Annotated in this window: 99 protein-coding genes (2 of these 99 cut by a window edge); 55 read left to right on the forward strand and 44 right to left on the reverse strand. The window is 68.2% G+C overall.

Annotated features, from left to right (window positions below):
- The 9 genes from J2X20_RS01180 to ileS form a co-directional block, all read left to right on the forward strand.
- Positions 1-380, forward strand: partial view of a retropepsin-like aspartic protease family protein gene (locus tag J2X20_RS01180; protein WP_310259645.1) — the 3' portion only. The gene continues 280 nt to the left of window position 1, outside the view; 380 of the gene's 660 nt are visible here — the last part of the coding sequence; its start codon lies off the left edge, out of view; the stop codon is at positions 378-380.
- A 56-nt stretch (positions 381-436) separates the two neighbouring features.
- Positions 437-3,244, forward strand: a complete 2,808-nt coding sequence (prsT, locus tag J2X20_RS01185) for an XrtA/PEP-CTERM system TPR-repeat protein PrsT (protein WP_310259648.1) — start codon at positions 437-439, stop codon at positions 3,242-3,244.
- Between the two features lie 170 nt (positions 3,245-3,414).
- Positions 3,415-4,332: a PEP-CTERM sorting domain-containing protein gene (locus J2X20_RS01190; RefSeq protein WP_310259651.1), complete on the forward strand. Its 918-nt coding sequence runs from the start codon at positions 3,415-3,417 to the stop codon at positions 4,330-4,332.
- 159 nt (positions 4,333-4,491) lie between these two features.
- On the forward strand, positions 4,492-5,691 hold the full coding sequence (locus J2X20_RS01195) for an acyl-CoA dehydrogenase family protein (RefSeq protein ID WP_310259654.1): 1,200 nt from the start codon (positions 4,492-4,494) through the stop codon (positions 5,689-5,691).
- Positions 5,692-5,703: 12 nt separating this feature from the next.
- Positions 5,704-6,831, forward strand: coding sequence for an acyl-CoA dehydrogenase family protein (locus J2X20_RS01200; RefSeq protein ID WP_310259657.1), 1,128 nt, complete (start codon positions 5,704-5,706; stop codon positions 6,829-6,831).
- A gap of 47 nt (positions 6,832-6,878) precedes the next feature.
- Positions 6,879-7,424 (forward strand): DUF3617 domain-containing protein, encoded by a 546-nt coding sequence (locus J2X20_RS01205; RefSeq protein WP_310259660.1) that lies wholly within the window; start codon positions 6,879-6,881, stop codon positions 7,422-7,424.
- Positions 7,421-8,146 (forward strand): pseudouridine synthase, encoded by a 726-nt coding sequence (locus tag J2X20_RS01210; RefSeq protein WP_310259664.1) that lies wholly within the window; start codon positions 7,421-7,423, stop codon positions 8,144-8,146. The genes J2X20_RS01205 and J2X20_RS01210 overlap by 4 nt, the downstream gene beginning before the upstream one ends.
- A 5-nt stretch (positions 8,147-8,151) precedes the next feature.
- Entirely contained in the window at positions 8,152-9,180 is a 1,029-nt protein-coding gene (locus tag J2X20_RS01215) for a bifunctional riboflavin kinase/FAD synthetase (protein WP_310259667.1), read from the forward strand.
- Positions 9,181-9,254: 74 nt separating this feature from the next.
- On the forward strand, positions 9,255-12,077 hold the full coding sequence (gene ileS / locus J2X20_RS01220) for an isoleucine--tRNA ligase (protein WP_310259670.1): 2,823 nt from the start codon (positions 9,255-9,257) through the stop codon (positions 12,075-12,077).
- 161 nt (positions 12,078-12,238) lie between these two features.
- Here the strand turns inward: ileS and J2X20_RS01225 are convergent, their stop codons facing one another.
- Entirely contained in the window at positions 12,239-12,745 is a 507-nt protein-coding gene (locus J2X20_RS01225; protein WP_310259672.1) for a DUF1269 domain-containing protein, read from the reverse strand.
- 114 nt (positions 12,746-12,859) lie between these two features.
- On the opposite strand from J2X20_RS01225, the gene lspA reads away from it, so the two are divergent.
- Complete coding sequence (lspA, locus tag J2X20_RS01230) at positions 12,860-13,354, forward strand: signal peptidase II (protein WP_310259676.1); 495 nt, start codon at positions 12,860-12,862, stop codon at positions 13,352-13,354.
- A gap of 66 nt (positions 13,355-13,420) precedes the next feature.
- Positions 13,421-14,890: a hybrid sensor histidine kinase/response regulator gene (locus J2X20_RS01235; protein ID WP_310259679.1), complete on the forward strand. Its 1,470-nt coding sequence runs from the start codon at positions 13,421-13,423 to the stop codon at positions 14,888-14,890.
- Positions 14,891-14,897: 7 nt separating this feature from the next.
- Here J2X20_RS01235 and J2X20_RS01240 read toward each other — a convergent pair whose 3' ends face one another.
- Positions 14,898-15,887 (reverse strand): quinone oxidoreductase family protein, encoded by a 990-nt coding sequence (locus J2X20_RS01240; protein WP_310259682.1) that lies wholly within the window; start codon positions 15,885-15,887, stop codon positions 14,898-14,900.
- A 62-nt stretch (positions 15,888-15,949) separates the two neighbouring features.
- On the opposite strand from J2X20_RS01240, the gene J2X20_RS01245 reads away from it, so the two are divergent.
- From J2X20_RS01245 to J2X20_RS01270, 6 genes are all read left to right on the forward strand, one after another.
- Entirely contained in the window at positions 15,950-16,852 is a 903-nt protein-coding gene (locus J2X20_RS01245) for a DMT family transporter (RefSeq protein ID WP_310259685.1), read from the forward strand.
- Positions 16,852-17,442, forward strand: coding sequence for a pseudouridine synthase (locus J2X20_RS01250; protein WP_310259688.1), 591 nt, complete (start codon positions 16,852-16,854; stop codon positions 17,440-17,442). The genes J2X20_RS01245 and J2X20_RS01250 overlap by 1 nt, the downstream gene beginning before the upstream one ends.
- Positions 17,443-18,147, forward strand: a complete 705-nt coding sequence (locus tag J2X20_RS01255) for an SDR family NAD(P)-dependent oxidoreductase (protein WP_310259691.1) — start codon at positions 17,443-17,445, stop codon at positions 18,145-18,147.
- 50 nt (positions 18,148-18,197) lie between these two features.
- The gene (locus J2X20_RS01260) at positions 18,198-19,046 is read left to right on the forward strand and encodes a Tim44 domain-containing protein (RefSeq protein WP_310259694.1); all 849 of its coding nucleotides are present in this window, start codon (positions 18,198-18,200) and stop codon (positions 19,044-19,046) included.
- A gap of 80 nt (positions 19,047-19,126) precedes the next feature.
- The gene (locus J2X20_RS01265) at positions 19,127-21,139 is read left to right on the forward strand and encodes a S9 family peptidase (protein ID WP_310259697.1); all 2,013 of its coding nucleotides are present in this window, start codon (positions 19,127-19,129) and stop codon (positions 21,137-21,139) included.
- 7 nt (positions 21,140-21,146) lie between these two features.
- Complete coding sequence (locus J2X20_RS01270) at positions 21,147-22,337, forward strand: acyltransferase family protein (protein ID WP_310259700.1); 1,191 nt, start codon at positions 21,147-21,149, stop codon at positions 22,335-22,337.
- On the opposite strand, the gene J2X20_RS01275 is transcribed toward J2X20_RS01270, so the two are convergent.
- From J2X20_RS01275 to rpsP, 9 genes are all read right to left on the reverse strand, one after another.
- A complete protein-coding gene (locus J2X20_RS01275; protein WP_310259703.1) occupies positions 22,307-22,828 on the reverse strand; it encodes a histidine phosphatase family protein in 522 nt (173 codons plus the stop codon). The genes J2X20_RS01270 and J2X20_RS01275 overlap by 31 nt on opposite strands.
- Positions 22,828-23,589 carry an adenosylcobinamide-GDP ribazoletransferase gene (gene cobS / locus J2X20_RS01280; protein ID WP_310259706.1) on the reverse strand — a complete coding sequence of 254 codons (762 nt, stop codon included), beginning with the start codon at positions 23,587-23,589 and terminating at the stop codon, positions 22,828-22,830. Before cobS ends, J2X20_RS01275 begins: the two co-directional genes overlap by 1 nt.
- Before the next feature lie 5 nt (positions 23,590-23,594).
- The gene (gene cobT, locus J2X20_RS01285; RefSeq protein ID WP_310259709.1) at positions 23,595-24,620 is read right to left on the reverse strand and encodes a nicotinate-nucleotide--dimethylbenzimidazole phosphoribosyltransferase; all 1,026 of its coding nucleotides are present in this window, start codon (positions 24,618-24,620) and stop codon (positions 23,595-23,597) included.
- A 4-nt stretch (positions 24,621-24,624) separates the two neighbouring features.
- Positions 24,625-25,614 carry a CobD/CbiB family protein gene (locus tag J2X20_RS01290; protein ID WP_310259712.1) on the reverse strand — a complete coding sequence of 330 codons (990 nt, stop codon included), beginning with the start codon at positions 25,612-25,614 and terminating at the stop codon, positions 24,625-24,627.
- Positions 25,615-25,637: 23 nt separating this feature from the next.
- Positions 25,638-26,321, reverse strand: coding sequence for a CoA pyrophosphatase (locus tag J2X20_RS01295; protein WP_310259716.1), 684 nt, complete (start codon positions 26,319-26,321; stop codon positions 25,638-25,640).
- Positions 26,322-26,385: 64 nt separating this feature from the next.
- On the reverse strand, positions 26,386-26,739 hold the full coding sequence (gene rplS / locus J2X20_RS01300) for a 50S ribosomal protein L19 (protein ID WP_310259721.1): 354 nt from the start codon (positions 26,737-26,739) through the stop codon (positions 26,386-26,388).
- A gap of 126 nt (positions 26,740-26,865) precedes the next feature.
- Positions 26,866-27,606 (reverse strand): tRNA (guanosine(37)-N1)-methyltransferase TrmD, encoded by a 741-nt coding sequence (gene trmD, locus J2X20_RS01305; protein ID WP_310259724.1) that lies wholly within the window; start codon positions 27,604-27,606, stop codon positions 26,866-26,868.
- Positions 27,607-27,614: 8 nt separating this feature from the next.
- Positions 27,615-28,205 carry a ribosome maturation factor RimM gene (gene rimM / locus J2X20_RS01310; RefSeq protein ID WP_310259727.1) on the reverse strand — a complete coding sequence of 197 codons (591 nt, stop codon included), beginning with the start codon at positions 28,203-28,205 and terminating at the stop codon, positions 27,615-27,617.
- Between the two features lie 5 nt (positions 28,206-28,210).
- A complete protein-coding gene (gene rpsP / locus J2X20_RS01315) occupies positions 28,211-28,471 on the reverse strand; it encodes a 30S ribosomal protein S16 (RefSeq protein ID WP_310259731.1) in 261 nt (86 codons plus the stop codon).
- 180 nt (positions 28,472-28,651) lie between these two features.
- Between rpsP and J2X20_RS01320 the strand changes: the two genes are divergently transcribed.
- Positions 28,652-29,200, forward strand: a complete 549-nt coding sequence (locus J2X20_RS01320) for a GNAT family N-acetyltransferase (RefSeq protein WP_310259733.1) — start codon at positions 28,652-28,654, stop codon at positions 29,198-29,200.
- A complete protein-coding gene (locus tag J2X20_RS01325; RefSeq protein WP_310259738.1) occupies positions 29,197-29,685 on the forward strand; it encodes an NINE protein in 489 nt (162 codons plus the stop codon). Before J2X20_RS01320 ends, J2X20_RS01325 begins: the two co-directional genes overlap by 4 nt.
- Here J2X20_RS01325 and J2X20_RS01330 read toward each other — a convergent pair.
- From J2X20_RS01330 to murJ, 10 genes are read right to left on the reverse strand one after another with little or no spacing between them, the layout of a single operon-like run.
- On the reverse strand, positions 29,679-30,689 hold the full coding sequence (locus J2X20_RS01330) for an inorganic phosphate transporter (protein WP_310259742.1): 1,011 nt from the start codon (positions 30,687-30,689) through the stop codon (positions 29,679-29,681). The genes J2X20_RS01325 and J2X20_RS01330 overlap by 7 nt on opposite strands.
- 9 nt (positions 30,690-30,698) lie before the next feature.
- Positions 30,699-31,346 (reverse strand): DUF47 domain-containing protein, encoded by a 648-nt coding sequence (locus J2X20_RS01335; RefSeq protein ID WP_310265055.1) that lies wholly within the window; start codon positions 31,344-31,346, stop codon positions 30,699-30,701.
- Between the two features lie 59 nt (positions 31,347-31,405).
- The gene (locus J2X20_RS01340; RefSeq protein ID WP_310259745.1) at positions 31,406-31,762 is read right to left on the reverse strand and encodes a DMT family protein; all 357 of its coding nucleotides are present in this window, start codon (positions 31,760-31,762) and stop codon (positions 31,406-31,408) included.
- Positions 31,763-31,783: 21 nt separating this feature from the next.
- Positions 31,784-32,260, reverse strand: coding sequence for a 2-amino-4-hydroxy-6-hydroxymethyldihydropteridine diphosphokinase (gene folK / locus J2X20_RS01345; protein ID WP_310259749.1), 477 nt, complete (start codon positions 32,258-32,260; stop codon positions 31,784-31,786).
- Entirely contained in the window at positions 32,257-33,807 is a 1,551-nt protein-coding gene (gene pcnB, locus J2X20_RS01350) for a polynucleotide adenylyltransferase PcnB (protein WP_310259752.1), read from the reverse strand. Before pcnB ends, folK begins: the two co-directional genes overlap by 4 nt.
- Complete coding sequence (locus J2X20_RS01355; RefSeq protein ID WP_310259755.1) at positions 33,804-34,472, reverse strand: histidinol-phosphatase; 669 nt, start codon at positions 34,470-34,472, stop codon at positions 33,804-33,806. Before J2X20_RS01355 ends, pcnB begins: the two co-directional genes overlap by 4 nt.
- Positions 34,469-35,155: a DnaA regulatory inactivator Hda gene (gene hda, locus J2X20_RS01360; protein ID WP_310259758.1), complete on the reverse strand. Its 687-nt coding sequence runs from the start codon at positions 35,153-35,155 to the stop codon at positions 34,469-34,471. The genes J2X20_RS01355 and hda overlap by 4 nt, the downstream gene beginning before the upstream one ends.
- A 6-nt stretch (positions 35,156-35,161) precedes the next feature.
- The gene (locus tag J2X20_RS01365; RefSeq protein ID WP_310259762.1) at positions 35,162-36,223 is read right to left on the reverse strand and encodes an AI-2E family transporter; all 1,062 of its coding nucleotides are present in this window, start codon (positions 36,221-36,223) and stop codon (positions 35,162-35,164) included.
- 26 nt (positions 36,224-36,249) lie between these two features.
- Positions 36,250-37,107: a SirB1 family protein gene (locus tag J2X20_RS01370; RefSeq protein ID WP_310259764.1), complete on the reverse strand. Its 858-nt coding sequence runs from the start codon at positions 37,105-37,107 to the stop codon at positions 36,250-36,252.
- A 2-nt stretch (positions 37,108-37,109) separates the two neighbouring features.
- Positions 37,110-38,672 (reverse strand): murein biosynthesis integral membrane protein MurJ, encoded by a 1,563-nt coding sequence (gene murJ / locus J2X20_RS01375; protein ID WP_310259766.1) that lies wholly within the window; start codon positions 38,670-38,672, stop codon positions 37,110-37,112.
- 120 nt (positions 38,673-38,792) lie between these two features.
- Between murJ and rpsT the strand changes: the two genes are divergently transcribed.
- Positions 38,793-39,089 carry a 30S ribosomal protein S20 gene (gene rpsT / locus J2X20_RS01380; RefSeq protein WP_310259770.1) on the forward strand — a complete coding sequence of 99 codons (297 nt, stop codon included), beginning with the start codon at positions 38,793-38,795 and terminating at the stop codon, positions 39,087-39,089.
- A gap of 303 nt (positions 39,090-39,392) precedes the next feature.
- On the opposite strand, the gene J2X20_RS01385 is transcribed toward rpsT, so the two are convergent.
- Complete coding sequence (locus J2X20_RS01385) at positions 39,393-40,262, reverse strand: alpha/beta fold hydrolase (protein ID WP_310259773.1); 870 nt, start codon at positions 40,260-40,262, stop codon at positions 39,393-39,395.
- Positions 40,263-40,339: 77 nt separating this feature from the next.
- The gene (locus tag J2X20_RS01390) at positions 40,340-40,678 is read right to left on the reverse strand and encodes a DUF3579 domain-containing protein (RefSeq protein ID WP_310259776.1); all 339 of its coding nucleotides are present in this window, start codon (positions 40,676-40,678) and stop codon (positions 40,340-40,342) included.
- Positions 40,679-40,829: 151 nt separating this feature from the next.
- Between J2X20_RS01390 and J2X20_RS01395 the strand changes: the two genes are divergently transcribed.
- Both J2X20_RS01395 and argF read left to right on the forward strand, forming a co-directional pair.
- Positions 40,830-42,035, forward strand: coding sequence for an aspartate aminotransferase family protein (locus J2X20_RS01395; RefSeq protein WP_310259779.1), 1,206 nt, complete (start codon positions 40,830-40,832; stop codon positions 42,033-42,035).
- A complete protein-coding gene (gene argF, locus J2X20_RS01400; protein WP_310259781.1) occupies positions 42,032-42,994 on the forward strand; it encodes an ornithine carbamoyltransferase in 963 nt (320 codons plus the stop codon). Before J2X20_RS01395 ends, argF begins: the two co-directional genes overlap by 4 nt.
- Before the next feature lie 63 nt (positions 42,995-43,057).
- On the opposite strand, the gene J2X20_RS01405 is transcribed toward argF, so the two are convergent.
- A complete protein-coding gene (locus J2X20_RS01405) occupies positions 43,058-43,651 on the reverse strand; it encodes a PEP-CTERM sorting domain-containing protein (protein ID WP_310259784.1) in 594 nt (197 codons plus the stop codon).
- Positions 43,652-43,797: 146 nt separating this feature from the next.
- Between J2X20_RS01405 and J2X20_RS01410 the strand changes: the two genes are divergently transcribed.
- From J2X20_RS01410 to atpE, 9 genes are all read left to right on the forward strand, one after another.
- A complete protein-coding gene (locus J2X20_RS01410) occupies positions 43,798-44,241 on the forward strand; it encodes a copper chaperone PCu(A)C (RefSeq protein WP_310259787.1) in 444 nt (147 codons plus the stop codon).
- Positions 44,242-44,343: 102 nt separating this feature from the next.
- Complete coding sequence (locus J2X20_RS01415) at positions 44,344-46,626, forward strand: hypothetical protein (RefSeq protein ID WP_310259790.1); 2,283 nt, start codon at positions 44,344-44,346, stop codon at positions 46,624-46,626.
- A gap of 91 nt (positions 46,627-46,717) precedes the next feature.
- Positions 46,718-47,569 carry a peptidyl-prolyl cis-trans isomerase gene (locus tag J2X20_RS01420; RefSeq protein WP_310259793.1) on the forward strand — a complete coding sequence of 284 codons (852 nt, stop codon included), beginning with the start codon at positions 46,718-46,720 and terminating at the stop codon, positions 47,567-47,569.
- Positions 47,566-48,507, forward strand: coding sequence for a HupE/UreJ family protein (locus tag J2X20_RS01425; protein WP_310259795.1), 942 nt, complete (start codon positions 47,566-47,568; stop codon positions 48,505-48,507). The genes J2X20_RS01420 and J2X20_RS01425 overlap by 4 nt, the downstream gene beginning before the upstream one ends.
- Positions 48,504-49,130, forward strand: coding sequence for a putative 2OG-Fe(II) oxygenase (locus tag J2X20_RS01430; RefSeq protein ID WP_310259798.1), 627 nt, complete (start codon positions 48,504-48,506; stop codon positions 49,128-49,130). The genes J2X20_RS01425 and J2X20_RS01430 overlap by 4 nt, the downstream gene beginning before the upstream one ends.
- Positions 49,127-51,550, forward strand: coding sequence for a fused MFS/spermidine synthase (locus J2X20_RS01435; RefSeq protein ID WP_310259801.1), 2,424 nt, complete (start codon positions 49,127-49,129; stop codon positions 51,548-51,550). The genes J2X20_RS01430 and J2X20_RS01435 overlap by 4 nt, the downstream gene beginning before the upstream one ends.
- Positions 51,551-51,595: 45 nt before the next feature.
- Positions 51,596-52,372: a metallophosphoesterase family protein gene (locus J2X20_RS01440; protein ID WP_310259804.1), complete on the forward strand. Its 777-nt coding sequence runs from the start codon at positions 51,596-51,598 to the stop codon at positions 52,370-52,372.
- Entirely contained in the window at positions 52,372-53,823 is a 1,452-nt protein-coding gene (locus J2X20_RS01445) for a protein kinase domain-containing protein (protein ID WP_310259807.1), read from the forward strand. The genes J2X20_RS01440 and J2X20_RS01445 overlap by 1 nt, the downstream gene beginning before the upstream one ends.
- 119 nt (positions 53,824-53,942) lie before the next feature.
- Positions 53,943-54,185: a F0F1 ATP synthase subunit C gene (gene atpE, locus J2X20_RS01450; protein ID WP_310259810.1), complete on the forward strand. Its 243-nt coding sequence runs from the start codon at positions 53,943-53,945 to the stop codon at positions 54,183-54,185.
- Positions 54,186-54,193: 8 nt separating this feature from the next.
- Here the strand turns inward: atpE and J2X20_RS01455 are convergent, their stop codons facing one another.
- Complete coding sequence (locus tag J2X20_RS01455; RefSeq protein WP_310259814.1) at positions 54,194-54,868, reverse strand: cupredoxin domain-containing protein; 675 nt, start codon at positions 54,866-54,868, stop codon at positions 54,194-54,196.
- Between the two features lie 58 nt (positions 54,869-54,926).
- Here J2X20_RS01455 and J2X20_RS01460 point away from each other — a divergent pair, with 58 nt between their 5' ends.
- Positions 54,927-55,253 (forward strand): YkgJ family cysteine cluster protein, encoded by a 327-nt coding sequence (locus tag J2X20_RS01460; RefSeq protein WP_310259817.1) that lies wholly within the window; start codon positions 54,927-54,929, stop codon positions 55,251-55,253.
- On the opposite strand, the gene J2X20_RS01465 is transcribed toward J2X20_RS01460, so the two are convergent.
- On the reverse strand, positions 55,250-56,473 hold the full coding sequence (locus tag J2X20_RS01465; protein ID WP_310259820.1) for a tetratricopeptide repeat protein: 1,224 nt from the start codon (positions 56,471-56,473) through the stop codon (positions 55,250-55,252). The two genes, J2X20_RS01460 and J2X20_RS01465, sit on opposite strands and share 4 nt — an antisense overlap.
- A gap of 291 nt (positions 56,474-56,764) precedes the next feature.
- On the opposite strand from J2X20_RS01465, the gene J2X20_RS01470 reads away from it, so the two are divergent.
- From J2X20_RS01470 to J2X20_RS01480, 3 genes are all read left to right on the forward strand, one after another.
- Entirely contained in the window at positions 56,765-60,343 is a 3,579-nt protein-coding gene (locus J2X20_RS01470; RefSeq protein ID WP_310259822.1) for an alpha-1,6-glucosidase domain-containing protein, read from the forward strand.
- 11 nt (positions 60,344-60,354) lie between these two features.
- Positions 60,355-60,909, forward strand: a complete 555-nt coding sequence (locus J2X20_RS01475) for a PEP-CTERM sorting domain-containing protein (RefSeq protein ID WP_310259825.1) — start codon at positions 60,355-60,357, stop codon at positions 60,907-60,909.
- Between the two features lie 120 nt (positions 60,910-61,029).
- Positions 61,030-61,548, forward strand: a complete 519-nt coding sequence (locus J2X20_RS01480; RefSeq protein ID WP_310259828.1) for a c-type cytochrome — start codon at positions 61,030-61,032, stop codon at positions 61,546-61,548.
- Between the two features lie 3 nt (positions 61,549-61,551).
- On the opposite strand, the gene pulA is transcribed toward J2X20_RS01480, so the two are convergent.
- Positions 61,552-64,242, reverse strand: coding sequence for a pullulanase-type alpha-1,6-glucosidase (gene pulA, locus J2X20_RS01485; protein ID WP_310259831.1), 2,691 nt, complete (start codon positions 64,240-64,242; stop codon positions 61,552-61,554).
- A 116-nt stretch (positions 64,243-64,358) separates the two neighbouring features.
- Here pulA and J2X20_RS01490 point away from each other — a divergent pair, with 116 nt between their 5' ends.
- From J2X20_RS01490 to J2X20_RS01500, 3 genes are read left to right on the forward strand one after another with little or no spacing between them, the layout of a single operon-like run.
- Positions 64,359-66,008, forward strand: coding sequence for an alpha-amylase family glycosyl hydrolase (locus J2X20_RS01490; RefSeq protein ID WP_310259833.1), 1,650 nt, complete (start codon positions 64,359-64,361; stop codon positions 66,006-66,008).
- A gap of 2 nt (positions 66,009-66,010) precedes the next feature.
- The gene (locus J2X20_RS01495; protein WP_310259835.1) at positions 66,011-67,612 is read left to right on the forward strand and encodes an alpha-amylase family glycosyl hydrolase; all 1,602 of its coding nucleotides are present in this window, start codon (positions 66,011-66,013) and stop codon (positions 67,610-67,612) included.
- Entirely contained in the window at positions 67,609-69,438 is a 1,830-nt protein-coding gene (locus J2X20_RS01500) for a glycoside hydrolase family 13 protein (RefSeq protein WP_310259838.1), read from the forward strand. The genes J2X20_RS01495 and J2X20_RS01500 overlap by 4 nt, the downstream gene beginning before the upstream one ends.
- Positions 69,439-69,490: 52 nt before the next feature.
- On the opposite strand, the gene J2X20_RS01505 is transcribed toward J2X20_RS01500, so the two are convergent.
- The 5 genes from J2X20_RS01505 to J2X20_RS01525 all read right to left on the reverse strand — a co-directional run bounded on the left by J2X20_RS01505 (position 69,491) and on the right by J2X20_RS01525 (position 78,713).
- A complete protein-coding gene (locus tag J2X20_RS01505) occupies positions 69,491-70,171 on the reverse strand; it encodes an FxDxF family PEP-CTERM protein (RefSeq protein WP_310259841.1) in 681 nt (226 codons plus the stop codon).
- Between the two features lie 148 nt (positions 70,172-70,319).
- On the reverse strand, positions 70,320-71,828 hold the full coding sequence (malQ, locus tag J2X20_RS01510; RefSeq protein ID WP_310259844.1) for a 4-alpha-glucanotransferase: 1,509 nt from the start codon (positions 71,826-71,828) through the stop codon (positions 70,320-70,322).
- Positions 71,825-73,903: a glycogen debranching protein GlgX gene (gene glgX / locus J2X20_RS01515; protein ID WP_310259847.1), complete on the reverse strand. Its 2,079-nt coding sequence runs from the start codon at positions 73,901-73,903 to the stop codon at positions 71,825-71,827. Before glgX ends, malQ begins: the two co-directional genes overlap by 4 nt.
- A gap of 158 nt (positions 73,904-74,061) precedes the next feature.
- The gene (gene glgB / locus J2X20_RS01520; RefSeq protein WP_310259848.1) at positions 74,062-76,239 is read right to left on the reverse strand and encodes a 1,4-alpha-glucan branching protein GlgB; all 2,178 of its coding nucleotides are present in this window, start codon (positions 76,237-76,239) and stop codon (positions 74,062-74,064) included.
- A gap of 2 nt (positions 76,240-76,241) precedes the next feature.
- Positions 76,242-78,713, reverse strand: a complete 2,472-nt coding sequence (locus J2X20_RS01525) for a glycogen/starch/alpha-glucan phosphorylase (protein ID WP_310259849.1) — start codon at positions 78,711-78,713, stop codon at positions 76,242-76,244.
- 361 nt (positions 78,714-79,074) lie between these two features.
- Between J2X20_RS01525 and J2X20_RS01530 the strand changes: the two genes are divergently transcribed.
- The 8 genes from J2X20_RS01530 (at position 79,075) to J2X20_RS01565 (ending at position 89,249) form a co-directional block, all read left to right on the forward strand.
- Complete coding sequence (locus J2X20_RS01530; protein WP_310259851.1) at positions 79,075-80,196, forward strand: ABC transporter ATP-binding protein; 1,122 nt, start codon at positions 79,075-79,077, stop codon at positions 80,194-80,196.
- Entirely contained in the window at positions 80,193-81,362 is a 1,170-nt protein-coding gene (gene malE / locus J2X20_RS01535; protein WP_310259854.1) for a maltose/maltodextrin ABC transporter substrate-binding protein MalE, read from the forward strand. Before J2X20_RS01530 ends, malE begins: the two co-directional genes overlap by 4 nt.
- Positions 81,359-82,939 (forward strand): maltose ABC transporter permease MalF, encoded by a 1,581-nt coding sequence (gene malF / locus J2X20_RS01540; protein ID WP_310259857.1) that lies wholly within the window; start codon positions 81,359-81,361, stop codon positions 82,937-82,939. The genes malE and malF overlap by 4 nt, the downstream gene beginning before the upstream one ends.
- A gap of 166 nt (positions 82,940-83,105) precedes the next feature.
- Entirely contained in the window at positions 83,106-83,996 is an 891-nt protein-coding gene (gene malG, locus J2X20_RS01545) for a maltose ABC transporter permease MalG (protein WP_310259858.1), read from the forward strand.
- Positions 83,997-84,004: 8 nt separating this feature from the next.
- Positions 84,005-86,377: a glycoside hydrolase family 13 protein gene (locus J2X20_RS01550; RefSeq protein ID WP_310259862.1), complete on the forward strand. Its 2,373-nt coding sequence runs from the start codon at positions 84,005-84,007 to the stop codon at positions 86,375-86,377.
- Entirely contained in the window at positions 86,374-87,252 is an 879-nt protein-coding gene (locus J2X20_RS01555; protein WP_310259866.1) for an aldo/keto reductase, read from the forward strand. Before J2X20_RS01550 ends, J2X20_RS01555 begins: the two co-directional genes overlap by 4 nt.
- Positions 87,234-88,310: a hypothetical protein gene (locus J2X20_RS01560; RefSeq protein ID WP_310259869.1), complete on the forward strand. Its 1,077-nt coding sequence runs from the start codon at positions 87,234-87,236 to the stop codon at positions 88,308-88,310. The genes J2X20_RS01555 and J2X20_RS01560 overlap by 19 nt, the downstream gene beginning before the upstream one ends.
- Positions 88,311-88,358: 48 nt before the next feature.
- Positions 88,359-89,249, forward strand: coding sequence for a hypothetical protein (locus J2X20_RS01565; protein ID WP_310259873.1), 891 nt, complete (start codon positions 88,359-88,361; stop codon positions 89,247-89,249).
- Positions 89,250-89,253: 4 nt separating this feature from the next.
- On the opposite strand, the gene J2X20_RS01570 is transcribed toward J2X20_RS01565, so the two are convergent.
- The 7 genes from J2X20_RS01570 to glk form a co-directional block, all read right to left on the reverse strand.
- Positions 89,254-90,093 carry a PA4780 family RIO1-like protein kinase gene (locus tag J2X20_RS01570; RefSeq protein ID WP_310259876.1) on the reverse strand — a complete coding sequence of 280 codons (840 nt, stop codon included), beginning with the start codon at positions 90,091-90,093 and terminating at the stop codon, positions 89,254-89,256.
- A gap of 22 nt (positions 90,094-90,115) precedes the next feature.
- The gene (locus J2X20_RS01575; RefSeq protein ID WP_310259879.1) at positions 90,116-90,850 is read right to left on the reverse strand and encodes a sugar nucleotide-binding protein; all 735 of its coding nucleotides are present in this window, start codon (positions 90,848-90,850) and stop codon (positions 90,116-90,118) included.
- On the reverse strand, positions 90,847-92,235 hold the full coding sequence (locus tag J2X20_RS01580) for a glycoside hydrolase family 32 protein (RefSeq protein WP_310259882.1): 1,389 nt from the start codon (positions 92,233-92,235) through the stop codon (positions 90,847-90,849). Before J2X20_RS01580 ends, J2X20_RS01575 begins: the two co-directional genes overlap by 4 nt.
- On the reverse strand, positions 92,232-93,527 hold the full coding sequence (locus tag J2X20_RS01585) for an alpha-amylase family glycosyl hydrolase (RefSeq protein ID WP_310259885.1): 1,296 nt from the start codon (positions 93,525-93,527) through the stop codon (positions 92,232-92,234). The genes J2X20_RS01580 and J2X20_RS01585 overlap by 4 nt, the downstream gene beginning before the upstream one ends.
- A gap of 7 nt (positions 93,528-93,534) precedes the next feature.
- The gene (locus tag J2X20_RS01590) at positions 93,535-95,055 is read right to left on the reverse strand and encodes a tryptophan halogenase family protein (RefSeq protein WP_310259888.1); all 1,521 of its coding nucleotides are present in this window, start codon (positions 95,053-95,055) and stop codon (positions 93,535-93,537) included.
- 109 nt (positions 95,056-95,164) lie between these two features.
- Entirely contained in the window at positions 95,165-97,987 is a 2,823-nt protein-coding gene (locus tag J2X20_RS01595; RefSeq protein WP_310259890.1) for a TonB-dependent receptor, read from the reverse strand.
- Between the two features lie 463 nt (positions 97,988-98,450).
- The gene (gene glk, locus J2X20_RS01600; RefSeq protein WP_310259893.1) at positions 98,451-99,443 is read right to left on the reverse strand and encodes a glucokinase; all 993 of its coding nucleotides are present in this window, start codon (positions 99,441-99,443) and stop codon (positions 98,451-98,453) included.
- 352 nt (positions 99,444-99,795) lie between these two features.
- Between glk and J2X20_RS01605 the strand changes: the two genes are divergently transcribed.
- The 5 genes from J2X20_RS01605 to J2X20_RS01625 all read left to right on the forward strand — a co-directional run bounded on the left by J2X20_RS01605 (position 99,796) and on the right by J2X20_RS01625 (position 106,798).
- Complete coding sequence (locus tag J2X20_RS01605) at positions 99,796-101,709, forward strand: glucokinase (RefSeq protein ID WP_310259896.1); 1,914 nt, start codon at positions 99,796-99,798, stop codon at positions 101,707-101,709.
- 191 nt (positions 101,710-101,900) lie between these two features.
- Positions 101,901-103,055: an efflux RND transporter periplasmic adaptor subunit gene (locus tag J2X20_RS01610; protein WP_310259899.1), complete on the forward strand. Its 1,155-nt coding sequence runs from the start codon at positions 101,901-101,903 to the stop codon at positions 103,053-103,055.
- Positions 103,056-103,057: 2 nt separating this feature from the next.
- Positions 103,058-105,070, forward strand: a complete 2,013-nt coding sequence (locus J2X20_RS01615; RefSeq protein ID WP_310259902.1) for an ABC transporter permease — start codon at positions 103,058-103,060, stop codon at positions 105,068-105,070.
- Between the two features lie 7 nt (positions 105,071-105,077).
- The gene (locus tag J2X20_RS01620; protein WP_310259906.1) at positions 105,078-106,460 is read left to right on the forward strand and encodes a TolC family protein; all 1,383 of its coding nucleotides are present in this window, start codon (positions 105,078-105,080) and stop codon (positions 106,458-106,460) included.
- The gene (locus J2X20_RS01625) at positions 106,457-106,798 is read left to right on the forward strand and encodes a low molecular weight protein tyrosine phosphatase family protein (protein ID WP_310259910.1); all 342 of its coding nucleotides are present in this window, start codon (positions 106,457-106,459) and stop codon (positions 106,796-106,798) included. Before J2X20_RS01620 ends, J2X20_RS01625 begins: the two co-directional genes overlap by 4 nt.
- Here the strand turns inward: J2X20_RS01625 and J2X20_RS01630 are convergent.
- Positions 106,734-108,185: a heavy metal sensor histidine kinase gene (locus J2X20_RS01630; RefSeq protein ID WP_310259912.1), complete on the reverse strand. Its 1,452-nt coding sequence runs from the start codon at positions 108,183-108,185 to the stop codon at positions 106,734-106,736. The two genes, J2X20_RS01625 and J2X20_RS01630, sit on opposite strands and share 65 nt — an antisense overlap.
- Positions 108,182-108,865 carry a heavy metal response regulator transcription factor gene (locus tag J2X20_RS01635; protein WP_310259915.1) on the reverse strand — a complete coding sequence of 228 codons (684 nt, stop codon included), beginning with the start codon at positions 108,863-108,865 and terminating at the stop codon, positions 108,182-108,184. Before J2X20_RS01635 ends, J2X20_RS01630 begins: the two co-directional genes overlap by 4 nt.
- Before the next feature lie 119 nt (positions 108,866-108,984).
- On the opposite strand from J2X20_RS01635, the gene J2X20_RS01640 reads away from it, so the two are divergent.
- Both J2X20_RS01640 and J2X20_RS01645 read left to right on the forward strand, forming a co-directional pair.
- Positions 108,985-109,485, forward strand: coding sequence for a hypothetical protein (locus J2X20_RS01640; RefSeq protein WP_310259918.1), 501 nt, complete (start codon positions 108,985-108,987; stop codon positions 109,483-109,485).
- Positions 109,486-109,514: 29 nt separating this feature from the next.
- Positions 109,515-110,300, forward strand: coding sequence for a glutaminyl-peptide cyclotransferase (locus tag J2X20_RS01645; RefSeq protein WP_310259921.1), 786 nt, complete (start codon positions 109,515-109,517; stop codon positions 110,298-110,300).
- On the opposite strand, the gene J2X20_RS01650 is transcribed toward J2X20_RS01645, so the two are convergent.
- Both J2X20_RS01650 and J2X20_RS01655 read right to left on the reverse strand, forming a co-directional pair.
- Positions 110,301-110,759 (reverse strand): YybH family protein, encoded by a 459-nt coding sequence (locus J2X20_RS01650; protein WP_310259924.1) that lies wholly within the window; start codon positions 110,757-110,759, stop codon positions 110,301-110,303.
- 240 nt (positions 110,760-110,999) lie between these two features.
- Complete coding sequence (locus J2X20_RS01655) at positions 111,000-112,178, reverse strand: acyl-CoA dehydrogenase (protein WP_310259927.1); 1,179 nt, start codon at positions 112,176-112,178, stop codon at positions 111,000-111,002.
- Positions 112,179-112,318: 140 nt separating this feature from the next.
- Between J2X20_RS01655 and J2X20_RS01660 the strand changes: the two genes are divergently transcribed.
- Positions 112,319-113,194 (forward strand): LysR family transcriptional regulator, encoded by an 876-nt coding sequence (locus tag J2X20_RS01660; RefSeq protein ID WP_310265057.1) that lies wholly within the window; start codon positions 112,319-112,321, stop codon positions 113,192-113,194.
- Positions 113,195-113,270: 76 nt separating this feature from the next.
- Here the strand turns inward: J2X20_RS01660 and J2X20_RS01665 are convergent, their stop codons facing one another.
- Positions 113,271-114,092 carry a nidogen-like domain-containing protein gene (locus J2X20_RS01665; protein WP_409034120.1) on the reverse strand — a complete coding sequence of 274 codons (822 nt, stop codon included), beginning with the start codon at positions 114,090-114,092 and terminating at the stop codon, positions 113,271-113,273.
- 304 nt (positions 114,093-114,396) lie between these two features.
- Between J2X20_RS01665 and J2X20_RS01670 the strand changes: the two genes are divergently transcribed.
- Positions 114,397-114,955, forward strand: the 5' end (the start) of a protein-coding gene (locus J2X20_RS01670) for an alpha/beta hydrolase family protein (RefSeq protein WP_310259934.1). It continues 1,055 nt past the right edge of the window; the window shows 559 of its 1,614 coding nt (coding positions 1-559); its start codon is at positions 114,397-114,399; its stop codon lies off the right edge, out of view.

Here is a 114,955-nt window from a genome sequence, read left to right on the forward strand (position 1 = left end):
GCGCCGCGCCGCCGCGCCAGATCGTGCTGCCCGCCGGCGCCGGCGGCCATTTCACCACTATGGGCATGATCAACGGCCAGGTCACCAGCTTCCTCGTCGACACCGGCGCCACCAGCATCTCCATCGGCCAGATCGAGGCCGAGAAGCTGGGCCTGCGCTATATGTACGGCAAGCGCATCGTCACGCAGACGGCCAACGGCGTCGTGCCGGCCTACCAGCTCCAGCTGGCCAGTGTGCGCATCGGCAGCGTCGAGGTCCGTGACGTCGAGGCCATCGTCATCCCCGGGCTGATGAGCCATGTGCTGCTGGGCAACAGCTTCCTGAACCGCTTCCAGATGCGGCGCGAGAACGATGTCATGACGCTGGAGCTGCGCTACTGATCACGGCGCGCGGCGTTCTGCAAGAATCCGGCGCCCACTTTTCGCCGGCAGCCTCGATGACACGTCACACCGCTTCGCTTTCCGGCCTGCTGGCCGCCCTGCTGATTGCCGGCGCGCCCGCCGCCCTCGCCCAGGACGCCGCCAAAGCCTCGCGCTTCTACGAGGACGCCCTGCAGCGCTACGAGAAGCGTGACATTCCCGGCGCCATCATCCAGCTGAAGAACGCGCTGCAGGCCGACAAGAGCCAGCTGTCCGTCCATGTGCTGCTGGGCAAGGCCTTGCTGGCCGACAGCCAGCCGGCGGCCGCCGAGTTCGAATTCAGCGAGGCCATCCGCATGGGCGTGAATCGCGCCGAGGTCGCCGTCCCGCTGGCCATGGCCCTCAGCGCCCAGGGCAAGCAGCCCCAGGTCCTCGAAGACCCCCGCGTCCAAGCTGCCGGACTGCCGCCCGGCATCCAGCAGCAGCTGCTGCTGGAACGCGCCCTGGCGCAGTCCGACCTCGGCGACACCAAGGCCGCGTTGGCCAGCGTGCTGGATGCCCGGGCGCTCAACACCAGCGAAGTGAACGGCTGGCTCGCCGAAGTGCCCCTGCGCGTGCGCAGCCGCCAGTTCGCCGAGGCGCATGCCGCTGCCGACCAGGCCCTCAAGCTGGCCCCCGACAACGCGGAAGCGCTTTACCAGAAGGCTTCGATCCACCACGCCAGCGGCCAGATCGTCCAGGCCCTGGCCCTGTACGAGCGCGCCATCAAGGCCGATCCCAAGCACGCCGAAGCCCATCTGGCGCGAGCCGGCCTGCTGGTCGACCTGAACCGCGACGGCGACGCGCTCGCCGAGGTCAATGAACTGCAGGCTCTCAAGCCCAACGACCCACGCGGCTCCTATCTGCGCGCCATCCTGGCCGAGCGTGCCAACGACCCGGCCACCTCGCGCGCCGCGCTGAAGAAGGTCACGGATCTGCTTGATCCCGCCCCCATCGAGTACATCCGCTATCGCACCCAGCTGCTGATGCTCAACGGCCTGGCCCACTACAGCCTGGGCGAACTGGAGAAGGCCAAGCCCTTCCTGGAACTGGCGTCGCGCCAGCAGCCCGGCAGCCCGCTGATCAAGCTGCTGGCCCAGGTGGCCCTGAAGGAGCCCAACTTCAACCGCGCCGTCGAGCTGCTGGAGGCGTATGTCAAGGTCCGCCCGGGCGACGGCCAGGCCCTGCTCATGCTGGCTTCGGCCCACATGAACCAGGGCCGGCATGCGCGCGCCGTCGCGCTGATGCAGGACGCGCTCAAGGCCAAGGACTCGCCGGAATACCGCACGGCCCTCGGCCTGTCGCTGCTGCAAAGCGGCAAGGCCGCCCCGGCGGCCGAGGAACTGGCCAAGGCCTACAAGGCCGATCCCAAGCAGACCTATGCCGGCCTGGCGCTGATCACCCTCTATCTGCGCGAAGAGCAGCCTGCCAAGGCCCTGGCGGTGGCCGAGAACCTGGCCCGTGCCAATCCGAACAACGCCACCGTGCTGATGGTCCAGGCCTATGCCAAGACCCAGTCCGGCGACTATCCCGGCGGGCGGGCCGGCTACGAGAAGGCCCTCAAGCTCGATCCCAAGCTGCTGGAAGCTCGCCTCGGCCTCGTGCGCATCGACACCGTGACCGGCAACTTCGATGCCGCCAACAAGCGGCTGCGCGAGGCGCTGAAAAGCGACGAACGCAACACCCATGTGCTGTTCGAACTGGCCCTGCTGCACGAGCGCTGGGGCAAGGACGACGAGGCCCTGAAATGGCTGGAAAGCGCGGCCGAAGCCAGCGGTGCCCGCGAAACCCGGGCCAATTTCGCCCTCGTGGCCTGGCACCTGCGCAAGGGCCAACCCGCCCGCGCCGTCGTGGCGGCCAAGGCCTTGCTGGCCAAGCTGCCCGAGGACGTCGAGGCGCTGCAGGCCTATGCCGGCGCCCAGGCTGCTAATGGCGACGCGGCCGGCGCGAAGTCGACCTTGACCAATGCGGCCCGCCGGGCGGCCTTCGACGCCCCGCGCCTGCTGGAGGTGGCCCGCCAGCAGGTCAGCATCAAGGACTACAGCGGTGCCGCCTACAGCCTGGACAAGGCGCTCAGCGGCAATCCCGACTTCATGCCTGCCATGGCCATGCTGTCCAGCATCGACCTGGCCCAGGGCGACGCCGCCAAGGCCGAGCAGCGCGCCAGGCAGGTCATCCAGTCCGCGCCCAAGGCGGCCATCGGCTACAACCTGCTGGCCGAGGTAGCCACCTACCGCGGTCAGGCCACGACGGCCATTGACGCGCTGCGCAAGGCCCACGACGTCGAGAAATCCCAGGCCAGCATGACACGGCTGATGCGCGCCGTCGGCAAGCAGAGCGGCCCCAAGGCTGCCATCGAGCTGGGCGAGACCTGGCTCAAGCGCAACCCCAGCGACCTCGCCGTGCGCAGCGCCATTGCCGAGCAGAACATCCGCGCCCACGACTACGCCGCCGCCCGCAAGCAGTACGAAAGCATCCTGAAGCAGCGCCCCAACCACGCGGAAACCCTGAACAACCTCGCCAACGTGCTGATGGAGACCAAGGATCCAGGCGCCGTCGACATGGCCGAGCGCGCCTACAAGGTCGATGTCCGCAATCCCAAGCTGATGGATACGGCCGGCTGGGCCAACCACCTGGCCGGGAAAGGCGAGCGCGCCCTCCAACTGCTGCGCGAGGCGCGGCTGCGGGCGCCGGACGAACCCGAGATCCGTTACCACCTCGCCGCCGTCCTCGCCAAGGCCGGCCGCAAGGGCGAGGCCAAGGAAGAACTCAACGCGGCCCTGCGCCCCAATGTGAGCTTTGCCTCGCTGGAGGACGCCAGGAAGCTGCTCGTCACCCTCAACTGAGGGGGCGAAAGCCCTCGCTTCCTTGTCGGATGTTCTTACAATTTTGATCAAGCCGGGCAGAGCAAATCAGTAAGTGCTTGAACAGACAAGAGAAATTGCACCTGGCACTGTGTTTGCTTGTAATTTCTCGTAATTTGACCGCCGGCTGGCGACCACCAAGGAAAAATCCAATGAAAGCCCTTTCCATTCGCATGACCGCGCTGACCGCGCTCATCGCTGGCCTGGCTTGGAGCAGCGCCGCCCAGGCTTACTGGACTCTGGACACCGGGACGAACACCACCGTCAACGCCGGCACCTCGGTTGGCGACAGCGGCAACGCCGCCTACACGGTCCAGATGTCGGGCTTCTATGTCGGCAACGCCCTGAATGGCGCCAGCAAGCTGTCGGGCAACTGGACCGCTGGCACCATGACCGACTTCTCCGGTGGCGGTATCGGCATGTATACCGGCACCGACGCCAGCTCGCCCTATCACGCGCTGGACAACAACGAAAACACCGAAGGCGTGCTGCTCAGCTTCAGCGCCTCCACCGTCCTGTCCAGCATCGGCCTGGGCTATACCGCCACGACGGCCGCGACGCCCGAATATGGCTGCGTGAGCGGTGGCGCTGTCGTCGGCACGACGACGGGCACCTGCGCATCCGGCACCAAGACCACCGCCCCGTCGGTCGATGTCTCCATCTTCCGCTGGACCGGTGGCGCCGCGCCGACGCTGGCTGGCACCGCCGCTGGCACGATGGGCGGCTGGGAACTGGTCGGCAACTACGGTGACTTCATCCAGGACACCAGCAACCCGTACAACACCGTCAACAGCGCCGGCAAGACGTCCAGCTGGTGGTTGATCACGGCCTACAACAGCGGCTTCACGCAGAGCGCCAGCACGGTGAACCGCGGCACGCTGTCGAACGGCGACGACTTCTTCAAGCTCTATGCCGCAGCGGGCACTAAGTGCACGGGCACTGTTGATGCCAACGGCGTCTGTGGCGGTACCACCGTGCGCGTGCCCGAGCCGGCCTCGCTGGCCCTGACCAGCGTTGCCCTCCTCGGCATGGCAGGCCTGCGCCGCCGAAAGGCCAAGGCCGCCGCCTGAGCCGAGTCATCTCGACACCAGAAAGGCACTCTTCGGAGTGCCTTTTTTGCTTTTGGGCACCCAACCGCCGCCCTGTCCCTGGCCGGACAGCCAGGATGCGAACGACCGTGCTAAAAAGGCCGGATTCCCATCACGACAACGCAGCGACGCGAGAGACAAATGGACCTCAACTTCACCGATGCGGAACTGGCCTTCCGCGCCGAGGTGCGCGACTGGGTGCACACCCATCTGCCCGCCGATATCGCGCACAAGGTGCGCCACGCGCTGCGCCTGAACAAGGACGATCTGCAGCGCTGGGCCAAGATCCTCGGTGCCAAGGGCTGGCATGGCTGGGCCTGGCCCAAGCAGTTCGGCGGTCCGGGCTGGAACGCCGTGCAACGCCATCTGTTCGAAGAGGAATGCGCCCTCGCCTGCGCGCCGCGCATCGTGCCCTTCGGCCCCGTCATGGTGGCTCCCGTCATCATGGCCTTCGGCTCACCAGAACAGCAACAGCGCTTCCTGCCCGGCATCATGAGCGGCGAGGTCTGGTGGAGCCAGGGCTATAGCGAACCCGGCTCGGGCTCGGACCTGGCCTCGCTGAAGTGCCGCGCCGAGCGCAAGGGCGACAAATACATCGTCAACGGCCAGAAGACCTGGACGACGCTGGGCCAGTACGGCGACTGGATCTTCTGCCTGGTGCGCACGTCGAACGAAGGCAAACCGCAGACCGGCATCTCCTTCCTGCTGATCGACATGAAGTCGCCGGGCGTCAGCGTCAAGCCCATCATCATGCTGGACGGCGAGCATGAGGTGAACGAGGTCTGGTTCGACAACGTCGAGGTGCCGGCCGAGAACCTCATCGGCGAGGAGAACAAGGGCTGGACCTATGCCAAGCACCTGCTCTCCCACGAGCGCACCAACATCGCCGACGTGAACCGCGCCAAGCGCGAACTCGAGCGCCTCAAGCGCATCGCCAAGGCCGAAGGGCTCATGGACGACCAGCGCTTTCGCGACCAGATCGCGCTGTGCGAGGTCGACGTCGTGGCGCTGGAAATGATGGTGCTGCGCGTGTTGTCCGGCGAGCGCACCGGCAAGCAGCCGCTGGATGTCGCCGGCCTGCTCAAGATCCGCGGCAGCGAACTGCAGCAGCGCTATACCGAGCTGATGATGCTGGCCGGTGGCCCGCTGGCCCTGCCCTATGTGCACGAGGCCATGGAGGCCGGCTGGCAGGGCGACCAATGGCTGGGCGGCGCCTGGATCGGCGGTGCCTCGCATGCCATCCCGCTGACCGGCAACTACCTGAACGTCCGCAAGACGACGATCTACGGCGGCTCCAACGAAGTGCAACGCAACATCGTCGCGCAGACCGTGCTCGGCTGAGGGAGACAAGACATGGATTTCGATTTCTCTGAAGACCAGCAAGCCCTGCGCGACGCCGTGCGCCGCTTCGTCGACAAGGACTACGGCTTCGAGCGCCGCACCCAGATCGAGCGCGCTGGTGGCTTTGACCGCGCCGCCTGGGAAGGCCTGGCCGGCCTGGGCCTGACGGCTCTGGCCGTGCCCGAGGCCCATGGCGGCCTGGGCTTTGGCGCCGTCGAGGCGATGGTGGTCATGGAAGAACTCGGCCGCGGCCTCGTCATGGAACCGATGGCCCAGGGCGCTCTGATCGCGCCGGCCCTGCTGAGCAAGGCCCCCGAGGCGCTGCAGGCCGAATGGCTGCCCCGCATCGCCGGCGGCGAGGCCCTGGTCGTGCTGGCCCATCAGGAAGCCAGGTCACGCTACCGCCTCAACCAGGTCGCCACGCGTGCCGTGGACGGCAAGCTGACCGGCGTGAAAAGCCTGGTGCCCGCGGGCGACGTGGCCGATGCCTTCATCGTGCCGGCTCGGGTTTCCGGCGTCGACAACGCATCCGACGGCATCGCCCTCTACCTCGTCGAGCGCTCGGCGGCCGGCGTGCACACCCGCCCCTACTCGCTCTACGACGGCTCGCGCGCCGCCGAGGTCCATCTCGACAACACGCCGGCCCAGCTCATCGCCGGCCCCGACCAGGGCCTGGCCCTGCTGGAGCTGGCGGCCGACATCGGCATCGCCGCGCAGGCGGCCGAAGCCGTCGGCGTCATGGAGAAATACCTCGCCCTGACCGTCGAGTACCTGAACACCCGCAAGCAGTTCGGCGTCGTCATCAGCAGCTTCCAGGCCCTGCGCCACCGCACGGCCGACGTGAAGATGCAGCTCGAGCTCGCCCGCTCGATGAGCTACTACGCCACGCTGCGCCTGGGCGACGCGCCGGCGGTGCGCCGCCGCGCGGTGTCGCAGGCCAAGGTTCAGCTCGGCAATTCCATGCGTTTCGTCGGCCAGCAATGCACCCAGATGCATGGCGGCATCGGCGTCACCGACGAGTACGCCGGCAGCCACTACTTCAAGCGCCTGACCGTCATGGAGATGCAATGGGGCGACACCCTGCATCACCTGGGTGAAGTCAGCGCCCGGATGCAGGACACTGCGGGGGTGTTTGCCTGAGCGCCGCTTGTCGGCGCTGCCCTCTCAGCCCTCGTGGAGGTCACCCGATGAAATTTCCTGCCATCCTGTTGCTCGCCGGCCTTGCCGCCGGCGCTGTCCACGCCCAGAACATGAAGCCCGGGCTGTGGGAGTTCAAACAGACGCCCCAGCTCGACCCGGCCCGCAAGGCGCAGATGGACCAGGCGCAGAAGGCCATGGAGAGCATGCCGGCCGAGCAGCGCCAGATGATGGAAAAGATGATGGCCAGCCGGGGCATCAGCATGAACATGGCCGGCGGCTCCATCACGCTGAAGACCTGCGTCACCAAGGAGCAGGCCGATCGCAACATGGCGCCGGTCAACCACCAAGGCAACTGCCAGCAGGACGTCAAGCGCAGCGGCAACACCATCCAGACCCATTTCGTCTGCACCGATCCGGCCTCCGAGGGCGACGCCACCGTCACGCTGCGTGGCAACGAGGGCTTCACCAACGACGTCACCGTGCGCCACCAGCGCCAGGGCAAGACCGAGGTCACCAAGGTCAGCGGCGAGGGCCGCTGGCTGGGCGCCGACTGCGGCGATGTGAAGCCGATGCAGTCCTCCCAGGCCAAGTGAAGCAGCGGCTTGCGCAGATCCTGTTCAGCCAGGGTTTCGGGACGCGCCGTCTGTGCGCGGGGCTGGTGTGGCACGGTGAGATCAGCGTCCATGGCGAGGTCGTCGAAGACCCCGATGCCGAGTACGAGACCGAGGGGCTGCGCTTTACCGTCAATGGTCAGGAGTGGCCTTATTTCGACAAGGCCCTGGTGCTGCTGAACAAGCCGGCCGGCTACGAGTGCTCGCAAAAGCCCAAGCATCACCCCAGCGTGCTGAGCCTGCTGCCCGCGCCGCTGCGCGAGCGCGGCGTGCAGCCCATCGGCCGTCTGGACGAAGACACGACCGGCCTGCTGCTGCTGACGGACGACGGGACGTTGATTCACAAGCTGACCTCGCCCAAGCACCATGTGCCCAAGGTCTACGAGGCGCGCTGCAAGCATCCGCTGACGCCGGCCATGGTCGAACAGTTGCTGGCCGGTGTTGAATTGAAGGAACCGGAAGGCAAGTTCCAGCGGCCGCCCGAGATCAGCAAGGCCGAAGGCGCCGAGATCGTCGACGAGACCCTGCTGCGGCTGACCCTGGTCGAGGGCAAATACCACCAGGTCAAGCGCATGGTGGCGGCCATCGGCAACCGGGTCGAGGCCCTGCACCGGCCGCAGTTCGGCGCCCTGACGCTGTCGCCCGACCTCAAACCCGGTGAATGGCGCTGGGTCGGCAGTCCGGCTGAGGTCTGGGGACAATAGGGCCGATGCGAGTTTTCAGAGGCTTCCACCACCCCGGCATTGCGCCCGCCTGCGCGCTGACTATCGGCAACTTCGACGGCGTGCACCGCGGCCACCAGGCCATGCTGGCCCTGCTGCAGTCCGAGGCCCGCCATCGCGGCCTGCCGACCTGCGTGATGACCTTCGAGCCCCATCCGCGCGACTTCTTCGCCGCCAAGGCCGGCAAGCCCGAGCTGGCCCCCGCCCGCATCGCGCCGCTGCGCGACAAGCTCGGCGAGCTGGAGCGCTGCGGTGTCGACCAGGTCGTCATCCTGCGCTTCGACGAAGCCCTGGCCTCGCTGCCGGCCCAGGACTTCATCCGCCAGGTGCTGCAGGACGGCTTGGGCGCTCGCTATGTACTGGTCGGCGACGACTTCCGCTTCGGCGCCAAGCGCCACGGCGACTACGCCACGCTGGACGCGGCCGGCCAGGCCCAGGGCTTCGACGTCGCCCGCATGATGAGCTACGAGGTGCACGGGCTGCGCGTCAGCAGCTCGGCCGTGCGCGAGGCCCTGGCTTCCGGCGACATGGCTGCAGCTGCCTCGCTGCTGGGCCGGCCCTATGCCATCACGGGTCATGTCACCCATGGCCGCAAGCTGGGTCGACAGCTGGGCGAGACCCGGCCCGGCGCGGCCGATGGCTTTCGCACGCTGAACCTGCGTTTCCCGCACGACAAGCCGGCGGCTCATGGCATCTTCGCCGTCCTCGTCCATGGCCTGATGCCCGAGCCCCTGCCCGGCGTGGCCAGCCTGGGCAACCGTCCCACGGTGGAAGACGCCGGCCGGGTCCTGCTGGAAGTCCATTGCCTGAACTGGCCTCTCGGCGCCGAGGGGGGCTACGGTAAACTTGCCCGCGTGGAACTGCTGCACAAACTTCGCGACGAAGCCAAGTACGAAGGGCTGGAAGCGCTCACGGCCGCTATTCGCGCCGACACGGCTGCAGCGCGCGCCTTCCTGGCCACCCACGCCGCCTCGCACGCCCAGGTCAGTCGCCAGACCACGCGCGACCGAATTTGAAGCGGCTCCTGCGCCGCTCTCATTCCGCCTCCTCCGCTTTCTGACCGCCAGGCCCACCCGCCTGGCCGCATGCCATGACCACCCCGGACTACCGCTCCACGCTCAACTTGCCCGACACGCCTTTCCCGATGCGCGGCGACCTGCCCAAGCGCGAACCGGGCTGGGTCAAGGCCTGGGACGAGCAAGGCCTGTACAAGCGCCTGCGCGATGCGCGCTGCGGCAAGCCCAAATTCGTGCTGCACGACGGCCCGCCCTATGCCAACGGCCAGATCCACATCGGCCATGCCGCCAACAAGATCCTCAAGGACATGATCGTCAAGGCGCGCCAGCTGGCGGGCTTTGACGCGGCCTACATCCCTGGCTGGGACTGCCACGGCCTGCCCATCGAGAACCAGATCGAGAAGACCTTCGGCCGTGGCCTGCCGCGCGACGAGGTCCAGGCCAAGAGCCGCGCCTACGCCGCCGAGCAGATCGACGGCCAGCGCACGGACTTCAAGCGCCTGGGCGTGCTCGGCGAATGGGACAACCCGTACAGGACGATGAACTTCGCCAACGAGGCCGGCGAGATCCGCGTCTTGAAGCGCATGTTCGAGCGCGGCTTTGTCTACCGCGGTCTGAAGCCTGTGTACTGGTGCTTTGACTGCGGCTCCTCGCTGGCGGAGTTCGAGATCGAGTACGCCGACAAGCAGAGCCCGGCCGTCGACGTGGCCTTCCTGAGCGCCGAACCCGAGAAGCTCGCCGCCGCCTTTGGCGTGGCGCCGCTCAACAAGGACGCCTTCACCGTCATCTGGACGACGACGCCCTGGACCATCCCGGCCAACCAGGCGCTCAACCTCAACCCCGAGCTGCCCTATGCCCTGGTCGACACGCCCAAGGGCTTCTTCGTCGTCGCCGAGGCGCTGGTGGAGAAGTGCCTGGCGCGCTGGCAGCTGGAAGGCAGCGTCGTCGCGACCACGCCCGGCCGTTCGCTGGAGCTGCTGAAGTTCAAGCACCCCTTGGCCCATGTGCACCCCGGCTATGACCGCGAAAGCCCGGTCTACCTGGCCGACTACGCGACGGCCGAGGACGGCACGGGCGTCGTGCACTCGGCACCCGCCTATGGCCTGGACGACTTCCAGTCCTGCGTCGCCCACGGCCTGGCCTTCGACGACATCCTGAACCCCGTGCAGGGCAACGGCGCCTACGCGGCCGAGCTGCCGCTGTTCGGCGGCCAGCACATCTGGAAGGCCAACCCCGTCATCGCCCAGACGTTGCTGGACAACGGCCGCCTGATGGCTCAGTCCAAGCTGACCCACAGCTATCCGCACTGCTGGCGCCACAAGACTCCTGTCATCTACCGCGCCGCGGCGCAGTGGTTCGTGCGCATGGACGAAGGCGACGGCCTGTTCACGACCGACAAGGCCCCCAAGAGCCTGCGCGAGACGGCCCTGGCAGCCATCGAAGCGACGAGCTTCTATCCCGAGAACGGCCGCGCCCGCCTGCACGACATGATCGCCGGCCGACCCGACTGGTGCATCTCGCGCCAGCGCAGCTGGGGTGTGCCCCTGCCCATCTTTCTGCACAAGGACACGGGCGAGGCGCATCCCAACACGCTGGAATTCATCGAGCGTGCCGCCCAGCTTGTCGAGGCCAATGGCATCGAGGCCTGGTCCAAGCTCGACGCCGCCGAATGGCTGGGTGAGGAAGCCGCCCAGTACACCAAGGGCAACGACATCCTCGACGTCTGGTTCGACTCCGGCTCGACCTTCGAGCACGTGCTCAAGGGCAGCCACAAGGGCGCTGGCCACGAGAGCGGCCCCGAGGCCGACCTCTACCTTGAGGGCCACGACCAGCACCGCGGCTGGTTCCACTCCTCGCTGCTGATCGCCTGCGCCCTCTACGGCCGCGCGCCCTACAGGGGCCTGCTGACCCATGGCTTCGTCGTCGACGGCCAGGGCCGCAAGATGAGCAAGTCCATGGGCAACGTGGTCGCGCCGCAGGCCGTGTCGGACAAGTTCGGTGCCGAGATCCTGCGCCTGTGGACGGCGGCGACCGACTACTCCGGCGACCTGGGCCTGGACGAAAAGATTCTTGCCCGCGTCGTCGACAGCTACCGCCGCATCCGCAACACGCTGCGCTTCCTGCTCGCCAACGTCAGCGACTTCGACCCGGCGACGGACGCCGTCGCGGCTGCCGACCTGCTGGAAGTCGACCGCTACGCCCTGGCCCGCGCGGCCGAGCTGCAGACCGACATCCTGGCCCACTTCGAGCGCTACGAGTTCCACCCGGTCGTCGCCAAGCTGCAGGTCTACTGCTCCGAAGACCTGGGCGCCTTCTATCTCGACGTGCTGAAGGACCGCCTCTACACGACGGCGCCCAAGTCCCTCGCCCGTCGTTCGGCCCAGACGGCGCTGTGGCAGATCACGCATGCCATGCTGCGCTGGATGGCGCCCTTCCTCAGCTTCACCGCTGAAGAGGCGTGGCAGGTTTTTGCCAAGGGCGACAGCATCTTCACCGAGACCTACTGGGACTTCGGCAAAACGGACGCCAGCCTGCTGGCCAAGTGGAATCGCATCCACGAGATCCGCGACGAGGTCAACAAGGCCATCGAGGCGGTGCGCACGACCGGCGCCGTCGGCGCCTCGCTGCAGGCCGAGCTGGTGCTCAAGGTCAACGAACAAGACCAGATGCTGCTGGCCAGCCTGGGCGACGACCTGCGCTTCGTGTTCATCACATCGGCCGTCAAGCTGATGTCGGCCGCGGAACTCGGCGTGACCGTCACGCCCAGCAGCCACGCCAAGTGCGAGCGCTGCTGGCACTACCGCGCCGACGTCGGCAGCAATGCCGAGCACCCGACGCTGTGCGGCCGCTGCGACAGCAACCTCTACGGCGCGGGCGAAATCCGCACTGTCGCCTGAAATAGTGCATTGAGCCGCGGACCGGCGCCGGGCCGCCCCTAGCCGGCACGCAAGCGATGTGCTTGCAGCTCAATGCCGCAAGCATCGCTGCCCCACGCGAGACGCCTGTGGCGGACGACTGCGCTTACCCGCGTTCAGCGCGGCAAGACCGGGCGAGGGGCCTACGGAAACGCCGGGACGTTCGGCTCCACCCCCTCGAAGTGCGCTTCGGGGTGGGTGCGGGCCAGCAATTCCTCGATCTCGGTGATGCGCGAGCGCGGCACGTCAACGATGAGCAGGTATTGCCCTTGCGCGATGGCCTGCTCGAAGCGTTTCAGGCGCCGGCTCGGCGTCGAGCTGCCGATCATGCTGGACGACCAGGTGCCCAGCATGGCACCCACCGCCGCCAGGCCGATCACGACCGCCGCGGGCGAAGCCGCGCTGATGGCCAGGGCCGCCGCCACGCCGCCTGCCGCGCCCAGGCCCGAGCCGATCAGCGCCCCGCTCTGAGCCGCCTCGACGAGGTCCGAGGTCTGCAACACATTGGCCGCATGCAGGCCCTCCATGGGCGCGCCTTCCGCGGCGACGAAGTGGATGTGGTGTTCGGTGATGCGGGCGAGCAACAGCTCGTCCATGGTGCGCCGCGCGCTGCTCAGGTGGGGCAGCAACCAGTAGATGCGCTTTCTCATGGCATCGTCCTCCAGTGGTGGGAGCGCTTCCCTTCTACGCCCCTTCCTGTGCGCCTACAAGCCCTGCTTCGGCGGCAAGTTACATTGGCGGCCCTCGCCTCGCGACCCCAATCCATGCCTTCTCGCTCGTCGTCCTCGTCCTCCGGCCTGACCACCTGGCTGCTGATCGCCGCCCTCATCATCCTGGCCGACCAGCTCACCAAGGTCCTCATCCTGCGCACCTTCCAGCTCGGCGACGTACACCCTGTCACCAGCTTTTTCGACGTGGTGCGGGCCCACAACTTCGGCGCCGCCTTCAGCTTCCTGCACGGGGCCTCGGGCTGGCAGCGCTGGTTCTTCCTCGGCCTGGGTTTGGCGGCCGCCGCCTTCATCATCTGGATGCTGCGCCGCCATGGCCACCAGAAGCTGTTCGCCTGGGCTCTGACGCTGATCCTCGGCGGCGCCCTGGGCAATGTCATCGACCGCGCCATCCACGGCTATGTCGTGGACTTCATCCAGGTCCACGCCGGCGGCTGGTATTTCCCGGCCTTCAACGTCGCAGACAGCGCCATCACCGTGGGCGCCATCCTGCTGATCCTGGACGAACTGCGCCGCGTACGCCGAGCTTGAGCGCACTAGTTCACGGGGCAGAGTTGTGACGAGCGGTGACAATCGCGCGCCTTCTCGCCGCCACCGATGCTCCTCGACTTCGCCAGCTTGAGCCACTACGACTGGCTCGACGTTCCTCTGTGGGTCTTCGACCCCGAACAACAGCGCAATCTCTGGGCCAATGCCGCGGCCCTGCGCTTCTGGCATGCCGACAGCGCCGAGGAGTTCCTGTCGCGCGACTTCTCCGAGCATGGCGACGCGGTGCGCGAGCGCCTGGCCGTCACGGCGGCCGACCATGCCCAGGGCAAGATCGTCCGCGAGCAATGGACCCTCTACCCCAAGGGCGAGCCGACCCCGGTGATGCTGGTCTCGCGCGGCATGCGCACGCCGGACCGCCGCCAGGTCATGCTGTTTGCGGCCGACTCCCTCGGCGGAGGCGCCGACCTGGCCATGCTGCGCGGTGTCGAGGCCCTGCAGCACACCTCGGTGCGCATCGCCGTCTTCGGCCTCGAGCGCGGCGAGCTGCTGATGCGCAACCCGGCCGCCGCCCTGACCTTCGGCGACACCCCGCCCGGACCGGGCCAGAGCGAGTTCACCCGCCTTTTCGCCCATACCGGCGACGCCGCCAGCATCCTCGGCCGCGTGCAGCGCGGTGAGACCTGCCGCCAGGACGTCGAGCTGCAGACCCTGGCCGGCCTGCGCTGGCATGCCCTGGACGCGCGGCCCATGCGGGACCCCGTCACCGGGGACACCGTCATGCTTTTCAACGCCCGCGACATCGCCGATCTCAAGGCCAGCCAGGCCGCCCTGGTCGCGGCGCGCGAGGCCGCCGAGGCGGCCAGCCAGGCCAAGAGCAGCTTCCTGGCCAATATGAGCCATGAGATCCGCACGCCCATGAATGGCGTGCTCGGCCTGACCGAGCTGGTGCTGCAGACCGAGCTGAATGAACGCCAGCGGCGCTTCATCGGCATGGCCCACCAGTCCGCCAAGGGTCTGATGACCATCATCAACGACTTGCTGGACGTGGCCAAGATCGAGGCCGGCCGCATCGTCATCGACGAGCAGCCTTTCAGCCTGCACGACTGCCTGGGCGAGTCACTTCAACCCCTGCTGCTGCAGGCGCACGACAAGGGCATCCAGCTGCACGCCCTGGTGCAGCCCGGCGTGCCGTCCTGGATGATTGGCGACGCGCTGCGACTGCGCCAGGTGCTGATCAACCTGATCGGCAATGCCCTCAAGTTCACCGAACATGGCGAGGTGCGCGTCGAAATCGCGCTCGCCGATCCGCATGAGAGTGATGGGCCCGACCGCCTGCGTCTGCGCGTGGCCGTCACCGACACCGGCATCGGCATGACGCGCGACCAGATCGGCCAGATCTTCGACCCCTTCACCCAGGCCGACGGCAGCATCACGCGCCGCTACGGCGGCACTGGCCTGGGCCTGACCATCGTGCAGCGCCTCGTCGGGCTGATGGACGGCGAGATCACGGTGGAGAGCGAGCCCGGCGTGGGCTCCAGCTTCAGCTTCGAGCTGCAGCTGGGCCGCATCACGACCTGAACCCCGGTCAGGGCAGCAGCACGGCGCTGCCGAGCAGCTGGCGAGCTTCCAGGTCGCGGTGCGATCGCGCAGCGTCGGACAGCGCATAACGCTGGTCGATGCGGATCTTCACCTGGCCGCTGGCCACCATCCCGAACAGCTCGTCGCCCATGGCCTGCGTCGCCTCATGCGTGGCAATGTGGGTGAACAGCGTCGGCCGCGTCACATAGAGCGAGCCCTTGGCCGCCAGCGTCCCGACGCTGAAGGGCGGCACCGGGCCCGAAGCGCCACCGAAGCTGGCCAGCAGGCCGAAGGGTGCGAGGCTGTTCAGCGAGCCTTCCCAGGTGTCGGCGCCGACCGAGTCATAGACCACCTTCACGCCCCGCCCGGCCGTGATCTCACGCACCTTGGCAGCGAAATCGACGTCGCGGCGGTAGTTGATGGCATGCGCCGCGCCATGCTCCAGCGCGAGCTGGCATTTCTCGTCGCTGCCTGCGGTGCCAATCAATTGCAAGCCCAGCGCACGGGCCCATTGGCAGGCGATCAGCCCGACGCCGCCGGCCGCGGCGTGGAAGAGCACATGGTCGCCCGGCTGCAGCCCGCCCTGGGGCAGGGTCTTGCGCAGCAGGTATTGCACCGTCAGGCCCTTGAGCATCATGGCCGCGCCGGTCTCGAAGGAGATGGCTTCGGGCAGCTTGAGCACACATTTGGCCGGCATCACGCGCGCCGTGGCATAGGCGCCGGGCGGGTTGCTCGCATAGGCAGCGCGATCGCCCGGTTTCAGGTGGGTGACGCCCTCGCCCACCGCCTCGACGACGCCCGCACCTTCCATGCCCAGCCGCGCCGGCAGCGGCAGCGCGTAGGTGCCGTTGCGGTGGTACACGTCGATGTAGTTCAGCCCGCAGGCCTCGTGGCGGATGCGGATCTCGCCCGGTCCGGGTGCGCCGACCTCCACGTCCACCAGCTTCAGTTGCTGCGGGCCTCCCGGGGCCTCGATGACGATGGCCTTTTCACTCATGCGAAGTCTCCTGTTGCGAGGTCGGCTATCGTGCCAGCCCTTTGCATCTCTCGCCGTCGTTGATGAAGCTGACCCCACGCCTTGCTGTGCTGCTGGCCGTGCCGCCCCTGCTCTGGGCCGGCAACGCCGTCATCGGCCGCCTGGTGCGCAACGACATCCCGCCGATGGCGCTGAACGCGCTGCGCTGGCTGATCGCCTTCCTGCTGCTGGCCCCGCTGGCGCGCCGGCTGCTGGCCGACCCGCGCGAGGCCTTGAAGCGCTGGCGCGGTCTGGCTTGGCTGGGCTTTCTCGGCATGGGTTGCTACAACTCGCTGCAATACCTGGCCCTGCATACCTCGTCGCCGCTGAATGTCACGCTGATCACCGCCAGCATGCCGGTCTGGATGCTGGGCGTGGGCGCCATCTTCTACGGCGTGAAGCCGGCGCGCCGCCAGCTGGCGGGGGCAGCCTTGTCGCTGCTGGGCGTGGCCGTCGTCATTGCTCGCGGCGACCCGCAGGCCTTGCTGGCCGTGCATTTCGTGCCCGGCGACCTGCTGATGCTGGTGGCCCTGTTCACCTGGGCCATCTACTCCTGGATGCTGGCCCGGCCCGCACCCGGCCTGCGGCCGGCTGAGCGGCCGGACTGGAACTGGGCCGAGTCGCTGATGTCGCAGCTGATGTTCGGCGTCGTGTTCTCAGGGCTGGCGGCCGGCGCCGAGCAGGTCGTCGCGCCGGCGCCCATCCACTGGAGCCCGATGCTGGTCGCGGTGCTGGCCTATGTGGCCATCTGCCCGTCACTGATCGCCTACCGCTGCTGGGGCCTGGGCGTGGCCGAGGCAGGGCCGGCCCTGGCCGGCTTCTTCGTCAACCTGACGCCGGTGTTCGCCGCCGTCATCTCGGCGGCCCTGCTCGGCGTGGCGCCGGCCTGGTATCACGGCCTGGCCTTCCTGCTGATCGCCGCAGGCATCCTGGTGTCGTCACGCTGATGCAGGTGCTGCACGTCGACGATCGCCTGGTCGTCATCGCCAAGCCCGCCGGCCTGCTCAGCGTGCCGGGTCGCACGGAGCCGGATTGCGCCAGCGCGCAGGTGCAGGCTCTCTACCCGGATGCACTGATCGTGCACCGGCTGGACCAGGCCACATCAGGCCTGCTGCTGTTTGCGCGCGGCATCGAGGCCCAGCGCGAACTCAGCGCCGATTTCGCCGGGCGCCGCGTCAGCAAGCTCTATATCGCCGTCGTCGCCGGCCATCTGGAAGGCGAAGGCCTGATCGACCTGCCCGTCGGCGCCGACTGGCCGAATCGCCCGCGCCAGCAGGTCGACCTCGAAAGCGGCAGGCCCTCGCAGACGCGCTGGCACGTGCTGGCCCACGAGGGCGACCACACGCGCGTCGCCCTCGAGCCGCTGACCGGCCGCAGCCATCAATTGCGCGTGCATCTCGCCCATCTGGGCCATGCCATCCTGGGCGACACGCTCTACGCCGCGCCCGACATCGCTGCCGCCAGCCCGCGCCTGCTGCTGCATGCGAGCGAACTGCATGTCGGCGGCCACCACTTCATCTGCGCACCGGAGTTCTGAATGCATCTCTACATCGTCACCGGCAGCTCCCGTGGCCTGGGCGCTGCCCTGGTTCAACAGCTGACCCAAGCCGGCAACACCGTCATCGGCATCGCCCGCAAGCTCAACCCCGAGTTGCAGGCCGAGCAATGGTCGCTGGACCTCACCGACCCCAGCAACGCCGCCGAGCACCTGCAAGCCTGGCTGCGCGTCAATACGGGCTGGCAGAGCGCCACGCTGATCAACAACGCCGCCCTGCTGAGCGAGCCGGGCCCGCTGGCAGCGTCTGAGCTCTCCGAGTTGTCCGCCGCCCTGCGCGTGGGCCTCGAAGCGCCCACGCTGCTGAGCCGAGTCTTCCTGGCCGAGACCTCAGGCGTGCCCCAGCGCCGCATCCTGAATATCTCCTCGGGCCTGGGCCGGCGCGCCATAGCCGGCAGCGCCGCCTATTGCGCGATCAAGGCCGGCCTGGACCACCTCAGCCGTGCCCTCGCCTTGGAGGAACCCGAGGTCGGCATCGTGTCGCTGGCTCCCGGCGTCATCGACACCGACATGCAGGTCCAGCTGCGCGGTGCCGACCCGGCGCGCTTCCCCGAGCAGACGCGCTTCCAGGGCCTGAAGGACGGCGGCCAATTGCAGACCGCCGAGGCGACGGCGGCTTCCATAGTTCGGTATTTCATGCGACCAGACTTCGGAAAAACCGTCGTCGCTGACATCCGAGATACTTGAAAATCCTGAACTGAGCCCGCAGCTTCGGGCTCGCTCTTCAGGAGACTCGTTTGAACCGCATCCTCGCTGTCACCTTGGCCGCCCTGCTGGCCGTCGCCCTGCCCGTCCATGACGCTGAAGCCAAGCGCCTGAGCGGTGGCGGCATGAAGCGCAGCGTGCCCACCCAGACCACCCCCCAGACGCCGCCGGCCCAGCAGCCGGCGCCCCAGCAGGCGGCTCCCAACAAGCAGGCAGCAGCAACGCCAGCCGCGCCTGCCGCCGCCCCCAAGCGCTCCTGGCTCGGCCCCATCGCCGGCTTGGCCGCAGGCCTGGGCCTGGCCGCGCTGGCCAGCCATTTCGGCCTGGGCGGCGAACTGGCCAGCCTGATGACGCTGCTGCTGCTCGGCATCGTCGCCGTCTTCGTGATCCGCTTCCTGGTGCGTCGCTTTGCTTCGCCCAAGCCGCAGCTGGCGGGTGCCAACGGCGCCAGCTTGCGTGCCGCCGAACCGGCATGGATTCCCGCACCCATGGCGGCGGCCAGCGCAGCAACCGTTGCACCGGCCGACTTTGATACCGAAGGCTTCGAGAAGCTGGCCAAGCAGGTCTTCATCCGCCTGCAGGCTGCCAACGATGCCGGCGACCAGGCCGACCTGCGCCGCTTCACGACGCCGCAGATGTACGCCAGCATCCAGCACGACCTGCTGGAGCGCGGTGCCCAGACCCAGAGCACCGAGGTGCTGCAGCTCGACGCCCGCGTCGTCGACGTCGCCACCGAGGACGGCCAGCAAATCGTCTCCGTGCGCTTCTCGGGCCTGGTGCGCGAAAAGAGTGAGCAGGCGGCCGAGGACTTCGATGAGGTCTGGCATCTGGTCAAGGCCGGCGAGGGCTGGCTGATCGCCGGCATCCAGCAGACGGCATGACCCAAGTCATGCCGGGTTAGACCCGAGGCCGGGCAGACCGAGAATGGGCGCTTCGAGCGCCCATTCCCTTTTGAGGCCCCATGATTCGCATCCGTCTTTCCGTCTGCGCCCTGAGCACGGCCTTGCTGGCCGCCTGCGCGTCCTCCACCACCTCCACGCCTGCCCCCACGGCCGTCGTCGCCCCCAATGCCAACCTGGTCGTCCAGGGCATCCCGGCCGTGCCGCAATCCCTCGCGGACGCCGTTGGCCGCTACAACGACTTCCGCGGCCACGCCTTCTCCGATTGGCACCCCACGCAGCGCGAGATGCTGGTCAGCCACCGCAAGGCCGGCGCCAACACCGCCCAGATCTTCCGCGTGACGACGCCGCTGACCGACGGCGAGCAACTGACCGACGGCATCGATCCCGTCACCCGCGCCAGCTACGAGCCGCGCAAGGGCCAGTACATCGTCTTCGAGCGCGCCACCGGCGGCAATGAGGTCGCCCAGATCTACCGCCTGCCGCTGACCCGAGCCGGCGCCCAGCCGGTGCTGCTGACCAATCCCGACGAGCGCCATTCGATCAACGCCTGGCTGCGCAAGAGTGGCCGCCTCGTCTACTCCTCGGTGCCCATCGACCGCACCGCCCAGGGCGGCACGCGCACCAAGATCACGACGACGCTGTGGCTGATGGACCCCGAAAAGCCCGAAGGCCGGCGCAAGCTGGCCGAACTCGATGGCGGGGGCTGGGCAGCCAGCCGTCCTTCGCCCGACGAGCGCCTGATCTCCTTGACACGCTATCTGTCGGCCAACGAATCGCAGATCTGGATGCTGGACCTGGACAGCGGCGTACCCAAGCAGGTGGCACCGGCCATAGGCAGCCAGGAAACCAAGGCCACCTATTCGCCGGCCGGCTGGACGGCCGACGGTCGCTCCCTGTGGATCGCCAGCGACCGCGCCGGCGAGTTCCGCGAGCTGATGAAGCTGGACCTGGGCAGCGGCCGCATCGACCGCATCAGCGGCCACATCCCCTGGGACGTCAGCGGTGTCACGCTGACCGAGGACCGCAGCAAGCTGGCGGCCCAGTTCAATGTCGACGGCCGCGACGAGCTGCATTTCTTTGACGCCGCCACGGCCAAGGAAATGCCCGCTGCCGCATTGCCCAAACTGCCCGAAGGCAACGTCGGCAGCGCGTCCTATCACCACGGCAACGGCGAGCTCGCCTTTTCGATCAGCAATGCCCAGGGGCCCAGCCAGATCTATTCGCTGGGCGCGGACGGCAAGGTCCAGCAATGGACGCGCGCCGCCAGCAGCCTCGACACCACGGGCTTCAGCGAGCAGAAGATCGTCCGCTGGAAGAGCTTTGACGGCACGACGATCTCGGGCCTGCTCACCCCGCCGCCCAAGAAGTTCAGCGGCAAGCGCCCGGTGCTGATCTCCATCCACGGCGGCCCCGAGTCCCAGGCCAGCTTCGGCTTCCTCGGCCGCAATGTCTACTATGTGCAGGAACTGGGCATGGCCCTGATCCAGCCCAACGTGCGCGGTTCCAGCGGCTATGGCAAGAGCTTCCTGGCCATGGACAACGGCTTCAAGCGCGAGGACTCGGTCAGGGACATCGGCGCCCTGCTCGACTGGATCGCGACCCAGCCCGACCTCGACGCCTCGCGCGTCCTGGTCACCGGCGGCAGCTACGGCGGCTACATGACGCTGGCCGTGTCGACCAACTATTCCGACCGCATCGCCGGATCCATCGACGTGGTCGGCATCTCCCACTTCGTGACCTTCCTGAACAACACCGAGAGCTATCGCCGCGACCTGCGCCGCGTCGAATACGGCGACGAGCGCGATCCGGCGATGAAGGCCCACCTGGAGAAGATCTCGCCGCTGACCAATGCAGCCAAGATCAAGAAGCCCCTCTTCGTCATCCAGGGCAAGAACGACCCGCGCGTGCCCTATACCGAGGCGGAGCAGATCGTCGCCACCGTGCGCCAGGGCGGAACCAAGGTCTGGTATCTGCGCGCCGAGAACGAGGGCCATGGCTTCCAGAAGAAGGACAACCAGGACTTCCAGTTCTACGCCACCGTGCTGTTCATGCAGCAGACGGTGCTGAAGTAGGCCGGGCTTGGACCTGCTCGGCCCCGTCAGCCCCCTGCCCGCCGTCGCGGCGCTGCTGCTGGCCTTTGCCACCGCAGCGCTGCTGCAGCGGCGCTCCGGTGCACCCCAGGCGCCGGGCCGCTTTGCCGGCATCGATGGCCTGCGCGGCTATCTGGCCCTGGGCGTCTTTCTGCACCACGCCTGCATCTGGTATTTCTATCAGCACAGCGGCGAGTGGAAGCTGCCGCCGTCGCGGCTTTACACCCACCTGGGCCACAGCAGCGTCGCGGTCTTCTTCATGATCACGGGCTTCCTGTTCTTCTCCAAGCTGATCGACTCGCGCCAGCGCCCGCTGGACTGGCTGAAGCTGTTCGTGTCGCGGCTGCTGCGCCTGCTGCCGCTGTATCTCGTCGTCATGGGGCTGTTGTTCGTGACGGTGGCCGTGCTGTCCGGCGGCGAGTTGCACGAGCCCGCGCGCACCGTCACCAAGCAGGCCCTGCGCTGGCTGGGCTTCACGATGTACGGCAACCCGCCGATCAACCAGGTCGAGGCGACCAAGATCGTCGTTGCCGGCGTGACCTGGTCCCTGCCCTATGAATGGTTCTTCTACGGCATGCTGCCGCTGCTGGCGCTGACCGTGGGCGTGCGGGCGCGCTGGCCCTATCTGCTGCTGGGGCTCGTGAGCCTGCTGGCGCTGCTGGACTGGCATGCCCTGCCCGTGCATCTGTGGGCCTTTGCCGGCGGCATTGCAGCGGCCTGGGCGGTGCGTTGGCCCGCGCTGTGCCGGTTGGCCCCAAGCCGCGTCGCCAGCCTGCTCATCCTGGCAGCGGTTGCCGCGGTGGGCCTCTTCCCCCTGGCCACCGACTATGGCGTGCTGGTGCCGCTGACCATCGCCTTCGTGCTGGTCGCCTGCGGCAACACGCTGTTCGGCCTGCTGCTGCATCCCGCCTCAAGACTGCTGGGCGAGATGGCCTACAGCATCTATCTGCTGCACGGCTTGCTGCTGTTCGGTCTCTTCCATTTCGCGCTCGGTGCGGACCGCGCGGCTCTAGACGCCGGCGTCCACTGGGCCTGGGCCCTGGCGCTGGCTCCCGTCCTGGTGCTCGTCAGCCATGTCAGCTTCCGCTTCATCGAGGCCCCGGCGATGCAGGCCACGCCAGCGTTGACGGCGGCGCTGCGCCGCCGCTTTCAGAGATCGCCGGACAGGCTGCCGGCATAGGCCAGCGGCTTGGGCCAACTGGCCGGCGTCGGCGCTTCGCCACGCCAGCGGCGGGCAGTGATCCAGCCGCCATGTCCCACCACCAGGGCGCAAGGCGGCTGCCAGGCCGCGGCACGCGCGAACAGCGCATTCAGCGACTCGCCACCCTCGAAATCAAAGCCGCAGAAGTCGTCCATCCAGCGCTCGAACTCGGTCGGCGCGATCTCGGTCCAGGGCTTGCCGTCCCAGCGGCCGAAGTCCGCCTCGGCCAGCGCCGCATCGACCCGCCAGCGAAAGCCCCAGCACCGCAGCCAGCGGCCTACGGCTGCGGCACGCAGCAGCGGCGACGTGACGATCTCGCGTGGCAGGTCATGGCGGCGCGCATGGGCGCGGATGCGATGCGCCAGCCGCTTGGCCTTGCGGGGATCGACCGGCAGATCGGTGCGCGCGCCGATGCAGCGCCCCTCGGCGCCACGCGGCTTGGGGTGGCGCCAGATCGTGAAGGCGGCCATCAGGCGGACGCCGTGAAGGCCAGCAGCACCGCGATCTCGGCGAGCTGCTCGGTGGCCCCCAGGCCGTCGCCCGTGTAGCCGCCCAGGCGGCGGCGCAGCCAGTCGCGCATCAGCAGCGCGACGACGGCCGCGGCCGTCAACGCGGCCAGCAATCGCAGGGGTGGAACGCCCATTGCCGCCAGTGCCAGGCTCAGCAGCCCGCACCAGCCCAGCGCCATGCCGAAATTGCGCGGCGCCACTGCCAGCGCCAGCGGCTTGGCCTTGGCATGCTCGACATCGCCGCCATAGGGCAGGCTGACCATGACGCCCACGGCCGCAGCGCGCGCCAGCGCATGGCTGGCCAGCAAGGCAGCGACAGCCCCCACCAGGGGCCGTTGCGCCAGCACGGCCAGCAGAGCAGCGCGCAGCAGCAGCGACAGCCCCAGGGCCAGCGCGCCATAGCTGCCGATGCGCGAGTCCTTCATGATGGCCAGCGCCTTGTCGCGGCCGACCACCCCGCCCAGCGCATCGAAGGTATCGGCCAGGCCATCCTCGTGGAAGCCGCCGGTCAATGCCACGGTGGCGGCCAGCGCGAGCAAGGCGGCAATCCAGGCGGGCCACAGCTGCGCAGCCCCCACCAGCACTGCGGCGCCGCATGCGCCGACCAACACGCCCACCAACGGGAAATGCCGAACGCAGTCGTTCAGCCAGGCCGGCTCGAAGCGGTTCAGCCGCACCGGCAGCCGGGTCAGGAATTGCAGCGCGACGATGAAGAGCCGCACGGCGATCAGTCCTTGTTGCTGACTCCGGCGCTCTCGAAGCTCGCCATGTCGGCCAGCAGCGCACAGGCCGCCGTCAGCAGCGGCCAGGCCAGGGCGGCGCCGCTGCCCTCGCCCAGGCGCAGGTCCAGGTCGAGCAGCGGGCGCGCGCCCAGCTGCTGCAGCCAGCGCGCGTGCGGTCCTTCAGCCGAGCGATGCGCGAACACGCAGGCCGCAAGCACGCCGGGGCGCAGCGCCTCGGCCAGCGCCACGGCGGCCGTCGTGATGAAGCCGTCGACGACGACGACGCGGCGCTGGGCCGCGGCGGCGATGACGCTGCCGGCCATGGTGACGATCTCGAAGCCACCGAGCGCCGCGGCGACCTGCAACGGTGTCTGCGCAGCGGCATTGGCCGCCAGGGCCTCGCCAAGGATGCCGAGCTTGCGCGCCACGCCGGCGTCGTCCAGCCCTGTGCCCCGGCCCACGCAATCGGCCAGCGGCAGGCCGGTCAGGCGCTGCATCAGCAGGCTGGCCGACGAGGTGTTGCCGATGCCCATCTCGCCCAGCAGCAGCGCATTGCCGGGCAGGCGCTCGGCCAGGGCCATGCCATTGCGCAGCGCGCGCTCGGCCTGTTCGATGGACATCGCCGGTCCGGCGCTCGCGTCCGCCGTGCCGGCCGCGATGCGCAAATCGACGGCGCCCTCAGCCAGCGACGCATCGACGCCGCAGTCGGCGATCGTCAGCGCCAGGCCCTGCTGGCGGGCCAGCACAGAAACGGCCGCACCGCCGGCCAGCATATTGGCCACCATCTGCGGCGTGACCTCGCGCGGATAGGCTGACACGCCGCGCCGCGACAGGCCATGGTCGGCCGCATAGACGACGAGTTGCGGTTGCTGCAGCGCGGGTTTCTCAACACCCTGGATCAGCGCGAGCTGCAGGGCCAGCGCCTCGATGCGGCCCAGGGCGCCCAAAGGCTTGGTCTTGTGGTCGAGGGCATGCTGGACGCGCGCGGCAAATCCAGGCTCAGCCAGGGCTGGCAGTTCGGAGAAGTTCATGGGATCAGCCGACGAGGTTGGCAAGAGTCAGCAGCGCCAGCAGCAGCATCCACAGCACGACCGAGCGCCAGACCAGGCCGACGACGCTTTGCAGATGGCCCAGTTGGGGCGGCGCACCGGCCGTCGAGCCGGCGGCACCGGTGGACTCGGGCTCGAAGCCGGCATCGAAGGTCTTGCTGCGGTCCGGCGTCACGCCGGGCGCGGCCGCACCGCCGAGCTGCAGGCCGACGGCGCCGGCCGCTGACGCGAGGATGATGCCTTCGTTGGAATGCAGCCAGAGGCTGGCATCGCGGCGCCAGCCGTTCACGGCTTCCTCGAAGTTGCCGACGATGGCAAAGCCGGTGGCCGTCAGCCGCGCCGGCACATGGTCGATGAGGCCGAAGGCCTGGCGCGACAGCGCGAGCAGGCGCGGGTTGGTCGGCGCGTCCAGCGTGCGGCTCTTAAAGGCCCAGTAGCGGCCGGCGAACTCGGCCATCCGGTAGAGCACGGCGCCGGCCGGGCCGAGGCCGAGGGTCGAGCAGACGATGAACCAGAAGAACACGCCGAAGACATGGCGGTGTGCCGCCAGCAGCGAATGCTCGATGACGTGGCGGATCAACTCGGTACGCGGCAGCTCGCTGGCATCCAGATGTCGCCACTCGGCCAGCAACTGGCGTGCGGTGGCGTCGTCGCCCCGCTCGAGGGCGTCGCGGATGTCCGTGTAGTAGTGGCTGAACTGGCGGAAGCCCAGGGTCAGGTAAAGGATGAGGACATCCAGCCCCAGGGCCAGCAGCACGCTGAAGTGGCGCAACGCCCAGTAGACCAGGGCGACCGCCAGGCCCGGCACCAGGACCGTGATGGCCCAGACGACGGCCGCGTGATGCTCGTCGCCGGCGTCGAAGTTGCGGCCCGTCCAGCGCACCCAGCCGATGACCGACTGGTGCACGCGGTTGCCGTGCCTCAGGGGCTTGAGTTGCTCACACAGCAGAGCCAGCAGCACCGCGAAGAAATTCATGGGCCGGGATGATAGTGGCGCGCTCAGGCGTCGCTGAGCAGTCGGTAGAAGTTGCGCAACATTGCGGCCGTCGCCCCCCAGATGAAGTACTCGCGCTCAGGGCCCTGCCAGGGCATGGACATGAAGCGCCTCTCGGCGCCCGCGAACTCGAAGCGATGGTGGCGGTGGTGGGCCGGATTCATCAGGAAGGCCAGCGGCACCTCGAAGGCTTCGGCGACTTCGAAGTCGTCGAGCTTGAGCGTGAACTCGGGCTCGACCAGGCCGACGACCGGGGTCACCTGGAAGGCCGTCACCGTCGAATAGACGGGCAGCTGGCCGATGATCTCGATGTGCTGCCGCGACAAGCCGATCTCCTCCTCGGTCTCGCGCAGGGCCGTCCCGACCGGACCGTCGTCCTCGGGCTCGACGCGTCCGCCCGGAAAGCTGATCTGGCCGGCGTGGTCGCGCAGATGGTCGGTGCGCCGGGTCAGCAGCAGGTTCAGGCCGGCCTCGCGCTGCACCAGGGGCACCAGCACGGCGGCGCCGGCGGGCTCGCGATCGGCGAACAGGCCGCCGTCACCGGCGAACTCGGGCGTCCAGGCCGCGACGGCGGCCAGGCGGGCGCGCACGGCCGAGGCGGTCAGCGCGAGATCGGGCACCGCGGGGAGATGGTCGTCGACGCTCGTGACCGGCACGAGCTGGGGCTGGGTGATCGCTGGACGTTTCATGCGGAAAAACAAAAGCCGCCGAGAGCGTACGCCCTGGCGGCTTTGGCGGTGGGATACCGGCCGATTAGGCCAGCTTCTCCTTGATACGTGCCGACTTGCCCGAACGCTGGCGGAGGTAGTACAGCTTGGCGCGACGGACGTCGCCGCGGCGCTTGACTTCGATCGAGGCGATCAGCGGGCTGTAGAGCTGGAAGGTACGCTCGACGCCTTCGCCGCTGGAGATCTTGCGGACGATGAAGCTGCTGTTCAGGCCGCGGTTGCGCTTGGCAATCACGACGCCTTCGTAGGCCTGCACGCGCTTGCGGCTGCCTTCAACGACGTTGACGCTGACGATGACGGTGTCGCCAGGGGCGAAAACCGGAATGGTCTTGTTCAGGCGAGCAATTTCTTCTTGCTCAAGGGTTTGGATCAGGTCCATCTGTACTCCTAGGGATCTTGGCGGAACGCTATTTATCGGGATGTTTGCAGCCCGGAATTTCCGGACCACTCGACCCGCCAGAGGATCGGACAGCCCGCAAGTATAGCCCGAGGACGAGGGTTTTGCCTAGAGCTTGGCCAGGAAGGCCTCGTCGGCCTTGCTGAGCCTGCCGGCCGCCCGGGCGGCGGCGATCAGGTCGGGACGGCGGGCGGAGGTCAGGGCCAGGGACTGCTCGCGGCGCCAACGGCGGATGTCGGCATGGTGGCCGGACAGCAGCACGGGCGGGACCTCGCGGCCGTCCGGAAGGACTTCGGGGCGGCTGTAATGCGGGCAGTCCAGCAGGCCATCCGAGAAGCTGTCCTGCTGATGGGACTTCGCGTCACCCAGCACGCCCTCCTGCAGACGCGCGATGGCGTCCAGCAGGGTGATGGCCGGCAGTTCGCCGCCGGACAGCACGAAGTCGCCCAGACTGAGTTCCAGCGTCACATGGCGGTCCAGCACGCGCTGGTCTATGCCTTCATAGCGGCCACAGAGCAGGATGGCACCGGGACCGGCTGCAAGTTCCTGCACGCGGCCCTGGTCGATGCGCGCACCGGTGGGCGTGAAGTGGATGACGGCCGGCGCCCCTTCGCCACGATCGGCCTTGACGGCCGCCAGCGCCTTCTCCAGCGGCTCGGCCAGCATGACCATGCCCGGGCCGCCGCCATAGGTGCGGTCGTCGACGCGGCGGTAGTTGTCTTCGGCGAAATCGCGCAGCGGCCACAGGCGCACGTCGACCTGGCGGCTCTCGAAGGCGCGCCGCGTGACGCCATGCGTCAGATGCGGCGCGAACAGCTCCGGGAAGATCGTCAGGACGTCGAAGCGCATGGCTTCAATCAGAAGTCGAGGCCCCAGTCGACCGTGATCCGCTTGGCTTCGAGGTTCACGTCATCGATGAAGTTGCCGACAAAGGGAATCAGCCTTTCCTGGTCGGGTTTGGCGGGCTCTTCCACGCCGGGCGGCAGGATGCGCAGCACGGCATGCGGGCCGGTGTCGATCAGGCCGATGACGCGGCCCAGGGCCTGCGATTCGCGGTTGACGACCTCCAGGCCGATCAGGTCGATCCAGTAGTACTCGCCGTCGGGCGTGCGTGGAAAGTCGCTGCGGGGAACATAGATCTCATGGCCGCGCAGGGCCTCGGCCGCATTGCGGTCGTCCACGCCTTCGGCCATGGCGACGATGCCCTCGCCTTGCTCGCGCACCGAGCGCACCGCCAGCATCAACTGGCCGGGTTTGGGACCGGTGGCCTTGAGGAACCAGCGCTTGGCGCTGAACAACGCGTCGGCGTCGGCCGAATAGGCCTGCACCTTGAGGCCGCCCTTGATGCCCCAGGCATCCAGGATGCGGCCCACCGGCACGAGATCGTCGGGCCAGGAAGCAAAAGACGGCGCCGAAGCGCCGTCTTGCTGAGGCTTGTTGCCTGCCACGCGCTTTAGGCGGCGGCGACAGCAGCCGTCTTGGCTTCGCCAACCAGGCGGGCCACGGTGGGCGACAGCTGGGCGCCGACACCGATCCAGTAGCTCACGCGGTCCTGCTCGACGCGCAGCTTCTCGGCAGCGCCGGAAGCGACGGGGTTGTAGAAGCCGACGCGCTCGATGAAGCGGCCGTCACGACGCTGGCGGCTGTTGGCGACGACGATGTTGTAGAAGGGGCGCTTCTTGGAGCCGCCGCGGGCCAGACGAATCACAACCATGATGTTTCCTAAAAATTGGGCGACCACTGCACGAGGAGACACTCAGGGCGAGCAAGTCGAATGGCAGGAGCCCCTGCCGGGGGAGGCGCTGTAGATACGCCGCAGCCATCTGCGACCAGCACCAAACCCAGCATTATAAACTCGATCAAGCCTCTCTCAAGCAGTCCTCTCAACCGACAAATGTCACAGTCCGCCCCCGCCACCCGGCCCCTGACCATCCGCCCCAGCACCGACGCCGATCTGCCAGCCATCCAGGCCATCTATGCCCAGGCCGTGCTGGAGGGCACCGGCACCTTCGAAACCGAAGTGCCCGGCGTCGACGAGATGGGCAGGCGCCGCGCCGAAGTGCTGGGCCGCAACCTGCCCTGGCTGGTGGCCGAACGTGGCGGCGAGGTGCAGGGCTATGCCTACGCCAACTACTTCCGCCCTCGCCTGGCCTATCGCTTCTGTGTCGAGGACTCCATCTATCTGTCGCCCGCCACCCAGGGCCAGGGCGTGGGCCGGCTGCTGCTGGCCGAGCTGATGGCCCGCTGCGAAGCAGCCGGGGCACGCCAGATGCTGGCCGTCATCGGCGACGCTGCCAATGTCGGCTCGGTCGGCGTGCATACCGCCCTGGGCTTCCAGCACACCGGCGTGCTGAAGAGCGCCGGCTGGAAGTTCGGCCGCTGGCTGGATGTGGTGCTGATGCAGCGCACCCTGGGCCTGGGCGACAGCGCCGCCGCCGAATGAGCGCCGCACGGCCGCCCGAAGGCGATCGCCCCGAAGTGCGCAGCACGGAGGCTTACCCATCCCGCGCCATCAAGCACAAGGCCGTCGCGACGTGGCTGGCCTTGCTCGTCGGCGTCTTCGGCCTGCACCGCTTCTATCTGCACGGCTTGAAAGACCGCTGGGCCTGGCTGTTCCCGCTGCCGACCCTGCTGGGCCTGGCGGGCCTGCAGCGCATGGACCATCTCGGCCAGGACGACCGCCTGGCCTGGGTGCTCATCCCGTGGCTGGGCGCCAGCCTCGTCGCCGCGCTGCTGGGCGGCATCGTCTATGGGCTGATGCCGGATGAGCGCTGGAACGCGCGCTTCAACGCCGGCCGGGCGGCGTCGACGGGCGGCTGGGCGGCCGTCATCGGTGTCGTGCTCTGTCTTTTCGTCGGCGGCACGGCTCTGATGGCGACCATCGCCTTCAGCGCCCAGCGCTATTTCGAGTCCCAGGCCGGTCAGTAGAGGATGAAGCTGATCCAGTAGCAGACGCCGGCCATTAGCGCGGCGGCCGGGATGGTGAAGATCCAGGCCCAGACGATGCTGCCGGCCACGCCCCAGCGCACCGCCGAAGGACGCTGCACGGACCCCACGCCGACGATGGCGCCGGTGATGGTGTGCGTCGTGGACACCGGCACGCCCATGGCAGTGGCCAGGAACAGGGTGATGGCGCCGCCGGTCTCAGCGCAGAAGCCTCCCACCGGCTTGAGCTTGGTGATGCGCTGGCCCATGGTCTGGACGATGCGCCAGCCGCCGAACATGGTGCCCAGGCCGATGGCGATATAGCAGGCGACGATGACCCAGCTGGGCGGTGCCTTGTCGCCGACGCTGACCATGCCGGCGGCGATCAGCAGCATCCAGATCAGGCCGATGGTCTTCTGCGCGTCGTTGCCGCCGTGGCCGAGGCTGTACAGGCCCGCCGACACCAGCTGCAGGCGCCGGAACCAGCGGTCGATGCGCAGCGGCGACTTGTGCCGGCAGATCCAGGCCACGATGACCATCATCAGCGAACCCAGCAAGTAGCCCAGCAGCGGCGAGACGATGATGAAGGCGACGGTCTTCCAGATGCCGCCGGCCACCAGGGCCGAAGGGCCGGCCTTGGCAACGACGGCACCGGCGATGCCACCGATCAGCGCATGCGAGGAACTCGACGGGATGCCCCACCACCAGGTGATGAAGTTCCAGGCGATGGCGCCTATCAGCGCGCCGAAGACGACGTGATGGTCGACGACGCCGGGCTCGACGATGCCCTTGCCAATGGTGGCCGCCACCTTCAACTGGAAGAAGGCGATGGCGACGACGTTGAAGAAGGCGGCGAACAGCACGGCCTGCTGGGGCTTCAGCACTCCGGTGGAAACGACGGTGGCGATGGAGTTGGCTGCGTCGTGGAAGCCGTTCATGAAGTCGAACAGCAGGGCCAGCACGACCAGCAGGGCCACCACCCAGAAGGCGATCTCAGCGGATGCCATGGGGGCCGATCAGGAGTTTTCGAGGACGATGCCCTCGATCAGATTGGCCACGTCCTCGCAGCGGTCGGAAATGGATTCGAGCTGCTCGTAGATGGCCTTGAGCTTGATCAGCTCGCGCACATCCTCCTGCTCGCGGAACAGGCGCGACATGGCCGAGCGCATGACACGGTCGGCGTCGGACTCGAGGCGGTCGATCTCCTCGCAGGTCTTCAGCGCGGCCTCCGTCGTCGCCGGCTTGCTCAGATTGGGCAGCAGCGTGACCGCATGCTGGACACGCTCGCAGCAGCGCACCGACAGCGTGCACAGCTGCAGTACCTGCTCGGGCACGGCCCGCACGTCGTAGAGCGACAGCGTCTCGGACGAGTCCTGCAGCAGATCGACGATGTCGTCCATCGCGTTGATCAGGCTGTGGATCTGCTCGCGGTCGATGGGCGTGATGAAGGTGCGGTGCAGCAGGCGGTTCACCTCGGCGGTGACGCGGTCGGCAGCATGCTCGGCCTTGTCGACCTCGTCGGCGTACTGCTGGCGCAGCGCCGGGTCGGCGTAGTTCTCGATCATCTTCTGGAAGGCGCGTGCACCTTCCAGAATGAAGCCGCCGTGTTCGTTGAACAGCTCAAAAAAATTGCCCTCACGGGGCAGCAGCTTGCCAAACAACATGGCCATCCTCGGATTTCTTGAAGGCGCGCAGTTTACCGGGCGCCGTCACAGGATCGTCATCAAGCCGACCTGAAGATGAAGTAAACGGCCCCCATCAGGCACAACCCTGCCCAGAGGAAATCCAGCTTCAGCGGCTCGCCCATGTAGTAGAGGCTGAAGGGCACGAAGACGGCCAGGGTGATGACTTCCTGGGTGATCTTCAACTGGGCCAGCGTGAATCCGGCACCATGGCCGATGCGGTTGGCCGGCACCTGCAGCAGGTACTCGAACAGCGCGATGCCCCAGCTGATCAGCGCGGCGATCCACCAGGCCTTGGTCGACAGTCCCTTGAGATGGCCATACCAGGCAAAGGTCATGAAGACGTTGGACAGCAGCAGCAGGCCGACGGTCTGCCAGCCGGCAAGGGTCGAAAACATCGTCGTATCTCCAGGCAGGATTCAGAGGGACAGCGGCCCGAGCCGCTCGATACGCTGGACCTGCCAACCCTCGGCGGCCGCCAGATGGGCCAGTTGCGGCGCAATCTCGAGCAGCGGGCGCAGCACGAAGGCGCGCTCGCCCAGGCGCGGATGGGGCAGCGTCAGCCGCGGCGTGTCCAGGGTCAGCTGGTCATACAGCAGCAGGTCCAGATCCAGCGTCCGCGGCGCGTTGCGGTAGGGCCGCTCGCGGCCATGGGCCTGCTCGATGGCCTGCAGGGCGTCCAGCAGTTCAAGGGGCAGCAGCGTCGTGTCCAGGGCCACGACGGCATTCAGGAAGTCGGGCCCTGCCGCATCCACGGGCGCGCTGCGCCAGACGCTGGACAGGGCTGCGACGTTCGTGTGGGGCAGCGCTGCAAGGCGCAAGGCCGCCTGGGTCAGCGTAGCCGCAGGGTCGACGCCGAGATTGGCGCCCAGGCCGACGTAGGCGCGCGAGCTCACTCGGCCGAAGCAGCGGGCGCCGCGGCGCCTTCTCCACCGCCACCCGGTTTGCGGCGGCGGCGGCGGCGCTTCTTGGCCGGCGCGTCAACGGCGTCGGCCGGCTCGGCGCCCTCGCCTGCCGCAGCCTCGGGGCGAGGCGCACGGATGACGCGGGGTTGCTTTTGCTGGGACGAGCGGGCGTCGGCCAGCAAGGCCTGGCGGTCGTCGTCGCTGCCCAGGGCGAAGTCTTCCCACCAGTCGGCCAGGGCGGGGTCGATCTCGCCGACGTCGGCGCGCAGGCGCAGGAAGTCGAAGCCGGCGCGGTAACGCGGCTGCTCGATGAGGCTGAAGACGCCCGAACCGCTGCGGCGCTCGAAGCGCGTCTGCATCATCCAGATCTCGCGCATGTCGGCCGCCAGCTTGCCGCGGCCGGAGATGTCGCCGATGCGGGCGTCGAAGACGGCGTCGATGGCCTGGGCCAGGGCCGGCACCGGCGGCTCGCCGGCGTTGCGCGTCTTGGTCCAGCGGTCCAGCACCTCGTGCCAGAGCATGCAGGCCAGCATGAAGCTGGGGCTGACGCCACGGCCCTCGTTGACGCGGCGGTCGGTATCTTCGAATGCCTGGCGCACGAAGTTGCCGCGGATGCCCTCGGGCAGGTCGCCGGCCTCGGTCAGCATGGCGTCCAGCACGGCGAAGACCTTGCCGCCCTGGCCCACGAGGCCGAGCTTCTTCAGCTGCACCAGGCTGGACAGGGAATGGCCGGTCTGCAGCAGCTTGATCATCTCGTCGAAGAGACGCGAGGCCGGCACATTGGTCAGCAACGGGATGCAGGCCGCGACCGGGGCGAGGGTCTTCTTCTCGAGCTCGAAGCCCAGCTTGGCCGCGAAACGCACGGCGCGCACGATGCGGACCGGGTCTTCCTTGTAGCGGGTCTCCGGGTCGCCGATCATGCGCAGCAGCTTGGCCTTGGCATCGGCCAGGCCGCCGTGGTAGTCCACCACCAGCTGGCGCTGCGGGTCGTAGTACATCGCATTGACGGTGAAGTCGCGGCGGGCGGCATCCTCGATCTGCGGGCCCCAGACGTTGTCGCGCAGCACGCGGCCGCTGGCGTCCACGGCGTGGTGCTTGCCGTCGAGCTCGGCCTTGGCCGTCTTCTCGTTGCCGGCCACCGCCTCGGACTCGGTGGGCAGGGCACGGAAGGTCGAGACCTCGATGACCTCGTGCTCACGGCCGCGACCGTAGACGACATGGACGATGCGAAAACGCCGGCCGATGATGAAGGCGCGACGGAACAAGCCCTTGACCTGCTCGGGCGTGGCGTTGGTGGCGACGTCGAAGTCCTTGGGCCGCATGCCCAGCAGCAGGTCGCGCACGGCGCCGCCGACGATATAGGCCTCGAAGCCCGCGTCGGTCAGCGTCTTGACGACCTTGACGGCGCGCTCGTCGAGCAGGTCGGGGTTGATGCCGTGGACCTCGGCGGTCACCTCGACCCGCTTGCCCAGCGGGCTGGTCTTCTTGGGGGCCGCGGCAGGCTTGCCGAGCAGCTTGTCGATGAACTTTTTGATCATGCGAAGAGGTGCAACTGGGGCCAGCCGCGCTCGGCGGCGATGGCGGCGAGCGTCGGGCTGGGATTGGTCGCCACGGGGTGGCTGACGCGTTCGAGCAGCGGGAGGTCGTTGGTCGAGTCGCTGTAGAAGTTCACGCGCTCGAAATCGCGCCATTGTGCCCCCAGCCCCTGCAACCAGCTCTCAACGCGCGCGATCTTGCCCTCGCGGAAGCTCGGCACGCCGCGGATGGCGCCGGTGTAGCGCTGCTCGGCGTCGCGCTCGAGCTGGACGGCGATCAGGTGCTCGATGCCAAAAGCCTCGGCGAAGGGTGAGGTGACGAATTCATTCGTCGCCGTCACCAGGGCGATCAGGTCGCCCGCCGCCCGGTGCTTCTCAACCAGGGCCATGGCCTCGGGCCGCAGCGCCGGCTGCATGACCTCGGCCATGAAGCGCTCGCGCATGGCCAAGGCCTCGGCCAGCGGCCGGCTGCGGAAGGCCGAGGTCGCGAAATCGACATAGGCCGGCAGGTCCAGCGTGCCGGCGTTGTACTGGGCGAAGAACTCGTCATTGCGCGCCCCCCAGACGGCCCCGTCGACCCAGCCCACCTCGACCATGAAGGCGCCGAAGGAATGATCGGAATCGATGGGGATCAGCGTCCCATCCAGGTCAAACAGCGTCAGATTCATAAATTGGGGTCAGAGTCTATTTTTTCGTCGGCCAGCATGGCCTTCAGCAGCGGCAGCGTCAGCGCGCGCTTGGCTGACATGGCGAATTCGTCCAGACGTTCCAGCAGCGCCATCAGGCCCTTGAGATTGCGCTCGAAGCGGGTCAGCAGATAGCTCAGCACCTCGTCGCCGAGCAGCAGGCCGCGGCGGTCGGCCTCGCGGCGCAGCACGGCGCGCATCTCGGCCTCGCGCAGGGGCTGCAGCGCGAAGCTCGGCCCCCATCCCAGGCGGGTACGCAGGTCCTCGCGCACGGGCAGATCGACGGCCGGCGCGTCGGCCGTGGCGACCAGGGTATAGCCCTGCCCTGCCGAGGCCACGAACAGGGCAAAGGCAGCGTGCTGCTGACCGGCGTCGAAGCGCTGGCAGTCATCCAGCAGCAGCAGGCTCTCATGGGTCGGCAGCTCCCAGGGCAAGGCTGTGTCGGCGTCGTACCAGGCGACGCGCTGGCCGGCCGCCTGCCAGCGCTCGGCCAGGGCCTGCAGCAGATGGGTCTTGCCGGAGCCGGTCGGGCCCCAGAGCAGCACCGGGGGATCGCCGGGCACAAGCCCGAGCAGATAGGCCAGGGCCTGGGCATTGGCGCCGGGCAGGAAGTTGTCAAAGCTGGGCGCCGGCGGCGCCAGCAGCGCAAGGGGAATCTGCCTCATCAAGCTTTAGCGGAACAGGGAACTCGCGAGATAGGCCTTGTGCAGGCGCTTGACCGCCACGGCAGCCACCGCAGACAGCGGCAGCGCAATCAGCACGCCGACGAAGCCCAGCAGATGGCCGAAGGCCAGCAGCGCGAAGATGACCATCAGCGGGCTCATGCCGATGCGCTCGCCGACAAAGCGCGGTGTCAGCACGAAGCTCTCCAGCAGCTGGCCGACGCCGAAGACGATGGCCACGGCGACCACGCCATAGAGGCTGGCGAACTGCAGCAGGCCCGCCAGCAGCGCCAGCACCAGGCCCAGGCCGAAACCCAGATAGGGAATGAAGACCGCCAGGCCCGTGAAGACGCCTATGGGCAGGGCCAGGTCAAAGCGCGCCAGCGCCAGGCCGACGCTGTAGTAGATGGCCAGGGCGCCCATGACGAGCAACTGGCCGCGCAGGTACTGGCCCAGCGTCAAGTCGCACTCGTCGAGAAAGCCACCGACCGAGTCGCGCGCCGCCGGCGGCACCAGGGCGCGCATGCGCTCGACCAGGCTCGGCCAGTCATTGAGCAGATAGAAAAGCACGACCGGCAGCAACACCGCATTGCCGATGAAGGCCAGCAAAAAGCTGCCGCCGATGCGGGCCGAACTGAGCACGGTGGCGAGCCACTCCTCGAAATTGGCGTCCAGATACTTCAGCACGAAGGCCTTGATGCTGGCCGGGTCGAGCTGCATATAGATGCCATGCTCGGCCAACCAGGGCGAGACCTTGTCGTTGGCCAGCTTGGCCAGGGCCGGGATCTGTTCGCGCAGGGCCGGCAGTTCCTTGCTGAGGATGGGCAGCACCAGCAGCATCAGGGCCAGCAGGGCCATCGCGAACAGCATCTCGACCATCAGCACCGCGACGGCACGCGGCGCGCGGCGGTTCACCAGGGCCTGCACGACAGGGGCCAGCGCATAGGCCAGCACGAGAGCTGCAATGAACGGCGCCAGCACAGGCGACAGCAGCCACAGCAGCAGGATGAGAGCGAGGGCGACGCCGCCCCAGGCCAGGGCGGTGCGTTGGGGCTTCGTGAGCTTCATCATGGTGGTCGGCAAGCGGGCGCGGATTGTCACTGAAGCGGCGGCCGGGCCTGGTCGAGCAGCAGGGCCAGGCGGGCGCGCAAGTCGGGGGCATCGGGGGCATCGGCCCGCGCGGCGAGATAGAAGCTCAGGTCCTCCGCCGCGGCGGCGAACGCGCCCAGCGACGCCAATACCAGGCCGCGGTCGCGGCGCTCGGCCGGGTCGTCCGGCAGCAGGATGACGAGTCGCTGCTGCACAGCCAGCAGGCGTGGCCAGTCCTCGGCGGCGCGGTGCACCTCCTTCAGATTGCGCAGCATGCGAGCCAGGATCTGGCGCTTGGTGGCGGCGCGCAGGAAGAATTCCAGCGGCAGCTCGAGATCGTCCGGCAGGCCGCTGCCCTGGCGGTACTGAGCCAGACGCTCATCCAGACGTGACGGCGACAAGGACTCACCCGTGAAGGGATCGATGACGGCCTCGCCCAGTCCGATCTTGCACTTGACGAGGAAATGCCCCGGGAAAGCCACGCCGGCGGCGCGCAGGCCCGCCTGCTCGGCCAGCTCCAGCAGCAGCACGGCCAGGGTGATGGGCAGGCCGCGGCGGGTTTCCAGCACGCGGTGGACGTAGCTGTTGTCCGCTGCGTAGTAGTTGTTCAGATTGCCGGCAAAACCGAGTTCGCGGTGGAAGAACTGCGTCAGCAGCCGCAGCCTCTGGGCCGGCGCGGCATCGCGCGCGATGCGCTCGCGCAGCCGGCGCGCCAGGCCGTCCACATGGGAAAGCACGGCCTGCACGTCGAGCTGGGGATGGTCATCCTGGGCCAGGCTGATGGCGGCTTCAAGCAGGTTCAGGCCCGCGTCTTCCGCCACCAGGGTGGCGAAATAGTCCAGCGGGGTTGGCGCCGCGAACTTCATCGTCAGCTCGGACGACCCAGGGCGCGGGGCCGCATGCCAATCAGCAGCAGCACCGCGAAATAGACGACGGCGCTGCCGGCCAGGCTGGCGGCCATGACGAGGCCGCGCTGGATCTCGTGCGCGCCCAACCCCAGCCAGTCGAGGCGGGTCGCCAGCTGCCATTGCAACAGGCCCATGGCCGCACAGCCCAGGGCCACACGCAGACCGAAGCCCAGCCAGCCCGGCTCGGGGCGATAGCTGCCCAGCTTCCTCAGGCCCCAGAACAGCCAACCCGCATTGACCAGGGCCCCCAGGCCGATGGACAGGGCCAGGCCGGCAACCCCGATCCAGGGCACGAAGACGAGATTGAAGCCCTGCGTCAGCACCAGCACGCCGACCGCGATCTTGGCCGGCGTGCCGGTGTCCTGGCGGGCAAAGAAGCCGGGCGCCAGCACCTTGACGGCGATCAGGCCCATCAGGCCCACGCCCCAGCCCATGACGGACTGCGCCGTGTGGGCGACGTCGCTGGCGGTGAAGGCGCCGCGGTGGTAGAGCACGGCCGTCAGCGGTTCGGCAAACACCAGCAGGGCCACGGCGCAGGGCAAGGCGAACAGCATCACCATGCGCAGGCCCCAGTCGAGCAGGCGGCTGTAGCGCTCTTTCTCGCCCGAAGCCTGGGCGGCGGACAGCTGCGGCGTCAGCACGGCGCTCAGCGCCACGCCGAGCAGGCCGATGGGGAATTCCATCAGCCGGTCGGCGTAGTTCAGCCAGGACGTCGCCCCCTCGGCGAGGTGGCTGGAGATCTGGGTATTGATCATCAACGACAGCTGGGACACGCCCACACCCAGCAAGGCCGGCCCCATGCCGAGCAGGACGCGGCCCACACCGGGGTGGCTGCGCGAGGCCTGGAAGCCACGCCAGCTCAGCTGCATGCGCGGCATCGCGCCGACGGCTCGCAGCGCCGGCCACTGCACCACCAGCTGCAACACGCCGCCCAGCATGACGCCGAAGGCCATGGCATAGATGCCCGGGTAGCCGGCGCGCTCCAGCGGCTTGGCCAGCGCCCAGCCGACGGCGATGACGCTGAGGTTGAGCAGCACCGGCGTGGCCGCCGGCACGACGAAGCGCCGCCAGGTGTTCAGGATGCCCGCCGACAGGGCCACCAGCGACATGCAGCCGATATACGGGAACATGAAGCGCGTCATGGCGACGGAGGCGTCGAAGGCGGGACCCGGCAGGCCCGAGCCGAGCAGCCAGACCAGCAGCGGCGCGGCGACGACACCGATCACCGATGTCGCCACCAGAGCCCACAACAGCACCGTGGCGACGGCGTCGATGAGACGCCGCGTCGCCGCCTCGCCTTCGGTCGCCCGCGTCGCGGCCAGCAGCGGCACGAAGGCCTGGGAGAATGCGCCTTCCGCAAAAAGCCGGCGCAGCAGATTCGGAATCCGGAAGGCGACCAGGAAGGCGTCGGTCATCGCCGTGGCGCCGAAAAGCCCGGCCACCATGGTTTCGCGGACAAGGCCGGTGATGCGCGAGGTCAGGGTCAGAAGGGAAATGGTCGACGCAGCGCGCAGCAGATTCATGGCGGCGGATTATCTGTGTCGTGAATAGCGTCTCTTTCGATACTGCGCGGAGGCACTTGGCTTTAACCCTGATTTCAGGCTATACTCGTCGTCTTTGCACCAACTGGGTATAGATACAGCATGGCAACCAGCTCCAAAGCCAAGAAGAAGACGGTTCGCCTGGCATCGGGCCGCAAGCGCGCCCGCCAGGACGTCAAGCTCAACGCCGCGAACACCGCGCTGCGCTCCAAATTCCGCACGGTCATCAAGAACGTGCAAAAGGCCGTGACGGCTGGCGACAAGTCCAAGGCCGCCGACCTGTTCAAGACCGCCCAGACTGTCATCGACTCCGTCGCCGACAAGGGCATCTTCCACAAGAACAAGGCTGCTCGCCACAAGAGCCGCCTGTCCGCCAAGATCAAGGCGCTCGCCGCCTGATAACCAATCCAGCTCTGGTGCAAGCAGAAGGCCCGCGAAAGCGGGCCTTCTGCATTTCGGAGCCGGAGTTCATCGTATTGCGGGCCGAGCGCCGGGCCGCTCCCTAGCCGGCCCGCCTTGGGCGATGTGCAAGCGGTTCGACGCCGCTTGCATCGCCGTCCCCTCGGGGGCTGAGGTCGGACACATGGCGCCCAGTGGGCGGCATGTGCCTGCCGAAGGGCTGCGGCACTGCCGCAGCGCGGTCTGCAAGACCGACCAGGCTAGCCCGCGTTCAGCAGGGCGAGACTGGGCGAGGGGCTCGTTCTAGTGCCATTCGCCCGCCACCACGCCCTGGATGCTGCGGTCGCGCAGCCATTCGGCCACCGCCTTGGCCACCCATTGCGGATCGTCCAGCGGCAGATCGTGGCCGGCCTTGGTATGCAGGCGCAGCGGCGCGCCCCAGGCACGGCTGATGGCCTGGGAGCAACGCCAGTCGACCAGGCTGTCGGCCTTGCTGCACAGCAGCAGCATCGGCGCCGACGGTCGCGTGCGGCTGGCCCGGTAGCGCATGCTGGCCAGCAACTGGCGGGCGGTATTGCGCACGCCCAGCGGATGCTGGCGCTGCAACTCCACCCAGCGCTCGATGACGGCCTGCGTCGGCGTCAGCCGCGTCGTCAGGCTGAGCACGCGCTCCTCGCGCATGCGGGCGCTGAAGCGACTCAGTGACAGCAGCAGCAGGCCGAGATAGTTCAAGGGCCGCGACTTGCGGAAGAGTTCGCTGAAAGGCCGCAGGCTCGGGTTGATCAACACGCCGGCCTCGACCTCCTTGGGATAGCGGTTGGCCCAGTCGCTCAATACCGCCGCCCCCAGCGACATGCCGATCAGGGATACCGGCGCGCTCACGCCCTGGCGCTCCAACTGGGCGCGGCAGGCGTCGACGATGGCCGAGACCTGGGTCGGGCTGGCCTGGCGGCGCAAGGCGCCGGTGCCGGGCAGATCCAGCATCACCAGCCTGGCGGTGGGCTGCAGGGCCCGCAGTTCGCGCAGCAGATGCTCGGGGAAGACACCCCAATGCCCGCTTTCACGAGACAGGCCGCGCAGCAGCACCCAGACTGGCGCCGCCACCTCTGCCACAGGCGGCTCGACACCCATGGGCCGGGTCACGGCGCCCGAGGTGCTGGGATTGATCGGCATGTTTCCAAACATTGCCGGCGAGGATAACGGCGCCGCAGCCAGGCGCGCCTCCGGAGTCTCGCTAGGAAACCACGTATTCAAGCGGCCGGCTTGCCGCCCGGCCCATCGGGCAGCAGGCAGGCATCGGCGACCTGCAGGTTGTTGTCGCGGGCGAAGTTCATGACGAAGTCCCAGGCCATGGGCTCGAGGCGCCTGAGCTCCTCATTGACGATGACGCACTTCACGCCGTTGATGACGGTGGGCACACAGTAAGGCGAATAGCCGATGTGGGCGCCGATGCCGCCACGCGCGCCGCCGGGGCGAAAGCAGGACATCGCGCCGGCCAGCCGCTCGGCCCAATCGCTGGGGCGGAAGGTGCGTCCATCCAGAGTGATACCTTGGATGAAGACTTCGCGCGGCGGGGGGGCAACGGTCATGAAACAGGGGGCTTCGCGGCTACAGCGGAGGGCCGCTGCCAAAGACCGCTATTGTGCCTCGGCGGCGCCTCATCTGTTGCGGCGCAGCAAAAGCCTCGGCATGGACTCTAGAATCAAAAGTCCACTTTTCCTCAAGCCAATCGGAGACCCGATGAACGCTGTGCCCCCCTCGTCCGAGCCCCATGTGATGCCGACCTACGGCCGCCTGCCCGTTGCGCTTTCGCACGGCCAAGGCAGCTGGGTCTGGGACACGCAGGGCCGACGATTGCTGGATGCACTGGGCGGCATCGCGGTCAACACGCTAGGCCACAACCATCCGCGCCTCGTGCCGGCCCTGCAGGACCAGCTCACCAAGCTCATCCACACCAGCAACTACTACCGGGTGCCGCTGCAGGAAAAGCTCGCCGCCAAGCTCTGCGAGCTTTCGGGCCTCGCCAATGTCTTCTTCTGCAATAGCGGACTGGAAGCCAACGAGGCGGCGCTGAAGATCGCCCGCAAGTTCGGCCACGACCGCGGCAATGCCTCGCCCGAGGTGATCGTCTTCGAGGGCGCCTTCCACGGCCGCTCGATCGCGACGCTGTCCGCCACGGCCAATCCCAAGATCCAGGCGGGCTTCGGCCCGCTGGTGCCGGGCTTTGTGCGCGTGCCACTGAACGACATTCCCGCCCTCGAGGCCGCCCTGGCCGCTCATCCCAATGTCACGGCCATCTTCCTGGAGACCATCCAGGGTGAAGGCGGCATCAACCCGGCCCGCGTCGAGTTCCTGCAGGCCCTGCGCCGCCTCTGCGATGAACGCAACCTGCTGCTGATGCTGGACGAGGTGCAGTGCGGCATCGGCCGCACCGGCAAGTGGTTCGCCCATCAATGGGCCGGCATCAAGCCGGACGTGATGCCCCTGGCCAAGGGCCTGGGCTCCGGCGTGCCCATTGGCGCCGTCGTCTGCGGCCCGCGTGCGGCCGACGTGCTGAAGGCCGGCAACCACGGCACCACCTTCGGCGGCAACCCGCTGGCCATGCGCGCCGGTGTCGAGACGCTGACCATCATGGAAGAGGACGGCCTGCTGGCCAATGCCGAGGCCGCCGGCGCCACGCTGCGTGGCGCGCTGGCTGAAGGGTTGGCCGGCGAGGCCGGTGTTGTCGAGATCCGCGGCCAGGGCCTGATGCTGGGCATCGAGCTCGATCGCCCGGCCGGCCCGCTGCTCGGCCAGGCGCTGGACGCCGGCCTCTTGATCAGCGTCACCGCCGACCGCGTCGTGCGCCTGCTGCCGCCGCTGATCCTGACCCACGACGAGGCGCGCGAGATCGCGGCCCGCCTCGTGCCGCTGATCAAGGCGCTGCTCGCGCAGCCCAAGCCATGAAGCCGGGGGACGCATTGATGCGCCACTATCTGCAGTTCAAGGACCTGCGCGCCGAGGAATACGCCCATCTGTTCGACCGCGCCGCCATCATCAAGCGGCGCTTCAAGAACTACGAGAAATACCAACCGCTGCAGGACCGCACGCTGGCCATGATCTTCGAGAAGGCCAGCACGCGCACGCGCGTCAGCTTCGAAGCCGGCATGTACCAGATGGGCGGCTCCGTCGTGCACCTGACGACGGGCGACAGCCAGCTGGGCCGCGCCGAGCCGGTGGAGGACTCGGCGCGCGTCATCAGCCGCATGGTCGACATCGTCATGATCCGCACCTTCGAGCAGAGCAAGATCGAGGCGTTCGCGGCGCATTCGCGCGTGCCGGTCATCAACGGCCTGACCAACGAGTACCACCCCTGCCAGATCCTGGCCGACCTGTTCACCTTCATCGAGAACCGCGGCATGGACCGGCGCGGCGCCATCGACATGGACTGCCTCAAGGGCCGTGTCGTGGCCTGGGTGGGTGACGGCAACAACATGGCCAACACCTGGCTGCAGGCGGCCGAGATCCTCGGCTTCAAGGTCCATGTCAGCACGCCCAGCGGCTATGGCGTCGACCCGGCCGTGGCCGGCATCAAGGACGCCAGCTGCTACAAGGTCTTCAAGGATCCGCGCGAAGCCTGCGAAGGCGCCGACCTGGTGACGACCGACGTCTGGACCAGCATGGGCTACGAGGCCGAGAACGAGGCCCGCAAGGCCGCGTTCACGGACTGGTGCGTGGACGCGGCCATGATGGCGCGTGCCAAGCCGGACGCCCTCTTCATGCACTGCCTGCCGGCCCATCGCGGCGAAGAAGTCTCGGCGGACGTCATCGACGGACCACAGTCCGTGGTCTGGGACGAGGCTGAGAATCGCATGCACGTACAAAAGGCACTCATGGAGTACCTTTTGCTCGGCCGCATTGGCTGATCTCAGCCCGCCCACGAAGAAGCCGGCTCACAGCCGGCTTTTCTTTTTTTGGATCGCTGCCAATCAGCTGCGACGACGGCGAGCGATGGCCAGGCCACCCAGGGCCGCCAGCACCAGCGAGACCTCGCCCGGCTCCGGCAGGGCCGAGAAATTGTCGAAAGCGACGACGTTGGCGGCACCGCTGAGGTCGAAGGACAGCGCCTTGCCCGCGAAGGCAAAGCTGGCGGCGGTCCAGCTGTCGTATTCAGCGCCCGTGTTGGCGGCCAGGTCGAACACGCCCAGCAGCTCGCCGGTGCCGTTCAGCCCGGAATAGGCCTTGATCGCCCCCGTGATCGCCGTCGGGCTGGCATAGAAGAAGTCCAGCACGCCGCTGACACCCTCCGCGACGTTCATATAGGCGGTCGTGTTGGACACGCCGTCCAGCTGCACGAAGCCCACGCCCAGGGGCGACGGCGAATTGCTGTAGTAAGGCGCAAACGCCGGATCGTTGGACAGGCCCAGCATGTTCGTGAAAACCACGCCCGAGGCGGCATAGCTGGCGTCGACGGCCTGGCCGTAGTCCCAGGTCCTCTCGAAGTCGACCAGGAATTGCGTGCCGGCCTGGGCGGGCAGCGCGAACGGGGCCAACAGGGCCAGGGCGAGGGTGGCGAGCTTCATCAGATGAACTCCAGAACTGGAAGAGGGTTGGGAGCGGCGGACGCCGCTGCGTTTGAATCGGGGCGGAGTGTGGTGACGAAAGACGACAAGCACATGACGCGATCGCTTCACCGCGTTGTCACGGCCGGCTGCGATGGTGTCCACCCATGCCGCACCCCGCCCTGCCCCGCCGCCATCTGCTGCTCGCCGCCAGCGCCGCCTACTTCGGCCTCGCCCGCCCTGCGAAGGCCTGCGAATTCTTCAGCAGCCATCTGCGCATCTGGCACCCCTGGACACGCTCGACCCGCGTCGACGCCGACACCGCCCGGCTGTGCATGCGCTTCGACGAGGTGCAGAAAACCGACCGCCTCGTCGGCATCGAGACCCCCGTGGCTGCGGGGGTGCGCCTGGCCGGCCCCGGCGCGCAAGACCTGCCCCTGCTGATCCGCGCCGGCGAGACGCTGGCCCTGACCGAGGACGGCCTGCACCTCGAACTGCTGGACCTGCAGCAGCCGCTGCAGATCGGCCGCAGCTACCCGCTGCGCCTGATCTTCGAATTCGCCGAACCCGTCAACGCGACCCTCAACGTCGACTTCGGCGGCCTGCGCTGACGGACCGCGCGGCGTCGCGCTGCCGTCACGTCAGGGTCACGGCCGCTTCCTAGCATCCGCCCCGTTTTTGGCCTTCCCACAAATCATCCTGGAGCCGCTTCCATGTCCCACTTCTTCACCAAGAGCCAGGTCGCCCTGGCCGCGCTCGCGGCCCTGAGCAGCGCCGCCGTCATCGCGCCCAGCCTCGCGACCGCCGCCGGCAAGACCGCCGGCAAATACGTCTCCGGCGACTTCCACAACCACACCACCTGCTCGGATGGTTCGATCTCCATGCAGAAGCTGGTGAAGAAGGTCACCGACAAGACCGAGACGCCCTGGGGCCTGGACTGGTTCGTGCAGGCCGGTCACGGCGGCAATGGCAACCGCAATTGCACGCTGGTAGAAGACGCCACGCTGTCGACACCGGCCTACCCCTATGTCGCCGGCCAGGGCCCGACGACGACCTGGGCCAACAGCATCGGCGCGGCCAACATCAAGGGCAATGGCGGTGGCGTCGGCGGCAACGGCAATATGTGGCGCTGGCAGTCCATCCAGGAGTACCAGTACCCGGTGCTCGAGTACCTGTCGGTGCAGAAGAACCTGCCGCTCTTCATCGGCATGGAGTCGGTCGTCGCCGGCCATGAGCATTCGTCGATGTCCGTCATCACGGGCCAGATGCCTGCCAGCATCGACACCCTCACGCTGCCGAACACGCCGGGCTACACCGCCACCGGCAATGCCGACGCGCTGGCCAAGTGGTCCTACTGCTTCGACCGCGGCGACACCGACACCAGCCGCGGCAACGTGACCGGCTCCGCCGTCGGCAACAACTGGAGCTGCGCCAACCCCGACAGCGCCGACTCCACCTCGGCCACGCTGGGCTGGAGCGCCACCGGCCAGAAGCTGGTGCAGCCCGGCGGCGCCGGCACCGGCAGCAAGGGCCACCTGAAGACCGTGGAAGCGCTGAAGTGGATGGCCAAGTTCCACGGCCAGGGCAGCTACTACGTGCCGGCCCACCTGGAGCGCGCCGGCCCCTTCAACCCGGACGGCAACAACGGCTACAACATCGAGCATCTGCGCAACTTCAACAACGCCGCCCCCAACATCGCCTTCGGCTTCGAGTCCCAGCCCGGCCATGGTGCGGCCAACAACCGCGGCGAATACCAGGTCAAGCGCAACAACATCGGCGGCGTGCTGACCGACTCGGTCGGCGGCACCACCTTCGGCGGCACCGGCGTCTACGCCGGCCAGGTGGGCGGCGTCTGGGACGCCCTGCTCGGCGAAGGCCGCAACTGGTGGTTCTTCGCCAGCTCCGACTGGCACAACCGCGGCAGCTTCGGCCCCGATGACCGCCGCTCCAGCCAGGACTTCTATCCCGGCGAATACCAGCGCACCCACGTCATGGTGCGCAACGGCAGCGACAAGCTGCGCCCGCAGACCATCGTCGACGGCCTGCGCACCGGCAACGCCTGGTCCAGCACCGGCCAGCTGATCGACCGCCTGGCCTTCGTCGCCTGCGCCTCCTACGCCGGCCCCGGCGCGCGCTCCAACGCTGCGGTGGAAGCGCTGGCCGTCGCCGCCGCGACCCAGGCCACCGACATCAGTGCCAGCGGCTGCGCCACCATGGGCGAGAAGCTCGTCGTGCGCCCGGGCGCAGAGATCGTCGTCGCCGTCGTGCTGCGCGACCCGGAAGGCGTCAACTTCGCCCCCTACAGCTTCCCCAATCCGTCCCTGGCCCAGATCGGCGTCCGCCAGCCCATCAACAAGCCGGTGCTGGACCATGTCGACGTCATCCGCGGCCTGGTCACCGGCTACAAGACGCCGGGCGCTGCCGACTACGCCGGCGAATGGCCGCGCAACACCAACTGGCTGAAGGCCGACGGCACGACCACCGGCCTGGCCTCGGTGCCCGCCGCCGCCAAGAACACCTCGGCCGCCATCCTCAAGACCTTCAGCGGCAACGGCGGCACGCCGTGGACGACGGTGCAGTCGGGCGTGGACAACACGAGCTTCCTGAAGATGAGCTTCCGGATCCCGGCAGTGCAGGCCTCGCAGTACGTGCGCCTGCGCGGCAGCAATCTGCCGGCCTCCGTGCCCTACGAGACGGATGCCAGCGGCAACCCGCTGTCCGATGTCTACACCAACGCCAACGACACGACGATGCTGCGCATCCCCTGCACGACGGTGGGCACCAACGTCCCGGCCAACGGCGCCAACTGGACGCAGGCCAACGGCCCCATCGATGGGTGCCCGGCCCACCTGGCCACGGCCACGGGCGCCTCCAACCCGATCAACGGCCAGAAGGCGGTGTCCTATGACATCGCGGCCTGGTCCGATCTCTGGTTCTACAGCAACCCCATCTATGTCGAAGTGAGCGGCTCGACCCTGGTCGCCGGCGTCAAGTAAGCGCCAGGCGCTCGTCATGACAGCGGCGTGGGCCTGGCGGCCTGCGCCGCTGTCGTCGTTCTGTCTTGTTCGCTGCCTAGCATGGCGGGCTATGTCCAGCGTCCTGCCTCCCCTTGCTCTCGCACCGCCCACGCGCCGCCCCCTGCCCGCTTGGACCCGCGAACCCCTGCTGCATTTCCTGCTTCTGGGGGCCCTGCTCTTCGGCGTCGACCACCTGATCAACCGCCGCGCCGGCGATGCCAACGAGATCGTCATCAGCGCCGAGGTCACCGACGAGGCCCGCCAGCTTTTCAAGGCCACGCGCAACCGCGAGCCGAGTGACGAGGAGATGGCGGCCCTGCGCAAGGTCTGGCTGGACAACGAGGTGCTCTACCGCGAGGGCCTGGCCCTGCAGCTGGACAAGGGCGACACCGCCATCCGCGAGCGCGTCATCTTCAAGGCCCTGTCCGTCGTCGACAGCGGCACCCAGTTGCCGCCGGCCGAGGACAAGACCCTGCGCGACTGGTTCGAGAAGCATCGCGCCAAATACGACGAACCGGCCCGCTTCGACTTCCAGGAAGCGGCGCTGGAAGGCGAAGCCAGCGAGGCCAGCGTGCGCGCCTTCGTCAGTGCGCTGAACGCCGGCACGCCGGGCGATGCCAAGGCCGGCCTGCGCGTCTTCAAGGGCCGTCCGCACAGCAATCTGCTGCAGAGCTATGGCGAGGGCTTCGCCAAGGGCCTGGAGGCCGCCTCACCCGGCCAATGGCTGGCCCTGCCAAGCCGCGAGGGCTGGCGCGCCGTGCGCCTGGATGCGGCCAACGGCGCCAGGCCGGCCAGCTTCGAGGCCCTGCGCAATATCGTCCAGCAGGACTGGACCGATGCCACCCTGTCCGAGCAGCGCAGCGCCGCCGTCGCCGCCCTCGCGAAGAAATACGTCATCAAGGTCGAGGCGTCCACGAAATGAAGCGCCTGCTGATCTGGCTGCTGGCCCTGGCCGCGGCCCTGCCGGCTTTGGGCCACGAGATGAGCATGGCCGAGATGCAGCTGCGCGAGACCCAGCGTGGCGAATTCCTGTGGCAATGGATGGCCAGCGACAAGCGCCCCGCCGCCCAGGACCTGACGCCGGTCTGGCCCGCCGCCTGCAAGGCCGATGCGGGCGTGCTGCGCTGCGGCCCCCAGGGCCTGTCGGGCACGCTGTCCGTCAACGGTGTCGGCGAGCGCTACTCGGCCGCCCTGGTCAAGGTCTTCTGGCTCGACGGCGAGAGTCGCGTCTACACGCTGACCAAGGCCCAGCCGACGGTGCAGCTCTATGGCGCCGCCAACGATCCGCGCGGCATGGGCGAGATCGCCAGCGCCTACACCCTGCTGGGCGTCGAGCACATCCTCGGCGGCATCGATCACCTGCTGTTCGTCATCGGCCTGCTTTTCCTGGTTGGCTTCCAGCGCCGCCTGATCTGGACCATCACCGCCTTCACGGCCGCCCACAGCCTGACGCTGGCCAGCAGTGCCCTGGGCTGGTTGACGCTGCGCTCGGCCCCGGTGGAGGCCAGCATCGCCCTGTCCATCGTGCTGGTGGCCGGCGAAGCCCTGCAGAGGCGCGAAACCCTGGCGCGCCGCTGGCCAGCCGTCGTTGCGTTCCTGTTCGGCCTGGTGCACGGCCTGGGCTTTGCCGGCGCCTTGAAGGAAATCGGGCTGCCGGAGAACCACCTGCTCGTCGCCCTGCTGACCTTCAATGTCGGCGTCGAACTCGGCCAGCTGATGACGGTGGGCGTCTGCTGGTGCCTGTGGCGCCTCACCAGCCGCTGGCCGGCCACGCAACGCCTGCGCACGGTGCTGCTCTACATGATCGGTGCCGTCGCGGCCTACTGGTCGTGGCTGCGTGTGGCCGCGGTGCTGGCATGACGGATGAAGTCGTCGGCCTCTTCCCGGTGCCGTTGCAGCGCTCGACCGGCGTGCTGCCGCAGGCGCTGGTCAACGCCCTGGTCGACCATTTCAGCACCCAGGCCCTGCAGACCAACAACAGCTCCGAGGCCCTGTCGCACACCCGCATGCTGCAGCCGTCCGACAGCCCGCTGCTGGTCCAGGCCGCCGCCCTCATCACGCCCCGCATTGCCGAGTTCGGCCGCCATCTCTTCGGCGAGCAGCTGGGCTGGGCCATCAAGGAGATGTGGGTCAACGTGCTGGACAGCGGTGGCCGCCAGGCCATGCACAACCATGCCAACAGCTTCGCCTCGGGCGTGGTCTACCTGACCGAGACCCACGACTCGGCCCGCACCGTCTTCATGAAGTCGCCCGGCGGCCATGACTTCGCGCTGAAGAACGACCATGCCGGCGTCGTGACCGGCCCCTACAACGCCGAGAAATGGGTCAGCCCCGCGCCGGCGCCCGGCGACATGGTGATCTTTCCCAGCTATCTGATGCACGCCGTGCCGCCCAATGCCGGCGGGCGCCGCATCAGCCTGGCCTTCAACGCGATACCCACTCGCTTGGAGAGCTGGGGCTATACCTTGAGCTTCAACGCTTGAAGCCTTTGGCCCTGCTGCTGATGGCCGCGTCCGGCTTTGCCGGGCTGGGCTATCAGATCGTCTGGACGCAGCAGTTCGGCCTCGTGCTCGGGCATGAGGCCGCCGCCGTTCTTGCGGTCGTCGCGGCCTTCTTCGGCGGGTTGTCGCTGGGCTCGCTGCTGCTGGGCAGGCGCATCGAGGCGAGTGCAAAACCGCTGCGCTGGTACGCCGGCTGCGAAGCGCTGATCGGGTTCTGGGGCGGCGTGTTGATGCTGGCGATGCCCGTGGCCAGCGGCGCAGCCCTGCAGCTGATCGGGCCGGACGCGACGCCGCTCTGGCATTGGGGCGTTGCCTTCGGCGCCGGCTTCCTCCTGCTGCTGCCGGCCACGGCGGCCATGGGCGCGACGCTGCCGGCCATGGCGCGCCTGAGCGCGGCCGATGTCGCGCCGCTGTACGCCGCCAACACGCTGGGCGCCGTCGTGGGCGTATTGGCCACAGCCTTCTGGCTGATCCCGGCCTGGGGGCTGACGGCAAGCGCCGGCCTGTGCGTCGCGTTCAACCTCGCTTGCGCCCTGCTCGCCGGCATGGCGCTCCAGGGAAGGCCGACGCCCACTCTCGGCCCCTGGCGGTCCGACCGGCCGCTGTGGATGCTCGCCGCGACCGGCCTGCTCGGCATCGCCTACGAAGTGCTGGCCGTGCGCGTGCTCAGCCAGGTCGCGGAGGACACCGTCTACACCTTTGCACTGCTGCTGGCCGTCTACCTCGCCGGCAGCGCCCTGGGCGCCGCGGCCTTTGCACGCTGGCCCGGGCTGCGCAGTACGCCGCGCCTGCTGCAGGCCCTGGCCCTGAGCTGCCTGCTGGGCATGGCGGCCCTGTGGGGCGCCGAGGCGATCAAGCAGGCCCTGCAACCCGAGACCTTCGCCATGGCCCTGGCCACCGAGGCCCTGCTCGCCGTCGCCGTGTTCGCCCTGCCGACCCTGCTGATGGGCGCCCTGTTCTGCCAGCTCAGCGCCGACGCCTCCCGGGCCGGCATCCCCTTCAGCCGGGCCCTCGGCGTCAACACGCTGGGTGCCATGCTGGCCGCGCCGCTGTTCGGTGTCGCGCTGGCGCCCGCGCTGGGTCCCAAGCTGGCGCTGCTGCTGGTGGCGGCCGGCTATCTGCTGCTCCTGCCGGCCTGGCGCAGTGCCGGCTGGTGGCTGCCCGCCGCGGCGACGACGGCGCTCGCCTTGTTCGCGCCGCCGCTGGCCTTCATCGCCCTGCCCGACGGTGGCCGCGTGCTGAGCTACCGTGACGGCGCGATGGCGGCCGTCAGCGTCGTCGAGGACGCTACCGGCGTCGCCCGCCTGCACATCAACAACCGCCAGCAGGAAGGCAGCAGCGCAACGCAGCACGTCGATGGCCGCCAAGCTTTGTTGCCGCTGCTGCTGCATCCGGCACCGCAGCGCGCTCTCTTCCTCGGCCTGGGCTCGGGCGTCACGGCCGGCGTCGCCGCGCGCCTGCCCGGCGTTCAGGTCGAAGCAGTCGAACTGCTGCCCGAGGTCATCGCGGCCTCCGCCCTATTCCGCACCGGCGACGGCCCGGCACCGCATCTGCTCGCGGCCGATGCGCGCCGATACGTGCGCACGGCCACGCAGCGCTACGACGTCATCGTGTCCGACAACTTCCACCCCGCCCGCAGCGGCTCGGGCGCCCTCTACACCGTCGAACATTTCCACGCCGTGCGCGAGCGCCTGGCGCCCGCCGGCCTGTTCTGCCAGTGGCTGCCCCTGCACCAGCTCGACATCGCCACGCTGCGCAGCATCGCGGCCAGCTTCCAGCAGACCTTTCCCGACGGCGTCGCCCTGCTGGCCAGCAACAGCCTGGACACGCCCACCCTCGGCCTGGTCGGCCGGGCCGGTGGCACACGCTTCCAGCCCCGCGCCTGGCCCGAACTGGCGGCGCGCTTCGGCCTGGCCGACGACTTCGCCGTGCTGGGCAGCGTCATCGCCGACGCCGCCGCCCTGAGGCGCTTCGCCGCCGGTGCGCCGCTGAACAGCGACGACCGCCCCTGGGTGGCCTACCGCGCGCCGCGCATCACCTATGCGCCCGACTCTGCGCCACGCGACCGCCTGCTGGACGTGCTGGGTGAACTGCAGGTCGACGCCAGCACCCTGCTCACGACGCCCTACGCCGGACTCGCCATGCGCCTGACGGCCTATGCCCAGGCCCGCCGCAGCTATCTCGAGCTGGGCCGGCGCACGACGCCCAGTGCCGACCCCGCCGTCATGCTGGCCCGCGTCGGCCCACCGCTGCTGGCCGTGTTGCGCCAGAGCCCCGACTTCCAGCCCGCCGCTGAACCCTTGCGCCGCCTCGCGCAAGGCCTGGCACAGCGTGACCCGGCCGCCGCCCGGCAGTTGCTCGACGCCCTGACCCGCATCCGCCCCGATCTGGCAAGCCTCTGAACACGTGTCGGCCCGGCGTCAGCCCTTCGTGGCAAGCTGCGCCCCATGCGTTGGGCTTTCATCACAGACATTCATGCCAACCGACAGGCCTTCGAGGCCGTGTTGGCCGACGCCCGCGCCCAGGGCGCCACGCGCTATGCGCTGCTCGGGGACTTCGTCGGCTACGGCCCCGATCCGGCCTGGGTGGTCGACCAGGTCATGGCCCTGGTCGCCGATGGCGCCATCGCCGTGCAGGGCAACCACGACGAGGCCGTGGCCCATGGCAGCAACCCGGGCATGCATCCCGACGCCCGCGCCGTCATCGACTGGACCCGCGCCCAGCTGAACGAGGACCAGCTGCGCTTCCTGGCCCGGCTGCCGCTGCAGGCCCATGGCGAGCCGGGCCATTGCCTCTTCGTGCATGCCAATGCCTTCGAGCCCAATGGCTGGGAGTACATCCAGGGCCGCGCCGATGCGGTGAAAAGCCTGCACTCCAGCCAGGCGCGTATCCAGGTCTGCGGCCATATGCACGAGCCCATGCTCTTTCACCTGTCGGGCACCGGCAAGGCGGGCGACTTCCGGCCCGTGGCCGGCGTGCCCATGCCGCTGCCGGCCCACCGCCAGTGGCTGGCCATCCCGGGGTCCTGCGGCCAGCCGCGCGACGGCAACCCGGCGGCCTGCTATGCGCTGCTGAATCCGGGCAAGTCCGACCTGGACGACGCCCGCATCACCTTCCAGCGCGTGGCCTACGACGTTGAAGCGGCCGTGGCGGCCCTGCGCGCCACCGACCTGCCGCCGCTGATCGCCGAGCGCCTGGCGGCCCGCCTGACCCGCGGCGAGTGATGAGCACGACGGCCCCTGCCTCGCCCGCCCCGCCCGCGCCGCTGGAGATCGGCCAGGTGCTGGACGGCTTCCGGCTGGAAGCCCGGCTGCACCAGGGCGGCATGGCCAATCTGTGGCAGGTCGCCCGCGCGGACGGCAGCGACGACGGCATCGAGCTGCTGATGAAGGTGCCGCGCATCAAGGGCGGCGAGGATCCAGCCACCATCGTCGGTTTCGAGGTCGAGCAGATGCTGATGCCGCAATTGAGCGGCCCCCATGTGCCACGCTTCATCGCCCGCGGCGACTGGACCCGGCAGGCGTATATCGTCATGGAGCGCATCCCGGGCGACACCCTGCGCCCGCTGCTCGACGATGCGCCGCTGCCGCCGGAACAGGTGGCCGACATCGGCGCCCGCGTCGCCACGGCCCTGGCGGCCCTGCACCGCCAGCATGTCGTGCACCTGGACATCAAACCCAGCAACATCATGTTCCGGCCCGACGGCACGGCCGTGCTGGTCGACTTCGGCCTGAGCCGCCACGAGCAACTGCCCGACCTGCTCGAGGAGGAGTTCACCCTGCCCATGGGCACGGGGCCGTATATGAGCCCGGAACAGGTGCAGTTCGTGCGCAATGATCCGCGCAGCGACCTGTTTGCTTTGGGCGTCATGCTCTACCACCTGGCCACCGGTGAGCGCCCCTTCGGCCAGCCGGACTCGGTGCGCGGCCTGCGCCGCCGCCTCTTTGTCGAGCCGGTGCCGCCGCGCGCCATCCGGCCCGAACTGCCGCCCTGGCTGCAGGAAATCGTCCTGCACTGCCTGGAGGTCAAGCCCGAACGCCGCTACCAGAGCGCCGCCCAGCTGGCCCTGGACCTGCGGGAACCCGCGGGCGTCGCGCTGACGGCACGGGCCGAGAAGCTGCGGGTCAGCGGCGCCATGATGCGGCTCAAGCGCTGGTTCTTCGCCCTCGGCGCGGAAGCCCCGCCCGCCGCGCCGGCCGGCCAGCAGCTGGCGCGCAGTCCCATCGTCATGGCCGCCGTGGACGTCGACAACGCGACGCCCGAACTGCTGGCCCAGCTCAGCGAGACCGTGCGCCGCATCGTGCAGACCGAGGCGGGCGCGCGCCTGGCCTGCGTCAGCGTCATGCGCGTGAACCGCATCGGCATCGACGAGCTGACCGACCAGCACGGCCAGAGCCTGCATGTGAAGCAGTTGATCGCGCTCAAGCACTGGGCACGGCCCATCAGCAAGGCCCTCAGCCTGGACGACGGGCGGCTGACCTTCCATGTGCTGGAGGCCCCGGACGCGGCCGGCGCCATCATCGACTTCGCCCACCGCAATGGCGTGGACCACATCGTCATGGGCGCGCGCGGCGCATCGGCCTTGCGGCGCTACCTGGGCAGCGTGTCGGGCCAGGTGGTGGCCGAGTCGGACTGCACGGTCACGGTGGTGCGCGAACCGGCGGGGGGATCCTGAAGAAGGAAGACTCCAGTTGACCCGAAAGCCGACATGGCGGCAATGACTTCCGAGGTCATCGACGCGCCGCCATGACGCGGCCAGACTCCTTGGCGCCAACACACCAAGGAGTAATTGAGATGCCTGCCTTCGATGTCCTGCCCCTCGCCGTCGCCCTGCTGATCGGCATTCCCGCTTTCGGTTCCTGCCTGGGCATCGGCCTGGCCAGCATGAAGCTGCTGGAAGGCATGGCGCGCCAGCCCGAGCTGGCGCCCGATCTTCAAACCAAGTTCTTCCTGGCGGTGGGCGTGACCGACGGCGCCTTCATCATCGCCACCGGCATCGGCCTGTGGTTCGCGACCGCGAACCCCTTCAGCCACTGATCAACGGTTCAGCCGCCGAAATAAGGATCGCCCGCCGGCTTGGTCTTCCTGCGGGCCGGGGCGATTTGCGTGGTGACGGTCACCGCCCCGCCTGTGGCGGCGATCTTCACGTCCGTCGGCGCACCATCGACGAGCTGGTCGGGATGCCAGATGCGCACCTTGGCCGGCCCTTCCGGCAAGCCCTGCAACACGGCCTTGCCGTCCTCGCCACCGAGCTTGGCCCAGGGCGTGTCAGCCACGTAGATGTGGCCGCGCATGGAGCCATGGATATGGCAGCCCAGCAGATAGGCGCCGGGCTGGCTCAGCACCTTGCTGTCGCTGGCCGGCGGCTTGGTGCCGACACGGCCGGCGAGGCGGAACTGGGTGTTCTGGCCCGGGTCCACGTAGACGCCGCCGGCACCCATCAAGCCCAGGATGACATGGTGGTCCCAGGTGTCGAGGTTGCTGAAGCTGACCTTGGCCCCCAGGCCGACGACGCTGACCGTGGGCACGAAGCGCAGCTTCTCCTGAACGACGGTCGCTTCCATGACCATGGCGGGACGCGGCCCCTGCACGGCGCTGTCGACCAGCACGACAGCATCGGCCAGCGGTTTGCCATTGCGGTCCAGCACGGTGACGGTCAGGTCGGCGGCCTGGGACGCCGCTGCAGCGAGCAGCAGGAGGGTGCCAAGAAATGCGCGCATGGTGGGCAGAGGTGAGAGCGGATCGGTCCAGTGTCTCACCGCTGCCTACACTGGCCGGATGAGTGACAACCCCTGTTTGAGCTGCGGCGCCTGCTGTGCCAGTTTTCGTGTGGACTTCGATCGCAGCGAGCTGGAAAGCGAGGGCGGCCGCGTGCCCGACGGGCTGGCGGTGGAGCTGACCGGCCGCCTCGTGCGCATGCGCGGCACCGATCACGCCCAGCCGCGCTGTGCCGCCTTCACCGGCCAGGTCGGCGTGAAGGCGAGCTGCGGCATCCACGAGTGGCGGCCTTCGCCCTGCCGCGAATTCGGCGAGCGCGCGCCCATGGGCATTGGCGACGAGGCCTGCGCCCGCGCCCGGGCCAGGCATGGGCTGGCGCCGATCTAGGAGCCCGCAGGCCCGCGAATCGGGACGCGCTGCTGGCGCTGCTGCAGCTGCTGCTCGCGCATCTCGTTCAGCCAGGCGAGCTTGGCGCCGTACATCTCGCGGTCCTTGACCGTCGCGCTGTTCTCCAGCGCCTTGGCAATCTCGCCACGCGCCCCGGACACGTCACCCATGCCGTAGTTGGCCAGGCCCAGCCAGAAATGGAACTCGGGCACATAGGCGGCGCGCTGCACCTCCTTGCGGAAGAGCTGGCGTGCCGTCGCGTATTCGCCGCTGCGCATGGCCGCCAGGCCTTCGTCAAAGAACTTGTAGGGCGGGATGGGCTGGATCTGGGCGAGCTGGTTGGCGTACCTCTCCGCCTCCTGGCGGCGGCCGGTATCGCTGAGCACCAGGATCAGGTTGGACATGGCCTGGGTGTTGAGCGGCTCGCGGTCCAGCACCAGGCGCAGCGTGGCCTCGGCACGGTCCATCAGGCCCTTGCGACGGTAGAGCACGGCCAGCGTGTTGTAGGCCGACAGCCAGCGCGAGTCGGTACGGATGGCTTCGCGCGCCCACCAATAGGCGTCGTCGACCTGGCCCACCGTCAGCGCCTCGGCCGCGCGGTTGTTCAGATACATCGCGAGGATGGTGGACTCGTCGATGACGCGGCCGCGATGGCCCCGCACCTGCTCGGGCGGCAGGAAGTCGATGGTCAGCAACTCGGGGTCACCGAAGATGGTGCGGGTCTGCGAGGTCAGGGGCCGGGCCAGGCTGATGTTGACGTGACCGGCAACAAAGAAGATGTTGTTGGCGCGCGTCCAGCTTTCTTCCAGATAGACGCTGTTGAAGCGCACCGGCATGTTGAAGTGGCGGGCAAAGGCCGCCGTCATCAGCACCAGCGACATGCAGTTGCCGCGCCTGACATCGAATGCCTCGGCGGCGGTGCGCGTGGCCTCGGCGTCATAGTCCAGCTGCAGCCGGCCCTTGGTGTAGAGGGCATCGATGAGCCCGTCGCGCAGGCCCTTGTTGCGGATCTCGCTGGCCATCTCGGTCTCGGCGAAGCGCTTCATCGCCGGACTCAGGGCCATGGCCTCCTGCGCGTCGATGTGCACGCTGGCCGGCTTGAAGGCCGAGTCGAAAAAGACCTCGGCGCGCGGCGGCGGCTGGGTCTCGGTGGCACATCCCGCCAGGCCGGCAGCAGCCACCAGAGCCAGCGCGGCGCTCAGGACACGAATCTTGGTCATGGCAGTTCTCCTGCTCTGTTGCAGTCTCCTGTACAGAGCTTAGTCCCGCCGTGCCGGACTGTCGTGAGTCATCCCTCACGATTTCCAAAGCGGGCACAGGGGCCTCCAGCGGCCATTTCCAGGCAAAACAAACTGAAATAAAACTACAACCCAGTCAAATATGGATGCGATGCTTCTGCGAGAGCGGTCCATTGACTCTGGACTCTCGTGAAATTTTCCTCGGGATTCCACCAGCTTATCAATGTAGTTTTACTTCAATAGCATCCGCACACTTCAAAGGAGTGCACGGACATGAAGGCATGGGCAGGCTGGGCGCGGCAGATGCGCCAGGCGATCGCGGGCTTGGCAATCGGCGCCGTGGCGCTGCTGGGAGGCTGTGGCGGCGGCAATGCCGAAGCGCCCGCCGCCATGAGCAGCGTCAGCAGCGCGGCGGCCGATGAAACCGGCGTTGAACTGCTAGCGGGCATGCCCGCTGCGCAGGCGGCGCGGGCCAGGATCGCCGCCGTGGCCACGCCGGGCGCGCCGGCGACGTCGCTGCGCGTGCACTACCGCCGCTCCGGCGGCGACTACGGCGGCTGGCAGATCCACACCTGGAACGCCGCCCAGAGCCCGAACTGGAACGGCGGCTGGAACGCCGCGGGCAGCGACGACTTCGGCGTCTACTACGACGTGCCGCTCGCCTCGGGCACCGGCACCGTCGGCTTCCTGCTGCACAACGGCGACAACAAGGACAACAACGGCGCCGACCAGAGCTACACGCTGCAGGCGGGCGCCAACGAGATCTGGCGCCTGCAGAGCGACAGCACCAGCTACACCAGCAACCCGCTGCTGCTGCCGGTGCCCGACATCAAGACCCTGCGCGTGCACTACAAGCGCTTCGATGGCGCCTACAACAACTGGGGCCTGCACCTGTGGAATGGCAGCGGCCTGAACGCTCCGGCGCTGCCGACAGGCGTCACCATCGAGAACTGGGGCCAGCCGGTGCCGCTGAGCGCCATGCCCGGCTACAGCATGGGCGACGGCGAGGTGGTGTTCGACATCCCCGTGCTGAACCCGCAGGGTGACCCGAATCGCAAGAGCCTGGAGTTCATCATCCACGGCATGCCGCCCAACGAGAACGACAAGGACGGCCGCCCCGACAACATCCACGTCGAATACGCCGCGCTGAACATCCAGAACCAGGTCGGCCAGATCTGGCTGGTGGAGCGCGACGCCACCGTCTACTTCGCCGCGCCCGACCTGCGCCAGGTCTCCAGCACCGACGCCCGCGCCGTCTGGCTGAACAAGAGCCTGGTCAAGTGGCCGCGCATCGCCACCAGCAGCCCGGTGCGTCTGTACTACTCGGCCACCGGCCAGATCAGCGTCGGGCTGGAATCGCCCGTGCAGGGCGCCGACGGCTACATCACGCTGGACGCCTTCACCGGCAGCGTGCCGGCCGCCGATGCGCTGCGCTTCAAGTACGTGGCCAGCGGCACCGTCTTCAATGTGCGCGCTGCCGACATCGCCCGCCTGCCCGCCCTGCACCAGCAGCAGCTCGTCCTCGTGCAGGAAGACGCCAACGGCAAGGTGCAGAACGCCACCACCGCGCAGATCGCCGGCGCGTTGGATGATCTTTACGCGGCTGCCAACAACGTGCCCGACCTGGGCGCCGTGGCCAGCAATGGCAACACCAGCTTCAAGCTCTGGGCACCGACGGCACAGAACGTCGCCCTGGTGCTGACGCAATCCCTGGGTAACTCGGGCCTGACCCGCACGACGACCGAGCCCATGGCGCGCGACGCCGCCACCGGCGTGTGGAGCCTCAGCAAGCAGGGCCATCTGCAGGGCGCCAGCTATCGCTATCAAGTGCAGGTCTTCGTCAAGGGCACGGGCCTGGTGAAGAACCTCGTCACCGACCCCTATTCCCTGGGCCTGACCCTGGGCAGCCAGCAAAGCGTCGTCATGGACCTGCAGGCCCAGGCCACCAAGCCGAACGGCTGGGATCAGAGCTCTCCGCCCAACACGGTAAACGCGCCGTCCGACCTCAGCATCTACGAGCTGCACGTCCGCGACTTCTCCATCAACGATGTCACCGTGCCGGCGGCCAAGCGCGGCAAATACCTGGCCTTCACCGAAAGCCAGTCCAACGGCATGAAGCACCTGGCCGGCCTGGCCGCCGCGGGCCTGACCGACGTGCACCTGCTGCCCGTTTTCGACATCGCCAGCGTCAACGAGAAGAGCTGCGTGACGCCCTCGCCCAGCGGCGCGCCGGACAGCGAATCCCAGCAGGCCACGGTCGCCGCCACGGCCGGCAGCGACTGCTTCAACTGGGGCTACGACCCGCTGCAGTTCACGACGCCCGAGGGCAGCTACTCCAGCAACGCCAACGACCCGCTCGCCCGCGTCGTCGAGTTCCGCCGCATGGTGCAGGCCCTGAACGCGGCCGGCCTGCGCGTCGGCATGGACGTGGTGTTCAACCACACCACCTCGTCCGGCCAGAACACCAACTCGGTGCTCGACAAGGTCGTGCCCGGCTACTACTACCGCCTGAATTCGACCGGCGGCATCGAGCGCTCGACCTGCTGCGAGAACACCGCGGCCGAGAACCTGATGATGGGCAAGCTGATGATCGACTCGGCCATCACCTGGACGCGCGACTACCGCATCAGCTCGCTGCGCTTCGACATCATGGGCCACCACCCGCGCTCGGTCATCGAGACGCTGAAGGCCCGCGTCGAGGCCGCCGCCGGCCGCAAGGTGCAGATCCTCGGCGAGGGCTGGAACTTCGGCGAGGTCGCCAACGGCGCGCGCTTCGTACAGGCCGAGATGCTGTCGCTGAACGGCTCGGGCATCGGCAGCTTCAACCCCCTGATCCGCGACGCGGTGCGCGGCGGTGGCTGCTGCGACTCCGGCAATGCACTCGTCAGCGAGCAGGGCTACGTCAACGGCTACTTCTACGACTCCAACGCCAGCGCTTCGGGTCAGAACCGCGGCACGCTGATGTGGCAGGCCGACCGCATCAAGGCCTCGCTGGCGGGTTCCATCCGCAGCTTCCAGATGCAGACCAGCTGGGACGCCCAGTTGCGCCTGGACCAGATCGACGTCGGCGGCATCCCGGCCGGCTGGGTGCTGGAGCCGGGCGAGGTCGTCAACTACGTGGAGAACCACGACAACCTGACCCTGTTCGACAACAACGCCTTCCGCCTGCCCACCGGTACCAGCAAGGAGGACCGCGCCCGCGTGCAGATCCTGGCCAGCGCCATCAATGCCTTCAGCCAGGGCGTGGCCTATTTCCATGCCGGCGTGGACACGTTGCGCAGCAAGAGCCTGGACCGCAACAGCTATGACAGCGGCGACTGGTTCAACAAGCTGGACTGGAGCTACCAGGACAACAACTTCGGCGTCGGCCTGCCGCCCTCGCGCGACAACGGCGACAACTGGAACTACGCCCGTCCGCTGCTGACCAACCCGCTGCTCAAGCCCCACCCCAACGACATCGCCTGGACGCGCGACGCCTTCCGCGACCTGCTGCGCATCCGCAAGAGCACGACGCTGCTGCGCCTGCGCACGGCCGAAGACATCAAGGCGCGGCTGAGCTTCCTCAACACCGGCTCCAGCCAGGAAGCCACGGTGCTGGTCGGCCGCGTCAACGGCGTGGGCTATGCCGGCGCGAACTTCGACGAACTCGTCTACGTGATCAACGTCGACAAGAACGACAAGCAGCTGACCCTGCCCGCCCTGGCCGGCCACGCACTGGAACTGCACCCCGTGCACACCGCCGCCACGGCCGTCGACTGGCGCGCCAAGCAGGCCACGTTCGACCGCGCCACCGGCACCGTCAGCGTGCCGGCCCGCACGGCCGTCGTCTTTGTCGTCCGCCCCTCCAACTGAAGACCCAAGCCATGAAGAAGCAACTCCGACGCCTGGCCGCCGCGGCCGCCTTGGGCCTCACCAGCCTCACGGCCCTGGCCGCACCGGTCGCCGTCGATGTCAGCGGCGCGCAAAGCATCAATCTGCTGGGCGAAGCCGGCAATACGGTCTGGCTCATCGATGTCGGCGCCAACGCCCTGCTGACCTCGCTGGACTGGGCGCTGGACCTAAACGCCTTCTCGCCCAGCCTGCTGGCCGAGATGCAGGTTAGCTTTGGTGATTCGAGCGGCCTGAGCCTGCTCACCTTCACGCCCGGCGGCGCGGACTTCAACAGCGGCAACGGCAGCTACAGCGGCTTCATCGACCTGAGCGCCTATGGCGTCAGCGTCGGCGCCGATGGCCTGCTGCGCATCGAGTTCAGCGAGGCATTCAAGGACTTGGCCAACGGCGTGGCCGAAGGCGAATGGGTCAGCGGAAATCTGACGTTCGGGGTCAGCGCGGGTGCGTTGCCGGAGCCGGCCAGTGTCACGCTGGTTCTGCTGGGGCTGGGTCTTGTTGGCCGCGCGCGGCGCAGGCGTCGCGACTGAACGCAGGCGCCCTTGCGCGCCGGGGCGGATCAAATTGCCCGATCCTTGCGCTGGCGCAAGCCCGCGCGCCCGCAGCCTTCCTAGAGTCCTCGCAGCCGGATCACCGACTGCGAGGACTTCATGAATGCGAAACCATTGGCATCACCCCGGACGGCGCGCACGGCGGGTCGCATCTTCGGATTGGCGGCTGGCGCTGCACTGACCCTGGCGGCCCTGGGCTGCGCCGTGGAAGTGCAGAACGCCAAGCCCGCCCAGGACGTGGCGCGACGCGCGAGGCCTGACGGCGATCTCCAGGCCGGCTGGCGAGTGTTCCAACAGAAATGCGCGGGCTGTCACGGCGCCATGGCAACCGGCACCGCCAACGGCCCCGACTTGCTGCCCCGGCTGCGCGAGATGGGCGCCCACCAGTTCGTGGGTCTGGTGCTCAGGCGCTACGACTGGATCCTCGCGGCCGCCGAATCCAGCCCCGGGACCGCGATGCAGGACAGCCTGGTCGAGAAGATCGTGCAGGGCCGGGAAGGCACCGTGACGATGCCGGCCTGGCAAGGCGACCCCGCCGTGACCGCCCACATCATCGATCTCTACGCCTATCTGTCGGCGCGCGCCGAAGGCACGCAGGGGCCCGGCCGGCCGAGATAGGCGTCACTCCAGGACGAAAACGACCGCACTGCGCGCCGGAACCTCGAAACGGCCCTTCGTGAAGCGCGCCTCCCGGCGCACGCGCTCGTCGGCGCCACGACGCTGCACGGGATGCAGCGCCCATGCCGAGCGGGCCTCCGCCGGGAGCTCCAGCACCTGAGCCATCGGCGCCACGTTGATGAGCGTCATGACGGCCTTGTAGCCGCCCAGACCACGGCCATCGATGCGCGCCGCGACCAGCACCGGGTTCTGCCCCGCACCGCTGCCGGGGAAGCTGACGCGCTTCTTGATTTCCGCGGCGCTCGGCAGCCGCAGCAGCGTCGTGCTGGTGCGGATCCTCAGCAGGTCACGAAACACATCGCGCGCCCAGGCAATCTCGGCCGGCCCCGGTGCGATGGAAGCGTCCGCCAGACGCTCGCGCGCCAGTTCCCAATCTCGCCCCTTTGCGCCGTAGTTGTCCTGCCTGGGCGGCAGGCCGCTGCCGAAGTGGTTGCTCTGGTAGCTCCAGTCCAGGCGGTTGAACCAGTCGCCGCTGTCATAGCTGTTGCGGTCCAGGCTCTTGCTGCGCAGGATGTCCTGGCCGGCGTGGAAATAGGCCACACCCTGGCTGAAGGCGACGAGGGCCGCGCCCAGCATCTGCACGCGGGCTCTGTCCTCGCGCGAGGTGTCACGTGGCAGCTTGAGCGTGTTAATGTCGAACAGCGTCTGGTTGTCGTGGTTCTCCACGTAGTTGACGACCTCACCGGGCTCGGAGGCAAAGCCGGCCGGCTGGTCGCCGTAGGGAATGGCATCCAGGCGCTTCTTCTCGCCGCGCCAGGTCGTCAGCTCGTAGCCGCGCAGCGAACCGGCCAGGCCGACGCGGATCATGTCGGCCGTGCCCAGCAGCTCCTCGGGCTTGGCGTTGGCCAAAGCATTGGGCGCGTAGACCTGGCCATTGAGCCAGCCCTGGCGGCGCACGCTGTCGTCGCCGCCCTCACCGGCGCCACCGCCCCGCGCCGCGTCGCGGCCCCGGTCGCTGAAGGCCCCGATGCCGCTGCCGTTCAGGCTCAGCTGCGAGGCCTGCACGAAGCGCGCGCCGTTGGCCACCTCGCCGAAGTTCCAGCCCTCGCCCAGCAACTGCACCGGCCGCCCGGCCTCGGCATTGACGCGCTTTTGCAGGCGCTCCATGGCCTCGCGTGGCTGATGGCCCATCAGGTCGAAGCGCATGGAGTCGATCTTGTACTCGCGCACCCACAGGGCCGCCGAATCGATCATCAGCTTGGCCATCATGCGGTGCTCGGTGGCCGTGTTGTCGCAGCAGGTCGAGCGCTCGATCTCGCCCTTGGCATTCAGGCGGTGGTAGTAGCCCGGCACCAGGCGGTCCAGCACCGACTTCGGCGCCTGGCCGGCGGCCGACATGTGGTTGTAGACCATGTCCATGCCGACGCGCAGCCCTGCCTTGTGCAGCGCCATGACCATGGCGCGGAACTCGACGACACGCTGGAGCGGGTCGGTCGCATAACTGCCTTCCGGCGCATTGAAGTGCCAGGGGTCGTAGCCCCAGTTGAAGCAGTCGTCGGCTGCGACAGCCATCACCGCCGCCTGCTGGGCGTCGCTGTCGGCAGTCGCTTGCGGCACGGTCGGCGTCTTGCAGCCGCGCTCGGGCACACTGGCGAGGTCGAAGACGGGCAGCAGATGAACGTCGGTCAGGCCGGCCCTGGAAAGCGCCTGGAGGTGCTTCATGCCGTTGGACGCGCTCTCGGTGAAGGCCAGGTATTTGCCGCGCCAGGCGGGGCGCACCGTGGCATCGCTGATGGAGAAGTCGCGCACATGCAGCTCGTAGATGAGCTGGTCGGTCGCGGCCTTCACGCGCGTCGGGCGCGGCGCCACGTCCCAGCCCTTGGGCTTGAGCGCCCGCGAGGCGAGATCGGCAACGACGCTGCGCTGCGAGTCGGCAGTCAGCGCGACCGAATACGGGTCGGTGACGAGGTTGCGCACGCGGCCATGGGTGGGCGTGACGACGTCGACGAGATAGCGATAGGACTGGCCGCTCAGGTCACCCGGCAGCTCGGCGCGCCAGGCGCCGGTGGCGGCATCCAGATGCATCGCCTCGACGGCGATGGCCGGCGACTCGGGCCCGGCATGGCGGCACAGCAGCACACGCTGGGCCGTTGGCGCCCAGACGGCAAAGCGGGTCTGCGCCCTGGCGGGATGGGCACCGAAGTCGGTCACCCTTTCCGCCGCGGCGTAGCGGTCGTCCAGGGCGCCGGCGATCTGCACACCCGTCGCTGCGAGGACACGACCGTCGGCCGCCTCATGCACCAGCAGCAGTTGCTCGCGCAGCAGCGCGGCGACGTCCACACCGCCGGCCAGCGCGAAGCGTGGCCCGTCGCCGATGAAGCGAAAGCGCACCGGCAATGGCGCCGCGCTGGGCACCAGCTCCACTGCGCCATCGGCGCCGGCCACCGCCTCACCCGCCGCGGCCCGCATCGCGGCCGAGCTGGCGTGATGCAGGCGCAAGCGCTCTCCGGCCTGCAGCTTCAGCCCCGGCCACTGCAGCGTCCGCGCATCCAGCCAATAGGCCTCGGCCAAGGCCTTGGCCGCCGGCGCGGGCACCGGGACATCTGCGTTGCAGTCATCGAGATCGCTGGCCCGGGCAGCCGTCGCGATCAGCGTCAGGCCCAACAGCATCGACAGCAGGGGGCGAGCGGGCATCAAGGTCTCCTTGTGTTTTTGGAATAGTAGCAAAACTACATTCATCGAAATCCCGCTGGCGCGTTACCCTAGGTCATCGCTATGCTCGACGCCGTCCTGATGAGTAGTTTGATTACATGAATCGCTTCGCAGACAAGTTTTCGACGGCGGCCGCCCTGCTCGCGGCGGCGGCCCTGACGGCCTGTGGGGGCGGGGGCGGCGGCACCGCTCCGAGCCCGGCGCCTGCGCCGGCCCCCGCTCCGGCGCCTGCGCCACTGCCGGCACCCGATGTCAGCGCCGTCACCGCGGCCGACCCTGGCAGCACCCTGCCCGAGGGCTGGCAGCGCGGCGCCTTCATGCAGATCTTCGTGCGCAGCTACCAGGACAGCGACGGTGACGGCATTGGTGACCTGCGCGGCCTCATCAGCCGCCTGGACTATCTGAAGGATCTCGGCGTCAAAGGCCTCTGGCTGATGCCCGTCACCAAGAGCCAGGACGGCGACCATGGCTATGCCGTCGTCGACTACCGCGACGTCGAGCCCGCCTACGGCAAGCTGGCCGACCTGGACGAACTCATCAAGCAGGCCCACGCGCGCGGCATCGGCGTCATCCTCGACTACGTGATGAACCACAGCGCCGGCCAGCACCCGCTGTTCGTCAACGCCAAGGATTCGGCCACCAACCCCTGGCGCGACTGGTATGTCTGGCAGAACCCGGCCCCGACGGGTTGGAGCATCTACGGCGGCAACCCCTGGCGCAGCACGGCCAACGGCGCCTACTACGCGCCCTTCTGGGAGCAGATGCCCGACTTCAACCTGCTGAAGACCGAGGTCGTCGACTTCCACAAGAACGCGCTGCGCTTCTGGCTGAACCGCGGCGTCGACGGCTTTCGCTTTGACGCCGTCGGCAATCTCGTCGAGAACGGCCCCAATGCCTGGGAAGACCAGCCGCGCAACTACACGCTGATGAACGAGATGCGGGTGCTGCTGAACGGCTATGCGCGCCGCACCATGGTCTGCGAGGCGCCGGCCGACCCGCAGGGCTTTGGTGCAGCCGCGGCCTGCGGCGGCGCTTTCGCCTTCGACCTGCAGAACGCGTTGATGGGCTCGGCCAAGGGCCAGGCCAGCGCCGTCACCAACCTCGCCAACTACTTCAAGACGGCCACCCCGGGCATGGCGCCCATGCTGTCCAACCACGACAGCTTTGCCGGCCTGCGCCCGGGCGACCAGCTCAATGCCAATCTCGCCCAGCTCAAGCTCGCCGCCAGCGCCTATCTGCTGCTGCCCGGCACGCCCTTCATCTACTACGGCGAGGAGATCGGCATGCGCGGCGCCAGCTCGCTGAGTGGCGACGCGTCCATCCGCACGCCGATGAGCTGGTCCACGGCCGCCAACGCCGGCTTCTCCACCGCGACGCCCTACCGCGCCCTGGCCGCCAACGCCGCGACCCACAACGTCGCTGCCCAGCAGGCCGACCCCGACTCCCTGCTCAACCACTACCGCGCCCTGCTCGATCTGCGCAACACGCTGCCGGCCCTGCGCGATGGCGCCTACACGAACGCCAGCGCCGCCGACACCGTGTTGACCTATCAGCGCCGCAGCGCTGCACAGACCGTCGTGGTGGCGATCAACTTCGGCAGCGCCGCGGCCCAGGCCAGCAGCGCCGACCTGCCCGCCAATGCCCTGCTGCAGGGCAAGCTCGGCGCTCCCGACCTCGCGGCCGATGCCACCGGCACCGTCCGCATTGCCATGCCCGCGCAGAGCCTGCGCGTCTACGTCCTGCGCTGACCATGCCGATCAAGACCCTCTTCAGCACCGTTCTCGCCGCCGCGCTGGCCCTGCCCGCGGCAGCCCAGATCGACACGACGCCCGTGCCGGCCCAGCCCAAGCCCAGCGCCCTGCCTGCCCACTGGCAGCACGGTGTCTTCATGGAAGTCTTCGTGCGCGGCTACCAGGACAGCAACGGCGACGGCATCGGCGACCTGCGCGGCCTCACACGCAGGCTGGACTATCTGAAGAAGCTCGGCATCAGCGGCCTGTGGCTGATGCCCATCACGGCCAGCTCCGACCACGACCATGGCTATGCGACGACCGACTATCGCAACATCGAGCCGCAGTACGGCACGCTGGCGGATTTCGACGAGCTGGTCCGCGAGGCGCACCAGCGCGGCATCGCCATCGTCATGGACTACGTCATCAACCACGCGTCCTGGCAGTTCCCGCCCTTCCAGGAAGCACTGAAGGACCACGCCAGCCCCTGGCGCAGCTGGTTCGTCTGGAACCCCGATCCCGGGCCGGGCTGGGACATCTGGGGCAAATATCCCTGGTACGACGCGGCGCAGAAGCCCTGGACGTGGACCGGCGAATGGAAGGACATGCCACCCATCCGGCCCGGCTCGCCCGACATCTTCTTCGGCACCTTCGGGCCCCATATGCCCGACTTCAACCTGCGCAACCCCGCCGTCGTGCAGTACCACGAGGACTCGCTGCGCTTCTGGCTCAACCGCGGCCTGGACGGCTACCGCCTGGACGCCGTGCCTCATCTGATCGAGAACAACGCCAAGGACTGGAACGACCAGCCCGAGAGCCGCGTGCTGACCAAGCATTTCCAGGATCTCATCAAGAGCTATCCAGGCCGCTACGTCGTCTGCGAGGCCACGGCCGAGCCCATCGCCTACGGCAACCCCGATCTCTGCGGCGGCGCCTTCGCCTTCAACCTGAACTACGAAATGATCAAGGCCGCCAAGGGCGAGGCGGCGGCCGTGCAGAAGGTGGCCGACTACTACCGGACCATGTCGCCGACCATGGCGACCTTCCTGCACAACCACGACATCTTCACCGGCCAGCGCGTCTGGGACCAGCTGCATGGCGACGAGGCGCGCTACCGCCTGGCCGCAGCCAGCTATCTGCTGCTGCCCGGCACGCCCTTTGTCTACTACGGCGAGGAGATCGGCCAGGCCGGCATCGACGGCAAGGGCGATGATCCGCTGCGCTCCCCGATGAGCTGGACGGCAGCGGGGGGTTTCACGACGAGCACCCAGCCCTTCCGCCCGCTGGCCCTGAACCGCAGCGCCCACAACGCCGAAAGCCAGCAGCGCGACGCCGGCTCGCTGTTCAACTTCTACCGCGAGCTGATCGCGCTGCGCCGCGCCTCGAGCGCCCTGACCCTGGGCCGCTACGAAGCGGATCGCGTCGACGGTGCCGTCTGGGCCTTCCAGCGCGTGCACGGCAAGGAGCGCGTCCTCGTCGCCATCAACTACGGCGACACGCCCGCCGCGCTGGACCTGCCAGCGCGTGCCCGGCCCCTGTATCCCAAGGGTGGCACGGCCTCGCGATCGCGCGCCGCGCTGCCACCGCGGTCCCTGCGCGTCTACCGGCTGGAAGCGCCATGAAATCCCTGATCACCCTGAGCACTGCCCTGTTGATGAGCCTGAACACCACGGCCGCCGGCCTTGAACACGTCGAACCGCCGAACTGGTGGGTCGGCATGCGCGACACCTCACTGCAACTGATGCTGCACGGCGCCGGCATCGCCGAAGCCCAACCCACGCTGGCACCCTACCCCGGCGTGACCTTGAAGGGCAGCCACCGCGCCACCAGCGCCAACTACCTCTTCGTCGATCTCGATGTCGCGCCCGGCACCCAGCCCGGCGAGCTGGCCCTGACGGTGGCGGGCCGCACGCTGCACTACCCGCTGCTGGCGCGCGCTCGCGGCTCGGCCGAGCGCCAGGGCTTTGGCCCCCAGGACGCCATCTACCTCGTCGTGCCCGACCGCTTTGCCCAGGGCGGCAGCGGCAAGCAGGCCGCCATGAAGGAAGGCGTTCACCGCGCCGACCCCGGCGGCCGCCACGGTGGTGACCTGGCCGGCATGCGCCAGCACCTGGACTACATCGCCGGCCTGGGCTTCACCCAGGTCTGGCCGACGCCGCTGGTCGAGAACAACAGCGCCCAGTACAGCTATCACGGCTATGCGGCGACCGACTTCTACAAGGTTGATCCCCGCTTCGGCACGAACGACGACTTCGCGGCCTTTGTCAGCGAAGCGCGCAGCAAGGGCGTCGGCGTCATCCAGGACGTGGTACTCAACCACATCGGCAGCGGCCACCGGTGGATGGCCGACCTGCCGGCACCGGACTGGGTCAACCAATGGCCTGCGGGCTACACGGAAACGCATCACGCGCGCATGACGCTGCAGGACCCTTACGCTTCGGCCAGCGACCGCCTGCGCTTCACCGATGGCTGGTTCGTGCCCGGCATGCCCGACCTCAACCAGCGCCGCCCCGAGCTGGCCACCTATCTGACGCAGATGACGCTGTGGTGGATCGAGCGCTACGGCCTGTCGGGCATCCGCACCGACACCTACTCCTACTCCGACCGCGACTTCCTGACGCGCTGGTCGGCCCGCGTCATGCAGGAGTACCCGCGGCTGAACATCGTCGGCGAGGAATGGAGCCCGCACCCGGCCGTCGTGGCCTATTGGCAGCGCGGCAAGAAGAACCACGACGGCTATGTGTCGTACACGCCGAGCATGATGGACTTCCCGCTGCAGACAAATCTGCTGGCGGCACTCACCGAAGACGACGGGGCCCATACCGGCCTGACCAAGCTCTATGAGGGCCTGGCCCATGACTTCGTCTACCCCGACCCGGCCAATCTCGTCCTCTTCGACGGCAATCACGACACGCCGCGCATCCACTCCCTGCTGAAGAAGGACGTCGGCCTGACCAGGATCGCCCTGGCCTATCTCGCGACGACGCGGCGCATCCCGCAGCTCTTCTACGGCAGCGAGTTGCTGATGCAAAGCCCGACCGAGCGCGACGACGGCCGCGTGCGCGCCGACATGCCCGGCGGCTGGCCGGGTGATGGGGTCAACGCCTTCACCGGTGCCGGCCTGACCGCCGAGCAGCGCGAGATGCAGGACTGGACGCGCCGCCTCTTCAACTGGCGCAAGGGCGCCGCCGTCATCCACGACGGCGCACTGATGCAATACGCGCCGCTGGAGGGCTGCTATGTTTTCTTCCGCTATGGTGCTGGCCGCACCGTCATGGTGGTGCTGAACAAGAACGCCAGGCCGGTGGAACTCGCACTGGCCCGCTTCGGCGAGCGGACGCGGGTGGGCGATCGCGCCCGCGATGTGCTGGGCGGACGCGAATTCCAGCTCGGCGCGACGCTTGCTGTGCCCGCGCACAGCCCGCTGATCCTCGAAATCTCCCGCTGAATGAAAAAGGGCTCCTTTCGGAGCCCTTGCGGTTGTCGGGGCAGACGACCGGTCAATACGGGCGACGGCGGCGGGCCAGCAGGCCGACGACACCCAGGCCAGCGAGCAGCAAGGCGTAGGTTTCGGGTTCCGGCACCGGCACGGCCGTGAACTCGAACTTCAGCTTGTTCTGCGGCTGGGCACCGATGGCGGCGAAGCTGCCGCCCGAGGCGTTCAGCGTGATCGAAGCGCCGCTCACGGCGAAGCTGCTGAAGTTGCCGGCCGCGAAGCTGCTGGAGCCCGAGAAGAAACCCAGGGACGGCGAGCTCGGGGTCTGAGTCAGCGGCGAGGAGGGCAGCAAGGTGCTGGGACCGCCATTGACCGACACATGGCCCGTTGCCGTGATCGACGTCGTCGAACCGGCGCCATTCTGGAAATAGACGATGTTGCCCAGGCTGGACTTGACCGGGCCGGACAGCGTGTAGCCCGCGTTGGCCGAGATGGTGAAGTCGGGAATGGCAAAGGTCGCCGAAACGGGCGCGCCGCCGATGCTCGTGACGTTCACTGACGGGTCGACGGACCATTCAAAGCCGGTCGCACCGGCCGCGCCGGAGAACCAGCTGCTGATCCAGCCGAAACTGGTCGTGGTTTCGTCGTACACGACCGAGAAAGCCCCGGCGTTGAACGTCGTGGTGGCGCTCGCCAGACCAGAAACCAGCAGGGCCGCGGCGGCGGCCAAAGACTTCAACTTCATGCTTTTCTTCCCTCCAAGACACCGGGACGACAGGCCCCGGTGAAAACCCGCGAATGGTAGCCACCGTAACGACGAGTAATTCCGTCGATGCCGCGGCAACGATGAACCTAGGGGGTGAAATCGCCCCCCGATTCACGGGGAAGATCGCTCAGGGCAGGCGCAAAAGCTCGAAAGGCCCGCGGCCCGAAGCTGCGGTGATCAGGCCCAGCACCCGGGCGGGCTCGCTGCCCAGCATGCCCCAGTGGAAGCGCCAGCCCCAATTGCCGCCCAGCACGCCGGGCACATTCATGCGGTGGTGGCTGTCCAGCCCCAGCACGTCCTGCAGCGGGTAGACGGCCATATTGGCCACCGAATTGGCGCAGGCGCGGATCATGGCCCAGTGCACATCGTGCTCGCCGCAGGCGAGATACGAGCCCGCGAATGCGCGTTCACGAGGTTTCGCCTGGTTCCACCAGCCGCGCACGGTGTCGTTGTCGTGGGTGCCGGTGTAGGCCACCGAGGCCGGGGTCCACATATGCGGCAGGAACTCATGGTCGCCCTCGGCACCGAAGGCGAACTGCAAGATCTTCATGCCGGGGAAACCGCAACCGTCACGCAGGGCGTGCACGTCGTCGGTGATGAAGCCCAGGTCCTCGGCGACGATGGGCAAGGGGCCGAGCGCCTTCTTGATGGCGTCGAACAAGGCCATGCCCGGGCCGGTCTTCCATTCACCGCGCTTGGCGTCGGGGCTGTCGCCGGGGATCTCGTAATAGCCGGCAAAACCGCGGAAATGGTCGATGCGAAAGACATCGGCCTGGGTCAATGCCCGTTGAATGCGCGCAGTCCACCAGGCGTAGTCCTCGGCGGCCATCTTGTCCCAGCGGTAGAGCGGATTGCCCCAGCGCTGGCCGAGAGGTCCCAGGTCATCGGGCGGCACGCCGGCGACAACGGTGGTCTGGAAGTCCTTGTCGAGGTGGTAGAGGTCGGGACGCGACCAGCAGTCGGCGCTGTCGTGGGCCACGAAGATGGGCAGGTCGCCCATGATGTGGACGCCGCGCTCGTTGGCATAGCTCTTCAGCGCTCCGATCTGCACGTCGAACTGCCATTGCACGAACTGCCAGAAGGCGATCTCGTCGGCGTAGTCCTTGCGAGCCTGGGCCAGTGCCGCGGGCGCGCGGCGCTGAAGTCCCTCGCTCCACTCCCACCAGGGCTGGCCGTTCAGCGGCGAGCGGATGGCCATGAAAAGGGCGTAGTCGTCCAGCCAGCTCTGGGCCTCCAGGCACCATTTGGCGAAGGCGATGCGGTCGGCATCCACCGCGCCGGCGAAGAAGCCCTTGGCCGCGGCGCGCAATTGCTGCTCGCGCCAGGGCGTGACCTCGCCGTAGTTGATCAGGCTGCCGTTGAAGGCGGGCGCGGTGGGCCTGGCCAGCCAGCCCTTCTCGATCAAGGGCTCCAGGGCCACCATCCACTGGCTGCCGGCAAAGGCCGACACGCCTTGGTAGGGCGAATCGCCGGGGCCGATGGGCGTCGTGGGCAGCAGCTGCCAGACGCTCTGGCCGGCAGACTGCAGCCAGTCGACAAAGCGATAGGCATCGGGGCCGAAGTCGCCCATGCCGTGGGGGCCGGGCAGCGAGGTGATGTGCAGCAGCACACCCGAGGAGCGTTGGTTCAGGTTCATTGGTGTCTCAGCACAACAAGTGAGCGGGCCGGCACATTGAGCGGCTGGCCGGGAAGAACGAGGGGCGCGGCCGATTCGCCGCTGCTGTCCAGCACCAGCTGCCAGGGGCCGTTGCAGAGCAGGAAGGGCAAAGGCGCCGGGTCGGGGTTGAAGACGATCATCAGCCGCGGCGCCGCGGCGCCGGCTTCGCGCAGCTGGGCGCCAAAGGCGCGCTGGCCGGCGTCATGCCAGTCATGCGGCGCCATCTCGTGGCCGCTGGGGGCGTACCAGGCGATGCTGGCTTCGCCCGGACCGGCGGCGAACCAGCGCGGATGACGCAGCAAGGGCTCGGCGGCGCGCAGGGCCAGCAGCTGCGCGACCAGCTCGGTGGTGCGGCCTTCGGCCTGATCCCAGTTCAGCCAGGTGATGGCGTTGTCCTGGCAGTAGGCGTTGTTGTTGCCACCCTGGCTGTTGGCGATCTCGTCGCCGGCGCACAGCATGGGCGTCCCCTGGGCCAGCAGCAGCGTCGCGAGCAGCGCGCGGCGCACGCGCTCGCGGGTGGCGTTGATGGCGGCGTCCTCGGTCGGGCCTTCGGCGCCGAAGTTGGCACAGAGCTCGCCATCGCGACCGTCGCGGTTCTCCTCGCCGTTGGCGTGGTTGTGCTTGGTCGAATAGCTGGTCAGGTCGGCCAGCGTGAAGCCGTCGTGCACGGCCACGAAGTTGATCGAGGCCGTCGGCAGGCGCTGGCCGTGGTGGAAGACATCGCTGGAGGCCATGAAGCGCCGTGCCAGCTCGCCGCGGCCCACGCCCGGGCCTGCGCCCAACCAGTAGCCACGCACCGCGTCGCGGAACTTGTCATTCCATTCCAGGAAGCGGCCCGGGAAGCGGCCCACCTGGTAACCGTCGTAGGCCGCGTCCCAGGGTTCGGCGATCAGATGCACGCCAGCCAGCACGGGGTCTTGCCTGAGCGCGGTGAAGAACGCCGCGTTGGCGTCGTAGCCGTGATTGGTGCGGCCGAGCACCGGCGCGAGGTCGAAGCGGAAGCCGTCGACGCCCATCTCGGCCACCCAGTAGCGCAGCGAGTCCAGCACGAACTGGGTGACGCGCGGGTGGGCGCAGTTGACGGTGTTGCCGCAGCCGGTCAGGTTCTCGTTGCGGCCCTTGTCGTCGGCCACCAGCCGGTACCAGGTCTTGTTGTCCAGGCCGCGGAAGGACAGCGTCGGGCCGAACTCATTGCCCTCGGGTGTATGGTTGTAGACGACGTCCAGCACCACTTCCAGGCCGGCTTCATGCAGCGCGTCCACCATGCGGCGGAACTCGGCCGTCACGGCGGTCGGGTCGTGCCGATGCGAGGCATGCGCCCAGCGCGGGTCGGGGCAGAAGAAGCCCAGGGTGTTGTAGCCCCAGTAGTTGTGCAGGCCGCGCTCGGCGAGGTGGGGCTCGTCGATGCAGTAGTGCACCGGCAGCAGGGACAGCGTCGTGATGCCCAGGCGCTTGAAATGGGCGATGGATGCGGAATGGGCCAGGCCGGCATAGGTGCCGCGCAGCTCTTCCGGCACACCGGGCAGCAGCCTGGAGAAGCCCTTGACGTGGACTTCGTAGAGCACGACCTCGCTGGGCGCACGGCGCGGGCGGTAGGCTCGCGCATGCAGGACGGGCGCGGGCGCCACGCGCGCCTTCAGCGCCTGCGTCGCGTTGTCGCGAGTGTCGAGGGACCGCGGCCCGTCCGGATGGCCCAGCTCATAGCCGTGGTGCTCGGCCCGCCAGCCGAAGTGGCCGACGATCTCGCGGGCATAGGGATCCAGCAGCAGCTTGTGCGGGTTGAAGCGGTGGCCCTGCTCCGGCGCATAGGGGCCGTGCGCACGCAGACCGTAGACCAGGCCGGAGCCGACGCCGGGCAGGAAGCCGTGGAAGACGCCGTCATGCGGGCCCACCAGCTCGTAGCGGCGCAGTTCGCGCTGGCCTTCGCCGTCGAAGACGCAGAGCTCGATGCGCGTCGCGTTCTCGCTGGCAAAGGCGAAGTTGACGCCGCCATCGCGGGCAAGTGCCCCCAGCGGCTCGTGCCAGCCGGGTTGCAGATCAGGCAGATGAGCCATTCAGCGCTCCCCGTATTTCGGGCCGAGCGCCGGGCCGCTCCCAAGCCGGCCCGCGATGGCGATGTGCGCGCGGCTCCAAGCCGTGCGCATCGCCGTCCCCTCGGGGGACCGACTGGGCACGCTCGCGTTCAGCGACGCGGGACCGGGCGAGGGGCAGCTCATATGGGGACAAAGAACAGCGTGGCCAGCGGCGGCAGATTGATCGTGATGGACAGGCGCCGGCCATGGGCGGGCTGGGCCTGCACGGGCAGGCCGGCGGCGGCGACGCCGTTGCCCATGTTGCTGCCGCCGTAATAGGCCGAATCGGTGTTGAGCGCCTCACGCCAGGCGGTCACACCGTCCGGCACGCCCAGGGAATAGCCCTCGCGCGGCACCGGCGTCATGTTGCAGACGACGATGACCATGCGGCCGGTGCCGTCGCGGCGCACCCAGGCATAGATGGAATGCTCGGCGTCGTGGGCGCTGATCCACTCGAAGCCGCCCTGCTCGCAATCCAGGCGGTGCAGGGCCGTGTGGTCGCGGTAGAGCTTGTTGAGGTCGCGCACCAGGCGCTGCACGCCGGCGTGGCGGTCGTCCTCCAGCAGGCCCCAGGGCAGCGACTCAGCGTGGTCCCACTCCTGGCGCTGGGCGAACTCCTGGCCCATGAAGAGCAGCTTCTTGCCGGGGTGGCCCCACATGAAGCCGTAATAGGCGCGCAGGTTGGCGAACTTCTGCCAGTCGTCGCCCGGCATCTTGGAAAGCATCGAGCCCTTGCCGTGCACGACCTCGTCGTGCGAGATGGGCAGCATGAAGTTCTCGCTGAACGCGTAGATCAGGCCGAAGGTCATCTTGTCGTGATGCCAGCGGCGGTTGATCGGATCCTCGGCCATATAGCGCAAGGTGTCGTTCATCCAACCCATGTTCCATTTGTAGTGGAAGCCCAGGCCGCCCGCGTAGGTGGGCGCCGAGACGCCAGGGAAGCTGGTGCTTTCCTCGGCGACGCTGATGGCACCCTCGATCTCGCCGACATGCTCGTTCATCTCGCGCAGCATGGAGATGGCTTCGAGGTTCTCTCGGCCGCCGCGGATGTTGGGAATCCATTCGCCCGCCGGCCGCGAGTAGTCGCGGTAGAGCATGCTGGCTACGGCGTCCACGCGCAGGCCGTCCACGCCCCAGCGCTCGATCCAGTAGATGGCGCTGCCGACCAGGAACTCGCGCACCTCGGTGCGGCCGAAGTTGTAGATCAGCGTGTTCCAGTCGCGGTGGAAGCCTTCCTTGGGATCGGCATATTCGTAGATGCGCGTGCCGTCGAACTCGGCTAGGCCATGGGCATCCATGGGGAAATGGGCCGGCACCCAGTCCAGCAGCAGGCCCAGGCCCTGATCATGGACCGCCTTGACGAAGCGGGCAAAGCCCTCGGGCGGGCCGAAGCGGGCGCTGGGCGCATACATGCCCAGCGTCTGGTAGCCCCAGGAGCCATCGAAGGGATGCTCGCTGATGGGCATCAGCTGCAGATGCGTGAAGCCCATGTCGGCCACATAGGCGGGCAGGTGTTCGGCAAGCTCGTCCCAGGTGGGGAACTCGCCCGACACGCCGCGGCGCCAGGAGGCGGCATGCACCTCGTAGACGCTGATGGCCGACTCGCGGCGGTTGGCGCGCTCGCGCTGGCGCGGCAGCGGCGTGGGCTCGGGCAGGGCCGCGACGATGCTGGCCGTCTCGGGCCGCAGCTGGGCGCGGCGGGCATAGGGATCGGCCTTGAGCGGTAGCAAGGCGCCATTGCCGTTGACGATCTCGAACTTGTAGAGGTCGCCCAGGGTGGCATGCGGCACGAAGATTTCCCACACGCCGGCCTGGTGGCGCAGCCGCATGGGGTGGCGGCGGCCGTCCCAGTTGTTGAAGTTGCCAACGACGCTGACGCGCCTGGCATTCGGCGCCCAGACGGCGAAGCGCACGCCGCTGACGTCGCCGTACTGCACGACATGGGCGCCCAGGCTCAGCCAGGGACGGAAGTTGCGGCCCTCGGCAAAGGCCTTGAGCTCCTCGTCGGCGAGCTGGGGATAGAAGTTGTAGGGGTCGGCGTAGACGCCCTCCCCGCCCCCCGCCCAGCGCACGGCGAGGCGGTAGTCGAAGCGGTGCTTGCGGCGCGGCACCATGGCCTCGAAGAAGCCGCCGCGGCGCTGCTCCAGGTCGACGATGTGCTTCTTGCTGCCGGCATCCAGCAGCGCCACCTCCGCCGCCCCCGGCAGCAACGCGCGCACCCAGAGCCGACCGTTGTCGTCTGCATGCAGGCCCAGCCGAGCAAAGGGATCGGCGTGGCGTCCTGCCAGCAGGGCGTCGAGGTCGGCTTCGTTGAGCATCGTCAGTGGTTCAGACTTTTCACGGACCAGACACGGTCCACATACTCGGCGATCGTGCGATCGGACGAGAACGGGCCCATGCCGGCGATATTGCGCAGGGCTCGCTCGGCCCAGGCGGCGCGGTCGGCAAACAACGCATCGACCTTGGCCTGGGTAGCGACGTAATCGGCGAAATCGGCCATCAGCAGATAGACATCCCGGTGCAGCAGGCTGTCCACGAGGCTGCGATAGCGCTCGGTATCGCCGTTACTGAACACGCCCGCCGCGATGGCATCGATGACGCGCTTGAGCTGGCGATTCTCTTCGACATACAGGCGCGGGTCGTAGCCCAGCTGCTTGATCTTGGTGACGGCATCGGCGCGCAGGCCGAACACGAACATGTTCTCCACGCCCATGGCCTCGGCCATCTCGATGTTGGCGCCGTCCCAGGTGCCGATGGTGACCGCGCCGTTCATGCCGAACTTCATGTTGCCGGTGCCCGAAGCCTCGGTGCCGGCCGTCGAGATCTGCTCGGACAGGTCGGCCGCCGGGATGATGCTTTCGGCCAGAGTGACGCTGTAGTTGGGCAGGAAGACGAGCTTGAGCTTGTCGCCCACGCGCGGGTCGCTGTTGATGACGCGGGCCACGTCGTGGGCCAGGCGCACGATGCTCTTGGCCATCTGGTAGGCCGAGGCGGCCTTGCCGGCAATGATGACGGTGCGGGGGACCCAGTTGGAGCCATTCACACCTTCAGGGTTGTCGCGGATGGCCTGGTAGCGGCTGATGACGTGCAACAGGTTCAGCAGCTGGCGCTTGTATTCGTGGATGCGCTTGATCTGGATGTCGAACAGGCTGTCGACATTGACCGAGATGCCCAGCTCGCGCCGGATCACGGCGGCCAGGCGCTCCTTGTTGGCGCGCTTGACGGCCAGGAACTCCTCGCCCAGCTCGCGGTTGGCGGCCAGGGGCGCGAGTTCACCCAGCTCGGCCAGGTCCTTGCGCCAGCCTTCGCCGATGCGGCTGTCCAGCAATGCCGACAGGGCCGGGTTGGCCTGCTGCAGCCAGCGGCGCGGCGTCACGCCATTGGTGACGTTGTGGAAGCGCTCGGGCCAGATGCGGGCGTAGTCGGCAAAGATGGTCTGCACCATCAGCTCGGAATGCAGTGCAGCCACGCCGTTGACGCGGTGGGAAGCCACCAGCGCGAGGGCGGCCATGCGCACGCGACGCTCGCCATGGCCATGGTTGCCCTCGTCGATCAGGGACACGCGCGCGGCGAAGGCGTGGTCGCCGGGGAAGCGCGCCTGCACCTCTTCAAGGAAGCGGTGGTTGATCTCATAAATGATCTCGAGATGGCGCGGCAGCAGGTTCTCGAACATGCGCACCGGCCAAGTCTCCAGCGCCTCGGGCATCAGCGTGTGGTTGGTGTAGGCCACGGCCTGGCGGGTGATCTTCCAGGCCTCGTCCCAGCCAAGGCCATGCTCGTCCAGCAGCAGGCGCATCAGCTCGGCGGGCGCCAGGGCCGGATGCGTGTCGTTAAGGTGGATGGCGTTGGTCTTGCCGAGGTTGTGCAGGCTGCCGAACTCGCGCAGATGGCGGGCAACCAGATCCTGCAGCGAGGCGCTGACGAGGAAGGCCTCCTGCTTGAGGCGCAGCTCGCGGCCGGCTTCGGTGGAGTCGTCCGGGTAGAGCACCCAGTTCAGCGCATCGGCCAGCACCTGGTGGCGGGCGGCACGGGCGTAGTCGCCCTCGCAGAAGGGCTTGAAGGCGATGGGCGCGGCCGTGGCCTGCCACTGGCGCAGCGTGGAGACGCGGTCGCTGTGGTGGGCAGGCACGATGAAGTCGAAGGCCTGGGCCTCGATCTCTTCGGCCGGCATCCAGCGGCGCACGCCGGAGGCATCGACCTCGACGCGTCCGCCAAAGCCGACGTTGAAACGCACGTCGTGACGCGGCAGCTCCCAGGCGGGCGAGTTGCGCGTCCAGTCGTCGGGCTGCTCCAGCTGACGGCCCTGCTGGATGACCTGGGCAAAGGTGCCATAGCGGTAGCGCAGGCCGTAACCGAAGGACGGCAGTTCCAGCTCGGCAAAGGAATCCAGGAAGCAGGCGGCCAGGCGACCCAGGCCGCCATTGCCGAGGGCCGCGTCGGGCTCGCGCTCCAGCACATCGCCCAGCGTCGTGCCGTGCTCGGCCAGCTTGGCTTCCAGCGGCTCGGTGAGCTTGAGAGCCGCCAGCGCATTGGACAACGCGCGGCCCATCAGGAATTCCATCGACAGATAGTGCACGCGGCGCACCGGCGCCTTGTCGCCGCGCTTTGCGTCTTCGGCCTGGGTCTTGGCCCAACGGCGGGCCAACGTCTCGCGGCAGGCGACGGCCGCGGCGTGCAAGGCCGCCTGCGGCGTGGCGCCATGGCTGGATTGGGACAGCTCACGTTCGTAGGCGGTCTCGAAGGCGGCGCGCAGGGCCTTGTCTTCGGCGGAGGGGGCTGACGGCTTCTTCATCGCGGTGGAGGCCTTGGAGGCGGGCTTGCGTTGAACGGGAAGGCGGGTTGGGGTGTTCATCAGTGCCGGCCCCCAGCGACGGGGGCAAGAATGCTACTCGACGGGCAGCGTTGAGCGAAGTATCGACCAGCTCCGACCTGTTGTGTAGTTTGACTACATCGGGAAAACCCGCGACGTTTTGCAAACCGTTGATCCATAAGGGTTTCGTGAAGATTCAAGCGGGTAGTCGCTGTTGTTGTGATGGCGCTGCAAATGTATATTGTCTACAAAGACGGCCAAACAAGAGAAATTTAGCCGTCTCCCGACGAGACAAGCCGGCGTAGTTCGACGACAGGACAGCCCGGCGATTGAAAGGTTAGAAGTGGCAGACGTTCGACTGACCGGCGTGGAGAAGGCCTATGGCGACATCCGCATCCTTCATGGCATCGACCTGGAGATCCGCGACGGTGAATTCATGGTCTTTGTCGGCCCCTCGGGCTGCGGCAAGTCCACGCTGCTGCGCTCCATCGCCGGCCTGGAAGAGATCACCGGCGGCGAACTGACCATTGGCGGGCGCGTCGTCAACGATGTGCCGCCCAGCGAACGCGGCATCGCCATGGTCTTCCAGTCGTATGCGCTCTACCCGCATATGAATCTGTTCGACAACATGGCCTTCGGGTTGAAGCTGGCCAAGGTGCCGAAGGCGGAGATCGAGACGGCCGTGCGCGATGCCGCAAAGATTCTCCACATCGAGCATCTGCTGGACCGCAAGCCCAAGGACTTGTCCGGCGGTCAACGCCAACGGGTCGCCATCGGTCGCGCCATCGTGCGTAAGCCAAATGTCTTCCTGTTCGACGAACCACTGTCGAACCTGGACGCGGCCCTGCGCGTGCGCATGCGCTACGAGTTCGCCAAGCTGCACGAGGATCTCAAGACCACGATGATCTATGTGACCCACGACCAGGTGGAGGCCATGACCCTGGCCGACCGCATCGTCGTGCTGTCGGCCGGCAAGGTCGAACAGGTCGGCTCGCCGCTGGAGCTTTACGAGCACCCGCGAAACCTCTTCGTGGCCGGCTTCATCGGCAGCCCCAAGATGAATTTCATCGCGGGCGAACTGGTCGCCATCGAGCCTGACCATGTGGACATGAAGCTGGACGGCAGCGGCGTGGTGCTGCAGGCACGCGTGGACGGCAGTGGCGCCAAGGTGGGCGACAAGGTCACGCTGGGCGTGCGCCCGGAACACATCCGCCAGGGCGGCGCCGGCAATCTGCTGCAGAGCACCGTGGCCTTTGTCGAGTCCCTGGGCGGCATCACCTTCGCCTACTGCCCCTACCCGGGCCTGGAGGAGCCGCTGACCTGCCAGTTCGAGGGCCGCAACGGCTGCGACCGCCTGCGCACGGGCCAGGCCCTGGACCTGCATCTGCCGGCCGAGGCGCTGTATGTCTTCAATGCAGATGGCCTCGCCCTGCGCCGCCTGGCCGCGCCGGAGCTGAACGCATGAAGTGGCTCCCCCTGCTGGCCGCGCTCGCTGCGGCGCCGGCCCTGGCCGAGGCGCCGAAGCTCCTGGTCTGGATCAATGGCGACAAGGCCTACAACGGCCTGCAGACCGTCGGCAATGCCTTCGAGAAAGTCTCGGGCGTCAAGGTGGTCGTCGAGCATCCAGTCGACCCGACGGACAAGTTCCAGCAGGCCGCCGGCGCCGGCAAGGGCCCGGACATCTTCTGCTGGCCGCACGACCGCGTCGGCGAATGGGCCAAGGCCGGCCTGCTGACGCCGCTGCGCCCTTCCGCCAAGCTGAAGGCCGAGTCCGAGGAGCAGGCCTGGAAGGCGCTGAGCTACCGCGGCCGCATCTGGGGCTATCCGCTGGCCATCGAGACGACCGGCCTCATCTACAACAAGGCCCTGGTGCCGACGCCGCCCGCCACCTGGGACGAGCTGATCGCCCTGGACAAGAAGCTGCAGGCCAGCGGCAAGCACGCGGTGCTGTGGGACTACAACAAGAGCTTCTTCAGCTGGCCCATGATTGCCGGCGCCGGCGGCGTCATCTTCGGCCGTGATGCCCAGGGCGACTTCGACCCGAAGCAGGTCGACGTCAACAACGAAGGCGCCCTGGCCGGTGCCAGGATGATCGAACGCCTCATCAAGGACGGCCACATGCCCAAGGGCGCGCGCTACTCCGAGATGGAGGCGGCCTTCGCCCGCGGCGAGGTGGCCATGATGATCTCCGGCCCCTGGGCCTGGGACAACGCCAAGCGGGCCAAGATCGACATCGGCGTGGCCCCCATTCCCGCCGTCGTCGCCGGCAAGCCCAGCAAGAGCTTTGTCGGCGTGCTGGGCTGCATGATCTCGGCGCCCAGCAAGAACAAGGACATCGCCAAGGAGTTCATCGAGAACCACCTGATGCGACCCGAGGCGCTCAAGGTGCTGGACGCTGACGTGCAAATCGGCGTGCCGGCCAACAAGGCCTTTTATGCCGAGCTGTCGGTCAACCCGCTGATTGCGGCCAGCATGACCAATGCCCGCAACGGCGCCCCCATTCCCAACATCCCCGAGGTGGGCCGCTTCTGGACCGCGATGGACGCGGCGCTGGAAGCCATCACCAACGGCCTGCAATCACCGAAGGACGCGCTGGACGGCGCCGCCGCACGGATGCTGCTGAACAAATGAACGCTGCGACCTCCACCCTGGGCCAGGGCAGCTACTCGACGCTGCCGTCCACACTGACCGAGAAGCTGGCCAAGCTGCTGCATTGGCCGGTCGCCATCGCCGCCATCGTGGCAGCCCTGTATCTCGTCTTCGTCGTCTATACCACCGGCCAGGCCGCCTGGGCCGCCGGCCTGCTGGTGCTGTTCACCGCGGGCTTCTACGTCTACCTGAGCCGCGGCGGCTTTGCCTGGCGCTACCTCTTCCCCGGCATCGCCGGCATGCTGATCTTCATCGCCTTCCCGCTGGTCTACACGGCCCAGATCGGCTTCACCAACTACTCCAGCACCCATCTGCTCAGCGAGAGCCGGGTGCGCGAATACCTGCTCGAGCAGCGCGACGCCGTGGAAGACCAGGTGCTGGCCTACAGCCTGCATGCCAGCGGCGCCGAGTACCGCTTGGTGCTGCACGCTGAAGGCGAGGCAGCGCCGCAATGGGTGTCGCCACCGTTGGCACTGCGCTCCGGCAAGGGAGTCCGCGTGGATGCGACCGCAGCGGATGCTGCCTCGACACCGACCGACGCCGCCCTGCCCCTGCCCGAACTGATCAAGCACCGCGACGCCCTGTCCAAGCTCGTGCTGGTGATGCCCGACAAGACCGAGCTGCACTACCTCGGCCTGCGCGAATTTGGCCCCGTCAAGCCGCAGTGGACTGCCAATGCCGACGGCAGCCTGACCCGCACCGCAGACAACACCGCCTTCAAGCCCAACCGCGACACCGGCTTCTTCGAGTCCACCTCGGGCGAGGTGTTGCAGCCTGGCTTCAAGGCCTTCATTGGCGCGGCCAACTATGCGCGCATGCTGTTCGACGCGGAGTTCCGCGGGCCCTTCCTGTCCATCTTCACGTGGACGGTGCTGTTCTCGGCGCTGACGGTGTTCTTCGCCACGGCCATCGGCATGCTGTTCGCCGTGATGCTGAACTGGGAGGGCATGAAGTACCGCACCACCTACCGCACCCTGCTCTTCCTGCCGTATGCGGTGCCGGGCTTCATCTCCATCCTGGTGTTCAAGGGCCTGTTCAACCAGAACTTCGGCGAGATCAACGCCATCCTGAATGCCCTCTTCGGCGTCAAGCCGGCCTGGTTCGCCGACCCGCTGCTGGCCAAGACCATGCTCGTCATCGTCAACGTCTGGCTGGGCTACCCCTACGTGATGATCCTGTGCTCGGGCCTGCTGAAGGCCATCCCCGCGGACCTCTACGAGGCCTCGGCCCTGGCCGGCGCCAGCCCCGCGACCAACTTCTTCAAGATCACGGCGCCGCTGATCATCAAGCCGCTGGCGCCGCTGCTGGTCAGCGCCTTCGCCTTCAACTTCAACAACTTCGTGCTGATCGCGCTGCTGACCGACGGCCGACCGGACTTCCTGTCCACCAAGCTGCCCGCGGGCCAGACCGACATCCTCGTCAGCTACACCTACCGCATCGCCTTCCGCGACTCGGGCTCGGACTTCGGCCTCGCCGCGGCGATCTCGACGCTGATCTTCTTCCTCGTCGCGGCGCTGTCGCTGATCAACCTGCGCCTGTCTGCAAAGGCCCAACGCTGATGACACCTCTTGTTTTGAACAGCATGCGGGCCGAGTGCCGGGCCGCTCCCAAGCCGGCCCGCATGGCGATGTGCTTGCGGCTCGATGCCTCAAGCATCGCCGTCCCCCAGGGGGACCGACCAGCGACGCCCGCGTTCAGCGCGGCGTTGCTGGGCGAGGGGCTTGCATGAGCATCGTCCTCGGCAAACAAGCCCGCTGGCGCACCTTCGCCGCCCACGCGGTGATGTGGGTCTTCATCGCCATCACGCTGTTCCCGCTGCTGGCCGTCGTGTCCATCTCGCTGCGCCCCGGCAACTTCGCCACCGGCAGCCTGATCCCGACCGAGATCAGCCTGGAGCATTGGAAACTGGCTCTCGGTATCCCCTACCAGGCGGCGGACGGCAGCCTGGTGCAGCCGCCCTTCCCGGTGCTGACCTGGCTGTGGAACTCCATCAAGATCGCTACGGCTTCCGCCTTCCTCATCGTCGCCATCTCGACGACCGCCGCCTATGCCTTCGCGCGGCTCAAGTTCAGCTTCAGCAAGCCGGTGCTCAATGGCATGCTGCTGCTGCAGATGTTCCCGCCGGTGCTGGCCCTGGTGGCCATCTTTGCCATCTTCGAGACCATCGGCAACTATGTGCCGGCTCTTGGAGTCGAGACCCACGCCGGCCTGGTGCTGGCCTATCTCGGCGGCATCGCCACCCATGTCTGGACCATCAAGGGCTACTTCGAGACCATTCCCGTGGAGATCGAGGAGAACGCCAAGGTCGACGGTGCGACGCACTGGCAAGCCTTCTCCAGAGTGCTGCTGCCCATGGCCGTGCCCATCCTGATGGTGGTCTTCGTGCTGGCCTTCATCGGCACCATCATCGAGTACCCGGTGGCGTCGATCCTGCTGCGTGAAGAGGGTAATTTGACGCTGGCCGTCGGGTCCAAATACTTCCTGCACGACCAGCGCTTCCTGTGGGGCGACTTCGCGGCCGCGGCCGTGCTGTCGGGCCTGCCCATCACCCTGGTCTTCCTGCTTGCACAGCGCTGGATCGTGTCCGGACTGACAGCGGGCGGCGTCAAAGGCTGAGGATTCACATGTTCAAGACGATTGCGCTGCTCGCAGCGCTGGTGACGCTCGCCCCTTCGGCTCATTCCGCGAGCTGCAAACCCGCGCCGCTCGGTGACGCCACGCTGTATCTGCGCGGCGGCCTGAACAACTGGTCGGCCCAGGACGAGCAGGCCTTCCAGTACCGCTGCAACGCCTATTACCTGAACCTGGCCGCCAAGGGCACGCAGGAATTCAAGCTCGCCGACGAGGACTGGACGGCCAGCCTGACCTTTGGCGGCGACGCCAAAGGGAACCCCGCGCGCGGCGCCACCGGCAACCTGAAGCGCGAGTTCAAGGGCCAGCACACGCTGCGCCTGGCCATCGCCGCCGACGGCAGCGCAACGCTCGCCGTCGGCCCCAAGACCTTCAAGCCCACGCCGCCCAAGCCCCTCAGCGACAAGGCCGCGCTGACCACCCGCTTCAACTCGCGCAGCACCGAGTTCAAGGCGCCCTTCGGCGCCCAGCCGGCCGGCAGCGAGGTCCGCTTCAGCATCGGCAATGACGTGCCCGGCCTGAAGCAGGCCACCCTGGTCATCGAGCGACGCCAGATGACGGGCAACCAGGAACAGCTCGCCTACGAGCCCGTCGCCCGTGTCGCGATGACACCCGAGCCGCACGGCCTTGGCACCGGCTTCACCGCCCGCCATCGCTTCGATGCGACCGGCATCTATGGCTACTGGTTCGAGATCGAGACCGACCAGGGCAAGTACGCGCTGCAGAACAACAAGGACCCCATCTACTGGACGCGCGAAAAAGGCTCCATGGGCCCGTCCACCGTCGAGCGCCTGCCGAGCAACGTGAACCGCGTGCGCCGCTACCGCCAGACCATCCACGCGCCCGGCTTCGAAGTGCCGACCTGGGCCCAGGACGTCGTCTACTACTACGTCTTCCCCGAGCGTTTCCGCAATGGCGACAAGGCCAACGACCCCCGCCCCGGCGGCGGCCGACCCCAGGATCGCTACCAGGACCGCGACGTCGAACGCCACGCCCAGTGGAACGAGAAGCCCTTCAAGCCCGACACGGGCGACGGCTCGGATGCCCTCTACAACAACGACTTCTTCGGCGGTGACCTGGCCGGCATCATCGACAAGCTCGACTACATCAAGAGCGTCGGCGCCAACGCCCTCTACCTGACGCCGGTGTTCCGCGCGCCCAGCAACCACAAGTACGACGCGGCGGACTACAAGAACATCGACCCGGCCTTTGGCACGAACGAGGACTTCACCCGCCTGTGTGCCGAGGCCGCCAAGCGCGGCATCCGCGTCATCCCCGACACCTCGCTGAACCATGTCGGCGCGGACTCACCCTACTTCAACCGCTACGGCAACTTCCCGGCCGGCGGCGCTTTCGACAACGGCAGACCCAACCCGGCCTCGCCCTACTACGGCTGGTTCAAGTTCAAGCCCGGCGAGAAGGACCCGAACAAGCAATACCAGGGCTGGGTCGGCGTGTCCGACCTGCCCGAGATCGACAAGAACAATGCCTCCTTCCGCGCCTATGCCTACCGCGACAAGGACTCGGTCACCAACCTCTGGCTGGAGCGCGGCGCGGCCGGCTGGCGCATGGACGTGGCGCCCTGGGTGCCCGACGACTTCTGGCGCGAGTGGCGTACCGCGGTGAAGACCAAAAAGCCCGATGCGCTGACGGTGGCCGAGACCTGGTTCGACAGCTCGAAGTACTTCCTCGGCGACATGTTCGACTCGACGATGAACTACATCTTCCGCAACGCCGTGCTGGACTACGCCGCCGGCAAAAGCGGCAAGCTGATGGCCGCCAACCTGGAGCTGATGCGCGAGGCCTATCCGCCCCAGGCCTTCTCGGCGTTGATGAATCTGCTGTCGACCCACGACCAGCCGCGCGCCCTGCACCACTTCGGCGAAGACCGCAACCTGACCGAGGCCAAGCAGCGCCTGCGCCTGGCGACCTTCTTCCAGATGACCTATCCCGGCTCGCCCACCATCTACTACGGCGACGAGGTGGGCCTGGGCGGCGGCGACGACCCCTACAACCGCGCGCCCTACCCCTGGGCCGACGAAGGCGGCCAACCCGACGAGGCCCTGCTGGCCGACTTCAAGCGCCTGACCCAGCTGCGCCACGACCTGCCCGTGCTGCGCCACGGACGCTTGAGCGAGCCCCTGCATGTCGACGAGAACGTCGTCGTGCTGGCCCGCCAGGACGGCAAGACCTGGGCCCTCACGGCGACGAACAACAGCACCAGCGCCAAGACCGTCAAGGTCCCCCTGCCCTTCCGAGCCGACCAGCTCCGCGACGCCTTGAGTGGCGATGCCGTGAGCGTCAAGGACGGCTGGATCCAACTCACCGTGCCGCCCCTGTTCGGCCGCGTCCTCATCACCCCATGATCCTGAATTCCCTCGGCTACACCGGCCTCAAGGTGTCGGCGCTCGGCTTCGGCGCCATGCACATCAACGACGAGCGCACCACCGAAGCGGAAGCCGGCGCCCTGCTCAACCATGTGCTCGACTTGGGGCTAAACCTCGTCGACACCGCCCGCGGCTACGGCCTGAGCGAAGAGCGCATCGGCCGCCACATCGCACATCGCCGCGCCGAGTTCGTGCTGTCCACCAAGGTCGGCTACGGCGTCGAGGGCGTGCCGGATTGGACGTACGACTGCATCGTGCAGGGCGTCGAGCGCGCGCTGAAGCTGATGAAGACGGACTGGCTGGACATCGTCCATCTGCACTCCTGCCCTTTGCATCTGCTGCAGCAAGGTGATGTCACACGTGCGCTGAACGACTGCCGCCAGGCCGGCAAGCTGCGCGTGGCCGCCTACTCGGGCGACAACGCCGAGATCGACTTCGCCATCGACAGTGGCGCCTTCGGCAGCCTGCAGACCTCCATCAGCCTGTGCGACCAGGCCCACCTGAAGACCCGCGCCGCGCGTGCCGACCATGCCGGCATCGGCGTCATCGCCAAGCGCCCCCTGGCCGGCGCCGTCTGGCGCCACGCCGAGCGGCCCGGCGACTTCGCGGAAGGCCAGTACTGGGACCGCTTCAAGGCCATGGGCCTGCCGACGGCCGAGGACTGGGCGGACGTGGCCCTGCGCTTTGCCGCCTTCCACACGGGAGCTGCCAGCGCCATCGTCGGCACGGCCAGGCCGGCCAACCTGCGCCGCAACCTGGACGCGATCGCCCGCGGCCCGCTGCCGGCCGATCTGGTCGTCAGCATCAGGGCCGCTTTCGACCGCCAAGGCGATGCGTGGCCGGGTCTGATCTGACACTCGACGCAAGACGCCAGCAGGCCAACCTGGCCTTCATGGCCAGCGGCGCCGAATTCAGCTTCGGGGATCCGACCGCGCTGCCCCTGCCCGTCGTCGAACTGCAGACCCTCACTGCCGACAGCCTCGGCGTTGAAGCCGTGCACGAGGGCGGCCTGACCGCCGAGGTCATCTGCCTCAGCCACGGCGGCCGCCGCTGGGCCGTCAAGCGCGCCCGCGAAGAGTGCCTTGTGCGCAACCCCGACGGCCAGACCTCCTTCCTCAACGAGCTGCAGCGCCATGCCGAGCTGGCGCCGCTGGCCCTGCCTGGCATCGCCAGACCCGTCTACGGCTCGCTGCGGCATGGCCTCGTCGTATCGCCGTGGATAGCCGGCCGCCACCCCGGCGTGCTCGACGAGCGCCAGGCCCGCACGCTGCTGGACGTCGGCTGCGCGCTGATCGAGCATGGCTTCTTCGAGTGGGACTACAGCGCCGGCAATCTGCTGGACGACGGGCAGCAGCTCTGGCTCTACGACTTCGGCTACTGCTACCGCTTCGATGCGCTGACCCAGTTCAACAGCGCCGGCAACGGCTGCGACTGCCCGCAATTCCATCTGGCCGAACGCATCGAGGGCCGACACCTCTTCGGCGCCCTGCTCGACGCCGGCGGCGACGACGAGGCCCTGCCGCATTTCCTCAGCTTCAAGCAGCTGGCGGCCCAGGCCTATGAAGGCCTGGCGGAGCGTCTGGTCCGACGCGGCGCCAGCGCCCAGGTGCTGGGCCATTACCGCGGCCTGGCGCGGCATTGGCGTCGCGCCATCGCCGAGGCTCCGGGCCTGCTTTACCTCGCCAGCGCCTGGCAGGCCCACAGCAGCGACCTCGACGACGATCTGCGCGGCCGCTCCTGCACGCCACGCACGCTGCGCCGCGCCCAATGGCTTCAGCGCGCGCTTCGCGAGCATGGCGCCAGCCTGCGCGCCAGCGATGCCCTCACGCCGCAAGACGCGGCCTTGAGCGACGCCACCCTGCTCGCCTGCCTGTACGAGCGCGAGCTCGAGGCCCGCCACTACCAGCTCTAAGCCCAGGGATAACCCGACGTTGCGCGGACTGCTTCATGATGGCGGCCGATGCCATCGCTCCCCACGCCGACACAGCGCCGCGCCCTGCTGAGCCTGCCCCTGCTGCTGGCGGCCCGGCCACTGTTGGGCCAGCCAGCCGAACCGGTGCGCCTGCCCCGCCACGTCAGCATGCCCGACCCGCAGCTGGTCTATGTGCGGCGCATCGTCGAGCTGGCGCTGAACCGTACGGGCAACCGCCTGCCCATCCAGCCGGTCGACCTGGACATGACCCAGGGCCGCACCCTGGTCGAGCTGGCCACCGGTCACGCCCCCATCGACCTGATGTGGACCATGACCGACATCCAGCGCGAATCCAGCGGCCTGCTGCCGGTGCGCGTCCCCATCGATCGCGGCTTGCTGGGCTGGCGATTGCTGCTGGTCAGGCGCAGCGAGCTGGCGCAGTGGAAGCGCGTGCGCACGTTGAGGGACCTGGGCCAACGCATGGCCGGCCAGGGCCACGACTGGCCCGACACGGCCATCCTGCGCGCCAACGGCTTGCAGGTGGGCACCAGCAGTGGCTACGACGCCCTGTTCCGCATGCTGGCCGCCGGCCGCATCGACTACTTCCCGCGCTCCATCCTCGAGATCGACGCCGAGATGGCCGGCGGCCGCTACCCCGAACTGGCCATCGTGCCGGAGCTGATGCTTCACTACCCCGCGGCGGCCTATCTCTTCGTCAGCCCGACCCGGCCCGATCTGGCGGCCGAATTGAAGGCCGGCCTGGACGCCGCGGTGGCCGACGGCAGCTTCCAGCGCCTGCACCGCGAGCAGTACGGCGCCGTCATCAAGGCCCACCAGATCTCGCCGGACCGCGTGCTGAAGCTGAGCAACCCGCTGCTGCCGCCCGAGACGCCCATCCAGCGCAAGGAGCTGTGGATACAACCCGGCGACACCGGTTGACGGGTCAACTCATGCGCAGCAGGCGCTCCGCTTCTTCGAGCCGGGCGTCCTCGATCTCGCGCAGCACGCCCGACAGATCCACCTCGCCGGCCTTGCGCTCATAGCGCCCGGTCAGCGGTGTGTCGGGCGACAGCAGGCCGGCGGCATAGAGGGCCCAGATCTCGGGGCCGTACTGGGTGGCGAGCAACGCCGGCGCATGCTGGCCGAAAAAGTTGCGCAGGTTGTCGACGTCGCGCATCAGCATGCGCGGCGCATGGTTGTTGCCGGCGGCGTCCACCGCCTGCGGCAGGTCGATGATGACGGGCCCGTCGGCGGCGAGCAGCACGTTGAACTCCGACAGGTCGCCGTGAATGACGCCGGCACACAGCATGCGCACCACCTCGCCGATCAGCGTGGCATGGTGCTGGCGCGCCTCGGCCTCGCTGAAGCTCAGGTCGTTCAGGCGCGGCGCCGCGTCGCCATGCTCGTCGGCCACCAGTTCCATCAGCAGCACGCCGTCATGGAAGTTGTCGGGCCGCGGCACGCGCACGCCGGCCGCGGCCAGGCGGTAGAGGGCATCGACCTCGGCGCTCTGCCAGGCGGCCTCCTGCTGCTGGCGGCCATAGGTCGTGCGCTTGGCCATTGCGCGCGCTTGGCGGCTGTTGCGCACCTTGCGGTTCTCGGTGTAGTCGACGGCCTGGCGGAAGCCGCGCTTGTTGGCTTCCTTGTAGACCTTGGCGGCGCAGGTGTCGTCCCCGCAGCGCACGACATAGACATCGGCTTCCTTGCCGCTCTTGAGCTGGCGCACGACGCTGTCGATCAGGCCTTCGTCCATCAGTGCCTGCAGGCGCGCGGGTGGTTTCATGGCCCGATTGTCGGGCCCACCGCTAGCGGTCCAGGCGAGCGGACAAAGGTGGCAGGCCGCTGGGGCCACCGACCAGGCGTTGATCGTGGTGATAATCCTCATTGGCCTCAACCCGCCAGTCGCGCCCGAATCTGCGGGCCAGCGCGCGGGCCAGCTCGTCGAAGCGCCAGGCTTCCGCCGCATTGCTGTCCAGATGATGCACGCCGGGCAGCGGCCTCTCGATCAGCGCCAGCAAGGCCGCGGCCGTGTCGCTCATGAAGGAGCAGGCCGGCGTCCAGGCGCGGCTCGCCGCCACGCGGCCCTCGCGCTGCTGCCAGCCGTCCAGCGCCATCAGCATGTTGTTGCCGGGCTGGGTCGGGTCGATCTGCCAGCCGATGCGGGCGATGACGGGGGTCTCGCTGGCCAGCAGGATGGCGTTCTCGCAATCGATCTTGTAGCGGCCGTAGTCATCCCTGGCCGTGCGATCGTCGGCCACGTCGTGGGGGCCATCGGGTTTGTGGTCGAACACCATCGCCGTGCTGGTGAACAGCAGGTTGTGACAGCGCTCGGCCAGGAAACCCGCAAAGCGCGCCGAGCCCATGCCCAGGTGGGCGACGGCGTCGACGGCCTGCGCGGCCAGCCAGGCGGCCGACAGCGCCTCGTCGTCGGGGTTCACCGTGGCGCGGTCCCAGGCTATGACCTGATGCCCGGCCGCCCGCGCGGCTTCGGCCAGGCGCGGTGCCAGCGTGCCGTTCAGGCCGGTGATGAGGATCTTCATGCGTTCAAGGGCCAGCAGGTCAGCACGCTGAGGCGCCAATCACCGGGGCCCTGCTTCAGCACGGCCACGCCCTGGCTGGCGGGCCCGGGGTAGATGACCTCGGTCAACGCGACCAGGCCGTCGCCGGAGAAGACCTCGACCGAGCAGCGGTCGACGATGACACGCAGCGCCAGCGGCCCGCGGGCGCCGGCCCAGGCCTGTTCGCGCCGGCCCTGCCAATGCGCGGCGCTGGGAATATGGCCGCTGCGGCTGCGGTCGATCCAGACCATGCCGCCGCGGTGGTCGATGACGATCTGCGTGGACTCGCCACCGGGGCCGCAACGCAGGTCCAGGGTCGACGCATCGGCTTCGCCCGGATCCAGCTCCCAGCGCAGTTCCAGCACCTCGCCCGCGTCGACAAGACCGGCGCCGACGAGGTGGCGCGCTTCACCGCGCAGCGCTTCGGTCGACACGGGTGATTGCAGCAGCCGCCAGCCCTCGGGCGTTTGAGCCAGCCCCAGTTCACGCGGCAGGCTCATGGCACCGCGCCAGGGGCTCGTTGGCGTGTGCTTGGCATAGGCATGCTGGTTCATCCACGCCATCCAGACCGGTGGACGGCCGGCGGGCAGGCTGGCGAAGGACAGGGCCGCGTAGAAGTCGCTGCCATGGTCGGCCCAGAAGGCATCGGTGTCGGCCTCGAAGCGAACGCCGTCGAAACGCCCCACCCAGCATTGCGCGCCGCTGCCGGCCGGGTGGCCCTCGAAGGTGTCGACCTTGAGCAGCCAACGGTCCAGCGCTGGAAAGTGGATGAGGTCGGGGCATTCCCAGATCGCAATCGTGCAGCCCGTCGGCCCGAACTGGCTCTGCAGGGTCCAGTTGCGCAGGTTGGCGCTGGCGTAGAAGGCCACGCGTCTCTCCTCGGGCAACACGACAGCCATGATCCAGCGGCCGGTGGGCGCATGCCAGAACACCTTGGGATCGCGGAACTCACGCAGGCCCAGGTCCAGCACCGGGTTGCCGGCGTACTTCGTCCAGGTCAGGCCGCGGTCCAGGCTCCAGGCGATGTCCTGGGCCTGGCCGCCTTCGGGCCGGAGCAGGCAGCCGGTGTAGCAGGCCACCCAGGCGCCAGCGCCAAAGCCGGCCGTGTTGCCGTCATCGATGACGATGGAGCCCGAGAAGATGGAAGCCCGCTCGTCCTCGGGAATGGCCAGCGGCAGCTCGGTCCAGTGCAGCAGGTCGGGGCTGGTGGCATGGCCCCAGCTCATATGGCCCCAGACGTCGCCGAAAGGGTTGTGCTGGAAGAACAGGTGGTAGAGCCCCGTGGCCGCATCGAAGACCAGGCCATTGGGGTCGTTGATCCAGTTCCGCCGCGGTGCGAAGTGACAGCGGGGCCTGAAGTCGTTCACGACAGCTGCCAGCCCCAGGGGCGGAGCTTGAGGCCCTGCCAGGCCTGCTCGGTCCTGGACAGGTTGACCGCCACGCGCACCAGGTCCTGGTCGAGGCGGCGCTCGAAGGCGACGATGTCGGGCGGGCTGTCCACCAGCTTGACCGGCGCGCCGTACTGGCCGGCCGCCAGTGCCGGGTGCTGGTGCTTGAGCGCGGCGAGGCTGGCGTAGAACTCGCTCAGTTCGTAGGTCTTCCAGTCGATGGCGTCCTTCTCGAAGAACTCCAGCTTCTTGGTCAGGCGCGACTCCTGGCCGTTGTAGATCAGCGGCATGCCGGGCAGCGTGAAGCTCAGCACCGCCAGCGCCGGGTAGGCATCGCCGTAGAGATCGGCATCGGTGCCATGCCAGGAGTTGAAGTCGTGATTGCTCGTGAAGCGCATGCGATAGGCGTGGGCCGGGTAGCCCGCCGGCTGCTTGGCCAGCCACTCGCGCAGCAGTGGCGCGCCCGCCTCGCCCTTGCCGATCTTCTTGAAGACCTGGTCGGCCAGATCCCAGGAATAGGTCATGTCGAAGGCGCCGCTGGTGTGCAGGTCGATGGCGTCGGACTCGGCCAGCATGAACATGGGCTTGATGGCGTCGAGCTCCTTGCGGGCACGCACCCAGAAGTCGGTCGGCACCAGGCTGGCCACATCGCAGCGGAAGCCGTCCAGGCCGGTCTCGCGCACCCAGAACTTCATCGCGTCGATCATCGCGGTGCGCAGGCCCGGGGCTTTGTAGTTCAGCGCGACGACGTCGTCCCAATGCTCCTCGCTGGGCTGGCCTTGGTTGAAGGTGACGGCATAGATTTCACCCTTGGCATTGAGCTTGTACCAATCCTTGTGGGCCGTGGCCCAGCCATGGTCCCAGGCCGTGTGGTTGGCCACCCAGTCCAGGATGACCTTGAAGCCCAGTTGATGCGCCGCGGCAACCAGCGCCTTGGCGTCGGCCAGCGTGCCGAACTCCGGGTTCACGGCCGTGTAGTCGCTGATGGAGTAATAGCTGCCCAGCGTGCCCTTGCGGTTGAGCTTGCCGATGGGCTGGATGGGCATCAACCACAGGATGTCCACGCCCAGCCTTTTCAACCGCTGCAGGTCCGACTGCACCGCCTTGAACGTGCCCTCGGGCGAGAACTGCCGGACGTTGATCTGGTAGATCACGGCCTGGCGCGTCCAGGGCAGATGGGGCATCTCTTTGGCAGGGGCGGCGGCGGTGGCGCTCATGGCGGGAAGGGCAAGGGTGGCGGCTGCAGTCAGCACGGTGCGGCGATTGGGCATGGCGGTCTCACATCGGCTTGGCAGCGCAGTTCTGGGCGATGTACTCGGCGTGATCGGGCATGACGCCCACGCATTTGGCGATGACGTCCCGGACGCTTTCGAGGTAGTCGAAGGTCGCCTGCTCGGACTGCAGCTCGGCCAGCGGATGGTGGCGCTGCGGCAGTAGGTTCTGGCCCTCCATGACCTGCAACCAGCCCACCTCGGTGAAGAGCTCATTGTTGACGCGCATGACGCGGCCATGGCTGCGGAAGAGCTCGATCTTCTCGCGCAGCGAGTCGGGAATGGCCATGTGGGCGCAGGCGCGCCAGAACTCCGAATCGTCGCGCTGGTTGAGGTGGTAGTGCAGGATGATGAAGTCGCGGATGCGCTCGTAGTGGAAGCGGCTGTGCGCGTTGAACGCGGCGATGTCGGTCGCCTCGAAGCCGCGGTCGGGAAAGAAGTCGATCAACTGCTGGACGGCTGCCTGGATCAGGTGGATGGAGGTGGACTCCAGCGGCTCGAGGAAGCCGCTGGCCAGGCCGATGGCCACGACGTTCTGGTTCCAGGCCAGCTTGCGCATGCCGGTCTTGAAGCGGATGGGGCGTGGGTCGGCCAGGGGCCTGCCATCCAGGTTGGCAAGCAGCGTGGCCGCGGCTTCGTCGTCGCTGATGTGCTGGCTGCAATAGACATGGCCGTTGCCGATGCGGTGCTGCAGCGGGATGCGCCACTGCCAGCCGGCGCGGTGCGCGGTCGAGCGCGTATAGGGCGTCAGGACCTTGGCCGATTCGCAGGGCACGGCCAGGGCGCGGTCGCAGGGCAGCCAATGCGTCCAGTCCTCGAAGCCCGTCTGCAGCGTCTGCTCGATCAGGAGGCCGCGAAAGCCCGAGCAGTCGATGAAGAGGTCGCCCTCGACGCGCTCGCCACTCTCCAGCACGACGGCGTCCACATGGCCCGCGTTCGCGCCTTCGCCGCGCCGCGTGGCATGGGTGATCTTGCCCTCGGTGCGGCGCACGCCGCGCGACTCGCTGAGGCGGCGCAGGTATTTGGCGTAGAGGCTGGCGTCGAAGTGATAGGCGTAGGTGATGTCGGCCAGCGGCGAGTTCGGGATGTCCGGCCGGGCCGGCATGAACTTGTTGGCCAGGCTGGCCATGCGGGAGATCGAATACTGCTCCAGCGGCTGCGCGCGGCCGAGGGCGCGCATGCGGTGCCAATACTGGTCGAAGGGCACGGTCCACAGGTCCTGGCCGACGCGGCCGAAGCCGTGCATATAGCGGTCCCCGAGCCTGCCCCAGTTCACGAACTCGATGCCGAGCTTGAACGTGCCCTGGGTCTCGCGCATGAACTCGTTCTCGTCGATGCCGACGACGCGGTTGAAGCGCTGGATCATCGGGATGGTCGCCTCGCCGACACCGACGATGCCGATCTCATCGGATTCGACGACGCGGATGCGGTAGCGGTCGCTGACCACCGTCGCCAACGCGGCAGCCGTCATCCAGCCCGCGGTGCCGCCGCCGACGATGACGATGTCTTGGATCAATTGCTGGGACATCAGAGCTCTCGAAATGAAAAGGCCCCGCCGACGATATCGCTGCGGGGCCGTCATGCAAGCCGCTGAAGGGCAGGGTTTGAACCCATGCCCCTCTCGGCCCTGCCGAGGGTCAGAACTTGTAGTTCACGCCCAGCAGATAGGTCTTGCCGTACTTGACCGACTCGACCACGTTCTCGTTGCCATTGGCATCCGGCAGGAAGCGCTGGAACTCGGTGTTGCCCAGGTTCTGCGCCGAGAAATTGACCGAGAAGCCCTTCATCGGACCGCTCTGGAACTCGTAAGCCACTTGCAGGTCGATGATGGACTCGCCCTTGACGAAGGTCAGCTTGCGCGTGTCTTCGTAGTCGCGGATCTCGCCCAGGAACTTGGAGCGGTACTTGCGAGCCACGCCGATCTGGAAGCCATTGGCTTCGTAGTACAGCTTGGCGTTGGTGACCTTGCGCGACAGGCCCGGCAGCGGGATGTCGAGCGTGCCGAGGTCTGCGCCGTTGACGCCGCTGATCGGCAGCTTGACCGAGCTCTGCGTGTCGGAGTGGTTGATCTGCACGCCGAAGCCGTCGAGCCAGCTGGTGACCAGCGAGAACGGCAGGTCGGCATTCAGCTCGACACCCTTGATATTGCCGCCCGAGCCGTTGAACGGTGAGGTCAGCGTACCGATGGTGGAGCCGCTCGGAGGCAGCGGCGTCGAGCCGGTCACATAGGGCCCGAAGTCAAAGCGGCGGCCGATGTTGACGATGTAGGTGTCGAGCTTCTTGTAGAAGCCGGCGATGCTGATCACACCCTTCTTGCCGAAGTACTTCTCATACGAGAGGTCGAAGCTCTTGGCGCGGAAGGGCTTCAGCATCGGGTTGCCGCCGCCGCCGGTCAGCTGAGCGGGGTCGCCATTGGTGGGCGTGCTCAGGCTGAACGACAGGCCGGCGCGCAGATCGTTCATGACCGGGCGGGCCAGCACCTTGGCCACACCCAGGCGCACAACCTGGTCGCCGCCGAGGTCGAAGGCGACGTTCAGGCTGGGCAGCACGTCGGTGTAGGTGGTGTCGCCATAGACGTATTGCGCCGGGCAGGTCGTCGCGGTGTTGCCCGTGCACTTGGCCTTGTCGACCGAGTAGCCGCCGCCGTGCTGGTCGGTGTGCACGACCTGCAGGCCGACGTTGCCGCGGTAGTTCAGGCCGAACAGCTCGCCGTCCAGGTCGCCCTTGACGAAGGCGGTGTTGACCTTCTCGCGCACGTCCCAGAACTTGACGCGGATGGGTTCGTCGACCTTGTTGACCAGGTCGTAGATCGAACCTTCCGAGCCCGTCGGATCCCAGGAAATGATGGGCACGCCGCTGTAGCTGGCGACGACGCTGCTGCCGTTGGGGATCTGGGCCGTGCCGTAGGGGTCGCCGCCCTTGATGGCCAGGCGGTATTCGTCCGAAGTACGGATCTTCTTGCGGTCCGACAGGTTCACGCCGAAGCTGGTGCTGCGGATGGGGCCGAAGTCGGTGTTGTTCGTGAAGGTCAGGCGGCCGTTGTTGATCGTGTCCGTCGTCACCGGGCGGGCCAGATAGCCGGCCTGGGGCGAGCTCGGGCCACCCGACCAGCCTTCGACGTCCGTCAGACGGGCATTGGCCGGGTTGGAGAAGTCGATGCTGGTCTTGTACTGGACGTCCTGGAAGTTGTTGCCGTTGAAGCCCGTCCAGGAAATGCTGGCCAGCTGCGAAGCCGGCGTGTTGCCCGCCTGGCCAGCCGTCGTCTCATAACGGTTGGTGTGGCGCTCGCCCTTGGAGCGCGACAGGTCCAGGTTGGTCGACCAGGTGTCGCCAAGCTTGAGCTCGCTGTTCCAGCCGAAGTTGGTCAGCTTGTCCTTGTCGGTCGTCAGGTGGTTGCGGATGACGGCCTTGTAGTTGGACATCGTGCCGCTGGCGGCCACGCCGTTGGTGATGGTGGCAGCGGACAGCACGCCAGCCGGATCGTATTGGTCGGACAGCGAACCCGCGCCGCTGGCGCCGAAGGGGATGGCCCCCTCCAGGCCGGTGCGCTTGAGCTTGTTCGTGCCGCGCGACTGGAAGATGTCGACCGTGCTCTTGAAGTCCTTGTTCGGACGGAACTGGAAGATGCCCAGGAAGGCGTCGCGCTTGTTGTCGTTGGTCTCGACGTCGGCCTTGAAGCCGCCCGGCACCTTGACGTTGCTGCCGTTGTAGGGAACGTCGGCGGCCCAGCCACCCCAGCTGTCGAACTTCAGCTGCTGGTTGTTGCGCTCGTCCAGGCGGCTGACCGCCAGGGCCACGCCGATGGTGCGGTCAGCGAACTGGTCGATATAGGAGAAGGAGTAGCGGTCACCGCTGCCCTCTTGCGGCGCGCCGGAGCTGACGCCCGTCTTCTGGCGACGGTAGCCCGCGGCGATGACACGGTTGGCGAAGTTCAGCGGCTGCACCGTCGTCAGGTTGACGGTGGACGACAGGCCCTGGCCGACCAGGGAAGCGTCGGGCGTCTTGTGCACGACGATGCCGGACAGCAGCTCGGCCGGGTAGACGTCGAACTCGGGCGAACGGCTGTCACCGGTGGAGGCTTGCTCGCGACCGTTGAACAGCGAACCGTTCAGGTCCGGCGACATGCCGCGGATGCTGATGGTGGACGCCTTGCCGGTCGACTTGTTGCGCTGCTGGGCCACGCCAGGCAGGCGCGACACCGATTCCGCCACGCTGGTATCGGGCAGCTTGCCGATGTCTTCTGCCGAGATGGCATCGACGATGGAATCGGCGTTCTTCTTGACCGAGATGGCAGCCTCGACGGCCTTGCGAATGCCGGTGACGGTCACCGTCTCGAGTTGCTGCGGTTGCTCTTGCTGCGCCGTTGCGGCGGTGGCGGCGATCAGCAGCGTGCAGCCGATGGCGACCGGACTGATGCGGAAAGACGCTGCGCCCCCGCGCTTGTCTTGGCTCATGGTCATGGATGTCTCCTCTGGTTCATTGGAAAACGGTTGGCCCGAAGGACGCGGCCGGGGTTGACGGCCTGCGTCTTGTGGGCGAGAACCCAACGTCTCGACCGTGTTTGTATCAAAACTAGATTTTTTTCCGCACCTGCGTAAACCCTAGACGTTGCGAAGAAGCGACCTGATTTCGGCCAAAAACCAAGGGTATACCAGCATGGAATTGATACTTCCGGTAGATCGACTTGTCTGACAACTCAGTCGCAAGCCAAAACTTGTAGCGCAACTACAGCATTGGCTTAGGGGTTAACAACAGGGTCGACGGTCGTGACGAAACGCACGAAACGGGACGCGCGGCGCGGCCGCAGCGCCAACCGGTATGCATGGAAGGCCCAGATGCGACAAAGCCACGCCGGCCGCATGTGGCGGCCGGCGTGGCTTCAGGAAGGGAGATCAGGGCCGCGCGCAGACCGCGCGCGGCGGATCAGGCGTCGGCCTGCTCCAGCGCCAGCGAGGCGCCCGACAGGGCCGCCAGCGTGTCGGTGATGAGGGCCGTGGGAATGCCCGCCAGGAAGGACTGGAAGCGTCCCTTGGCCTCGAAGCGGCTGCGGAACTCCGACTGGAAGAAGCGCTCGCCCAGGCGCGGCACGATGCCGCCGCCAATGAAGACGCCGCCGCGCGAACCCAGGGTTAGCGCGACGCAGCCGGCAAAACCTCCCAGCATGGCGCAGAACACATCCAGCGTGCGCGAGCAGGCCGGCGACTCGGCCGACAGGCCGCGGGCAACGATCTGCTCGGTCGTCAGCGCGCCGACCTCCTCGCCCTGGCCCAGGGCCGCGGCCACGCAGCGGCACAGCACCGGCAAGCCGATGCCCGACAGGAAGCGCTCGGCCGACACATGCGGGAACTCGCGGCGTGCATGGCTCAGCACGGCGCTCTCGAAATCATCGGCCGGCGCCAGTGTGGCATGGCCACCCTCCCCCGGCAGCGCCAGCCAACGGCCCGGCGCGCGCACGACACCACCAACACCCAGGCCCGTGCCCGGGCCGATGACGGCCATCACCGTACCGACGGCCACATCGCCCGTCGCCGGCGGCGGCGCACCCCAGGCGCGCAACTGGTCGGCCCGCAGCCGCGGCAGCGACAGCGCCTGAGCCTCGAAGTCATTCAGGCAGAGCAGCGTCTTCAGGCCCAGTTCCGCCTGCGTGCCCGAGCGAGAAAAGCTCCAGGCGCCATTGGTCAGCTCGATGTGGTCGCCGTCCAGGGCCGTCGCCAGCGCAAAGGCCGCGCTTTGCGGCCTGGCCTTGCCGGCAGGCTGGCCTTCCAGATAGGCGCGCACCGCAGCCGCCGGACCCGCATGGCCCGCCACGGGCAGCACGCGCACGTCCTCCACCGCGGCGCCGGGGCCAGCCACCGTGCCGAAACGCGCATTGGTACCGCCGACGTCGGCCACCAGCCAGGGATAGGCGGCGCTCATGCGAGGACTCCCGAAACGAGGCAGGGCAAAAGGCTGAGGATATTCAGGAGTCGGGCGTGGGCAGACACAGGGCTCAAAAGGGTGAATTTACGGTCGCGGCGGACGGTAGCAAAACTACATGATTTCAGCAATACAAGCTCACCCTGGGATTCCGTTTGCGACGACGAAAACGCTTTCAAATCCCGATAACCGGGCCATCGCCCCTGGGGAAACTCGATTGCCGATGGGCTGTAGTGAAGCTACAACCTATCGAAACCTTTTCCTGGTAATCGCCCCCGACTGGGACCAGAGCGGGCCGCCTGCGCGCCTGCTGATAATCGCCCGTCTTTCCTTCAGGTTTCCTCCAGCGCCCATGCCCCGTTTCGACAGCCCCCGCCTGCTTGCCGATATTGGCGGCACCTATGCCCGCTTCACGCTGGAAATCGGCCCGGGCGAATTCACGCAGATGGCCTCGCTGCGCTGCGCCGACCACGCCGATTTCCACGCCGCCGTGCGCGCCTATCTGCAGGGCCTGAACTGGCAGGACATGGGTGGCCCGCAGCAGATCGCCCACGCGGCCATCGCCATCGCCAACCCGGTCGAGGGCGACCGGGTGCGCATGACCAACTACCACTGGCAGTTCTCCATCGACGAGATGCGCCAGCGCCTGAGCCTGGACACCCTGGTCGTCGTCAACGACTTCACCGCCCTGGCCATGGCCCTGCCCCGGCTGGCCGAGGTGGACGTGCACCAGGTGGGTGGCGGCCAGGCGCGCCGGCCCAGCGTCATCGGCCTGCTGGGCGCCGGCACGGGTCTGGGCGTGTCCGGCCTCATCCCGGCCGGCGAAGGCTGGATTGCGCTGGGCACCGAGGGCGGCCACGTCAACTTCGGCCCGCGCGACGAGCGCGAGATGGACATCCTGAAGTTCGCCTGGAAGACGCTGGACCACGTCTCCTACGAACGCCTGATTTCCGGCCCCGGCCTGGAGCTGATCTACAAGGCCCTGGCCGACCGCAACGGCGTGACCGATGCCGAGCCGCTGCTCGCCCCGGCCATCACCCAGCGTGCGCTGGAGGACGGCGACAAGCTCTGCCTGGAGACGCTGGAGGTCTTCTGCGGCCTGCTCGGCACGGCCGCGGCCAACCTGGCCGTGACGCTGGGATCGCTGGGCGGCATCTACATCGGCGGCGGCATCGTGCCGCGCCTGGGCGAGTATTTCGACCGCAGCCCTTTTCGCGAGCGTTTCGAGGACAAGGGGCGCTTCCGCGAGTATGTGTCGGCCATCCCGACCTTTGTCATCACCGCCGAGCACGCCACCTTCAAGGGCGCCTCGGCCATTCTCGAGAACCAGCTGCGCAATCTGCAGGCCTCGCCCGGCTCGGCCATCCTGGGCCAGATCCGCCGCGCCCGCAGCGAGCTGTCGCCGGCCGAACTGCGCGTGGCCGACCTGGTGCTGGCCCAGCCGCGTTCGGTGCTCAACGACCCGATCGCCGAGATCGCCCGCGCCGCCGGCGTCAGCCAGCCGACCGTCATCCGCTTCTGCCGCTCGCTGGGCTGCGAGGGCCTGTCGGACTTCAAGCTGCGTCTGGCCTCGGGCCTGACCGGCACCGTGCCCGTCACCCACACCCAGGTCAACACCAACGACTCCATGCTGGAGCTGGGCGCCAAGGTGCTGGGCAACACGGCCAGCGCCATCCTGCAGGTGCGCAGCCACCTGAACCGCGACACCATCGACCGCGCCATCGACATGCTGCTGGGCGCCGGGCGCATCGAGTTCTTTGCGCTGGGCCACTACGGCGTCGTCGCCCAGGACGCCCAATTCAAGTTCCTGCGCTTCGGCATGCCCTGCGGCGCCTACACCGACCCGCGTCTGCAGCTGCTGGCCGCCGACGTGCTGCGCGAGGGCGATGTGGCCGTCGTCATCAGCAGCGGCGGCCGCCTGCCCGAGCTGCTGTCCGTCGTCGAAAAGGCCCAGGAGCGCGGCGCCAAGGTCGTGGCCATCACGGCCAGCCAGAGCCCACTGGCCAAGAAGGCCGACGTGACGCTGATCGTCGACCACATCGAGGACATCGCCACCCACCTGCCCATGGTCAGCCGCATCCTGCACCTGCTGGTCATCGACATCCTCGCCGTGGGCGTGGCCATGCGCCGCAACCCGGACAGCATCGCCGCGCTGACGGCCGGTGGCGAGGATGACGACGCCAAGGCTGGGCGTGGCGCCAGCACAGCGGCTCCGGGCGTCAGCATGGCGTCGCCGCTCGCGCGGCTCACGTCGCATAGCCGCTGATAGATCGGCGGGATAGATCGGCGGGCTTGAAGGCGCAAGCCCTGACCCCACATGACTTTCGCCAAGGTGATATTCACTGACGACGATGGCTGAAGTGGAGCCGCCAGGCTCCGTTCGACTGCTACGCTAGCCGACCCATCGCGCCGACGCCGGCTGCAAGGGGCGCAAGACCCCATCGTCCTGGGAGGGACATGAAGAAAGACTCGTTTCTGAAACGCTGGCGTGTGCGCCTGATCGTCGTCGCCGTGCTCGCCATCGGTGGCGCCACCTGGTGGTTCACCCGCACCCCGCCCCCGCCGCCTCCGCCGCCCAGCGGCGTCGTCGCCCTGGCCGATGTCACGCAGAGCGTGCAAGCCGCTGGCGTGCTGCAGGCCAAGACCAAGGTCGATGTCGGCGCCCAGGTCAGCGGCCAGATCCAGACCATCCACATCGAGCTCGGCCAGCAGGTCAAGAAGGGGGACCTCCTCGTCAGCCTCGACCCCGAGCTGGCACGCAGCGACGTCGCCCAGGCCGAAGCCGCCGTGGCCCAGGCCAGCGCCTCCATCGACAGCCGCAAGGTCGATGCCGACGCCGCGCGCCGCGAACTCAAGCGCCAGCAGCGCCTGCTGGCCGGCCAGGCCACCTCGGGCAACGAGGCGGAGAAGGCCGAGACCGAACTCGCCAAGATCGAGGCCGATCTGCGCGGCCAGGCCGCCAATCTGACGCGCCTGCAGGCCGAGCTGGACAAGAAGAAGGTCAGCCTCTCCTACACCCGCATCACGGCGCCCATGAACGGCACCGTCGTCAACCTGCCGGTACAGGTCGGCCAGACCCTGATCTCGGTGCAGATCACGCCCGTCATCCTGACGCTGGCCGATCTGGACACCATCACCGTGCGCACCAAGGTGCCCGAGGCCGACATCCAGGCCATCAAAGTGGGCCAGACGGCGCGCTTCTCGACGCTGTCGGGCGAAGGCAAGCGCTACGAGGGCAAGGTGCGCGTCATCCAGCCCGTGCCCGAACGCGCCGGCAATGCCGTCTTCTACAACGTGCTCTTCGAGGTGGACAACCGCGAGAGAGCGCTGTTCAGCGACATGACGGTGCAGGTCGACATCGAGACTGGCTCGGCCAGGCAGGTGCTGGCCATGCCCGTCGTGGCTCTCGGCGAACGCGGCAAGGACGGCCGCTACACGGTGACGGTGCTGGACGCCGCCAACAAGCAGACGCCGCGCCAGGTCAAGGTCGGCCTGCAGGATGGCGCCAAGGTGCAGGTGCTGGACGGCCTGAAGGCCGGCGAGAAGGTGCTGCTGGCACCGCCGAGTGCGGCGGATGCGGCGGCATCGGCTGGCAGCGCAGCCAGCAGCTGATCATGGCCCTGATCGAGCTGAAGGACGTCGCCCGGCACTACCAGCTGGGCGAGATCGACGTCCCCGCGCTGGACGGCGTCAGCCTCAACATCGAGGCCGGCGAGTTCGTCGCCATCATGGGCCAGTCGGGCTCGGGCAAGAGCACGTTGATGAATGTGCTGGGTTGCCTGGACAACCCCACGCGCGGCAGCTTCGTCATCGACGGGCACGACGCCAGCACGCTGGGCCCTGACGACCTCGCCGCCCTGCGCCGCGAGCGCTTCGGCTTCATCTTCCAGCGCTACCACCTGCTGCCCCATCTGGATGCGCGCGCCAACGCCGCCCTGCCCGCCGTGTACGCCGGCGTGGGCACCGGCCCGCGCGGCGAGCGCGCGCGTGCGCTGCTCGAGCGCCTGGGCCTGGGCGAGCGACTGCATCACCGGCCCAATGAACTCTCGGGCGGCCAGCAGCAGCGCGTCTCCATCGCGCGGGCGCTGATGAACGGCGGCCAGATCATCCTGGCCGACGAACCCACCGGCGCCCTGGACTCGGCCTCAGGCGCCGAGATGCTGCGCCTGCTGGAAGAGCTGAACCAGCGCGGCCACACCATCATCCTGGTCACCCACGATGCCGCGGTCGCCGCCCATGCGCGCCGCATCATCGAGCTCAAGGATGGCAAGGTCGTCGCCGACAACGGCACGCCGGCCGGCCACCGGCCGCCCACTGAGCTGCCCAGCGACGCGCCGCCGGTCAAGGAAGGCGGCCGGCTGCGGCGCCTGCAGGTGCAGTGGCGCGAAGCTGTCGCCACGGCGCTGCTGGCACTCAAGGGCAACCGCCTGCGCACGGCCCTGTCCATGCTGGGCATCAGCATCGGCATCGCCTCCGTCGTCAGCATCGTCGCGCTGACCACCGCGGCCCGTGCCTCCATCGAGACCGACCTCAGCAGCCTGATCTCCGGCCGCATCCCGGTCTGGCGCGGCAACCCCAGCCTGCCGCCGGGCGCCGTGCCCCAGCCCTTCCGGCCGCACGAGATCGATTCGCTGCGCGCCTTGAACGGCGTCAAGAGCGTCACGCTGAACCGCCAGATGCAGCTGACCGCCCGCCACCAGTCGCGCGACGCAATGCTGGAGGCCATCGGTGGTGACGCGGCGACGCTGAAGGCGCGCAAGCTCAAGGTCGTGCAGGGTCGCTACCTGAATGCGATGGACTTCGAGACGCGCAGCCAGGTCGTCGTGCTGGATGAGAAGTCGCGCGACGCGCTGTTCAAGAAAGGCGAGTCGCCGATCGGCCAGCTCGTCTTCGTCAACCCCGGCATGGCGCCCCCTGACCAGGCGGCGGTGCCCGGCGCGCCGCCACCGCCCACGGCCGCCCTGCCCTTCACCGTCGTCGGCGTCGTCGCGCCCGAGGGCGGCGCCTTCAGCTTCGGCAGCTGGCTGGGCCAGCTCTATCTGCCCCACACCACCTTCTCGCGCAAGCTCGATGCCCGCCCCGACGTCGACAACTTCGACGTGCTGCTGGACCTGAGCGTGCCGCCCCAGCAGGTGCGCGAGCAGATCATCCACCGCTTGAAGGCCCTGCACGGGCGCGAGGACTTCGGCACCTGGAACGGCGAAGAGGAGTTCCGCAAGTTCCAGAGCGTGACCAGCGCGATGGCGGCCCTGTTCGCCGGCGTCGCGGCCATCTCGCTGCTGGTGGGCGGCGTGGGCGTCATGAACATCATGCTGGTGTCGGTGTCGGAGCGCACCCGCGAGATCGGCATCCGCATGGCCGTGGGCGCGCGCCAGGGCGATGTCAGGCTGCAATTCCTCATCGAGGCCGTCGTGCTGTGCGTCCTGGGCGGCCTGGTGGGCGTGCTGCTGAGCTGGCTGGCGGCGCAGGCCGTCAACGCGGCCCAGCAACATCTGCAGGTGGTCATCAGCTGGGCGGCCCTGGGCGTGGCCTTTGCGGTGTCCAGCGGCGTGGGCCTGATCTTCGGCACGCTGCCGGCACGGCGTGCAGCGGCGCTGAGCCCCGTCGATGCATTGGCCCGAGAGTGAGCAAGCCATGAAATTGAACCTGATCGCCATCGCCACCGCGCTGCTGCTCGCCGGTTGCGCCCTCGGCCCGACCGTCAAGGCTCCCGAAGTCGCCTCCCCCACCGCCTGGAGCCTGAGCAGCGGCGACGCCCAGCCCGACTGGGCCGGTCTGCTCGACCCCAAGCTCGCCGCCCTGCAGGCGCGTGCGCTGGACGCCAACCGCGACATCGCGCTGGCTGCGCAGCGCTGGAAGCAGGCCCAACTGCTGGCCGAGCAAAGCGAGCTGCGCTGGCTGCCCAGCGCCGGCGTCTCTGCCAACGCGAGCCGGCCCGTCGAGACCCAGAGCAGCACGCGCAATGTCGAGGTGGGCGGCGTCACCATTCCCGTGACGACCTCCACCGGCTGGAGCCGCAGCTATGGCGCGTCGCTGGGCGTCGGCTACGAGCTCGACCTGTGGGATCGCCTGGCCCAGTCCACGGCCGCCCAGCGTGCCCAGGCCGAAGCCGCGCGCACCGACATCGCCGCCGCCCGCCTGCTGATCCGCAGCCAGGTCGCCGAGGCCTACTGGACCCTGGCCGCCATCCGCGCTCAACGCCCGCTGGCCGAAGACCAGCTCACGCTGACCCGCGAGACGCTGGAGCTGACCCGCGCCCGTGTGCGCGAGGGCAAGCTGCTGCCCATCGAGCTCGACAAGATCGCCGTCAACGTGCAGGCCGCCGAGACCCGCCTGGCCGACCTTGCCGCCGACCAGCTGCTGCAGCGCCAGCGCCTGGCCTTGCTGCTCGACGAGCCCCTGCCCGGCCCCGCGCCTGAGGCAGCCCTGCCCGCCGCCGCGCCGCCGCGCTGGCGCCTCGCCGAGCCCGCGGATGTATTGGCCCAGCGCCCGGACGTGCAACGTGCCCGCCTCGGCGTGGACACGGCCCTGGCGCGGCTGCGTGTCAGCGAGGCCGAGCGCTATCCGCGCCTGAGCTTCTCCGCCGGCTTGAGCACCGGTGGCACGCGCTCCAGCGACTGGCTGTCGCAGCCGCTCGCCTCCTTCGCCGCCAACCTCGCCGTGCCGCTGATCGACTGGCAGCGCCTGAACCTGCTGCGCGACGGTGCCCGCAGCGAGCTCGACAGCGCCGCGCTGACGCTGCGCGACACGCTGCAGAAAGCCCTGGCCGACATCGAGACCCAGCGCATCGAGGCCGACCGCTCGGCCCAGCAGCTGCAGGCCAATGCCGGCCGGTTGAAGGAAGCGACCGAGAACGAGCGCCTGGCCAAGCTGCGCTATGACGTCGGTGCCATCTCGCGCGCCGACTGGCTGCAGATCCGCAGCACCGTCCTCGACGCCGAGCAGACCCGCATCAGCCTGCGCCTGCAGCAGTGGGTGCGGCAGGCGGCCTTGTTCAAGGCCCTGGGCGGCGCGTGAGAGCTGCCAGGCTCAACGTCCTCTTCATCTGCAGCCGCAACCAGTGGCGCAGCCCGACGGCCGAGCAGGTCTTTCGCCGCCACCCCGCGCTGAACGTGCGCTCGGCCGGCACCAGCGCCAGCGCGCGCCGGCAGGTCGGCGAGGCCGACCTGACCTGGGCCGACGTCATCCTCGTCATGGAAGCCAAGCACCGCTCGCGGCTGATGCAGGATCACGCCGCGCTGCTGGCGGGCAAAGCGCTGCATGTGCTGGACATCCCCGACGACTATCGCTTCATGGATGCCGAACTGGTGACGCTGCTCCAGGCGGTGGTGCCGCCGCTGCTCGACCTGGACTGAGCTCCGCCCCGGCGCGCGGAAACCTCAACTCGAAGCGGATCGTGCCCTGCGGCGTGCACGACACGCCGGCCTCGCCGCCATGCAAAGCCATGATGGCCTTGACGATGGCCAGCCCCAGGCCGCTGGACTCGGCGGGCCGGCCACGCGCCGCATCGGCGCGGTAGAAGCGATCGAAGAGGCGGCCCAGCTGCTCGGGTGGGATCGGCAGGCCATCGTTCTCCACCGCCAGCGTCGACCTCGTCTCGTCCTCCGATCCGATCAGGCGGACCGTCGTGCCCGGCGTGCTGTAGCGCAGCGCGTTGACCACCAGGTTGTGGACGGCCCGCCTGCACAGGGCCGTGTTCACCAGCGCCCTGCCATGCGCCTGCACCGCGAAGCGCAGGCCGGCCTCGTCCGCCGGACCCTCGAAATACTCGGCGATCAGGCGCAGCTCCTCGGCCATGTCCAGAGGCGCGCGCTGGATGTCCAGCGTTGCGTGGTCGGCCTGGGCGAGGAAGAGGATGTTGTCGACGATCAGCCGCAGCCGGTTGAGCTCCTCCAGATTGGATTCCAGCAGCTGCTGGTACTCGGCCGGGCTGCGCGAGCGGTTCAACGCGACCTGGGTCTGCCCGATCAGCGTGCCGACCGGCGTGCGGATCTCATGCGCCAGATCGGCCGAGAACTGCGATAGGCGCTCGTAGCCCGTCGAGATGCGGTCCAGCATGGCATTGAAGACGGCCACCATGTCGCGCAACTCCTGCGGCGCGTCGTGCTCGGGCAGCCGGATGGCCAGGTTGATCGGGTTGATCTGGGCCGCCTGCGCGGCCACGCGATGCAGGGGCCGCAGGCCATGGCGCAGCACCCACCCCACCAGCAAGGTCGAGGCGAGCATGGCCATGGCGGTGCCGGTGATGGCCTTGTCGCGGCTCATGGCGATCATCTGCATCTCGCTCACCAGCGGGTGGCCGGCCACCACCTCGATGGCGCTGCCGTCCGGGCCCGAGCGGGCCAAGGCCGACACCCAGTGCAGGCGCGGCTGGCCGGGCGCCTGCATGTCGTGCACAGGGCCGGGCACCAGGCCGGGTGGCGGCGCGGCGCGCACCGGGTTGATCTCGACCAGCGGCGCTTCGCCGGGACGGCGCAGCATCAGCACATCGTCGGCCGAGCCCAGCAAGGCCTCGAACAGCATGGCGCGATCGCGCAGCTCCTCCACCGTGCGAACGTCACCCACCATGCGGCGAAAGTGCTCGGCCCTTGCCGTGAGCTGCTCATCGGCATGCGCCAGGATGGCCGTGCGGGCGCTGAAGAAATAGAACATGCCCAGCATGCCCGTCGTCCACGCGGCGATCAGCGCGCACAGCAGCGTGACCCGGACGGCCAGCGAGCGAGGCAGCCAGCGCAGCCTCATGGCGCCCCCTCCGGCGCGTCGCCGAATACATAGCCCACGCTGCGCACGGTATGGATCAGCGGCGTCGCGAACGGCCGGTCGACCTTGGCGCGCAGCCGCTTGATGGCGACATCAACCACATTGGTGTCGCTGTCGAAGTTCATGTTCCACACCTCGGAGGCGATCAGGGTGCGCGACAGCGCCTCGCCCTGGCGCCGGCACAGCAGGTGCAGCAGCAGGAACTCCTTGTTGGTCAGCGCAATCTCGCTGCCTTCGCGCGTGACCTTGCGGCGCAGCACGTCCAGCTTCAGGTCGGCCACCTCGTAGACGTCGGCCTCGCGCGCGACGCCGCGCCGCAGCAGCGTGCGGATGCGCAGCACCAGCTCCGTGAACGAGAAGGGCTTGACCAGATAGTCGTCGGCGCCCAGTTCCAGGCCGCGGATGCGGTCGCTCAACTGGTCGCGCGCGGTCAGGAAGAGCACGCGCACATCGCCCTGCTCGCGCAGCGCCGGCATGATCTGCCAGCCGTCGATGCCGGGCAGGGTGACGTCCAGCACCACCAGGTCATAGGCGTTGTTCAGGGCCATCTGCAGGCCGTCGGTGCCGGTGCGCGACAGGTCCACCGTGTAGCCGCTCTCGCGCAGCCCCTTCTTCAGGTAGTCGCCCGTCTTGGGGTCGTCCTCGATGACCAGGATCTTCATGCGGCTGGATTGTCGGCAGCCGCCGTGACCTTGCGGATGACGTTTTTGTCATCCACATGTCACCCCCGGCGGCAGGCGGAATTTCTACAGTTTCGCCGTCATCCACACTGCCTTCCCTCATGCCTCACCCCCTCTCCACCCTGGGCATTGCACACACCGCGATCAGCCTCGTGCCACTCGCGGCCGGCCTCTACGCCTTGGCCCGCCATCGCGCGATCCAACCCGGCACCACGTCCGGTCGCGTCTACCTCGGCGGGCTGCTGCTGTCGGTGCTGACGGCTTTCGGCCTGTCGAGCACGGGCGGGTTCAACCCGGGCCATGCGCTGGGCATCCTGGCGCTGCTCGCGGTGTCGGGCGCCCTGCTGGCACCGCGCCTGTCCTTCCTCGGCCGCGCACGCCCCTGCCTGGCCACGCTGGGCTTCTCGTTCAGCTTCTTCCTGCTGCTGGTGCCCGGCATCAACGAGACCCTGACCCGACTGCCCGCAGCCCATCCTCTGGCGACCGGACCGGACTCGCCCCTCGTGCGCACCGCCCTGCTCGCCTGGCTGGGCCTGTTCATCGCGGGCTACACCCTCCAGGCACTGGCCCTGCGAAAGCAAAGAACTGCTGCAGACAGCTGAGCGGCTCCGGCATCGGCTAGGCTGACGGCATGCGCTTCATGCCCTCTTTCTCGTCCCTGCCGCGCCGCGCCGCGCTGGCCTTGCTCGCCGCCACCCTCGCCGCCCCGGTTCTCGCTGCCACACCCGTGCAGGGCTTCAAGGTCGTCAAGAGCTATCCGCACGATGGTGACGCCTTCACCCAGGGCCTGTTCTTCCACGACGGCTTTCTGTTCGAAGGGACCGGCCTGCGCGGGCGCTCCAGCATCCGCAAGGTCGAACTGGAGACGGGCAAGGTGGTGCAGCAGGTCGACCTGCCGGCCGATGTCTTTGGCGAAGGCATCTCGCAATGGGGCGACCGCCTGATCGGCATCACCTGGACCGAGCAGACCGCCTATGTGCTCGACCTCAAGACCTTCAAGCTCTGGCGCAAGTTCAACTACCCCGGCGAGGGCTGGGGGCTGACGCACAGCGACAAGGAACTGGTCATGAGCGACGGCAGCCCTGAGCTGCGCTTCCTCGACCCGAACACCTTCAGGGAGCTTCGCCGCGTCCGCGTGACGGCCGACGGCAAGCCCGTCGACCAGCTCAACGAGCTGGAGTGGGTGGAGGGCGAGGTGCTGGCCAATGTCTGGATGACCGACCGCATCGCCCGCATCGACCCCAAGACCGGCCGCGTGACCGGCTGGATCGACCTGCGCGGCCTGCTGCCAGACAACCTGCGCAGCAGCCCCGACGCCGTGCTCAACGGCATTGCCTACGACGCCAAGACCAAGCGGCTGTTCGTCACCGGCAAGCTGTGGCCCAAGCTGTTCGAGATCCAGCTGCTCAAGAAGTAGTCAGCGACAGACCTCAGTTCCGAAGTCGAACACGATCTCCCAGCCGCCGGCCGGCTTGCGCCGCCACACCGACTGGAAGCGCGCAGTGACCTTGCCATCCGGATCCAGCACTGGGCCGGTCGTGCGGGCCAGGTCACCGCTGGGCAGCACCAGCACCAGGTCGGGCGACCAGCTGAAGGGTGGCTTGGCCGAGGTGAGCAGGCCGTTCCAGGCCGTCATCACAGCATCGGGGCCGTGAAGCGGCGCCTTGCCCATCCAGATGGTGTCGGGCGCCAGCAGGCGCCGAAAGCCCGCCACGTCTCGGGCCGCAAAGGCCGCTGCAAAGGCGGTTTCGGCGGCGCGGGCTTCTTCCACACGCCTGGCAATCACGTCGGCCGACGGCCAGCCCGGTTCCGTGGCCGCCGAAGCGGCAGCGGGCAGCGTGGCAGCGGCAAGCAGGGCGTGGCGGCGGGTGGTCATCGGCGGTCTCCTGTTGAAGAAACCGCAGCATGCCGGGCAGCCGCCGCCCTGCCATTAGGCATAGCGAGCGCTGAATCAGTTGAGGACAGAGCAGCCCTGCGGGCTGGTCTGTCCCGCAAGGCAACCCGCTGAGTCAGTTGAGGACAGAGCAGCCCTGCGGGCTGGTCTGTCCCGCAAGGCCACCCGCTGAGTCAGTTGAGGACAGAGCAGCCCTGCGGGCTGGTCTGTCCCGCAAGGTCATCAGAACGCCGCGATGCCCGTCTGCGCGCGGCCGAGGATCAGCGCATGGATGTCATGCGTGCCCTCGTAGGTGTTGACCACTTCGAGGTTGACCAGATGGCGGGCGATGCCGAACTCGTCGGAGATGCCGTTGCCGCCGAGCATGTCGCGCGCCATGCGGGCGATGTCCAGGCTCTTGCCGCAGCTGTTGCGCTTCATGATGGACGTGATCTCGACGGCCGCCGTGCCCTCGTCCTTCATGCGGCCCAGGCGCAGGCAGCCCTGCAGGCCCAGCGTGATCTCGGTCTGCATGTCGGCCAGCTTCTTCTGCACCAGCTGGTTGGCGGCCAGGGGCTTGCCGAACTGCTTGCGGTCCAGCGTGTACTGGCGGGCGGTGTGCCAGCAGTCCTCGGCGGCGCCAAGCGCGCCCCAGGCGATGCCGTAGCGGGCGCTGTTCAGGCAGGTGAAGGGCCCCTTCAGGCCGCGCACCTCGGGGAAGGCGTTCTCCTCCGGGCAGAACACACCGTCCATGACGATCTCGCCGGTGATGGAGGCACGCAGACCCACCTTGCCATGGATGGCCGGAGCGCTCAGGCCCTTGGCGCCCTTCTCCAGCACGAAGCCACGGATCTGGCCACCGTCGTCCTTGGCCCAGACGACGAAGACATCGGCGATGGGGCTGTTGGTGATCCACATCTTGCTGCCGGTCAGCTCGTAGCCGCCGTCGACCTTGCGGGCGCGCGTGACCATGGAGCCGGGGTCGGAGCCGTGGTTGGGCTCGGTCAGGCCGAAGCAGCCAATCCACTCGCCGCTGGCCAGCTTGGGCAGGTATTTCTTCTTGGTGGCCTCGTTGCCGAACTCGTTGATGGGCACCATCACCAGCGACGACTGCACGCTCATCATCGAGCGGTAGCCCGAGTCCACGCGCTCCACCTCGCGGGCGATCAGGCCGTAGCTGACGTAGTTCAGGCCGGCGCCGCCGTATTCGGTCGGGATGGTCGGGCCCAGCAGGCCCAGCTCGCCCATCTCGCGGAAGATGCCGGCGTCGGTCTTTTCATTGCGAAAGGCCTCCAGCACGCGCGGACGCAGGCGGTCGGTGCAATACGCGGCGGCGGCGTCGCGCACCATGCGCTCCTCGTCAGAGAGCTGCTCATTCAGCAGCAGCGGATCGTCCCAATGAAAGCTTGCCTTGGTGGCCATGGTGTGTCCTTGAGGTGTTGGATTCGGCCCCCGAGTGAAGGGCGCGTATGGCGCCCAGTATTCCTCTCGGCGCGATTCGTGTCCAATTCAGAAAACGACTTCGACGATTCGCCATGCCTATTACAGCCGACATCCGTGCCATGGAGTTCCGCCACCTGCGCTACTTCCTCGCCCTGGCCGAGGAACTGCACTACGGCCGCGCCGCGCAGCGCCTGGCCATCTCGCAGCCGCCGCTATCGGTGGCCATCCAACAGCTGGAAGCCAGCGTCGGCGCCCGCCTCTTCGACCGCGACAGCAAGGGCGTGCGCCTGACGCCGGCCGGCGAGACCTTCCGCGGCAGCGCGCAGGCCCTGCTCGACCGCGCCGAGGACGCCTGCGCCCTCGCCCGCGAGGTGCAGGCCGGTGAGGTGGGTCGGCTCAGGCTGGGCTTTGTCGGCTCCACGTTGTTCAATGGCCTGTCGGCCTGGCTGCAGGCCTTCCAGGCCAGCCATCCCAAGGTCGAGGTCGTCGTCGTGGAGCTGAACTCGCAGGACCAGATCGAGGCCCTGCTGGCCGAAGAGCTGGACCTGGGGCTCGTTCACACCGACCGCCTGCCGCCCGCCCTCGCCTCCCAACCGCTTTACAGCGAACCCTTCCTGGCCTGCCTGCCGGCCAATCATCCGGGCGCGAAGCTGAAGAAGATCCCGCTGGCGACGCTGAGCGACCAGCCCTTCATCCTGTTCTCCCGCAAGGGCTCGCCCGACTACCACGCCCGCATCGTCGAGATCTGCCGCCAGCACGGCTTTTATCCGCGGCTGCAGCACGAGGGCCGGCATTGGCTGTCGGTCGTGTCGCTGGTGTCCCAAGGCCTGGGCGTGTCCATCGTGCCGGCGGCCTTCCAGCAGGCGGGCATCCAGGGCGCCGTGTTCCGGCCGCTGGCCGAGGCCATCGAGCCGTCGGCGGTGTTCGCGGCATGGCGGCGGGATGCCGCAGCGGTGTTGAGAGAAGTCTTCCTGGAGTCGCGCGCCCCGCGCTGAAGCTCCAGCAATGAAAAAGGCGGCCCGCAGGCCGCCTTGAGGTGCAGAGGCCTTGCGGCCTCGGTGCTCTGTCCGATCAGGCGCGAGCCTTGCGGCGGCGCAGGCCGGCGGCAGCCGCCAGGCCCAGGCCCACCAGGGCCAGCGAGGTCGGCTCGGGCAGTTCGTGCGTCACGACGGTGCCGTTGCGGACCGAGAACTTGTACTGGCCGGTCACGCCGTCATTGGTGTTGCGCACCAGGGAATTGACGCCACCGTCCAGCAGGGCGCCGTTCACCAGCGAACCGTTGAGCTGGGCATAGGTGCCAGCGACGCCGTTGCCGCGGGCATAGCCGACGGAAGCCGAGGTGCCGCCGAAGCCGCCGGCGCCGCCGCTGGCGTCACCGGTTTCCCACTGGATCTGGTTGTAGTTGAAGTAGATGTCGAAGTCGCCGGCGCTGTTGCCGGCCGAGGCATCCACCAGGATCAGCTCGAAGGTGTTCAGCTTGTCGACATGGGAGCCGAAGTAGCCGACGGCGTTCCAGGTCACGCCGAAGGCGTTGGCGCCGGCGTAGGTGCCGGTGCCGTACTTGACGTTGCCGCCGCCGACACCGCGCGTGTCGACATCGGAGAAGAAGGCCGCAATGATGGGCAGGCCGGCGTAGGCGCCCGTCAGGCCGGTGGCCGTGAAGATGCCCTGGCCCGCGCCGAAGGTGACGTAGCCGTTGTTGCTGACGTAGGTGCTGTTGTAGCTGGTGCCGAAGTAGTTGGCCGTGAAACCCAGCGTGGTCGGGCCGGTGAAGCAGTCGTCACAGACGGCGACCGTGCCACCGTTGGTGAAGCCACCCACCACCGGGCCAGCTTGGGCTGCGAGGCTGGCAATGGCCAGGGTGAGACCGGCGGCAAACTTACGAGAAATCAATTGCATGCTCCAGGGTTCCAAACGTTGGTGGTCGAAAGGTGGCATCGTTAGCAAACAACGAGCCAGCCATACAAGCCATTGATTCATAAAGGGTTTTTCCCAGGACCAGGAAGAATGTGTAAAGCACGTTGACACCCGCAAACAAAGGGTTGCATGCCGTTGCCGCCGGACGCGCGAGCCATCGACAGGACCTTCGCAGCCGCCCGCTCGTCGTTGTCATCCTGCAATCCGTCGCAGCGCAGCGGCGCAAGCGGACCGAGATGAGCAAGATGCCGGCTTCCTTCGATTCCTCCGACCTTGCTTCATGTCCTCCTCTCGATTCCGTGCCTCCCTGCTCTCCCTGCTGCTGGCCCCGCTGTGTGCTCACGCGGCAGCCAGCGACCCCGGCGAATGGGCCGGCCTGATCGAGGTGGAAGGCCGTGCGGCCTTCTGGCGCCTGCGTGCCGAGTTCGTCGACCACCAGCCCCGCCTGGCCTACGCCATGCCGGGTGGTGGCGTGAATGCGGGCGGTGACTGGCAGCCGCTGCCGGGCGCAACGATGGACGACGGCCGCGTCGGCTTCACGCTGCCGGCTGCCATGGGCGGCCTGCCATGCGCCGCGCAGCGCGACGGCGAGACGCTGCTGTCTGCAGCGGCCGATCGCTGCCGCTTGTCGATGGTCCAGGTGGCGACCGCGGCGCAGCCCGCCGTCGCCCCGGGCCTGTATCGGCTGGGCGATGGCCGACTCGTGTCGGTCGGGTCCTTCACCGATTTTCCGCAGCCCACCGTCATCGAATTCGGTTCGGGCCGCTGGTCCTTCCTCTTCGAACGCGGCGCGGGCGTAGCCACCGCCGGGCCGTCGCTGCAATCGCCCTGGCCGGTGC

The sequence above is a fragment of the Roseateles saccharophilus genome, from assembly GCF_031458095.1.
GTDB lineage: Bacteria > Pseudomonadota > Gammaproteobacteria > Burkholderiales > Burkholderiaceae_C > Pelomonas > Pelomonas saccharophila_A.

Coding starts and splice junctions, on each gene's coding strand:
- prsT (WP_310259648.1), top strand. CDS start 437: ATGACACGTCACACCGCTTCGCTTTCCGGCCTGCTGGCCGCCCTGCTG.
- J2X20_RS01190 (WP_310259651.1), top strand. CDS start 3,415: ATGAAAGCCCTTTCCATTCGCATGACCGCGCTGACCGCGCTCATCGCT.
- J2X20_RS01195 (WP_310259654.1), top strand. CDS start 4,492: ATGGACCTCAACTTCACCGATGCGGAACTGGCCTTCCGCGCCGAGGTG.
- J2X20_RS01200 (WP_310259657.1), top strand. CDS start 5,704: ATGGATTTCGATTTCTCTGAAGACCAGCAAGCCCTGCGCGACGCCGTG.
- J2X20_RS01205 (WP_310259660.1), top strand. CDS start 6,879: ATGAAATTTCCTGCCATCCTGTTGCTCGCCGGCCTTGCCGCCGGCGCT.
- J2X20_RS01215 (WP_310259667.1), top strand. CDS start 8,152: ATGCGAGTTTTCAGAGGCTTCCACCACCCCGGCATTGCGCCCGCCTGC.
- ileS (WP_310259670.1), top strand. CDS start 9,255: ATGACCACCCCGGACTACCGCTCCACGCTCAACTTGCCCGACACGCCT.
- J2X20_RS01225 (WP_310259672.1), bottom strand. CDS start 12,745: ATGAGAAAGCGCATCTACTGGTTGCTGCCCCACCTGAGCAGCGCGCGG.
- lspA (WP_310259676.1), top strand. CDS start 12,860: ATGCCTTCTCGCTCGTCGTCCTCGTCCTCCGGCCTGACCACCTGGCTG.
- J2X20_RS01235 (WP_310259679.1), top strand. CDS start 13,421: ATGCTCCTCGACTTCGCCAGCTTGAGCCACTACGACTGGCTCGACGTT.
- J2X20_RS01240 (WP_310259682.1), bottom strand. CDS start 15,887: ATGAGTGAAAAGGCCATCGTCATCGAGGCCCCGGGAGGCCCGCAGCAA.
- J2X20_RS01245 (WP_310259685.1), top strand. CDS start 15,950: ATGAAGCTGACCCCACGCCTTGCTGTGCTGCTGGCCGTGCCGCCCCTG.
- J2X20_RS01250 (WP_310259688.1), top strand. CDS start 16,852: ATGCAGGTGCTGCACGTCGACGATCGCCTGGTCGTCATCGCCAAGCCC.
- J2X20_RS01255 (WP_310259691.1), top strand. CDS start 17,443: ATGCATCTCTACATCGTCACCGGCAGCTCCCGTGGCCTGGGCGCTGCC.
- J2X20_RS01265 (WP_310259697.1), top strand. CDS start 19,127: ATGATTCGCATCCGTCTTTCCGTCTGCGCCCTGAGCACGGCCTTGCTG.
- J2X20_RS01275 (WP_310259703.1), bottom strand. CDS start 22,828: ATGGCCGCCTTCACGATCTGGCGCCACCCCAAGCCGCGTGGCGCCGAG.
- cobT (WP_310259709.1), bottom strand. CDS start 24,620: ATGAACTTCTCCGAACTGCCAGCCCTGGCTGAGCCTGGATTTGCCGCG.
- J2X20_RS01290 (WP_310259712.1), bottom strand. CDS start 25,614: ATGAATTTCTTCGCGGTGCTGCTGGCTCTGCTGTGTGAGCAACTCAAG.
- J2X20_RS01295 (WP_310259716.1), bottom strand. CDS start 26,321: ATGAAACGTCCAGCGATCACCCAGCCCCAGCTCGTGCCGGTCACGAGC.
- rplS (WP_310259721.1), bottom strand. CDS start 26,739: ATGGACCTGATCCAAACCCTTGAGCAAGAAGAAATTGCTCGCCTGAAC.
- trmD (WP_310259724.1), bottom strand. CDS start 27,606: ATGCGCTTCGACGTCCTGACGATCTTCCCGGAGCTGTTCGCGCCGCAT.
- rpsP (WP_310259731.1), bottom strand. CDS start 28,471: ATGGTTGTGATTCGTCTGGCCCGCGGCGGCTCCAAGAAGCGCCCCTTC.
- J2X20_RS01320 (WP_310259733.1), top strand. CDS start 28,652: ATGTCACAGTCCGCCCCCGCCACCCGGCCCCTGACCATCCGCCCCAGC.
- J2X20_RS01325 (WP_310259738.1), top strand. CDS start 29,197: ATGAGCGCCGCACGGCCGCCCGAAGGCGATCGCCCCGAAGTGCGCAGC.
- J2X20_RS01330 (WP_310259742.1), bottom strand. CDS start 30,689: ATGGCATCCGCTGAGATCGCCTTCTGGGTGGTGGCCCTGCTGGTCGTG.
- J2X20_RS01335 (WP_310265055.1), bottom strand. CDS start 31,346: ATGTTGTTTGGCAAGCTGCTGCCCCGTGAGGGCAATTTTTTTGAGCTG.
- J2X20_RS01340 (WP_310259745.1), bottom strand. CDS start 31,762: ATGTTTTCGACCCTTGCCGGCTGGCAGACCGTCGGCCTGCTGCTGCTG.
- pcnB (WP_310259752.1), bottom strand. CDS start 33,807: ATGATCAAAAAGTTCATCGACAAGCTGCTCGGCAAGCCTGCCGCGGCC.
- J2X20_RS01355 (WP_310259755.1), bottom strand. CDS start 34,472: ATGAATCTGACGCTGTTTGACCTGGATGGGACGCTGATCCCCATCGAT.
- hda (WP_310259758.1), bottom strand. CDS start 35,155: ATGAGGCAGATTCCCCTTGCGCTGCTGGCGCCGCCGGCGCCCAGCTTT.
- J2X20_RS01365 (WP_310259762.1), bottom strand. CDS start 36,223: ATGATGAAGCTCACGAAGCCCCAACGCACCGCCCTGGCCTGGGGCGGC.
- J2X20_RS01370 (WP_310259764.1), bottom strand. CDS start 37,107: ATGAAGTTCGCGGCGCCAACCCCGCTGGACTATTTCGCCACCCTGGTG.
- murJ (WP_310259766.1), bottom strand. CDS start 38,672: ATGAATCTGCTGCGCGCTGCGTCGACCATTTCCCTTCTGACCCTGACC.
- rpsT (WP_310259770.1), top strand. CDS start 38,793: ATGGCAACCAGCTCCAAAGCCAAGAAGAAGACGGTTCGCCTGGCATCG.
- J2X20_RS01385 (WP_310259773.1), bottom strand. CDS start 40,262: ATGCCGATCAATCCCAGCACCTCGGGCGCCGTGACCCGGCCCATGGGT.
- J2X20_RS01390 (WP_310259776.1), bottom strand. CDS start 40,678: ATGACCGTTGCCCCCCCGCCGCGCGAAGTCTTCATCCAAGGTATCACT.
- J2X20_RS01395 (WP_310259779.1), top strand. CDS start 40,830: ATGAACGCTGTGCCCCCCTCGTCCGAGCCCCATGTGATGCCGACCTAC.
- argF (WP_310259781.1), top strand. CDS start 42,032: ATGAAGCCGGGGGACGCATTGATGCGCCACTATCTGCAGTTCAAGGAC.
- J2X20_RS01405 (WP_310259784.1), bottom strand. CDS start 43,651: ATGAAGCTCGCCACCCTCGCCCTGGCCCTGTTGGCCCCGTTCGCGCTG.
- J2X20_RS01410 (WP_310259787.1), top strand. CDS start 43,798: ATGCCGCACCCCGCCCTGCCCCGCCGCCATCTGCTGCTCGCCGCCAGC.
- J2X20_RS01415 (WP_310259790.1), top strand. CDS start 44,344: ATGTCCCACTTCTTCACCAAGAGCCAGGTCGCCCTGGCCGCGCTCGCG.
- J2X20_RS01420 (WP_310259793.1), top strand. CDS start 46,718: ATGTCCAGCGTCCTGCCTCCCCTTGCTCTCGCACCGCCCACGCGCCGC.
- J2X20_RS01425 (WP_310259795.1), top strand. CDS start 47,566: ATGAAGCGCCTGCTGATCTGGCTGCTGGCCCTGGCCGCGGCCCTGCCG.
- J2X20_RS01430 (WP_310259798.1), top strand. CDS start 48,504: ATGACGGATGAAGTCGTCGGCCTCTTCCCGGTGCCGTTGCAGCGCTCG.
- J2X20_RS01440 (WP_310259804.1), top strand. CDS start 51,596: ATGCGTTGGGCTTTCATCACAGACATTCATGCCAACCGACAGGCCTTC.
- J2X20_RS01445 (WP_310259807.1), top strand. CDS start 52,372: ATGAGCACGACGGCCCCTGCCTCGCCCGCCCCGCCCGCGCCGCTGGAG.
- atpE (WP_310259810.1), top strand. CDS start 53,943: ATGCCTGCCTTCGATGTCCTGCCCCTCGCCGTCGCCCTGCTGATCGGC.
- J2X20_RS01455 (WP_310259814.1), bottom strand. CDS start 54,868: ATGCGCGCATTTCTTGGCACCCTCCTGCTGCTCGCTGCAGCGGCGTCC.
- J2X20_RS01460 (WP_310259817.1), top strand. CDS start 54,927: ATGAGTGACAACCCCTGTTTGAGCTGCGGCGCCTGCTGTGCCAGTTTT.
- J2X20_RS01465 (WP_310259820.1), bottom strand. CDS start 56,473: ATGACCAAGATTCGTGTCCTGAGCGCCGCGCTGGCTCTGGTGGCTGCT.
- J2X20_RS01470 (WP_310259822.1), top strand. CDS start 56,765: ATGAAGGCATGGGCAGGCTGGGCGCGGCAGATGCGCCAGGCGATCGCG.
- J2X20_RS01475 (WP_310259825.1), top strand. CDS start 60,355: ATGAAGAAGCAACTCCGACGCCTGGCCGCCGCGGCCGCCTTGGGCCTC.
- J2X20_RS01480 (WP_310259828.1), top strand. CDS start 61,030: ATGAATGCGAAACCATTGGCATCACCCCGGACGGCGCGCACGGCGGGT.
- pulA (WP_310259831.1), bottom strand. CDS start 64,242: ATGCCCGCTCGCCCCCTGCTGTCGATGCTGTTGGGCCTGACGCTGATC.
- J2X20_RS01490 (WP_310259833.1), top strand. CDS start 64,359: ATGAATCGCTTCGCAGACAAGTTTTCGACGGCGGCCGCCCTGCTCGCG.
- J2X20_RS01495 (WP_310259835.1), top strand. CDS start 66,011: ATGCCGATCAAGACCCTCTTCAGCACCGTTCTCGCCGCCGCGCTGGCC.
- J2X20_RS01500 (WP_310259838.1), top strand. CDS start 67,609: ATGAAATCCCTGATCACCCTGAGCACTGCCCTGTTGATGAGCCTGAAC.
- J2X20_RS01505 (WP_310259841.1), bottom strand. CDS start 70,171: ATGAAGTTGAAGTCTTTGGCCGCCGCCGCGGCCCTGCTGGTTTCTGGT.
- malQ (WP_310259844.1), bottom strand. CDS start 71,828: ATGAACCTGAACCAACGCTCCTCGGGTGTGCTGCTGCACATCACCTCG.
- glgX (WP_310259847.1), bottom strand. CDS start 73,903: ATGGCTCATCTGCCTGATCTGCAACCCGGCTGGCACGAGCCGCTGGGG.
- glgB (WP_310259848.1), bottom strand. CDS start 76,239: ATGCTCAACGAAGCCGACCTCGACGCCCTGCTGGCAGGACGCCACGCC.
- J2X20_RS01525 (WP_310259849.1), bottom strand. CDS start 78,713: ATGAAGAAGCCGTCAGCCCCCTCCGCCGAAGACAAGGCCCTGCGCGCC.
- malE (WP_310259854.1), top strand. CDS start 80,193: ATGAAGTGGCTCCCCCTGCTGGCCGCGCTCGCTGCGGCGCCGGCCCTG.
- malF (WP_310259857.1), top strand. CDS start 81,359: ATGAACGCTGCGACCTCCACCCTGGGCCAGGGCAGCTACTCGACGCTG.
- malG (WP_310259858.1), top strand. CDS start 83,106: ATGAGCATCGTCCTCGGCAAACAAGCCCGCTGGCGCACCTTCGCCGCC.
- J2X20_RS01550 (WP_310259862.1), top strand. CDS start 84,005: ATGTTCAAGACGATTGCGCTGCTCGCAGCGCTGGTGACGCTCGCCCCT.
- J2X20_RS01555 (WP_310259866.1), top strand. CDS start 86,374: ATGATCCTGAATTCCCTCGGCTACACCGGCCTCAAGGTGTCGGCGCTC.
- J2X20_RS01565 (WP_310259873.1), top strand. CDS start 88,359: ATGCCATCGCTCCCCACGCCGACACAGCGCCGCGCCCTGCTGAGCCTG.
- J2X20_RS01570 (WP_310259876.1), bottom strand. CDS start 90,093: ATGAAACCACCCGCGCGCCTGCAGGCACTGATGGACGAAGGCCTGATC.
- J2X20_RS01575 (WP_310259879.1), bottom strand. CDS start 90,850: ATGAAGATCCTCATCACCGGCCTGAACGGCACGCTGGCACCGCGCCTG.
- J2X20_RS01585 (WP_310259885.1), bottom strand. CDS start 93,527: ATGCCCAATCGCCGCACCGTGCTGACTGCAGCCGCCACCCTTGCCCTT.
- J2X20_RS01590 (WP_310259888.1), bottom strand. CDS start 95,055: ATGTCCCAGCAATTGATCCAAGACATCGTCATCGTCGGCGGCGGCACC.
- J2X20_RS01595 (WP_310259890.1), bottom strand. CDS start 97,987: ATGACCATGAGCCAAGACAAGCGCGGGGGCGCAGCGTCTTTCCGCATC.
- glk (WP_310259893.1), bottom strand. CDS start 99,443: ATGAGCGCCGCCTATCCCTGGCTGGTGGCCGACGTCGGCGGTACCAAT.
- J2X20_RS01605 (WP_310259896.1), top strand. CDS start 99,796: ATGCCCCGTTTCGACAGCCCCCGCCTGCTTGCCGATATTGGCGGCACC.
- J2X20_RS01610 (WP_310259899.1), top strand. CDS start 101,901: ATGAAGAAAGACTCGTTTCTGAAACGCTGGCGTGTGCGCCTGATCGTC.
- J2X20_RS01615 (WP_310259902.1), top strand. CDS start 103,058: ATGGCCCTGATCGAGCTGAAGGACGTCGCCCGGCACTACCAGCTGGGC.
- J2X20_RS01620 (WP_310259906.1), top strand. CDS start 105,078: ATGAAATTGAACCTGATCGCCATCGCCACCGCGCTGCTGCTCGCCGGT.
- J2X20_RS01630 (WP_310259912.1), bottom strand. CDS start 108,185: ATGAGGCTGCGCTGGCTGCCTCGCTCGCTGGCCGTCCGGGTCACGCTG.
- J2X20_RS01635 (WP_310259915.1), bottom strand. CDS start 108,865: ATGAAGATCCTGGTCATCGAGGACGACCCCAAGACGGGCGACTACCTG.
- J2X20_RS01640 (WP_310259918.1), top strand. CDS start 108,985: ATGCCTCACCCCCTCTCCACCCTGGGCATTGCACACACCGCGATCAGC.
- J2X20_RS01645 (WP_310259921.1), top strand. CDS start 109,515: ATGCGCTTCATGCCCTCTTTCTCGTCCCTGCCGCGCCGCGCCGCGCTG.
- J2X20_RS01650 (WP_310259924.1), bottom strand. CDS start 110,759: ATGACCACCCGCCGCCACGCCCTGCTTGCCGCTGCCACGCTGCCCGCT.
- J2X20_RS01655 (WP_310259927.1), bottom strand. CDS start 112,178: ATGGCCACCAAGGCAAGCTTTCATTGGGACGATCCGCTGCTGCTGAAT.
- J2X20_RS01660 (WP_310265057.1), top strand. CDS start 112,319: ATGGAGTTCCGCCACCTGCGCTACTTCCTCGCCCTGGCCGAGGAACTG.